Consider the following 114,372-nt stretch of genomic DNA (forward strand, 5'->3'; position numbering starts at 1 on the left):
CTGCCCGAGGAGGACGACTACGAGACGGTGGCCGGGCTGATCGTGGACCGGCTGGGCCGTTTCCCCACCGTGGGTGACCGGGTCACCGTCGAACTGCCCAAGGGCGGCCACGCGGTGATCGACGTACGCACCCTGGACCGGCATGTCGCCGAGCGGGCGCGGATCACGCTCCTGGCCCGGGAAGAGCACACGGCGGAGGAGCCCGCATGAGTTTCCCGATGGCTCTCTTCGTGACCGTGCTGCTGCTGATCGGCAGCGGGTTCTTCGTGGCGGCCGAGTTCGCGCTGGTCGCCGCCCGACGGCACCGGATGGAGAAGGCGGCGGCCGAGGGACGGCGCGGCGCCGGTGCCGCGCTGGCCGGGATGCGCGAGCTGTCGCTCATGCTGGCCGGTGCCCAGCTGGGCATCACGGTGTGCACGCTGGGTCTGGGCTCGGTGTCCAAGCCCGCGATCTCGCACCAGCTGGACCCGCTGCTGCAGTCCCTGGGGCTGCCCAGCGCGGTCAGCTACGGTGTGGCGTTCGCCGTCGCGATGGCCGTGGTGGTGTTCCTGCACATGGTGGTCGGCGAGATGGCGCCCAAGTCGTGGGCGATCGCCCACCCGGAGCGTTCCGCGATGCTGCTCGCCCCCTCGTTCCGGGCGGTGGTGAAGGCCGTCCGGCCGCTGATCCACGTGTTGAACGTGGTGAGCAACGCCCTGGTGCGGATGTGCCGGGTGAGCCCGCGCGACGAGCTGGCCTCGGTCCACGACCGGGAGCAGCTCACCCATCTGGTGGCGGAGTCGGAGCGGCTCGGCCTGATCAGCAAGACGGACTCGCAGTTGCTCACCCGTTCGCTGACCGAGCCCGACACCCCGGTCGCCGCCCTGCGGATCCCGGCCGAGGAGATCATCTCCGTCGAGGGGGACGCGGGTGTCGAGGAGGTGCTGCGGGTGGCCACCGCGCACGACCGCACCCGGCTGCTCGTCCGCGAGGGCGGCACCGTCCTCGGCTCGGTCCACGCGCGCGACGCCCTGGTCGCCCGTGCCCGCGGTCGCGCCACCAGCGCCCGTGAGCTGGCCCGCCCGGTGCCCGAGCTGACGGACGGCACCACGGTCGCCGACGCGATCGACGCGCTGCGCCGGCGCCGGGGCACGCTGGCGGTCGTCCGCGACGACGCGGGCCGGCTCACCGGTCTGGTCACCCTGGACGACCTGCTGGCCCGGTTGATGCAGCCGACCGGGGGCTGACCGCACGCCGCCGGGGGTGGGCACGACAGAGCGCCGGCCGGTCCGCATGTCGCGGACCGGCCGGCGCTCTCGTGTTCGGCTCCCGTGGTCAGCGGGTCGTGCCGCCCGCGGGCGGGGCCGCGCCGGTTTCCGTGGCCTAGGCCGCGGCGCCGGTCGCTGCCGGGTTGTTCCCCTCGACGCGGGCCGAGGCCAGCGGTATGGGGGTGAACATGGCGGGTTCCTCGTCCGGGAACAGCGCGGTGGGTCCGTAGACCCAGTCGGTGAAGGCCCACTCGGCGGGGTCGATCTCACGCATGATCGCGTTGCGCTGCAGCCGCTGCGCGCCCTCGAGGTGCCACAGTTCGCCCCAGGCGCGGGCGGTCGTCAGCACCCGGCGGCAGTGCTCGACGCGGACCGCCTCGTACGCGGCCAGCGCGGCGTCCCAGTCGACGGCCGAGGGGTCGGTGCCCTCGGCGCGCAGCCGGGCGACGTGCCGGGAGAGGACCCAGCCGTCCTCGATCGCCATGATCGCGCCCTGTGCCATGTACTGCAGCGGCGGGTGGGCGGCGTCGCCGAGCAGGGCGATGCGGCCGTGCACCCAGGTGTCGATCGGGTCGCGGTCCATCATCTGCCACCAGCGGTCCCGCCACATCAGCGGGATGCCCTTGCCCACGGTCTCGCAGGTCCCCTCGAAGGCCGCGTCGAGCTCGTCGGGGGTGCCCCAGTCCTCCTGCCCGGCGAGGGCCTTGGGCGACTGGAACACGGCGACCTGGTTGAACATCTCGCCGCCGCGCAGCGCGTACTGGACGAAGTGGCAGCGGGGGCCGATGTAGACGGTGACGTCCTTCTCGGCGATGCCGTTGTCGCGGACCTGCTCGATCGGGACGGCCGCCCGGTAGGCCACGTAGTCGGAGCTGACCACGTCGTCGCCGACCAGCTTCTGCCGGGCCACAGAGCGCAGTCCGTCGGCGGCGATGACGAGCGGCGCCTCCTCGGTGCGGCCGTCGGCCAGGGTGACGCGGGCGCCGTCGGCTGTGTTCTCGTAGTCGACGACCGTCTGGTCGGTCACCAGGTCCACGCCGGCCCTCCGACAGGCCCGCAGGAAGATCGCGTGCAGGTCGCTGCGGTGGATGACCATGTACGGGAAGCCGTAGCGGCGCTCGAGCTCGCCCAGGTCGAGGCGGACCAGCTCGCTGGAGTCGAGCGCGTCACGCATGGCCATGCTCTCGGGGACCACGCCGAGTTCCTTGGCCTCGTCGAGCAGCCCGTACTCGTCGAGGATGCGGGTGCAGTTGGGCGCGATCTGGAGGCCGGCGCCGACCTCGCCGAACTCCGGAGCGCGTTCGAGAACGCGGATGCGCAGCCCCTCCCGGGCGAGGGCGAAGGCGGTGCTGAGGCCACCGATGCCACCGCCGACGATGAGGACGTCGGGTCGGCCTTCGGTGGGAGGGGTTGCAGGGGACATCGTTTTTTCCTGTCTGAGCAGGGGACCCTGCTCTGCCTGGCCGCGCCGGGGTCCGGCGCCGTCGGTCAGAGCCAGGGACCCAGGGTGGGGGCCGGGCCGCCGTCGGGGGCGGTGAGGGCGTGCCTGCGCCCGGTGAGGTAGGCCGTGATCTCGGCGAGCGGGCCGGTGAGCACGGTCGGCTCGCCGTCGCCGGGGAGTTCCCGGACCTCTCCGGTGTCGGTCTCCGTCAGGCGCAGCGCCGGGCCGGGGGCCTTGGCGCGCTTGGCGATGACGTCGTCGCAGAGTGCGGCGAGGAAGTCGGCCGGCAGGTCGGCGAAGGTGATGCCGGTGCCCAGGTCGACGGCGTGGACGCACACCTCGCGGGAGCGCATCCAGGGCAGTTCGGTGGCGGGCACCGTACGGCCCTGCGCCGTCACGACCTGGGACTGCCACTGGCCGTCGCTGAGCTTCGCCGTCGACGCGGCGAGTTCGGCGGCGGACCCGCGCAGCCATCCGGTGAGTTCGGCGGCGGGCATCCCGAGGCCGCGCTCGATGCCGGCGGCCCGCTCCTCGGGGGAGGCGTACATCGGGGTCTCTTCGCCGGTGGCGGCCCAGTGCACGAGGTTGCCGAGGGCGTCCGCGTTGGCGGCGACGTGGGCGACGAGCTGCCTGCGCCGCCAGCCGGGCAGGCCGCTGGGCACGTCGTAGGCCTCGTCGTCGAAGCCGGCGGTGGCCTCGAGCACCAGGTTCGTGCCGAGCTCCGCCCAGCGGCGGGCGTCGTCGAACGTGCGGGGCATCAGGCCTGCTTCTCCTCGACGACCTTGTTCTCCAGCCGGCCGATGCCCTGGACCTCGGTGACCACGGTCTCGCCGCCGAGCAGGTAGCGGGCGGGCTTGCGGGCGTGGCCGACGCCGCCGGGGGTGCCGGTGGCGATGATGTCGCCGGGGTTGAGGCGGATGATCGTGGAGACGTACTCGACCAGGGCGACCGGGTCGAAGAGCAGGTCACCGGTGTTGTCGGACTGCATGACCTCGCCGTCCACGGTGAGCGTGACGTCGAGCGCGGGGCGGACGCCGCCGGGCAGCTCGTCGGGGGTCACCAGGTACGGGCCGACGGGGGTGGTGGAGTCCCAGGTCTTGCCCTGGAGCCACTCGCGGGTGCGGAACTGCCAGTCGCGCGTGGTGATGTCGTTGAGCACGGTGAAGCCGGCGATGGCCTGCTCGGCCTGCTCGCCCTTGGCGCGGCGGACCTGCTTGCCGACGACGACGGCGAGTTCGACCTCCCAGTCGAACTGCTCGGTCTCCTCGGGGCGGACGATGTCGTCGCCCGCGCCGATCAGGGAGTCGGCGAACTTCGCGAACAGGGTGGGGTGTTCGGGCAGGTCCCGACCCATCTCCTGGATGTGGTTGCGGTAGTTGAGGCCGACGCACACCACCTTGGAGGGCTGCGGGACCACGGGGGCGAAATCGGCGCCCTCGGCGGGGTAGGTCGTCGCGTCGCCGGCGGGGGCGGCGGCGCGCTCGGCCCAGTCGTCCTGCGCGAGCAGGGTGCCCACGTCGGGGAACCCGAGGTCGACCAGGACGTCACCGTCGAGCCGGACGGCCTTGGTGGTGCCGTCGGTACGGAGGGTGGCGAGCTTCATGAGCGGGTGGTTCCTTCCACGTGGGTACGGTCGAGCCGGAGGGCTTCGAAGATCGGGGAGTCGCTGAACCGGAACAGGTCCAGGGCGCCCGAGTCGGAGTCGGTGGCACCGGCCTCGGAGCGTACGGAGAGCGGCTGCCAGGACGGGACGACGAACAGGTCGCCGCGCGTCACGGACCAGGACACGTCGCCGACGGTGACGGTGCCGGAGCCGTCGAAGACCTGGTAGACGGACGAACCGGTCTCGCGCACCGGGGCGGTCTCGGCGCCGCGGACCACGCGGTGCACCTCGGCGCGGATGGTGGGCAGCACGTCGGCGCCGGTCGACGGGTCGGTGAACCGGACGGCGGCGTGGCCGGGCTCGACCGTGCCGTCGAACCCTTCCTTCTCCAGGGCGAGCTGGTCGGTGAGCGCCCGGTCGGTGTGCTCCCAGCGGTACGCCAGCAGGGGCGTGCCGGGGGCGGCCGAGCCGGCGGCGACCGGGCGCAGTCCCGGGTGGCCCCACAGGCGCTCGGAGCGGGACCGGTCCGGGGTGATCCGCTCGGCGTCGCTGATCTCGTCGCGGCCGAACTCGAAGAACTGGGACTCGCTGGTGTACTGGAACGGGATGTCCAGGCCGTCGATCCAGGCCATCGGCTCGGTGGTGGCGTTGTGGTGGGCGTGCATGTTCCACCCGGCCTGCGGGAGGAAGTCGCCGCGCCGCATGGCCACCGGGTCACGGCCGACGACCGTCCACACGCCCTCGCCCTCGACGACGAAGCGGAAGGCGTGCTGGGTGTGGCGGTGCTCGGGGGCGTCCTCGCCGGGCATCAGGTACTGGATGGCCGCCCACAGGGTGGGCGTGGCGAAGGGACGGCCGCCGAGGGCGGGGTTGGCCAGTGCGATGGCGCGCCGCTCGCCGCCCCGGCCGACCGGGACGATCTCACCGGCCTGCGCGGCCAGTTCCCGCAGCTTCTCCCAGCGCCACAGGTGCGGCACGGCGCGGGAGCGCGGATGAGCCGGCATGAGGTCGCCGATCTCGGTCCACAGCGGGACGAGCAGTTCGCTTTCGAAGCCCCGGTACAGCTCCTCGAGCGCCGGGGTGACGTCGGGCTGGTCCGCGGCGCTGACAGCGCTCAGGCGGACGGGGGAGCCCGTGGCAGGGGGGGTGCTGAAGGAGGTGGTCACAGCTCCCACTGTGCGCCATGTCCACGGAACGGACATGTAAATTCTGGAGAGCAGAACAGCTGCGAGAAACCGCAGGCAACGACGAGATCCGGAACGGGCAGTACCGGGAGGTTCACCGTGGACAAGCCGCTCAAGACACCGCCGCCGTACGCCATCGCCAGCGTCGACCACGCGCTGCGGGCCGCGACGATGCTCCAGCTGGAGGGCTCACTGACCGTCACGCAGGTCGCCGAGCGGCTCGGGGTGGCCCGGTCGACCGCGCACCGGCTGCTGGCCATGCTGGTCTACCGGGACTTCGCGGTCCGGGACGAGAACCGGGTCTACCGCGTGGGCCCGGTGCTGGAGCTGGCGACGCACTCGCGTTCCCTGGTGTCCCGGCTGCGGACGGCGGCCCTGCCCCACCTGCACCGGGTGGTGGACCGGCTGAACGAGACCACGAACCTCACCATCCGCACGGGGGACACGGCCCGGTTCATCGCCAGCGTGGAGTGCGACCGGGCGCTGCGGGTCGGGTCCCGGGAGGGGATGGTCTTCCCGGCCCACCGGACGACGGGCGGCCTGCTGCTGCTCGCGGAACTGAGCGAGGAGGAGCTGGCGGAGGTGTACGCGAGCGAGCACTACCGCGACCGGCCCCAGGAGCGCCCGGACCTCGGCGCGCTGTCCGCGGAGCTGAAGGGCATCGCCCGCAGTGGCTTCGCCGTCAACCGGAACCGCTCCGAGCGGGGCCTGGTGGCCGTCGGGGTCCCGGTCCATGACGCCGCGGGCACGGTCCGGGCGGGCCTGTCGATCTCCCTGCCGGGCACCCGCTACGACCCGCTCGACCTGCAGTTCCTGGTCAGCACCCTGCAGGCTGCGGCCCGGGCCCTGAGCGCGGACCTGGCCGGGACGGCCTGAGAGCCCGGCCGCCCCTTTCCGCGCCCCGCGGTCAGCCGCGCCGTGCCTCCGGTACGTCCGGGGCGCCGGTGCTCAGCAGGCCGGTCCAGCTTTCGGCCAGGACGTCGACCACGGACGCGCGGTCGGCGCCCCAGCGGCCGGGGGTCCAGGTGCGGGCCACGTGGTCGAGCTGGGCCATCGCGAGCACACCGCGCAGGTGGCGGCTCCCGGGAGGGAAGCGGTCGGCCTGGTCGAGGCCCTCCTCGATGTCGCTGACGGCCTCCTCCAGCCACGCGTTCACCAGGCCGCGCAGTTCCGGATCGATCGCCGCCGCCTCGAAGGCGGCCACGGTGTAGGGGCGGATCGCCTCCCAGCGGCCGGAGATGCCGTACAGCCACTCGGTGATCGCCTCGCGGCTGCCGTCGTGGACGACCTCGACCAGGCGCCGGGCGGTCGAGCCGTGGACGGGTGAGTCGGTGCGTTCGAGCTTCTCGTTCAGCTCGCCGATGAGTGCCCGCATCAGGTCGCTGCGGGACGGGAAGTATGCGTAGAACGTCACCCGGGTGGTGCCCGCCGCGGCCGCGATGTCGTCCACCGTGGTGGCGGCGTAGCCCTTGGTGCGGAACAGCTCCAGTGCCGAGTCCAGCAGGAGCTTGCGGGTCATCTGCTTCTGCGCCGCGCGCAGCCCGGCCATCTCAGCGCCCCCGCTTCCTGGCGTCGGACGGCTCGGGGGACGGTACGGCCGTGGAGGCGGTCATGACGCTCATCCTATCGCCGACCTCCCGTTCGACAGCTCCACTCTTACCTCATGATCATTCTTCATACGCGCCGTACATTTCCTTGACGTGACGTAAAGCGAGTGTCATTCTCGCCGTCACCGCGCTTCGTTCGCCACCTTCCCGAAGCCCGGCCTGCGTCCCTCCCCCCATTCCACGCCACGTCACCACGTGGTCCGACGGGTCGCGTCCACCCCGTCACACCCATCGGAACCGGCCACGAAGAACCGGGCCGTCTCACCATCCCAGTCAGGGAGAACTGCAGTGACGCTCAACAACGGGACGACGACGTCCCCCGGCCCTTCCGCGGGGGCTGCCCGAAGGCCGGGCTACGCGGGCACACTCGCTGCCGCGAGCGCCGCGGTGTTCGTGGCCCAGCTGGCCAACGCCCTGCCGGCCTCGCTCAACGGACTCTTCCAGCAGGACCTCGGCACGCACGGATCCCAGCTGACCTGGATCACGGCGTCCTTCATGATCGCCGTGGTCGTCTTCGAGTTCACCTTCGGTGTCCTCGGCGACCTGTTCGGACGCCGTCGGCTCATCGCCTCGGGCGCGGCGCTCATCGTCGCCGGAAGCATCGTCTCGGCCGTCTCGCCCACCGTGCAGTGGCTGTGGGTCGGCGCCGCGCTCAACGGTCTCGGCGCCGGCGCCATGTTCCCCGGATCGCTCACCATGATCGCGGACGTCGCCCGCAGCGCGATGGAGCGGGCCCGCGCCATCGCGCTGTGGAGCGGCTTCCTGTCGGCCGGTGCGGCGCTCTCCCCCCTGATCGGCGGGGCGTTCGCCAAGGTCGGGTCGTGGCGGGGCTCGTTCCTGGTCCTCGTCGCGCTGGCCTTCGTCAGCATGGTGCTCTCGCTGGCCCTGGCCACCGAGTCGAAGGCCGCCGAGGGACGCCGGCTCGACGTCCCGGGCCAGATCACCTTCGCGATCGGTCTCATCCTGGTGCTGTACGCGGCCGTGGAGGGACCCGCGAAGGGCTGGGGCGCGCCGGACATCGTGGGCGCGTTCGCCGTCGGCGCGGGCTTCCTGACCGCCTTCCTGCTGATCGAGCGCCGCGCCGAGTCCCCGATCCTCAACCTCTCCCTGTTCAAGGACCGCGCCTTCGCGGTGGGCTCGGTCGTGGCGGTCATCGGCATGATCGCCTTCCTCGGCGCGTGCTTCGCGACGAGCATGTGGCTCGGCCCCGTGCAGCACCAGGACCCGCTGCGCGTCGCCCTCCCCTTCCTGCTGCTCCAGGGACCGGCGTTCGTCCTGATCCCGGTCGTCTCCCGGCTGCTCCACCGGGTCTCCCCGAACTGGCTGCTGACCTCCGGCTTCAGCCTGATGGCCGTCGGGTCGTTCCTGTGCGCCCGGCTGGACGTCACCGACCGGAGCCTGACCCCGTTCGTCGTGCCCACCCTGCTCATCGGCATCGGCTTCGCGCTGGCCGTCAGCTCGATCACGGCCGTCGCGCTGAACAGCGTGCCGGGCCGGCTGGCCGGCATGGCGAGCGCCACCACCAACATGCTGCGCGACCTCGGCTTCGCCCTGGGCCCGGTGGTCGTCGGCGCGGTCGCCCTCAGCCACGCGGGCGAGACCTTCGCCGCGAAGCTGGCCGGCGCGGACCTGCCGCCCGACCAGCTGGGCGCCGCCACGGAGATCGGCCGGGCCGCCGGACCGATCGCCGTCAACAGCCTGCCGCCGGACGCCCCCGGAGCGGCCGCGCAGGGCATCGCCCTCGACGCGCTGGGCAGCGGCTTCAGCCTCGCCTACACCGTGTGCGGGGTCGCCGCCGCGGTGGCCGCGGTCGTGACCGTGACCGGCATGGCCGGCATCCGCGCCCCCCGCGTCCTGGACACGGAACACGCTGACCACACAGCCGAGCAGAACCCGGCGGACCGGCCCCAGACCCCGACCACCGCCCCGGCGTAGCCGGCCGCCACACCGGCGGGGTCCGTGTCGTTGACCCCGCAGACGCGGACCGGGTTCCCTGTGTGCCATGGCTGACGAAGCGCGCACGGGGGACCCGGTCCTCGCCGTCGAAACGCAGGGCGAGTGGGAGAAGTGGCTGGAGGAGCACCACGACGAGCTGCCCGGGGTCTGGTTGCGGATTCCGAGGAAGGACTCCGGGCTGCCCGGCCCCGACTACGCCGCCGCCCTGGAGTCGGCACTGTGCTGGGGCTGGATCGACGGGCACAAGAAGAAGCTGGACGACACGCACTGGCTCCAGCGGTTCACTCCCCGGCGGCCGCGCAGCAAGTGGTCGATGATCAACCGGCAGAAGGCCGCCGCGCTCGTCGAGGCGGGCCGGATGCGGGAGCCCGGGCTGCGCGAGGTGGAGCGGGCCAGGGCCGACGGCCGCTGGGAGGCGGCGTACGCGAGCCAGAGCACCGCGACCGTCCCCGACGACCTGCGAGCCGCGCTGGACGCGGTCCCGGCGGCCCGCGACTTCTTCGGCGCCCTCGACAGCCGCAACCGGTACGCGATCCTCCACCGCGTCCAGGACGCCAAGCGCCCGCAGACCAGGGCGGCCCGTATCGAGAAGTTCGTCGCCATGCTCGCCGAGGGGGAGAAGCTCCATCCCTGACGACATGACCACGTGACGGACCGGCAGGCACGCGGAGAGGCGGTCCGGGCCCCGGGGTCCGGACCGCCTCTGTGCGTCAGCCCGCGACGATCGCCTCGGCCGCCGCCACACCGCAGACGCGGGCCGCGCCGTGCGTGGCGATGTGCGGGGTGCCGCGCGGCGCGGACTGCGGGACGCCCATCTCCACGACGACGGTGTCCGGCGCGGCGGCGAGCAGGGTGTCCAGGGCGGTGCGCATCCACGGGTGCCGGTGCTCGTCGCGGACCACGGCGACCACCCGCCGGCCGGCCGCGGCCTCGAGCACCCGCGCACCGGCGTCGGTGTCGGTGTCGGTGAAGTGGCCGGTGGTGGTGCCGGGCAGCAGCCGCTCCAGTTCCGCGCCGACGCCCCAGGGCGTCTCGTCGCCGACGGCGATGTTGGCCTCGGGACTGAAGGTGGCCACGTACACCGGTGCGGTGACCGGTGCCGGGGGTCCGGTGCGGGTGACGGTCACCGCGCGACGGGCCGCCGTGAGGCCGATCTCCGGTTCGGGGGCGCCCGGGGCCGGGGACCGCCGCGCCCGGGCGGTCCAGTCGGCCAGGGCACGTACCCGGGCGGCGGCGTCGGCGAGCCGTTCCTCGGGGAGTTCGCCGGAGCGGACCGCGGCGACGAGCGCGTCCTGGAGGCTCTGCACCGTGTCCTCGTCGCACAGTCCGCCGCCCACGCAGATGGCGTCGGCACCGGCGGCGACGGCCAGGACGGCTCCGTGTTCGAGGCCGTAGGTGCCGGAGATGGCGCGCATCTCCATGCCGTCGGTGACGATCAGCCCCTGGTAGCCGAGTTCGCCGCGCAGCAGGTCGGTGAGGATGCGGCGGGAGAGGGTGGCGGGGCGGTCCGGGTCGAGGACGGGGACCTTGATGTGGGCGCTCATGACGGCCCGGGTGCCGGCCGCGATCGCCGCCCGGAACGGCTGGAGTTCGCGTTCGTACAGGGTCGTCGTGTCGAGGTCGATGTGCGGGACGGCGTGGTGGGAGTCGACGCTGGTGTCGCCGTGGCCGGGGAAGTGCTTGGTGCAGGCGGCGACGCCGGTGGACTGCAGGCCCTCGACCCAGGCCGCGGTGTGCCGGGCCACCAGGTCGGTGTCCCGGCCGAAGGAACGCACGCCGATGACCGGGTTGTCGGGGTTGGCGTTGACGTCGGCCGAGGGCGCCCAGTCGAAGGTGACCCCGCACTCGGCGAGCCGGCGGCCCAGCTCCCGGGCGACGCCCCGGGTGAGAGCGGTGTCGTCGACGGCACCGAGGGCGTGGTTGCCGGGGAAGGAGGAGCCGGTGCGGACCTCCAGCCGGGTGACGTCACCGCTCTCCTCGTCGATGGCCACCAGCAGGTCGTCCCGCTCGGCCCGCAACTGGGCGGTGAGGGCGGCGACCTGCTCGGCGGTGGCGACGTTGCGCCCGAAGAGGCCCACGGAGGTGAGGCCCTCGCCGAGGCGGCGCAGCACCCAGTCGGGCGCGGTGGTGCCGGTGAAGCCCGGTTGCAGGACGGCCAGGGCGTCCCGGGTGAGGGTGTCGGTACCGGTGGTGAATGTCGTCATCGGGGGCGTTATCCCTTCACGGCGCCCGCGGTGAGGCCGCTGACGGCCTTGCGCTGCAGGTAGACGAAGAGGATCAGGATCGGGACGGCGAAGAGTGACGAGGCGGCCATGGTCGCGCCCCAGTCGTCGCCGAACTGGGTCTGGAAGCTGGACAGCCACAGCGGCAGGGTCTGTGCCTCGGTGTCCTTGTTGAGCACCAGGACCAGCGCGAACTCGTTCCAGGCGGTGATGAAGCCGAACAGCGAGGTGGCCATCAGGCCCGGGGCGAGCAGCGGCAGGATGACCCGGCGGAACGCCTGGGCGCGGGTGCAGCCGTCGACCATCGCCGACTCCTCCAGCTCCTTGGGCACGGCGGCGACGAAGCCGCGCAGCGTCAGGATGGTGAAGGGCAGGATCATCATCGTGTAGAAGAGCGTCAGCGGCACGAGGCTGTTCAGCATCGACGCGTCCCGCACGATCATGTAGATCGCGATGATCATGACTTCCCAGGGCGCCATCTGCGCCATCATGAAACCGATGACGAAGCCGCGCCGCCCCCTGAACCGCATCCGCGCCAGGGCGAAGGAGCCGGCCAGCGCGATGACCAGCGAGAAGACGACGGCCAGGACGGTGACGGTCAGCGAGTTGCGGACGTACGTCCAGAAGTGGTCGACGCCGGCCGCGGTCCTGAAGTGCTCGAAGGTGACGTCGGTCGGGAACCAGACCGGGTCCTCCGAGAGGATGTCGCCGGTCGGCTTGAAGGCCGTGGCGAACATCCAGTACACGGGGAAGACGCAGCCGATGAACAGGACGACGGCGGTGGCGTTGGGCCAGACCCGGGCAAAGAGCGAGCGTTTCACAGCCCGGCCTCCTCTTCGTTCTCCTGCTTGAGCACGATCCTGAGGTAGGAGGCGGTCAGGCCGAGCAGGATCAGGATGGTCAGGACCGCGATCGCCGCACCCATGCCGTAGTGCTGGTTGCCCATGCCCTCGACGTAGGCGTAGACGGGCAGGATCTCGGTGAGCCGGTCGGGGCCGCCGCTGTTGAAGAGATAGACCTGGACGAACGCCTTGAAGACCCAGATGATCTCCAGGAAGGTCGTCGCGTAGAGGAACGGCCGCAGGAACGGCATGGTGACCGCGGTGAAGCTCCGCCAGGCGCCGGCGCCGTCGAGGGACGCGGCCTCGTAGAGCTCGCCGGGGATGGTGGTCGTCGCCGCGTACAGGTTGATCGCGACGAACGGGACGGACATCCACACGATCAGCACGGTGACCACGAAGAAGGTCGACATCTGGCTGCTGGTCCAGCTGTAGTCGGCCATGGAGTGCCAGCCGAGCTTGTCCAGGACCCAGTTGACGACACCGAAGCGCTGGGCGAACAGCCACTGGTAGACGGTGGTGGCCGCCACGATGGGCATGGCCCAGGCCAGGACCAGGCCGAGCAGCAGGGTGAACCGCATCCGCTTGCCGAGGCGGGCGAGCAGCAGGCCGACCAGCGCGCCCAGGACCATGATCAGGACGACGTTGACCGCCGTGAACAGGATCGAGCGGAGGGTGACCCGCCAGAAGTCCCCACTGGTGAGGGTCTCCTGGTAGTTGTCGACACCGTTCCACTCGGTGACCCGCTGGATCAGCTGCCCCATGTTGAGGTTCTGGAACGACAGCAGCACGTCCTTGAGCAGCGGCCAGCCGAGCAGCAGCACGGTGGCCGCGCAGGCGGGCAGCAGCAACAGGTACGGGGCGAGCGCGCCGGCTCGCGATGGGGGCCTGCCGGGTGCCGGCCCGGTGTCCGCCCTGCGGACGTCCGCCGGGCCGGAGGGCGGCCGTTCGGTCTGCACGGTCATGCTCGCGATCTCTCTTCTCGACGTACCCGAACGCGGTGCGGGGGCCGTCGAGTGGCCGGCCCCCGCACCGGTCGGAGCGCGTGCGCTTCTACTGCTGCTGCGCCAGGCGCTTGTTGAACTCGCCCTCGACCTGCTTGGCCGCCTCGGCCGGTGACTTGCCGTTCAGCACGGCGGTCATGTACGTCTTGATCGGGTTGGGCGCGTTCTCCACCGCGGCCCACTCCGGGATCAGCGGGGTGGTTCCGCCGACGGCGGCGGCGGGTGCGGCGGCCTCGGCGGGGGCGTTGCCCTCGAGGTTGCCCTGCAGCGACTCCTTGTTGGGGATGACGCCGTTGGCCTTGGCCAGGGCGCCCTCGAACGTGTCGGACAGAGTGAGCTTCAGGAACTCCTGGGCGAGGTCCTGCTTCTTGCTGCCCGCGGCGACGGCGAGGTTGGAGCCGCCGAGGAAGACGCCCTCGGGCTTGTCGGCCGCGGCACCCGGGATGGTGAAGTAGCCGATCTCCTTCTCGATCTTCGGGTTGGCCTCGATGGCGATGCCGGCTTCCCAGCCCATGCCGATGAAGGCGCCTACGTTGCCCTTGGCGAAGACCTGGCCCTGCTGCGGGGTGGCCTCGTCCTTGTCCTTGGGCGCCTTGGACAGCGACTGGAACTTCTTGTAGGTCTCCATGGCGGCGACGACCTTCGGATCGTCGAGGTTGGAGACGTGCTTGTCGCCGTCCTTCTTGACCAGTTCGCCGCCCTCGCCGATGACGAGCCCGACGAAGTGGTACCAGTTCTGGCCCGGCAGGTAGATCGGCTCCGCGTCGGTCTTGTCGCCGATCTTCTTGAGCGCGTCGTAGAACTCGTCACGGGTCTTGGGGGTGTCCTTCAGCCCCGCGTCCGCCCAGACCTTCTTGTTGTAGAGGACGACGCGGTTGGCGAAGTACCACGGTGCCGCGTACTGCTTGCCTTCGTAGACGGACGACTCGTTGAGGGTCTCGGTCCAGTCGGCGCCGATCTCGGACTTGAGGTCGGTGAGGTCGGCGAGGCCGCCGGTCTTGGCGTAGGCCGGGGTCTGGGTGTTGCCGATCTCGAAGACGTCGGGCGGGTTCTCCTCGGACAGGGCGGTGGTCAGCTTCTGCTGGATGCCGTTCCACTGCTGGACCTCGAACGTGACCTTCGCCTTGGTCTTCGCCTCGAACTCCGTGGCCAGGTCCTTCTGCCAGTCGTCCGGCGAGGAGCCGTCCATCACCCACACGGTGAGCGTCTGGCCCTCGTACCCGTTGGCCCCGGTGCTCTTGCCGTCACCGTCGTCTCCCCCGCACGCGGCGACGGAGAACAACATGCCCGCGACCCCGATCGCGGCTATCAGCTTGCGCTTCACGCGCCACCCCTCCTCAGGAACGCCTTCCACACCCACGCCTTCGGCGGTGACCCTCACAGCGGCGCGACACTCGGCGGGCTGGGACCCGGCTTCCTCTAAATGGTTTAGACCAGCAGGGGGAGCTTGGCCTAGACCTATGGCCCTGTCAAGGGTCGCGCCGCCAATCCCCCGGACCAGCTTCCGGCACCCCCGCACGGACCTGCACGTCCTCCCGAACTCCCCTCAAACAGGGACGTGTCGAGGCTTGGACTAGACCAAAGAGGGGCGTGCGGTTATAACGGGACCGCCGAGTGTGCGGCGCCGAATCCGGCCGTCCGCCGACGTGCACCGCGGTCGGCGCCTGCCGCCCGCGCGCCGGACACCGCAGCCGGAAGGCAGGTCATGAACACCGACCTCAGCAGCGCCCAGGCCGTCCCGGGAACACCGGACCGCACCGACCGCGTACCGAAGTACTACCGCGTCAAGCAGCGGTTACTGCGGATGACCGAGGCGCGCGCGCCGGGGTCGCCGATGCCGCCCGAGCGCTTCCTCGCCCTCGAGTTCCGCACCTCCCGCACCACCGTGCGCAAGGCGCTGCAGGAGCTGGTGAGCGAGGGGCGGCTGGTCCGCATCCAGGGCAAGGGCACCTTCGTCGCCCGTCCGAAGATCTACCGGACGCTCCAACTGACCTCGTACACCGAGGACATGCGCAACCAGGGGCTCACCGCCGCCTCCCGGGTCCTGAACATCGACCACATCGCGGCCGACGAGGAGCTGGCGGCCCTGCTCGAGGTGGAACGGGGTGAGCGCGTCCTGCGCGTGGAGCGGCTGCGGCTGGCCGGGGGCGAACCCATGGCGATCGAGGCGACCCATCTGTCCGCACGCCGCTTCCCCGGCCTGCGCCGGAACCTGGCCCGCCGCACCTCGCTCTACACGACGCTCGCCGAGGTGTACGGGGTGCGCCTGGCGGAGGCCGACGAGACCATCGAGACCTCGCCCGCCACACCGCGGGAGGCCGGTCTGCTCCACACCGACGTGGGCCTGCCGATGCTGCTGCTGTCCCGCCACTCCCGGGACGAGCGGGGGACACCGGTGGAGTGGGTGCGCGCGGTGTACCGCGGCTCGCGCTACCGGTTCACGGCGATCCTGACGCCGCCGACACCGCCGACACCGCCGAAGCCTCCAGCACCGTGAGCCGGCCCGGTCGGGCCCGTGCGGCACAGTGGTCAGGACTGTGCCGCACGGGCGGCTGGGGGGACCGGCCGGGCGTGGCGCCGATCAAGGCTCCCGGCGGTCCGTCGTGGTGATGCGGGCGATCGCCTCGAGGGTCAGGGACCGCTCGTGCGGCTCCCGCGACAAGGCGCGATGGAGCGTCAATCCCTCGATGAGGGCGTCGAGCTGGCGGGCGGTGTCCGGGTCGAAGTGCTTCTCGAGGTGGCTGCGGCTGCGGCGCATCCACTCATGGGTGAGCTCCCGGTAGGCAGGCCGGCGGGCGGCGAGCGAGTACAGCTCCTGGGTCAGCACCAGGTCGCGCGAGCTGCCCTCGGACAGGGCGTGGACGAGGTCGGCCACGGCCGTACGGGCCTCCTCCCGGCCGGCCGGCGCCGCGAGGTAGGTGTCGAACACGGCGACTATGTGGCCGGTGAATTCGCTGAACGCCTCCCGCAGCAACTCGTCGATCCCGCTGAAGTGGTACGTCATAGACCCCAGCGGCACCCCGGCCCGTTTGGCGATCTTGCGGTGGGAGACCGCCGCGAGCCCCTCCTCGGCGATGAGGTCGAGGGCGGCGGCGATGATGCGCGCGCGCCGCTGCGGGTCGGTGTGTCCGGTGGCCATGGGCGTCGCGCCTCAGAGGGTCCGGACCGGACGGGCGGGGCTGCCGACGGCGACCACGTTCGGCGGCACGTCCTTGGTGACGACCGAACCGGCCCCGATCACGGAGTTGTCCCCGATGCTCACGCCGGGCAGGACGATCGCTCCCCCGCCGATCCAGACGTTGTCGCCGATGGTGATCGGCTGCGCGGCCTCCAGCTTGTCGCGCCGGGGCTGCGGTTCCAGGGGGTGCGTGGGGGTGAGGAGCTGGACGCCGGGGCCGATCTGGCAGTCCTCGCCGATGACGATGGCGGCGACGTCCAGCGCGGTCAGGTTGTAGTTGACGAAGGTGCGCGCCCCGATGGTGATGTTGCTGCCGTAGTCGACGTACAGGGGTGGACGCACATGCGCCTGTTCGCCCACCGCGCCGAGCAGTTCGGCGAGGATCGCTCCCGCCGCCTCGGCGTCCTCGGCGTAGGCCGCCTGGTAGCGGGCGGCCAGGCGTACCGCCTGCTGCTGCCGGCGGGCGATCTCGGGATCGTCGGCGATGTAGAGGTCGCCCGCCTGCATCCGTTCCAGGTGGGTACGGGGGTCCTGCGCGAAGTGGTCCGTCGCCATGGGAGCGACCGTACACCCAGAGCGTACGAACGTACACTCCCCGCGCCGGGGACTACCGCTTGACGCTGACGGTCCGCAGCACCCCCGCGCACACCACCACGAGCACACCCGCGAGGGGCACCACCATCAGCCCCAGCCGAAGGCCGGCCTCGTCGGCGACGAGCCCGACGACCGGCGGGGAGAGCAGGAAGCCCAGCCGCATCAGCCAGGAGACGATCGTGAGCCCCGATCCGGGCTTGAGGCCGGGCAGTTCGTCGGCCTCGAGCATGGCCGCGGGCACCAGCGTCGCCACGCCGAACCCGGCCGCGGCGAAGCCGAGGATCGTTCCGGGCACCGTGGGCACGGCCAGCGCCAGCCCCATGCCGACCGCGGCGATCAGGCCGCCGGCGCGGGCCACCGCGCGCTGGCCGAACCGGTCGACGAGCCGGTCGCCGAGGATCCGGCCGACGAACTGGGCGCCCACCAGGGCGATGAAGCCGGTTGCCGCCAGCGCCGCCGAGGCGTTCAGCGAGTCGGAGAGGTAGAGCGCGGCCCAGGAGTTGCCCGCGTCCTCGACGAGCGTGCCGGCCGTCGCGATCAGGACGAGCGCGATCATCACGTAGCGGACGCGTGCGGCCACGGCCGGACGCCCGTTCCGCCGCGGCGCCCCGCTCCCGGCACCCTTCTCGTCCGCGTCCTCGACCGGCTCGGTGTCGGGCCCGGGCAGGGCGAACCGCAGGGCGACACAGGCGGCGAGACCGAAGAGCACCCCCGAGATCGCCAGGTGCGCCCCGCGCGAGAGACCGAGCGCTATGGCGGCGGCGGCCATGGAGCCGCCGGTGACGGCGCCGATGGACCAGATGGCGTGGAAGGAGTTGATGATGGAACGCCCGTAACGGCGCTGCACCCGCAGGCCGTGGGCGTTCTGCGCGACATCGGTGATCGCGTCCATCGCTCCGGCCAGGAACAGCGCTCCCGCGAACAGCACCACCGAGTGCGCCATGCCCGCGACGAGGATCCCCGCCCCGGTCAGCAGGGTGCTCACCACCGCCACCCGCGCCGACCCCAGGCGGCGGATGAGGACCCCCGCCGCCATACCGGCGACGATGGCCCCCGTCGGGAACGCCGCGACGGCCAGCCCGTAGGCGGCGTTGCCGATGCCGAGATCCGCCTTGATCTGCGGATAGCGGGGCAGAAGGTTCGCGAACAGGGCCCCGTTGGTGAAGAAGAGGACGGCAACGGCCGCGCGAGCCTGCCGCTCGGCCAGTGCGGGCCGGCGCAGTACGTCAGTGGTCATGCGCCCGACCTTATCCGCGGAGCGTACGAACGTACACTCCTTTCGGGCGACCCTGTCCGAAAACACGAGCCCTCGGGTGCCGAGCCGATGCCCGGCACCCGAGGGGGGTGGGACGGCGACTCGCCCGTCCCTGTCCGTTATCCGCCGTAGGTCTCGAACTCGGCGATCCGCGGCGTGCCGCTCGCGCCGGTGACCTCGAAGGTGATCTTGCGCAGCGAGGTCCGCGCGAAGGAGACGGCGCCCGCACTGCTGCCGGAGGCCAGGACGGCACCGGTGTCGTGGTTGAGGAGCCGCCAGGACCGGACGGTGCCCTCGGAGCCCGACGCCTCCCGGATGTTGACCTTCGACACCGTGGCGTCGGACGACCACTTGACCGAGACGGAACCGGTCGAGCCGCTCGGCGACCAGTAGGTGCCGAGGTTGCCGTCGATCACGTTGCCGTAGCTCGTCCCGCCGGCCTTGCTGGAGCCGTCAGCACCGGCACCGAGGCTGAGGTTGGTCCCGGTGGGGGGGTCGGTCGGGTCCGTCGGGTCGGTGGGGTCCGTGGGGTCGGTCGGGGTGGGGTTCTGCGGCGTGCAGTTGCCGTCCGACACCTTCAGGCCCTTGTTGGCGCCCGCCGTCCGGTTCACCACGTCCGGTACGCAGTTGGCGGCGTCGAGCTTGTAGGAGTAGGGGATGGAGACCGAGGTGTTGGAGGTCGGGTTGGGGCCGGCGGGCTGGTTGTCGCCGCTGCGGGAGGACCAGGTCACGTTGTCGAAGATGTTGCCGCTGACCTGCCAGTAGCCGGCTTCGCTGGTGTAGAAGGTGCCGAGGACGTCCTTGGAGTCCTCGAAGTAGTTGTTGTCCACCTTGGCGCGCGCCCCGGCCCGGGAGTTGATGCCGGAGTCGTTGAGGCGCTTGTAGTGGTTGTTGTACATGTGGGCGATGCCGCCGCGCAGCAGCGGTGCACGGGAGTCGATGTTCTCGTACAGGTTGTGGTGGAACGTGATGTTGCCGTTGGAGCGGTCGCTCTCGCTGGATCCGATGAGGCCGCCGCGGCCGGAGTTGCGCAGGGTGCTGTACGACAGGGTCACGTACTGGGTGTTGTCCTTCATGTCGAAGAGGCCGTCGTAGCCCTCCGACTCCCCGCCGGACGCCTCCAGGGTGACGTGGTCGACCCAGACGTTGCGGACGTCGGTCTCCATGCCGATGGCGTCGCCGCCGTTGGAGGTGGGCGAGCCGGACTTCTTGACGTTCCGGACGGTCACGTTCTGGATGATGATGTTGCGGGCCTCCCGGATGTGGATGCCCAACTGGTCGAAGACGGCACCGCTGCCGACCCCGACGATCGTGACGTTGCTGATCTGCTTGAGCTCGATCACACCGGCGGCGGTGTTGCAGCTGCTGCCCGACACCTTGCTGGTGTTGCCGTGATTGATGGTGCCCTGGACCTCGATGATGATCGGGGTGCTGCTGCTGGCACGGTTGCACAGGGCGGTGTGGATCGCGGTGCCCGTGGTGGCCCGGACCGTCTGCCCGCCCGCGCCGCCGGTGGTCCCGCCGTTCTGGGTCGCGTAGCCGGTGGCACTGCCGGTCGCGGCCGACGCCGAGGGCATCGCCACCACCAGTCCGGTCGCGGCCGCGAGGGCCGCCGTGGCCAGCGTCGCGTGGAACCGCAGTGCTGCTGATCTCTTCATGCGGGCTCTCCCTGTTCACTTAACGTCATGGGCATGTCATGCAGAGTGCCGTCGAACGCCGTCGACTCGATGGAAAGCGCTTTCTCGCCGCGAGAATAGGGTGCCCCCGTCCGGACTGACAAGGCTCCGGACGTCATGAGTCCGCCCTTTCGTATCTCATACACCAGCTGCCGTTCACCTCCCGCCGGAAGCCGCACATGCAGCCCCGACACAGGGCTTCAGCAGCTGATGCGCACCGACAAGGGGTTCCACCCTCGCAGCTGCGGCTGCATGACCAGCGGACGCGCTCCCCTGGACCGGTCCGTGATCCGTGATCCGTGCTCCGCGATCCGTGCTCCGTGCTCCGTGAGAAGCAAGCAGCGGGCAGGGGGAGAAGCCCTGTGCCGATCCGTACCGGCGAGCCCCGGCCCCACCCGGCCGGCAAGGGTCCCACCGGCCGACGCCACCGGCTCCGGTCCTTCACGAGAGGTGGCGCGCCCTGGAGACCGAGGTGCGGTCCGGCGCACGGTCCGGTGCGCCGCCCGGGTGAAAGCGGCGGGCGAAGGGGGCGGTGAAAGCGGTGGACGGCGCGGGAATGGCGCATTACTCCATGGGAGGGAATTCCGGCGCCGCACAGGCGGGACGCACGAGGCGGCCATAGGCTTCCGGTAATGGGGAGGGCAAGACTGCGCCATTCCAGCCGAGGAGACCCGATGGCTGAACGCATTGTCCATCGACGTGGTTACCGAAAGGGCCTCGCCGGTGAGATGCTCGCAGAATTCATGGGGACATTCGTCCTTATTCTACTGGGCGTCGGATCGGTGGCCGTCGCCGTCGTCGGCCTGCCCGGATCAGGTCGGCAGACGGCGGACTTCGGCCCCGCCAACTGGCTCATCATCTCGTGGGGCTGGGGTCTCGCCGTGGTGTTCGGCGTCTATGTGGCCGGCGGTATCAGCGGCGCCCACATCAATCCCGCGGTGACTCTGAGCTTCGCCGTACGAAGGGATTTCCCCTGGCGGAAGGTCCTGCCCTACTGGCTGGCACAGGTCGTGGGGGCGTTCGTCGCCGCCGCGCTCGTCTACGCGTCCTACCGGTGGGCGATCGACGCGGCCAACACCAAGGCGGGTGTCCCGCGGGACCAGTCACTGGCGACATACTCGATCTTCGCCACATTCCCCGCTGAATACTTCGGGGGTTCCTGGTGGGGCCCCTTGCTCGACCAAATCATCGGCACCGGGATTCTGCTGCTGCTGATCTGTGCACTCATCGACACCCGCAATATGGCTCCGATGTCCAATCTGGGCCCTTTCCTCATCGGTCTGGTGGTCGTCGCGATCGGTCTGACGTTCGGCACCAACGCCGGCTATGCGATCAATCCCGCCCGAGATTTCGGCCCCCGGCTGTTCACTTTCTTCGAAGGCTGGGGCTCCATCGCCCTACCAGGAACCTTCCAATGGTTCAGCGGTTATTGGTGGATCCCCATTGTCGGCCCCCTCATCGGCGGCGTCCTCGGAACCCTCGCGTACGACCTGATCATCAGCCCGGTGCTCAAGGCCAGACTCGAGGACGCCGAAGAGGGTCCGGCCACCGAGCAGCCCTAGGGCCCGGCCGCAGGCGGACCCGCTCGCACAGATTCCCGCACGACCACGAGAAGAGGTGGCCGCGATGCCCGACTTCGTCGGCGCGGTGGACCAGGGCACCACCAGTTCACGCTTCATGATCTTCGACCACTCCGGGAACGAGGTGGCGAAGCACCAGCTCGAGCACCGCCAGATCCTGCCTCGGTCGGGGTGGGTCGAGCACGACCCGGTGGAGATCTGGGAGCGCACCAACACCGTGATCCAGAACGGCCTCCGCGCCGGGAATCTGTCGGCCACCGACCTCAAGGCCATCGGCATCACCAACCAGCGCGAGACCACCGTGGTCTGGGACCCGCGCACCGGCCGCCCGTACTACAACGCCATCGTCTGGCAGGACACCCGCACCGACAGCATCGCCGCCGCACTCGAGCGTGACGGCCACGGCGAGGTCATCCGCCACAAGGCCGGCCTGCCGCCGGCCACCTACTTCTCCGGCGGCAAGATCAAGTGGCTGCTGGAGAACGTGGACGGACTGCGCGAGGCCGCCGCGGCGGGTCACGCCCTGTTCGGCAACACGGACGCCTGGGTGCTGTGGAACCTCACCGGCGGACCGAACGGCGGGGTGCACGCCACCGACGTGACCAACGCCAGCCGCACCATGCTGATGAACCTGGAGACCCTGGACTGGGACGACGAGCTGCTGGAGATCTTCGGCGTCCCGCGCGCGATGCTGCCGGTCATCAACCCCTCGTCCCATCCCGAGGCGTACGGCCAGGCCCGCACCTCACGGCCGCTGAGCGCCCCCGTGCCGATCACCGGCGTGCTCGGCGACCAGCAGGCGGCGACCGTCGGCCAGGTCTGCTTCTCCCCCGGCGAGGCCAAGAACACCTACGGCACCGGCAACTTCCTGGTGCTCAACACCGGTACGGAGCTGGTGCGTTCGCAGCACGGGCTGCTGACGACGGTGGCGTACCAGTTCGCCGGCAGCCCGGCGGTCTACGCCCTGGAGGGGTCCATCGCCGTCACCGGCGCGGCCGTGCAGTGGCTGCGCGACCAGCTGAAGATCATCACGAGCGCCCCGGAGAGCGAGCGGCTGGCGCTTTCGGTGGAGGACAACGGCGGGATGTACTTCGTGCCGGCCTTCTCCGGTCTGTTCGCCCCGTACTGGCGCTCCGACGCCCGCGGCGCCATGGTCGGCCTGGCCCGGTACAACACCGGGGGACACATCGCGCGGGCCACGCTGGAAGCCATCTGCTACCAGAGCCGTGACGTGGTCGACGCCATGGAACAGGACTCGGGCGTGCACCTGGACGTGCTCAAGGTCGACGGCGGTGTGACCGCGAACGACCTGTGCATGCAGATCCAGGCCGACGTGCTGGGTGTGCCGGTCAGCCGTCCGGTGGTCGCCGAGACCACCGCACTGGGCGCCGCCTACGCCGCCGGGCTCGCCACCGGCTTCTGGCGCGACACCGACGAACTGCGCTCGCACTGGCAGGAGTCGAAGCGCTGGAGCCCGGTGTGGAGCGAGGAGCAGCGCCAGGACGGCTACCGGGACTGGAAGCGCGCCGTGGAACGCACCCTGGACTGGGTCAAGGTCACCTGACCCGGCGGTCGGCACGGCGGTCGACGGTCGGCACGGCGGTCAGCGGTCGGCGATGTCCTCACGGAGGCCGTCGGAGAACTCCCACCATGACAGCGGGAGCCAGTCGCCGTTGACGAAGGCGTCCACTGTCGCGCCGCGACCACGGACCGTCACGGTCGTTCCCGGCGGGTAGGTGGTGCCGGACAGTCCGGGCACGGGGACGAGCAGGATTCCCAGCCTCTGTGCTGCCATGTTCCACCACTCCCTTCTCGGCGCGACGCCGATTATTCACATATCCGGAGATTACCGGTTTGCCTGATCGGGGAGTCCGGAGAATCATGAGAGATGAGTCACGCGGACAGCGCGGGCGGGGGCGTGGCCGTCGCACACGTATGCCGTCGAGTGGAGGTCTCAGCATGAAGGCCGTCGTGTACAAGGAGCCGTTCAGCGTCGCGGTCGAAGACGTCGAGAAGCCCAGCATCCAGCATCCGAACGATGTGATCGTACGGGTCACCTCCACCGCGATATGCGGCTCCGACCTGCATATGTACGAGGGCCGCACCGCCGCCGAGCCCGGCATCGTCTTCGGCCACGAGAACATGGGAGTCATCGAGGAGGCCGGCCAGGGCGTCACCTCGCTCAAGAAGGGCGACCGCGTGGTCATGCCCTTCAACGTCGCCTGCGGCTTCTGCACCAACTGCGTCGAGGGGTTCACCGGCTACTGTCTGACCGTCAACCCGGGCTTCCCCGGCGGCGCGTACGGCTACGTCGCCATGGGGCCCTGGAAGGGCGGCCAGGCCGAGTACCTGCGCGTTCCCTACGCCGACTTCAACTGCCTGAAGCTGCCGGCGGGACAGGAGCACGAGACCGACTTCATCCTGCTCGCGGACATCTTCCCCACCGGCTACCACGGCTGTGAACTCGCCCAGGTCCGCCCCGGTGAGAGCGTCGCGGTCTACGGCGCGGGACCGGTCGGCCTGATGGCCGCCTACTCGGCCCTGCTGCGCGGCGCGAGGAAGGTGTTCTCCGTGGACCGGGTCCCCGAGCGGCTGCAGAAGGCCGAGGAGATCGGCGCGATTCCGATCAACTTCGCCGAGGGCGACCCGGTGGAGCAGATCAAGGACCAGACCGAGGGCATCGGCACGGACAAGGGCGTCGACGCGGTCGGCTACCAGGCGTCGGCGCACGGCGCGGACCACGAGGAACCGGCGACCGTCCTGAACTCGCTCGTCGGTACGGTCCGGGCCACCGGAGCGCTCGGCGTGCCCGGCCTCTACGTCCCGTCCGACCCCGGAGGCCCGGACGAACAGGCCAAGCAGGGCATGCTCCTCGTCGCGATCGGCAAGCTCTTCGAGAAGGGCCTGCGGATGGGCACGGGGCAGTGCAACGTGAAGCGCTACAACCGGCAGCTGCGCGACATGATCATCGAGGGCAGGGCGAAGCCCAGCTTCGTCGTCTCCCACGAACTTCCCCTGGACCAGGCGGCGTCGGCCTACGACAAGTTCGACAAGCGCATCGAGGGCTACACCAAGGTGGTGCTGCACCCGTAACACCACGACGCTCCGGCCCGGGAAGCGAAAGCGTGAGCACCGAACCGCTCGAGTGCTCACGCTTCTCCCTGCCGGCCGACGACCGGTGCCGGCCGAGCCGTTCACCACACACCCACGGGTTCGTTCCGAGCGGCCGAACTGACGGCCGACCCACTCCGCTTCGAGCGGGACGGAAGGGGAGAACGGACCGGCACCGAGGTGCGGCGGGCCGCCAGGAGCCTCCGCCGCCGCTTGTGCACCGGGGGAACGGCGCCCTGACGCACGCGGGACAAAGCCCGGTCCGCGGCGTTCCCACCCGTCATCGCTCCCTTCACAGCCGGTCAGAGCCGGGGTGTGCGCGGGCGTGTACCCGGGGGTGTGCAACCGGCGGCGGTGACTGCTCCCTGTTCAAAGGGACGGCCACCGCGCAACTCTCGCTGGCGAACAGCGAATTCGCCCCCGGGAGGCGCACGGTGAAAAGGTTCTTCGGGAAGGTCCGACCGGCCGAGCCGGAGGTGTCCGACGCAGAGCGCGAACTGTTCGGCGGCCCGCTGCGCTACGACATGGGATGGTCCCAACACGAGAACGCGCGGCTGGACTTGACCCTGATGTCCGCACTCCGATCGATGCCGGCTCTGGTCGGCGCGACCCTGCGCATGGCGTGGAAGGCGGACCGCCGGGCGCTCATCGCCGTCGGGATCAGCGAGGTCGGGCAAGGCGTCGCCGCTGCCGTCGGACTGCTCGCCGTCAACGCCGTCATGCACGCCCTCCTCGGCTCCGGCAGCGCCGTGGAACGGCTGCACGCCCTGTTGCCCGGTCTGCTCGCCATCGCCGCGATCGCCGTCGTCAACTCGGTTCTCGCCGGATGGTCCACGTCCCGGGCGGGCCGTCTGGAACCGCTCGTCGAGCGGATCGCCACCACCCAGTACCTGGCTGCCGCCGTCTCCGTCGAGCTGGAGGCCATCGACGACCCGGACTTCCGCCGCCTGATCGACATCGCCCAGTACGGCCCGGCTTCCGCCCGCCGCATGATCGGCGCCTGTGTCGCCGCGCTGAACAGCACCATCTCCCTGGTGGCCACAGCCGGCGTGCTCACCGTCCTGCACCCGGCGCTGCTGCCCATGCTGATCCTCATCGCCGCGCCGCGCGGCTGGGGCGCCATGCGGGTGGCCCAGGAGCGCTACGTGTCGGTGATGAGCTGGATCGAACACCTGCGGGCCAGCCGCCTCATCGGCAATCTCCTGACCGAGCGCACCGCCGCCCAGGAAGTACGCATCCACGGCGTCGGTCCTTTCCTGCTCGGCCGGTACAAGCACATGGCCCGAAGCGCCGAGGCCGAGCAGGAGCGGCTGGCCTCCAGCAAGGCGGTCACCGAGTGGGTGGCCGCCGCGCTGTCCGGAGTGGCGATGGCGGCCACCTACGGAACCATGATCTGGCTGGTCATGAGCGGGCACATGAACCTGGCGGTGGCCGGCACCGCGGTGATCGCCGTCCGCTCCGGCTCGGCGAGCCTGGGGGCTCTGGTGATGAACATCAACACACTGCACGAGGAGTCCCTCTATGTCCGCGATCACGGACGCTTCCTGACCGAGGCCGCCCGACACGCCATCCCCAAGGCCGGCGATCCGGTCCCGAAACAGGTCCGGCAGGTCGCCCTCGACCGGGTCACCTACCGCTACCCCGATCGTGAGGCACCGGCGTTGGACCAGGTGACGCTCACCCTGCCCATGGGCTCGGTCACGGCCGTGGTGGGCGAGAACGGTTCCGGCAAGAGCACCCTCATGAAGATCCTCTCGGGCCTGCTGCTCCCCCAGGAAGGGATCGTGCGGTGGGGCGACTCGGACATCACCGGCCTGGAACGCTCCCAGGTCTTCGACCGCGTCGCACTGCTCACCCAGGATTTCGAACGCTGGCCCGTGACGGCCGCGATGAACATCCGCATCGGACGCCCCGGCCACGACGCCACGCCGGAGGACCTGCAGGCATCCGTCGACTACGCGGGGGCCGGCCCGGTCGTCGCCAAACTCCCCGACGGGTTGCAGAGCCTGCTGGCCCGTGTGTTCCGCGGAGCCATCGAACTGTCCGGCGGCGAATGGCAGAAGATCGGCCTGGCCCGCACCCACTGGCGTAGCTCGACCTCGTCGGCGGACAGCGTCCTCATCGTGGACGAACCCACCTCCGCCCTCGATCCGGAAGCCGAGATCGAGGCGTTCAGCCGCATCCGCCGGCTCGCCGCACCGCACCGCGCCGTCGTCCTCGTCACCCACCGCATGTCCGGCGTCCGCCACGCCGACCGCATCTACGTCCTGCACCGGGGACGCCTGGCCGAGCACGGCAGCCACGACGAACTCATGGCCGCCCGGGGGCGCTACGCCGCGATGTTCGACGCCCAGGCCGCCCAGTACATCCCCGCCGTCACCCTCCCCCGCCCCACCGCACCCGCCATCGCGGACCCCGCCTGACACCCCCGCCCGAAAGACCCGCTCACGCCGCGCCGCCCCTCCTCCCGCCCCTTCCGCCCCTCCCGGCGGCTCCCCGCGGCTCCGCAGCCAAGGCCCGCGCCGTCCCCGGAACCGTCCGCCGCCGGAACCTCTACTCCCGTCCCGGAGTGGTGCCGGGACGGGTGGTGGACAGATACGTCTCCCAGTCGGCGCGGCCGCCCGCGCCCAGTACGTCGACATCGGCCCCGAGCTCGCCGGTGGACGGCTCCCCCAGTTCGCGGCGGGCGACGCGGGCGACCACCGACGGGAAGATCGGTCGCAGGGGCTGGCACCAGCGCAGCCACGGCGGGGCGTAGACGTGCCGGGCGCGGTGTGCGATGCCGGTGGCGAGCCAGTCGGCCACCTGGTCGGGGCTGTGCACTCGGCGTGCGAACCACGGCTGGTGCCGGCGCAGGGCCCGCAGGACCGGGTGGTCGTCGATGCCGGCGACCATGTCGGTGCCGGTCCAGTGGAGGTAGGCGATGCCGACGGTGACCCCGTCGGGCTCCACCTCACCCCGCAGGGCCTGGGCGAAGGACTCCGCGCCCGCCTTGGACGCGCAGTACGCGCTCATCATCGGCGCGGACCCGAAGGCGGCGGTCGAGGCGATCTGCAGGAAGTAGCCGTGGGTGCGGGTGAGCTGCGGCAGGAAGGCCCTGGCCGTGTTCGCCGACCCGACGAGGTTGACGTCGACGACGCGCCGCCACAGGTCGGCCGCCGTACGGCTGAAGGGGCCGCCCGCGGCGATCCCCGCGTTGGCCACGACGACGGAGGCCGGCCCGAGCCGCTCCTCGATCTGCCGTGCGGCCTCGTCGAGCGCGGCCTGGTCGGTCACGTCCGTCTCGACGCAGATGCTCGAAGAGGTCAGGGCGGCCGCCGCCCGGGCGAGGGTCTTCTCCTCACGGCCCAGCAGGGCGATGCGCATGCCGTCCGCGGACAGGCGCCGGGCGAGAGCCTCGCCGACACCGCGGGCCGCCCCGGTCACCACGGCGACGCGCCCGCGCAAGGGGCTGTCGTGAGCCGCGGCATGTACACGTGTACCGGTGAAGGTGCGCATGCGTTCCTCTCCTCTCCCCCGCCCGTCACGGGCGTCACGACACCCTGCTCCCGTCGGTCTCGCCGACGGGAATCGAGCGTCGTACGGGCGTCAGGAGTCCTGACGGCCGGGCAGCACGCAGCCGCTCCCACCCGTCACTCCAGCACACATCTCCAGGTGAGGCGAGCCCGATCGGCTCGACCCGCTGGATGTCGTGAAACAGGTCGAAACCACCAGCGCTACCACCGAACCGCAGGTCAGCCGCTCTTTCCCGCAGGCTCCAGGATCGCCACGCACTCCACGTGGTGCGGCATCGGAAAGACGTCCGATGACGAGGGAGCTCCGGTCGCCATCGGCTCGGTACGCGTCGGATTCCGTGCTCACCACACATGGGGGACGCACCTCAACGGGACCCTGGCCCGAGGTCCGCGAGCAGGTCGTCCAGCACTGCCTCCTCCTCGACCCGGACACCGTGCTCGACGAGAGCGGCGGCCAGGGCAGGGTCCCAGGGAGTCGCGACGGGCGGGCCCGTCAGCTCCGGGGCTTCGGCCACCGCGGCCACCGCGGCCACTGCCGCCCGGTAGTGGACGGCCTCGTAGCGCCACGGCCGCCAAGGAACGCTGTGCGCCAGTGTCGCGGCGATGCGTACGCCGCCCCAGTCGAAATCGCCGTGGTAGAGAAGGTCGGCTCCCCGTGCGGAGAGGTCGCGCAACAAGGTGAGAGCGGCGGCCGACGGTTGCCCCTGGAGGCACACCATGGGCGGGCATGCCGGCCCCAGGGTGTCGGCGGCGGCGGACAGCACGGCCGGGTTCTCGCAGAGATAGACGGTTCCCGTCACCGGCACGGCGGCAACCGGTGCGCGACGGGTGAGGGAGCGGAGCGTCAGCACCGCCGGCTCCCCCGCGTCGGCCATCCAGTCGAGGGGTGGGGTACCGCGCAGGTTGAGGGTGAGGACGGTCGAGGACAGGTCGTCCTTGAGCAGCCCCGCCGAGGCCCATGCCTCCCGCAGCCACTGCGCACCGGAGCCGTCGGGGAAGCCGGTGAGGGAACGGATGCCGGACAGGACGAGAGTGGCGAGCGGCGTCCCCTCGTCCAGGGCATGGGCGCCCGAAAGGTTCCGTGCCGCGAAGGTCGCCCGCGAGATCGGGGGTGACGCGGGCAGCGCACGCAACGCGCGCACGGCAGCCTGCACCAGGGGGCCCGCGGCCTCCGGTGTGCGGGCGAGGCGCCGTACGAGGCCGTCCCCGCGGACCCGCTCGGCCCAGGGCGCCAGTCCGGCACCGAGGGCGCCGAGCGGGGTGTACGCCTCCGCCCAGGCCCGTTCCTCCTCGGCCCGTACTTCCGCACGGAATGCGACGGGGCCGGTGAGGGCCACCACGGCGGCCGCCAGTCCGTCGGGGCTGACACCGGAGCGGCGCAGGACCGCGTCCACGGTGTCGAGGCGGACGCTCAGGGAACCGCCTGCTCGCGGCGCCCGCCCCAACAGGCGCTCTACGGCCAGGCGTTGGGACGCGTCGGAGGCGGACAGGGTGACGGATCCGGTGAGCGGCCTCCCGCGTGTCATCCGCTGCCGGACGCGGTCCACGAGCCAGGCGAGGCCGGGGTCCCCGAGCAGACGGCCGAGACGCCCGGTGTCGATGCCGGCCCGGTCCCCGGCTTCCGGCGGCACGGCCGGCACCGTGTCCGCGACGGCGCCGTCCACCGGTGCCTCCCGCCCGGCCGCCGCGTGGGCCGGGAGAACACGACCGTCGCGGGCGGACGGATCCGTCGCAGGGTTCACGTCCACCGGGACTCCTGGCTTCCGGCACCTCCGGCACCTCCGATGACGGTTCGCCCCGGCTCACCGGGGGAACCCACCGGTCCCTCGGCCGCCTCGCCGAGCCCGTCGGCGAGGGGAGCCGGCCTCGACGCGTCCGCCCGTGCGCCGGGCTCCGTACCGCGCCGCCGTTCGCGGCCGTCCCACTCCCACCGTGTCACCAGCACGGCGTCGATGTCGTCGACGCGGGAGAGCTGGGCTATGGCGATGCCCGGCACCTGGGGGTAGCAGGCCCATTCGCGTTCGCTGGTCATGACGACGTCGAGGTCGAAAGCGCGCAGCAGGCCCAGGCACTTGGCGCGCGAGTCGTCGTCGACGCCGGCGAACGCCTCGTCCAGGGTGACCAGGCGCGGGGCGTACGCGCCACCCGCGCTCGCGTAGTGGGAGGACGCGGCGGCGAACAGGGGCACGGACGCGGCCAGGACCCGCTCCCCGCCCGAGGCGGGCCCGGTGGCCGGCACCCACTTGCCGTGCTGGTGGCGTTCGACGCCGAACTCGTGCCAGGCCCGGTAGTCGAGGGCGGCGGTGAGGTCCTCCAGCCAGCTGCCGGCGCTGTCGTCGGCCTGCCGGCGGGCGATCTGCTCCTGAAGGAACGCGCCGACCGCGGCCCGGTCCTCGATCGACCAGGCGTCGGCGGACTGGCGCAGCCGTTCCCGGGCCTGGGCCAGCCCCTGCGGGGCCCGGCGGGACGCCCGCCACACCAGCCGCAGCTTCATCCCCGTGGAGGTCGGGCGTTCCTCCAACTCCCTGTTCATGGCGGCCACCTGCCGTTCGGCCGCCCCGATCAGCTCCTGGAGCGTCCCGGCGACCTCGGTGATCAGATGGGTCTGGAGGATCTCGCGCTCGTGTGCGGACAGGATGCGGGTCAGTTCCGCGACCTCGACGGCGAGTGCCTCGGTGAGGTCGGGCACGGCCCGTTCCCGGCCCTGGTAGACGATGTCGACCCGCATGCCGTCCTCGCTCGGGCGGGCGGTGGCGGTGTGGCCGTGCCGTGACAGCGCGTCCTGCAGTCTGCCGAACTCCTCGCTCAGCCGTTTCTGCACGCGCTCCCAGGCCGCGTCGGTGTCGTCGACCGAGGAGAGCCGGGACTCCACGGCCCGTGCGAGGGCGATGGCGGGGGTCGCCGCCCACGTGCTGCCGTCGTCCGGTACGGCGAGGTCGGGCAGGGCGACGGCGAGCAGCCCCGTCGCGGCGAACCGCTGGAGCGCCGCGACGGCTTCCTCCCGTGCGGCGGTCGCCTCGGTGACGTCCTCGGCGAGCCGCTCGATGCGCCCCTCGGCGCGGCTGGCGCGCCGGTCGGCGTCACCGTGCTCCGCCCGGGTCTGCTCCTGTTCGTGCGCGCAGATCCGGACGGCCTCGGCCGTCTCCTCCAGTTGCCGCTGGAGTTCGGCGACGGCCGCTCCGACGGTGGAGCGGAGCGTCGTGAGGTGCTCGTCCGCCGCGGCGGCCGTCCGGGCCGACTCCGCCGTACGCTTCGCGAGTTCGGAGACGAGGAGTTCGGCCCGGTGGGTCTCCTCCTGCTCGCCGGTCACCGCGCGCTCGGCTTCCGCCCGTTCGCGCAGTGCGGGCCACAGGGCCGCCAGGAGGGCGGTGTGGTCGGCGAGCGCCTGGCGCACGGCACCCAGTGCCGTGGGGTCGGTGGGGAGGTTCAGGGCGGCTGCGGTGTCGGCGAGTTCGGCCGCCGCGCGTTCGGCCCGTCGCGCCGCCGGGGCCAGTTCCGCGGCCCGTTCGTCCCGCCGGGCGCGGGCACGGCGGACCGCCTCGGCCGCGGCGGTGACGCGTGCGTGGGCGTGCCGCAGGTCGTCGTCGCCCGGCAGTGCGGCGAGTTCGGCGTCCAGTACGGCGCGGCGCCCGGCCACGGCGCGGGCTTCCTCGGTCAGTCGTTCGCGCTCTGCCGTCAAGTCGTCGATCTCGGCGCGCAGTTCTACGATCCGGACGCGACGCGCCTGCTCCCGGGAGCCCTCCCCCACGTACTGGGCATGGTCCTTGGCCCAGCTTCCGGTGAGCGCTCCGACGCGGAAGCGCCCGTCCGCGCAGACCCAGGTGTCGTGGCCGCCGGCATCCCAGGATGCCTCCCCGGGCCCGTCGCCGCCCGCGGCCAGCCCGATCGATGCGAGCAGGCGCGCGACCGTCTCCTCCCCCACGGCGGCGGCTCCCGCGTCCGCGGGGTCGACCTCCGGGTACAGCGCGCGGTCGAGACCGGACCCGCCGAGCAGTCCGACCGGGTCGAGCAGCACGTCGTGGCCGTCCGCCGCAACCGTGGAGCCGTCCGGCCGCACCCAGGCATCGAGGAGTCCCGAGGCTTCCAACGCGGCTTCCAGTCCCGCGCATTCGGTCTCGGTGACGTGCGGACGGAAGTCGACCAGCCGCCACAGCGGAGCGCCGGGGCCCCGGTCTCGTACGCCGGGGGTGCGGGTGTGAGGAGCCGACGGGCCTCGCTCCCCGCCCCTTTCGAGGGCGGTCAGTTCCTCGGTCGCCAGCCGCTGCCGCTCCGCCGCCGTCTCCTCGCGGTGGGCCAGCAGGGCCGCCCGGTCGGCCAGGCGGGAGGCGGCGGTGCGATGCGCCTCGATCGCCGCCGTACGGGCCGGCAGCGGGCCGTCCAGGGAGGTCGCCCAGTCCTGCACCGCGTCCAGGACCCCCGGCAGCCCGGGCACCCGCAGTTCCCCGCACCCGGAGAGGTGCTCCCGCACGGCCGTGACCAGCGCCCGCCCCGCCCGGGTGACGCCCTCCTCCGCCTCGGCCAGCCGCTCCTCGGCGTGCACGGTCTCCTCGTCGGCCTCGTCGGCGCGCAGCCGGGCGGCCCGGTGCTGTTCCTCGGCCCGCTCGGCCCGTACGGCGAGTTCCGCCACGTGCTCGACGGCGCGCCGCCTGCTCGCCGTCGCCTCGTCCGCCTCCCGGCGCAGGACCGCGTCGGGAGCTCCCTCCGTTCTGGGGACGTCCAGCCGGGCAGCCGCGGCGCTCTCGGCCACCCGGCCCAGGATGTCGTCCAGGACCTCCCGGGCTGCCGTGAGCCGGTTGTCCGCGGTGGCGAGCCGGCCCAGGGCCCGGGTGTGCGCCTCGGCCGCCGTACGCCGGTCCGCCTCGGCCCGCTTCAGTTCCCCGGCCGTGCGGGAGGCGTCGTCCGCCGCCCGGTCGAGCGCGCGGGCGTCGCGCATCTCGGGCCGGGAGCGGAGCGTGGCGTCCTGGGCGGCCAGCCGCGCGGCTCGCTCGTCGAGGGCGGCGCCCCTCGCCCGGGCCTCCTCGCGGTCCGCCACGGCCCGGTCCCGGTCCGTCTGTGCCTTGGAGAGTTCCCGCTGGAGGTTCTCGTACCGGGCGTGTTCACGGCGGGGCAGGCGGGCGCGGCGCCGGGAGGCGAGGCGGGCGTAGCGCCGGTAGTGGTCGAGGAATGTCGAGGACGCCTGTTCGGCCTCGCGGGCCGCCCGCAGTTCCTCCTTCTCCTCGTCCAGCGACCGGAACGCCTCCGCCGCGTCGGCGACGACCGCCTGGTCCATCGGCGGCAGCGCCTCGGTCAGCGCCCGGGACAGGGCGGTTTCGCTGGGCCGCTTGGAGAGCTGGGGCTGGCGCAGCTGGATCAGGAGGTCGACGAGGGCACCGTAGCGCCGTTCCCCGAGCCCGAAGAGCGCCTCGTCGACCGCCCTGCGGTAGGCCTTCGCCGTGTCGTACACCATGCCGCGGTCGCCGACGGCCTCGGCGAGCCGGTCCCGGGACAGGGCGGTCCGGGTCGCGTCCAGCAGGTCGAGGCCGGCGCCGATCCGCTGGTCCGTCACCGCGAACCAGTGGCGGGCGATGCCGCGTCCGGCGACCGCCTTCAGCCCGCACAGCAGGGTGCGGAAGTGCGCCTCGCCCGTGGTGTCGTCGAGCCGTCCGAACTCGATCCAGGTGTAGCCGAGCCGTTCCGGGTGCGGGTGCGCTCCGCCCAGGAGCAGGTTCCACTCCATGCGCTTGCCCGGGTCGCCGTCGGGTTCGACACGGCGGGCGGAGAGGTCGCCGTCCAGGAGGAACGGCAGGGTGAGCGCGAGCACCTTCGACTTGCCGGTTCCGTTGTTGCCGCGCAGCAGCAGCCGGCCGTCGCGGAACCAGAACTCCTCGACGTCGTAGTGGAAGAGGTCGACGAGTCCGATGCGCAGCGGCCGCCACCGGCCGGGGGCGGGAGCGGGGAGCGCGGGGGCGGGGCATCCGGGGCCGGGGAGCGCGGTCACGGGGTGGTTCACCTTTCGTCCTGCGTGTTCTGCACTGTCTGCGCGGTCTGCGCGGCCTTTGCGGCCTTTGCGGTCTGCGCGGTCGTGGCGGGTCGGCGGGCCCGGCCGGGTTCTGGTTCTCGGACGACGGGTTCGCCGACCGCGTACCGCGCGAGCGCCGGCCGCGGGACGACACCCCGCTCCGTGCGCTCGGCGAGTCCCAGTGCCACCAGTTTGGTCAGCGCCTTCTCGACGAGTTCGGGTTCCGCTCCCGGCTCCCGCGCGGACTTGGACCAGAACCCGCCGTGTTCCGCGGCGAGTTCCCGTACCCGGGCCGCCAGTTCCGCCGGTGCGACGGGCCTGCCCGCCCGTGCCAGGTGCCCGGCCAGCAGCAGGGTGATGTGGCCGTGGGTGCCCTGCTCCGGCATGCGCACGTCCGTGAGGTCGTCCAGCGGGTCGACCATGGCGACGCCCTCGGCCCGGACCTCCGGGACGAGTCCGGTCAGTTCGTTGATGCGCGCGGTGATGAAGCCGCGCTGCCGGGTGAGGTAGGCCAGTTCGTCGTCGGCGAGGTCGTCGTAGTAGAGCACCGGGTCGTCCAGCAGGACGCGGGTCAGCTTCCAGCGGATCGCCCGGAACCTGAGCTCGTCACTGTCGAGCGCGGTCCGCGCGGTCATCTCCGCCAGGCGCTCCTCGAAGCCCTCGGCCTCGACCATGGAGGGGCCCCGCAGGGACGCCGGCATCCCGGCCAGCACGCGCCGCCGCACGTCGTACAGCACGTCGCCCGATCCGCTGACGTAGGCGTCCTCGTCTCCGGCCACCCGCCGCAGCACCCCGAGCCGCAGCAGCAGGCGGACGACGGCCGCGAGGTCGAGGCGCTCGTCGCGCCGCTCCAGGGTGAACGTGATCCCGGCGGCGACGAGTTCGGGATCGGCGGCGGCCAGGACGACCTGTTCGGCGAGGCGTCCGAGCGCCACCTGCGACTCGCCCCGCTCCAGCGCGGCCAGGGCCAGGCAGAGCAGGACGTAGCGGCGGCGGGTGAAGGGCAGGGCGCTGCGGGCGGCCTCGCGCGCCGGGTGCGTGGCGTCGGTGAGGGTGCCCGGCGTCTTGCGCAGCCGTGCGGCGTCGGCGTCCGTGCGCAGCGTCCAGCCGACGTTGCGCTCGAACCACTCCCGCAGCTCGGCGGCGTGCCGGCGCACCAGCCGGAACTCGTCGGCGTACGGCCCGTCGGCGGTGAGCAGCGGCTCCTTCAGCAGGGCGCGTGCGGCCTTCTGAAGGTCGGCCTGGCGCTGACCGTCCAGGACCTCGGCGAGGGGGCCGCTCATCGGTCCTCCGTGAGCCGGGGGGAGGTGTCCTCCCGTGGGGCGGGTATGGGAACGGGGGCGGGTGCGGCGCGGCCACCGTGCCCCGCCGTGAGGTCGACGATGTCGATCAGGTGGTCGGGGCCGCTGAACACCCCGTCCGGAGTGTGCACTTCGGCCCTCGCCCCGTCACCGAGCGCGGTCAGCCGGATCTCCATCGAACCATCCCCGCTGGTGGCCGCGGTGGTGGTCGTGCCCGGCCGCCAGGTGGCGAGCGCGTCGCCGAGCAGCCGCAAAAACAACTGGAAGGCGAGCGGGTCGAGTTCGCCGATCCGGGACAGCCGCACCGGCCCGCCCGTCACGAGCCGGTCCCGGGCCCGCCGGGTCTCCTCCGTCTGCCGGGCGGCGAGCGCGGCGAGCCGGCGCTTCGCCTCGCCCCGGTCCGCCACCTTGCGCGGCTTGCCGCGCCGCTCGTAACTGCCCGTACGGCGCAACTGCGGGCTGATCCGCAGCGGTCGCGCCTCGCCCCACGGGGTGGAAGCCGGCTCAGGGGAGGCCGTCCGTTCGGCGAGGGTGTCGGCGTCGACGGTGAGGTGCCGCGAGGAGTGCAGCCCGAACGCCACCCGCCACAGCCGGTGCCGCGCCGCGTCGTCCGGCGCCTGCGCGAACCAGCGCGCCAGGGTGCGGAAGTCGGCCGAGCGGTCCGAACGCCCGGCCCGCCGCTCGTTGAGCTGCCGTACGACGGCCAGGAGCTGCGGGATCGCACCGAGCGCCCGCCCGCGCAGCAGCCGGGCCTGCGACTCCCGCCCCTCCCCCGACACGAACCACTCGGCGAGCCCGGACCACCGGGCGGCCCACTTCTCGTACGCCGCGGCCTCCGCCTGCTCTGCGTCTTCGGGAGCGGCGTCGGCGGCCTCCCGGGCGGCGGCGAGTGAGAGCAGCGGCTTCACGCTCCCCCGCTCCTCCAGCTCCCCGATCAGCAGGGCGATCCGCCCGCCAAGGGTGATGAGGTCCTGGATGAACCGCTCCAGGTACTGGATCAGCCGGTCCTTGTACGCGAGGAACGCCTCGACCTCGATGTCGTGCAGGTCGATGGTGCGCTGGAGCGAGCCTATGAAGGCGCGGGCGTTGTCCGCGAGGTCGGTGAACCGCGCCGTCAGCACGGACAGGGCGACGTACGTCTTGGCCGGGTCGGGCTCGTCCTCCGCGGCGATCACCAGCAGCGCCCGCAGCTGCGTGACGATGTCGTGCAGCGCGACCGCCTGGAGCTCGCCGCGCCGCCCCAGCACCTCGTCGTACGTCCCCAGCGCCGCCTCGGCCGCCTCACCGGCCCGGGTGAGCTGGTAGATGAACCGCCTGCGGTAGAAGTCCTCCACCGCCGTCACCCGCGCGTGGTCCGGATCGGCCCGCAGGTTGCCCCACTCCACGAGCTTGTCCAGCGCCTGCGTCACCGCCTCGATGTCGGCGGGCCGGCTCCCCGCGTCCAGGGAGGCATACACGTCCTCCGGCCGCAGATGCACCGCGAACCGCTCCTTGGCGGCGAGGAAGGCCCGCATCACCTGGCGGTAGAGGGGTGCGTTGGGGGCGGTGAGGTGGGCGAAGGGGGTGTAGTCGGCGGGGGTCATCTCGGCACATTCTTCCACCCCTGTTCACGGGCTCACGTGGGAGTCACGGACACGCGCCAGGAAGCGGCTCGGCTCACCGTGCCAGGTGATGGCGAGTGCGTCACGGGCGCGGGTCGCCGCGACGAAGAGCAGCGATCGCGCCCGGTGCGGTTCTCGCCGGTGGCTGCTCGGCGGACTAGCGCGAGCCGCTCCACGGGGCGGGGACGAAGGTCCAGAGCACCTCGGCGACCGAGTCGCCGCTGTTGCGCCAGTTGTGGGGTTCGCGGCCGGAGAAGGTGAGGGTGTCACCGGTCGTCAGAGTCTCGGTGCGGCCCGTGAAGAGCACGGTGACCTCTCCCTCGATGACGTGGATGACCTCCACGTCGCAGTTGATCGTGTAGAGGTCGTCTCCGCCGTTCGCGCCGGCGTCGAGGCGCGAACGCAGCACCTGGACCTTCGACTGGCCGCGCGGGGTGACCATGCGGTCGAGGACCCCGCGGCCACCCATGTTGATCTGGGGCGCGTCGCCCAGGCGTATCACCTCGGTGTCGGCGTCCTCGAAGAGTGTCCCCACCGGCAGCGACAGGACCTGGCAGAGCGTGACCAGGGTGGCCACGCTCGGTGAGGTCTCGTCCCGCTCGACGCGGCTGATGAATCCCCTGGTCAGGCCGGTGGCCGCCGCGACCTGTTCGATGGTGAGACCCTGCGCCTTGCGGCAGGCCCGCAGGCGCGCGCCGACGCGGACCGGGAGCGCGGACGGCTTCGGATGCAGCGCCTTCATGGAGTCCTCGCAGTGAACGATCGACCTGTCGGCGAACCTTGACAGTGGGGTGGGTGCAGGTCAGACTACCGGGACTTACAGGTTGCCTCATATGCATCATCTGTTTCGTATAGGTGACTTTTTGAGTGGAGAACCGGAAGGTTCCGATGACCCCCGTCGAAGCCCCCTTGGGCCCTCCCGACGCTGGCATCAGCCCCGCATCCCGCTTGCCCTGAGAGGATCGCCATGTCTTCACCCGAGACCGCGACCCGTCGCGAAGGTGTGATCGAGCAGCACTCGATCGACTACGTCCCCGCATCCGAGCGCCACGGCAAGGTGTGGCATCAGGGGCCGTTCTGGTTCACCGGCAACTTCGTGCTGCCGACCATGGTCACCGGCTTCGTCGGACCCGCCATGGGGCTGAGTCTCGGATTCAGCGTGCTCGCCGTGGTGCTCGGCGTCGGTTTCGGCACCTTCTTCATGGCGTTCCACGCCAACCAGGGGCCCCGGATGGGCCTGCCGCAGATGATCCAGTCGCGTGCCCAGTTCGGCAGCCGCGGTGCCGTCGTGCCGTTCGCGGCGACCGTCTTCGTCTACGTCGGCTTCCTCGTCTTCGACACGATCCTGGCGGCGCAGGGCATCGGACTCGTCCTGCCCGAGGCCAAGCTGTTCTGGTACCCCGTGCTCATCGCCGCGTCGATCGTCATCGCGGTGGTCGGGCACGATCTGCTGCACTTCGTGCAGCGGTGGCTGACGTATCTGCTCATCGTCGTGTTCGCGATCATCACGGTCGTGGCCATCGTGCACTTCTCCTCGACGCCGCTCGCGGTGGACGCACCGGCGGCCACGGCGGGCTGGGACACCACGGCCTTCCTGGTGCAGATCTCGCTCGCCGCCGGGTACAACATCAGCTACTCGGTGTACGTCTCCGACTACACCCGCTACCTTCCGGCGAACGCGCCCGCGAAGAAGCTGATCGGCTCGGTCTACGCCGGCGCCACGTGCTCCGCCGTATGGCTGATGTCGCTCGGCGCGATCCTGGCCAGCTATCTGCCGGACCCCGACCCGATCCTGGCGGTGCGGCAGGTCGGCGACCTGGTCTTCCCCGGGTTCGGCACCATAGCCGTGATCGTTTCGGTGCTCGCGCTGATCTCCATCATGGGCGTCAACGCCTACGGAGCCATGCTGACCGGAACCAGTGCCGTCGACGGCTTCAAGAAGGTCCGCCCGACGGTCCGGCTGCGCGTCGTCGGACTCACCGCGGTCGGCCTCGGCTCGCTCCTCGTCGCCCTGCTGATCCCCGACAACTACATCGGCAGCTTCACCACCTTCGTCCTGCTGATGCTCTACTTCCTGGTGCCGTGGACCTCGGTCAACCTCGTCGACTTCTACTTCGTGCGCCGCGGCCGGTACGCGATCGGGGAAATCCTGAACCCGAACGGCGTCTACGGGCGCTGGGCATGGCGGGGTGTGCTCGCGTACCTCATCGGGTTCCTCTCGATGGTCCCGTTCTTCTCGACCAGCTTCTACGTGGGACCGGTCGCGGAGCTGCTCGGCGGGGCCGACTTCTCGTTCGTCGTCGGGCTCTTCGTCTCCGGCATCCTCTACCTGGTCTTCTCGCGCAACCTCGACCACGGTGCCGACGCCCGCGTGGAGGGCGAAGCCGAACTGGAGGGATCGAACCGATGACCCCGACCCCGTCACAGCCGTCACCGGCCAGGACCGGGGCATCCGCCGTCGCGGTCGCCTGCTGCCAGCTCGCGCCGCAGGTCGGCCGCGTACCGGAGAACCGGAAACAGATCCGCGAGGCGGTCCTGTCCGCGGCGGACCGGGGCGCGAACGTCGTGGTCCTGCCGGAGCTGGCCAACTCGGGGTACGTCTTCGACGACCTCGAGGAGCTGCGGTCGGCAGCCGAGCCGGTCGACGGCGAGACGATCAGGGAGTGGGAGGCCCTGGCGTCCCGGCTGCGGCTGGTGATCGTGAGCGGCTTCGCGGAACTCGGCACCGACGGCCAGGTACACAACGCGAGTGTCCTGATCGACGAGACCGGGCTCCGTGCCGTGTACCGCAAGGCACATCTGTGGAACGCCGAGAAGACCCGGGGCTTCACGCCGGGTGCGGCACCGCCGCCGGTGGTCGACACCCCGTACGGCCGTATCGGGATGATGATCTGCTACGACCTCGAATTCCCCGAGTGGGTGCGCAGGGCGGCGCTCGAGGGGGTCGAACTGCTGTGCGGACCGGTGAACTGGCCGCTGTACCCGCGACCGGAGGGCGAGCGCCCCGGCGAGATCGTCCGGGTACAGGCGGACGCCTCGGTCAACCGCATGTTCGTCGCGGTCGCCGACCGCACCGGTGTCGAACGAGGACAGGACTGGCTCGGCGGCAGTGTGATCGTCGACGCCGACGGGTACCCGGTGACGGCGCTGTGCCTGGGCGAGGAGACGATCGTCACCGCGACGCTCGACCTCGCCGAAGCGCGCGACAAGTCCATCAGCGAACTCAACGACGTGCACGCGGACCGGCGTCCCGGACTGTACGCGGGTGTCGGACCGGAGCAGCCGTAACCCGGCCGCGGGTGGCTGTCGTCCAGCAGCCGCCCGCGCCGGCTCGCAGCGCGTGCGGGCGGTGGTGTGGCACGCGGACCCGGAGCGCACCGGGCGCGGGCCGCCTCCGCTGATGCCCACGGTGCCCGTCCCTGCGCGGCCGGTGTCGCCGGCGCGGCGCAGACGGGTGCTGACCACCGTGCTCGCCGCCCTCGTCGTGGGGGTCACGGCCGGCGCCGTCGCCTCGATGTGGCCGGAGGGGTCCAACCCCGTGAAGGACGCCACGGGGACCGGCACCGGCTCCGGCTCCCCGTCGACCACCCAGCCACGTTCACCGAAGAACGACGACAACGACAAGGGCGACAGGGCGACAAGGACCGCCCCGTACCGCACGCCCCACCGGGCTACCGGCTGCTCTTCGCCAACAAGCCCTTCGCCTTCACCCCGCCCCCGAGCGACGGCCAGGCCAACCACCTGGAACGCGCGGCTCTCCCGGGACCGGCGGAACTCGTCTACAACTCCGACGGCCGGCTGGGCAGCATCCTCGTGGTCGTCGGGGAACGAGAGACCGTCTGTACCGAGGAACAGCAGACCGCCGTGCTGTCCCATCCGCTGCCCGCCGCCGGACTGAGCCCCCCTCGCCTCGCCGTTCCCACCCGGGTCCGCACCGTGGTCACGCCGTGGGGGGCCGTCACAGCCGGGATCCGCCCGAGGCGTCGATGCACTGGCCCGTGATCCACCGCGACGACTCGGACGCCAGGAAGGCGACGATGTCGGCCACATCGGACGGCTGCCCCAGCCGTCCGAAGACGGACAGGGACGCCAGCTCCGCCGCCGCTTCCCTCGTACGCCGCTTCTCCGCGTTCATGTCCGTCTCGACGAACCCGGGCCGGACACAGTTCACCGTGATGGCGCGCGCCCCGACCTCCTTGGCCAGCGCCAGGGTGAAGGTGTCGACCGCCCCCTTGCTCATGGAGTACACGAGGGACTCCGGATAGGCGACGCGGGTCACCGCCGACGAGATGTTGATGACGCGGCCCCCGTCCGGCATGCGTTTCAGGGCCTGCTGCGTCGTGAACACCAGGGATTTGGTGTTCACCGCGAAGATCCGGTCGAAGAGTTCGGGCGTCACCTCGCCGATGCGGGCGGACCCGCTGACGCCGGCGTTGTTGACGAGTACGTCCAGGCCCGGACCCGTGCCGTACCGTGCCACCCCGGCATCGAACCGGTCGTACAGACTCTCCACTCCCCCCGGCTCGCCGAGGTCCGCCTGTACCGCGAAAGCGCGTCCGCCGCTGTCCCGGATCGCCTCGAGGGTTTCCTCGGCCGCGCTCTCGTTCTCGCGGAAGTGCACCGCCACCAGGGCGCCGTCCTGCGCCAGCCGCTGCGCGATACCCCGCCCCACCCCTCTGCTCGCACCCGTCACCAGTGCCGTCTTGCCTGCTGACACGCCTGTGTACCTTCCCCTTCGAGACTGCTCGGACCGCAGCCGGGGCACGTAGGAGCACACGCCCGTGACGTGAGGTGTACCGTTGCCGAGACCGTAGCCAGGTCTCGGTATTCCGGGCATTTCGGCCCGGAAGGTCCGTCTCGTCACCAGAGCGTCAGGGGCTCGGCTTGAGTACGGTCTCTCGCTTCCGTCTGCCGCTGCTGCGGCAGGGTTGCGCCACCTGCCCGCCCCGTCACCGTCTCGCGACGGGTGCGGGTGGCGCGGGTCTTCTGGTCGGCTCCACGAGGCTTCGACACCGCCGGGGCGGTGTCCTGGTCTCCGGCCACTCCGGTACCAGTCACGCAGGCCGTCGCGAGGGCGGCGAGGTTGAGTGCGGCGTTGTCGTCCCGGTCGATGACCAGGCCGCAGGCGTCGCACTCATAGCTCCGCACGTGCAGCGGCAGCTTGGCTTTCACCGCGCCGCACCCGGAACAGGTCTTGGAGGAGGGGTACCAGCGGTCGGCGACCACGAGGCGGGTGGCGTGGCGCCGGCGGGTCTTGTACGTGAGCTGTCGGCGGATCTCGCCGAATCCGGCGTCGGCGATCCTACGGGCCAGACGCCGGTTGCGGAGCATCCCGGCGACGTTCAGGTCCTCCACCACCACGGTGCCGTACTCGGCGGCCACGCTGGTGGTGAGCTTGTGCAGGGCGTCCGCGCGGAGGTTCGCCACGCGGTGGTGGACCTTGTTGCGCTGGGCGTTGGCCTTCTCCCACCGCTTCGACGGCTGCCGTCCGGTGCGCCGGTCGGGGCCCTGGCGTCGGGACACGATCCGAGACGCACGGCGCAGCTGCCTGCGTGCGGTGTCGTAGTGCCCGAGGTTGGGGACCTGCCGGATCTCGCCCGTCGAGTCGGCCATGACCGCGAGGGTCTTCACCCCGAGGTCGATGCCGACGGCCACGTCCGGGCGTGCCACGCGTTCGAGGTCGCGCTTGACCTCGGCCTGGAAGGACACGAACCAGCGTCCCCGCTCGTGCCGCACCGTCGCGGACAGGATCCGGGCCGTTGCGGCCTGGACGCGGTCGAGGAGCTTCACTGTGCATTCGTGGGTGCGGACCGTGCCCAGGCGGGGCAGCGTGACGTGCCGGCCGTCGGTGTCCACGCGGATCGTGCCGGTGGTGAACCGGCAGGACAGACGTGCCTTCCGCTTCGACCTGAACCGCGGCATACCCATCGCACGGCCACGGCGCTTGCCCCGCTTCGACTTGGCGTAGTTGTCGAACGCGGCAGCAGCGTTCGCGAGACCGGTGGAGTACGCCTCCTTCGAGTTCTCCTCCCACCAGGCCGCGAACCGTGGGTCGGTGTGCTTGGTCTCGTTGAACGCCTTCCGCAGGACGGGCAGCGACCACGGCCGCCACTGGGTCAGCTGCTCCTCGGCGACGCCGTAGGACTCCTCCGCGCGGCGCTGCCACCACGACGCGGTCACCCAGCCGACGGCCCAGTTGTAGGCGGCCCGCGCGGCACCGCAGTGCGAACGCAGCGCGGCGTCCTGGGTGACGTTCGGGTCGAGTGCGAACCGGAACGCCTGCACGGCGAACCCGGGCTGCGGCCGGAACTTCTTCACTCGGCGGCCTCGTCGGCCTCGTCGGCCTCGTCGGTCGCCACGGCCACCGCGCGGGCGGCGCGGTTCTTCGCCGCCCGCCGCCCGTACAGGCGGGCGCACATGGAGGTGAGCACCTCGGTGATGTCCCGTACCAGGTCATCGGTGGTCTCGGTGGGGTCGAGGACGACCAGGCGCCGCCCGGACGCCGACAAGACGGCTTCGAGATGCTCGACGCCGAACCGGGCCAGCCGGTCCCGGTGCTCGACCACGATCACCGCCGTCTGCGGGTCGGACAGCAGCCGGTGCAGCTTGCGGCGCCGCCCGTCCAGCCCCGAGCCGACCTCGGTGACGACCTCGGCGACGGCCAGGCCGAGCCCGTTCGCGCCGGCCACGACCCGGGCCGCCTGCCGCTCGAGGTCGATCTTCTGGTCGGCGGACGACACACGGCAGTACGCCACCACCCGCCCCGAGGTCGCCGAGACGGCCGGAGCGGGCTCAGTGACCAACCATGTTCCGGACGGCGCCTGGCGGACCGGAACGGGCATCTTCCCGTCCTTCACCCATCGCCAGGCGGTCTGGTAGCTCACGCCCTGCTGCCGTGCCCACTCCGAAAGCTTCACAAGGCCAAAATATTCGACATCCGCGACTAGAGATGACTAGGAACGACTAGAAAATCTGTAGCAGCTTTCACCCCCGGAGCAACGGGGGTGAGTCGCCAGGAGCCGGCGCTGAGAAGAGGGAAGTGACGGTCGCGAGGAAGTGGTCGCCGTCTCCGGTCCCACGGCTGCACACCGGCGGGACAGGGTGCCGCAGCGACCCGGCCAGGCGTCTTCAGGAATCCTCGTCATCTCCTCGGTCTTCGGGGGACCGCTCGTCGAGGACCGTGACGAAGGCCGAGGCGACGAGGGCGACGGCGGGGTCGTCGTCGCGGGCCAGTTGACGCAGGACCTCCCGCACAGCGGTCCCCGGCAGCTCGACCAGCGCCTGGGCCAGACGTATCCGCGTCGCGGAGTCCGCGGTGGGCGCGGCGAGTTCGTCGACCAGTGCGGTCATGATCCGGTCCGCGCGCCCGGGGTCCCGGGACAGCGTTCCCAGGACCTCCGCCGCGTCGACGTCGTGGGACCCCTCGACCACCATGCCGACGAGTGTCGGCACGGTCGCGGTCACCCCCCGCCTGCCCAGAGCCAGAGCGGCGTGCCGTCGCACCGTCGTGTCCGGGTCCCCGAGGGCGTCCGTGAGCACCGCGTCCGCCCCCGGCGCCTCGGCCATCTCGGCGATCGCCAGCACCGCGCGCCGCCGGACGTCCGCGTCCTGCGCGTGCACGCCGTCGGCCAGTGCCGCCACGCCGTCGCCGCCCGATCGGGCGAGCGCCCAGCGCAGGGCTCCGGCGACGTGGGGGTCGGCTTCGGCCAGGACCGCCCCGGCCAGCAGCTCGGCGGGGACCGGCGTGCTCCCCGGCCGGGCCAGCACGGCCTGCTGTCTGCGCGCGGCGCTGGTCGAGTCGAGCCCCTGCATGAGTTCGACGATGCGCAGGACGTCCTGCCAGCCGGTGGGCGCCGACGCGTCGACGGCGCGGAGCCGCTCCAGCAGCTCCTGCTCCCGCTCCAGGCGGTCCTCCGTCCACCGGATGAGGTCGCTGACCAGGGCGGACGGTGTGAAGGCGGGGTCCTCCAGCGCGCGCCCGATCTGCTTGAGCGAGAGCCCGAGGGACCGCAGGCTCTCCACGTGGAAGATCCTGCGGACGTCCTCGGCGGAGTACTCGCGGTAGCCGCCGACGGTGCGACCGGTGGGCCGCACCAGCCCGAGGGCGTCGTAGTGCCGGAGCATCCGGGTACTCACCCCCGAGCGGCGGGCCACCTCGCCGATCAGCATTCCGCGGTCTCCGCGGCAACCTTCGCGGCCTCGGCACCCTCCATCGGCCTGGCCGTCTCCGCAGGCTCGGTGATCTCCGTGGCGTCGGCGGTCTCCGCGACTCCCGGCGCAGCCGCGGCGGCAGCGGCTGCGGCTCGTTCCGGGCCGAGTGCGACGACCCGCTTCGCCTCCTCGACGGCCGCGTCGAACCCGGTCTCCGGGTTCTGCCGGAGCAGCCCGGTGGCACGGGCGTGCGTGGCCACCTCCGGATCCGGGCTCGCCGCGGCCTTCTCCAGGGCGGGCCCGGTCACGTCGCCGAGCTCGACGAGGGCCCGGCTCAGGCTCAGCCGCACATCACGATCGCCGCGGCCGAGCTGCCTGACCAGTTCGTCGGCCAGGTTCCCCTTCTCGTCCCCGGGCACGAGGGCGACCGCGACCCGCCACGCGGTCCGCGCGACCTCCTCGTCGGCGTCGCGCAGCAGGTCGCGCGTGATCCAGGCCCACGCGCTCCTGTCGCCGATCTTGGAGAGCGTGTGCAACGCCTGGCTGCGGGCCTGAGCCCGCTCGGAGGCGAGTTCCCGGCGGATCCGGGGCAGGGTGGTCTCCGGCGGGAGGCGGGTCAGTGCCCAGGACAGCATGTCCCGCACGAAGAAGTCCGGCTCGACCGCGCACCGCCCGACGAGCGCCTCCAGGAAGCCGGCGTCGGGGGTCGAGCCGGCCGCCAGGGCCGCCTGCAGCCGGACCGACGCGTCCTCGGCGCTCAGGGCGCCGACCACACGGGTGTTCTGCGGGGTTCCGTTACTCGGGTTGATCGAAACCACCTCCTGCACCCAGGGGACACCTTGCCACCGTGTCAAGGTCAACCCCGTGGTGTCTGAGGCCACTGGCGCTTCCGGCATGCCGGCCCAAAGCTCCTGCACCTCGTCGACCACGGCACACCGAGCACTGCCCGGCAGATCATATGGCTGCCGGATTGAAGCTTCGGGTCAACCGATTCCATAGAGGCCCGGCAGGTCGACCAGGAGCAGATCGTCGCGGTCGGCCGCGGACTCGATCAGGTCCGGATAGAACCCGTGCAGGGAGAAGAGGGCCAGGGTGGTGCCCGTGGTGTCGTAGCCCTGGTCGGTGAGCAGGGCGCGGATGTGTTCCAGGCGCTGCAGGTCGCCGGTGCCGCGGCGGGCGGCGGTGGCCTTGGCCTCGCCGAGGAGGGCGATCCGGGTGCGGGGGGCCTGCGGGCGCTCGCCCAGGGCCAGGGCGATGACGTCGACCTCGTGTCTGGTGCGGGCCGCCGGGTCGGCCACCTCGGTGGTGCCGACCGGGCCCGGCAGACCGCCGGGGAGCAGGGTGTGGGCGTAGCGGCGGGTGAAGGCGCGGGCGAGGTCCTCGAAGTGCGGGCCGAGGATCTTGGAGTTGAAGGTCGGCGCGGCGGCCTGCCACGCCTCTTCGGCGAAGCCCTGCTCGACGGTGGCCGCCTGCGGCAGGGTGATCAGCTGGTTGAAGCGGATGACGGGGTCGGTCAGCGTGATGACGGGGTGGCGGGGGCGCAGGATGTCCTGCTCGCGCTGGATGTAGCCGGTGGACTCCAGGACGTCGAGCGGGTGGGTGACGGCATTGCGCTGCCGTTCCAGGGCCGCGCCGATCTTGGTGGGGGTGGTGGCGCCCCGGGCGATCGCGGTGAGGATGTCGTAGTAGAGGGTGTGCTGGGTGATCCGCGGATCCTCGCGCAGCAGGTACTCCGTCTCCGTGCGCGAGTACACCGCCCGCCCCAGGTCCAGGAGCGTCCGCGTCAGCCAGGCGGCGAAGCCGTCGTTCGGGTGCGGGCGGGCCGCCACCGGCCGGTAACCGGGAGCGCCGCCGAGGACTGCGTGCACCTGCAGGGCGGTCAGCGGGTCGTCGATCTGCCAGAACTCACGGCTGGCCCGGTAGTCGAAGGCCCCCAGCCGCAGATCGACCACCGCACGGCCGCGCAACGGCTTCGTTCCCGACAGCAGTTCGTGCATGACGCTCATCGCTGACCCGCACAGGATCATCCGGGCCCCGGGGCCGACCCCGGTGTTCCGCTGGCGCTCGTCGTAGAGCTGCTGGAGCAGGCCGGGGATCTCGGGAGAGTGCTGGAGGAGGTACGGCAACTCGTCGATCACCAGCAACGGAGTCCGTGAACGCGTGGCGACATCAAGGGCGTTGGACAGGGCCTCACGCCAGTCGGTCAACCGCAACGTGCCGGGCTGCAGGCCGGCGTGGGCCGCGATGGCGTCGCTGAACCGCCGGAGCGCCGGCAGCCGCCCTTCCTCCCGCACCGCGGTGACGTACAGACCCCCGACCCGCTCCGACAGCGCCTGCAGCAGATACGACTTCCCGTGCCGCCTGCGCCCCGACACGATCCCCAGACGCATCGCCGGATCCGGGTCCGTGACGAACTCGGTGAGCAGGTCCCACTCACGATCACGATCGACCACGTCCTCGGGTTTGGCCAGCATGCCCTCGTCCAACGGAACTCCCCATCAGTCTGGATCGACCAACAACCTGTCTAACTCTACTTAGACCGAATCCGACCAGACCGACTTCCCTGATGACGGACAGCAGACGTCGCCGACAACGATCGGCGCAGACCCGTGTCAGCCGCTCCCGACAAGGCCGTCACGGGGGCGCACCATCCGGCCCCGGTCGGTCTCGCCGACGGAAGTCGAGCGTCATAGGAGCGTCACGTCTCATGGTGATGCATACAGATCTCCGCCGAGGAGGGCTTCTCCGCACCGTCCGGTACGGAGAGCCGGGCCGGGTCGGGATTGCGGGCGAGCACGAGGTCGGCGCCCCCTGGAGACGAGGTCCGTGCACCGCTCGTCCGTGGCGCACCGCATACAGCAGACGGCCCTCCTCCGGACAGGAAGGGCCGCCTGATCGTGGGCGTTCCCGCGTATATCGACGGTCACGCGGGATCCAGCACGGGCCGGGCGGGAAGTCCGCCGTCCTTCTCGCAACGCAGCTCCCTGGCCATCGCCAGTGAGACGGAGTGCGCCACAGTCGCGTAGGCGTCCTTCAACACCTCGACGTCACCCTCGGGCTCCCTCCACACATCCCAATGCTCCACGCCGACCCGGATGTGGCCCACTCGCGACGAATTGAGCAACCTCTCACTCCGGCAAGCAAACTGCACATACGCCATGTCCGCCGCCGCCAGAGTCTCCTCCCCCATCTTCAATACGGTGAACTTGGGAGCTGCCGGGCTGTCCGGCGGAGCACCCTTGACCAACCTCCAGGTGATCCTCAGATCAAAATCCGAAGCGTCCATGGGGGTATAAACACGGCAGATGTCCTCTCTACCGACGGTGGTTACCGGAAACGCTTCGATCAAATCTTCCGTAGCCTGTGCAATGGTGTACTCCTCCCCCGACGCCTCGAACCGCGACATCCCCGTAATCACCTTCAACGCTTTGGAAGCCTCGGCAGACACAGCGTTCCCACCACAAAGCTCCACCCCTGAGACGACCTTGTAGCCCTTAGGGGTCTTCGAATTTCCCTCCGTCTCTCCATCCCCTCCACACCCCGCGACCCCGAAAATCAACGAAACGGCCACGGCCGCGGCACGGAAACCCCCACGTACCGACCTAAAACTAATCACTGCCCGCATCCTCACGTACCTTCGGCGATTCATCGGCATCAATCGGTTTCCGGGGCATTTCCCTGCTGCCTCTGCCGGTCGTTGCCGACCCCGTAACCGATCTGTACCGATTCGCGAAGATTCTGCCCGAACACATCTCTGTCGGAGTCTCGGGCGTGACGTCCCAAGAAACCCTCCATCGGAGCCTCGGCCAGACGCTCACCTGCGGCGTAAACCTTCGTCCTCTCCTTGTCGTTGAGGTCCTCCACCTTCTCCTTGTGCTCATCCACCGAGTTGTCGGAGATATCACCGATCACCTGGCCGATGACCTGTTCGGCAGCGCCGCTGGCGGTGTCGGTCGCCAGTGGGACGAGTACCGCGGCCGCGCCCACGGCCGCGGTGGCGGGCAGGAAGGCGACGCCTGCCGCGATGCCCGCCGTGGCCCCGAACTCGATCCAGCCCGCCCTCTTGGCGACCGCCTTCTCGTAGTCCTCGTGTAGCTTGAGGTTCGTCGCCTCCACCTGGTCGGCCCGGGCCTGGTCGAGCATGCCCTGCACCTCGGCGCCCACGCGCACGGCCGCCCTGGCGGGGCCCTCCTTGATCGTTCCGTCCGGGCCCACCGCCTTCTCCTCCAGGACACTGCGGGTGTAGACCTGCTCCGCGGTCGACACCGTCGCGTAGGCGTCCGGGTGCTGGCCCAGGGTGCTGAGGAAGCCCCGGACGACGCTCCGCCCGTCCCCGTCCGCAGTGTCCGCGAAGTCGATGTGCCCCTCCGGGTTCTTGCCCGGGGCGAACACGCTGCCCGGGTCGTTCTTGGCCAGCGCCCAGTCGATGTCGTCGATGTAGCCGGCACCCATGACGCCCAGGCTGTCGGCCATCACCTCGTGTTTCTTGAGCAGTCCCGGCTCGTCGCCGTACTTCTCCATGACCTTCTGCATGACCGCGGCATTGTCCGCGTCCCGCACCACGCCGGGGTCCGGCTGTCCGGCCGGGTAGCCGAGGGTCGCCGCCTCCAGGGCGTGGCCGAGGGCGTCGGGCATGTGACCGACCGACGCCTCGACACCCTCCAGGTCGTTCAACTCGGCGTCACAGAACGGTTCCCACTTCTCGTTGCCGAAGAAGTCGAGGTAGTTGTCGATCGCCTCGCCGTTCTCGTCCTTGCCCAGGCCGGCCGTGGCACCACGGTTGACCGTGCCGTCCTCGTTGTACGCGGTCGGGGGGTCGGCGAAGAACCTCTTCGCCGCTTCCGGGCTGTTGCCGAGCGCCTCCAGCATGGCGGTGACCGGGTCGTAGCCGGCGCCGTTCACTCCGGAGGGGTTGAACGGGTTCCTGGCCGTACTCCCCATCCCTCTGTTGGTGGTGAACAGGTCCGGGTCCTTCTGGTGCAGCTGTGCCACGTGTTCGGCGATCGGGTTGAGGAACTTTGCGTCGTAGTTCCCGTACCGCATGATCCCGCCGAGCAGTTGGTATCCGAACGGCCCGCTGTGGTCGTACCTGCTCAGCGGGATCTGCTCCGTACCCAGCTTGCGGAGCTCCGGGCCCCACTTGTCGGTGAACGCCTTGTCGTGGGAGGCGGTGGCCAGGTTGAGGCCCAGGTTCCTCTGGAGCTCCTGGACTTCCTTGAGCCGCTCCGGGTCGACCTTGCCGAGCTCGTGCGTGTCCGTGGAGAGCTGACCGAAGAACGCGAGTGCCTTCTCCGGGCCGAGCTTCTCGTAGAAGCCCTTGGCGAACTCCAGCGACGAACTGTTGTCCTTCAGCAGCTCGTTGAGCTGCTGAAGTTCGGCGTGCGTGATGTCCCGGCCCTTGGCCGCCAGGGCGGCGGCGCGGGCGGCCTCTTCCTGGTCCAGCTTCGTGTACGTCGGAGCGCTGAAGTCCTTGCGGTCGGTGACGTTGGCCTCGAGGGTGTTCTTGAGGGCGAGGTCGGTGTCGTTGCAGTTGTCGACGATGAGGTCGATCTTCTTCTGCCACGCCGCGGCGTTCCGCTTCTCCTGCCGCAGGAGCTCGCTGTAGTCGGGGTCGTGCCGCACCGTCTCGTTCTCGGACAACGGGTGCTGCACAGTGACCTTGCCGTTGCCGTCCACGCGGATGCCGGCCGCGGGTCCCTCGTGGTCCCGGATGTCGACCAGGTCGTCCTTGGCCTTCTTGACGGCCGCGTACCCCTCTTCCAGGATCCGCTTCACACCCCTGGCCTCGGCTGCGGCGTCCGTGAACTCCTTGGCCGTCTTACCGATGAACGCCTTGGTGACCCCGGCGTTGACGCCCTCCCAGGCCGCTCTGTCCGCCTTCGTCTTCATCCCGTCGGCGGCGGCGGTGGCGAGCTTGTCCAGCTTCCCCGCCATCTCCGACCAGTCGTCGACGGCGGCCTTCAGCTTCGCCACCGGGGCGTCGACGATGTCCTCGTACTTCAGCATGCTGAGCGCTCCCCCGAGCCCTAGTTCATGTATTCCGTGAGCACGGAGATCCGCGTCAGCTCTCCCTCGATCTTCGCCTCGTCCTTGGCGTGCTGGGCCTTGCTGTAATCGAGGTGATTCGAGATCCGCGCGCAGGCGTCCAGCAGCGTCTTCAGGTGGGTCTGCCATAAGTCGTGCACCTTCAACACGGCCGAACCACTCACGAAGTTCCCGTTGGTCAGCGCCGTCGCCGCCTCGAACGTGGAGGCACGGGCGATGTCGCCCTCCTTCGCCAGCCGACCCAGCAGGTCGTACGCGTCATTGCCGATAGCGCCGAGGTCGTCCCGATTGACGACCAGGTCGGCCCCGCCACCACCGCCTACGCCGCCGTCGGCCGGAATGCTGTTGGTCTGCATGGCAGTCCGCTTGGCCGCCGCCGCACGCAGTTCGGCCCACTCTTGCTCGAACGTCATGAATTTCCCCCAGTCCATCCGGGCAGGCCACTCCCCCGCACTCGCACGGCCACCGACCTGACCACCTGTCACTTGCATCATCACCCGCCCACGGGGCGGCCGGCAGTTGATTCCCCGAAACCCGGCCGACAACGATCGAATCCCGACAGAATCACGCCCCGTGGAGCCGACCTCCCCCGCCTGCCCGAAGAGGACAGATGCGGCCCCAGATGGTGTCCCGCCGGGGGGGGTGCAGGGGCATCCGTCCCCGGTACCGACTCTGCGGGGCCGGGGACGGATGCCCCTGCACCACTCGGCGGGACACCATCCCGAGCGCTGCGTGGAGGTGTTGGTTGTCGAACCGGTCGGCCCTCCCCCAGCCTTCGGCCGGGGGCATCTCCACCACGGCGGCGAGTTCGCCACGGCTGCGGGGCCCGCCACGAGGACGGGGCCCGCAGCCGCTTGTTCGCCGGACAGAGGTCAGCCGCTGACCGTGATGTTCGAGCTTCCGCTGCTCTGGTAACCCTCGGTGGCCATGATCATGTAGTACCTGAACTGGCCCATGTTCATGCCCGCACGTGCCCAGGCGTCGAAGTGGTTGCCGGTGGTGATGGTGCCGGAGCCACTGGTCACCTTCGACTGCCGGACGCTCCAGTACTGGTCGAAGGTGCGGGTGCCCTCGACGGAGGGGGCGTTGTACCGGGTCGTCTTGTAGATGTCGTACGTGCCACCGTCGCTGTGGACTGTGCCCCTGTACTCGCCGGTGGGCCGGTAGCTGCCCCAGTTGTCGACGATGTAGTACTCCACCAGCGGGTTCGACGTCCAGCCGTAGAGGCAGCCGTAGCCGTTGCCCGACGGGTTGAAGTAGCCGGTGTAGCGGACCGTCCTGCGCCCGCCGGTGTTCCAGCCCTTGCCGGCGACGAAGTTGCCGCAGTTGGTCCACCGGGTGCTGTAACTGCCGCCGCCGTTGAGCGTCATGGAGACGGAGCCGCCGCCGTCGGTCCAGAACGAGTAGTACATGCCGTCGTAGCCGGTCTGGTTGGTGGTGATGGTGGTGGCGGCGTGGGCGGTGCCGGGCAGCAGCAGTCCGGACGCGGTGGCGAGCGCGACGGTGCCGGCGCCGCCGAGGAAGCCTCGTCGGCTCAAGCTGCTGAAGGGAGCGGGGTTCTGCTGGATCTGGTCCTGCTGCGTGTCGTCCTGCTGCATGCGTCCTCCCGATGAAGGCTGGTGGGGGCGGGCGGCTCCTGCCGCCCGCGGCCTTGCATGGAACACGGCGGGGTCGCCCGTCGTCATGCCGCAACGACCGACCGCCGTCCCCGGTCACATGACGCGAGGGGAACGACGGTCTCCTGTCGTTCGATGGCCACAGTTTTCGTAGAGCGCCATGGCCCTGTCAATGCTTTCGACAGTCTTTCGGAAAGTCTTCTTCAGCCAAGAGAGGTCTCGATGATTACGTCTTCGCTGTTCAAGCCACCTCTCGCGCGAACCATTACGAGGGATGGAATGAGATGAGGGAAAGACGCAACGCAAGCATGTGTGCGACGTTCGAAACTTTCGAACGGGCGTGAACGCGACTGCGGCGGCCGACCGGGAACGCCTGCGCGCGAACGGCCTGGCCTGGGTCACCGCGTACGACGCGGCGAGAGCCGCGACGGTCGCCTACCTCGAGGGCGGTGCCACGCGCGAACCCTCGAATCCGTCAGCCTCACCCTGACGGACGCCTCGGTTCCCTCGACCGCGGGGCGACCGGAATGAGCGAGCACACCACCTGTCGCCGGCTTCAGCGGATGACCCGGGACCGTGTCATCACCTTCCGCTGCGACCCGGCCCACGCCCACGCCCACGCCCACAGCAGCCTGTACCCGCTCCCGCTCCTCACGGCCGCCGGCCCCGTCGAAGGCCCGACCAGCCGAGTGCAGAGCGGACTGAATCGAGGTATCGGCATCCGGCAGACCAGCGGCACCCACCCGTCTGACGCCCGATCGGGTCGAGCGTCATATGAGCGTCGAGGCGATGCACTCCCGTCCATGCGGAATCGGGCCCTTGCCTCCGTGATCCCCCGCACAAGCCCAGGAAACAGCAGGTCATAGGCCCTTTGCTGCAGGCTCCAGAATCGCCACGCACTCCACGTGGTGCGTCATCGGAAACATGCCAGAAGGGCCGGGAGCTGACATAAGTACAGGTCGAAGCGCATTTTCGGCTGCTCCAAGCGGCCCTGCGGGAGCCCGGAGCGTCAAACGAGCGTCAGCGGTCGTCACTCCCGCCCACCGCACGTCAGGTCACACCACAGGCTCAGCCGGCGGGCGACCGCGTCGGCTGTGGGCACCTCCCGGAGAGGGCCGCGGCGATGGGCGAGGCCCGGAGCGGGAGGCGGTCCCGGCCGACGGCGCGGCCCTGCCCTCCCCGGGACGACGGGGTGGACGGGGGGCCTGGTGTGCCCGGCCGGCCGGGTGGCCCCCACCACGCTCAGCGGCGTAGCAGGAGGGACGTCACGCGGAGGCGGCCGCTGTGGATCCAGACGTCGGAGTACTCGACGGGCCGGTCGTCGGCGAGGTAGGTGACCTGCTGGAGGTACTGGACGGGGGCGCCCTCGGCGAGATCGAGGGAGGCGGCGACGTCGGCGCCGGCTGCCTCTGCGCCGAAGGTACGGCGGGCCGTGGCGATCTTCAGGCCGTAGGTGCCCTCCAGGACGCCGAAGAGGCTGGCCGAGGTGAAGTCGACCTCCTCGATGCCGGGCGCGAGGTCGGTGCGTACGAAGTTGAAGAGGAGGGCGACCGGGCCCTGATCGGTGCACCGTACCCGTACCAGGCGCAGGACCTTGGTGCCCGGGGTCACGTCCAGGAGGGCCGCGACCGGCTTGGGCGGTGCGATCAGGGCGCACTCGCGCACCGTGGTCGTGGTCACCACGCCCTGGTCGGCGAAGTCCTCGGAGAGGGTGCTCAGTTTCTGTGCAATGGCGGGCTCGATCGTCGTCGAGGTCACGAACGTGCCCCGGCCCCGGACCTGGCGGAGCAGGCCCTCCTCGATCAGTGTGGCCAGCGCCCTGCGCAGGGTGCCGCGGCTGACGCCGAACTCCTGGGCCAGCTCCGGCTCGCTCTTGAGACGGTAGTGCGGCGGCCACTCGCCGCCGGCGATCCGCAGCCGGATGTGCTCCGAGATCTGGACGTGGATCGCCGTGGGGACGTCCCGTTTGATGCCTGGGACTCCGCCTTTGTCGGCCGTCACAGTGGTCGCATCTCCTTCTCCGCTCTCGCCGGACGCGGGTCTCGCCCCGGCGTGGAAGCCGTTCCCCGGCCGCTGTGCGCGGCCGGGGGACGGCGGTGGTGTCCGGTCAGTAGCTGACGGTGGACTCGTCACCGGTGTCGGTGACGATCGCCAGGCCGGCACTGGTCCCGAGCAGGGAGGCGCCCGCCCGCAGGAGCTCCAGGCCCTGGCGGTAGCTCTTGATCGAGCCGGACGCCTTCACGCGGACCCCTTCCCGCGCACGGTCAACAAGGTAACGAACGCTGGCGGGATTCGCAGTCTCGATCTGACCGCTGCTGGCGTTCTTCAGGAAGGACGCGCCCGCCTCCATGGCGAGTTCGACCGCGGCCTCCTTCTCCGCGTCGGTCAGCAGCGGCAGTTCGAGCATGACCTTGACGGGCAGGCCCGAGGCGCGCACGACGCCCGCGATGTCCTCGCGGAAGTCGTCGTAGCGGCCGCTCTTGAGCCAGCCGACCTGCACGCCGATGTCGAGCTGGTCGGCGCCGAGGCGGGCGATCTCGGCGGCCTCGGCGGCCTTCCCGGCGCTGGTCATGACGCCGACGCTCGGGAAGTCCAGGGCGGAGGCCACCTCGACGCCGGTGCCCTTGAGCTCGGCGACGACCAGCGGCAGCCAGGAGGCGGGGACCATCGCCGCGTTGAAGCCGTGGGTGACGGCCTCCTGGGCGTGGGCGATCATCTCGTCGCGCGTCGCGTCCGGGTCGATCTTGGTGTGCTGGATGAAGGGCGCCAACTCGGCTGGGGTGAGCTTGAGTTCGGCGGGATTGACGATGGTTTCGGACACGGGGTGATCTCCCTTGGGTGGGTGGCGGCAGGAACCCGGCGGATCGGCCGCCGGGGCTTCTCGGTCTGCTGCCGCCGCGAGTCGACGGTGCCGTCAGCGCCCGCGTGCGGGCCTGCGCGGCTCAGACCTTGGAGGCGTACTGCTCCGGTACGACGACGCCCTCGCCGCCGAACCAGCGGGGCGCGTCGACGCCGCAGTAGAGGCCGATGTTGCCCCAGGGCTCGAAGGCTCCGGTGCGCACCACGGCCTTGGCCTCGCGGGCGAGGTCGCCGAGGACCTCGGCGTGCGGGCGGGTGGTGAACTCGGCGCCGGCGAAACGCTCGTGCAGCCAGGAGTCGAGGCGGGGGTTGTGGCTCGGGACGTCCTCGGCGCGGACCACGCCCTCGACGACCAGTTCGTCGGCGATCAGGCCGAGGACGGTGCGCAGGTCGGGCAGGTTCTCGGCGAGGGCCAGGTCGATGCGGTGCGCGTCGCGCGGCACGGGGAAGCCCGCGTCGACGACGAGCAGCAGGTCGGTGTGGCCCAGGGTGGCGAGGACTCCGCTGAGTTCGGCGTTGAGGATGCCGGAGCGCTTCATGGTGGGTTCCTTTCGGATGGGGCCGGCGGGGGTGCGGGGCGGACGGGGTCTGCGGGGTCAGGCCGCAACCGGTGCCGCTCCGGTGGCGAGGGTCATCACGGATTCCTCGGTGGCGTCGGCGGAGTCGACGACGGCCACCAGACGGCCTTCGCTCATCACCGCGATGCGGTCGGTCAGGGTGAGCAGTTCGGGCAGGTCGGAGGAGGAGCAGAGGATGGCCAGGCCCTTGTCGGCGAGCGCGGTGAGCTGGGCGTAGATCTCGGCCTTGGCGCCGATGTCCACGCCGCGGGTGGGCTCGTCGAGGATGAGCACGCCCGGGTCGATGGCGAGCCAGCGGCCGAGGACGGCCTTCTGCTGGTTGCCGCCGGACAGGCTGGTGATGGGCTGGGTCATCGTGGCGGTCTTCACCCGCAGCCGCTGGGCCTGTTCGGTGGCGGCCGCGTCGAAGGCCCGGCGGCGGATCAGGCCGAGCCTGCTGAACGCCTTGGTGGTGAGGGCACCGACGTTCTCGCCGACGCTCATCGTGGTCAGCAGGCCCTGGGCGCGGCGCTCGCCGGGGACGAAGGCCAGGCGGCGTTCGACGCTGGCGATCGGGTTGCGCCGTTCGTAGGGCTCGCCGAGCAGTTCCACGGTGCCGCCGGTGCCGGGGTCTGCTCCGAAAAGATTGTGGAGCAGTTCGACGCGGCCGGAGTCGGGGAGTCCGGCGACGCCGAGGATCTCTCCGGAGCGCAGCTCGAAGGAGACGCCCTGGTGGCGCTTGCCGCTCAACTCCCGGACCTTGAGGGCCGGTTCGGCGGTGGGCTCGGCGACGGCGCCGACACGGCGGGTGAACTGCCCCAGTTCGCGGCCGACCATGGCGGCGACGGCCTGGTCGGGGGTGGTGTCCTCGCTGCGCCAGGAGGCGACGTGGCCGCCGTCGCGCAGGACCTGGATGTGGTCGGCCAGGCGGAAGACCTCCGGCATGCGGTGGGAGACGTAGAGCATGGTCGTCCCGTTGGCCTTGAGCTTGTCCATGAGGGCGAACAGGCGGTCGGCCTCGGCGGGGGTGAGCATCGCCGTGGGTTCGTCCAGGATCAGGACGCGGCAGCCCCGGGCGATGGAGCGGGCCACCACGATGAGCTGCTGGGTGGCCAGGTCCAGGGTGCGAACGGAGGCGTTCGGGTCCAGGTGGAGGTCGAGTTCGGCGAGGAGTTCGGTGGTGCGCTCCAGCATGCGGCGCCGGGAGGGGAACCAGCGGTTGCCCGGTTCGACGCCGCTGAGCACGTTCTCGGCGACGGTGCGGTCGGGCAGCAGCGACAGTTCCTGGGGGACGATCGCCACGCCGTGCCGGCTGAGCATGGCAGCCGGTTCGTAGGAGGTGACCTCCTCGCCGAACACGGCGACGCTGCCCTCGCTGGGCGGCTGGAGGCCGGCCAGGATCTTGAGCAGGGTCGACTTGCCGGCGCCGTTCTCGCCGAGGAGGGCGGTGATGTCGCCGGCGGGGACGTCGAAGGAGACGTCGCGCAGGGCGCGGACTGGCCCGAAGTTGCGGGTGAGGCCGCGGACTTGGACGGCCGGCCCGCCGGTGCGGTCCGGGCTCCCGGGGGAGGCGTCGTGCGGTGCGGGGGTCATCAGTCCTCCACGGTCGCGTCGGCGAGGTTGTCGCGGGTGATGAACTGGGCGCCGGTGTCCACGCCCTTGATCTCGGTGCCGTCGGCGAGGAAGTCGTGCAGCACCTTGACGGCCTGGTAGCCCTGCTCGGCCGGGTTCTGGCTGATGCTGAAGTTCAGGACGCCGCGCTCGATGTACTCGGCGGTCTGGGTGAGCAGGTCGAAGCCGCCCATGGTGACGTCGTCGGCCTTGCCGGACTGGGCCACCCACTTGGCGGCGGCCGTGGTGGAGCAGCAGTCGAGGCCGGCGACGGCGACCACGTTGGACTGGCCGGACATGGTGGACTCGACGGTGTTGTAGGCGCTGTTGGGCTCGTTGCCGACGTTGACCGGGCCGACGATCTTCAGTCCGCTGCCGTCCAGGCCCTCCTTGAAGCCGTTGAAGCGGTCGTGCGACCAGCCGGCGCCGGTGTCGACGGAGAAGACCACGACGGACTTGCCGTTGACGTCTCCCTTGAGGTCCTTGCGGAGCTGTTCGGCCTGGGCCTTGCCGGAGCCCTTGAGGTCCTGGCCGACGAAGCCCATCTGATCGGAGTCGGGGTTGTCGGTGTTGAAGGAGATGATCGGGATGCCCGCCTTGTACGCCTGGCTGATGACGGGCTTGAGGGCGTCGCTGGAGGCGGAGGAGACGGCGAGGCCGTCCACGGCCTTCTGCTGGATGAGCGTCTGGATCTCGGAGACCTGCTTGGCCGCGTCGCCACCGGTGGGGCCGATGAGGGAGACGTCGGCGCCCAGCTCCTTCCCGGCCTTCTTCATGCCGGCGCCGATCGGCGTGGCGAAGGCGAGGGACGGGTCGTGGTAGCTGAGCTTGATGCGCATCGGCTTGTCGTCGTCGATCCGCTGCTGGATGTAGGAGGCCAGCTTGAAGGAGCCGTCGCCGGAGCCGCCGGAGCCGCCGTCGGCGGAGGTGACGGCGCCACAGGCGGTGAGGGAGAGGGCCGCGGCGGCGGCGGTGACGGCGGTGAGGCTTCTGAGGAGGGTGCGCGGGGACATGGAGGCTCCTTCGTCGGGTCCGTGGATCGGCGGTCGGGCGGGGAGAGGAAGGGCCGGTGGGGCGGCGGGGGCGGGGTGGTGGTGGCGGGGTGGTCGTACCTCGGGGGTACGGGTTGTACGGGGGTCGTACGCGGGTGCGGGTGCCGGGCGGAATGGCTCAGGCGCGGGTCGGACGGGGGACGGACGGGGGACCGACGTCGCTCAGGCGCGGGTCTTGCGCTTGCGCTGCCAGGTGTCGGCCGCGACGGCGGCGACGATGACGAGGCCGGTGACGACGGTCTGCCAGAAGGACGAGATGCCCTTGATGTTGAGGATGTTCTGGAGGAGACCGATGAAGGCGACGCCGATGACGGTGCCCCACATCGTTCCGGAGCCGCCGAAGAGGGCGGCGCCGCCGATGATGACGGCCGAGATGACGGTGAGTTCCAGGCCCTGTCCGGTCACGCCCTGCACGTAGGAGAGGAAGGACAGGCCGAGGACGCCGGCGAGGCCCGCGGTGAAGCCGGAGAGGACGAAGGCGGTCAGCTTGACCCGCTTGACGTTGACGCCGACGAGCCGGGCGGCCTCCTGGTTGCCGCCGACCGCGTAGGTGTTGAAGCCGAAGCGGGAGCGGGCCAGCAGGACGACGCCGAGGGCGGCGACGGCTGCGAAGAAGACGAACTGCATGGGAACGAGGCCGAACAGCCGTCCCTGGCCGAGCAGGTTGAACTCGGCGACGCCCGGCTGGGAGGAGCTCAGCGAGATCGGAGCGCCGTCGGAGATGAGCAGGGCGATGCCGCGGAAGACGCTGAGCGTGCCGAGGGTGACGATGAAGGACGGGACGCCGAGGACCACCACGGCCAGGCCGTTGAAGAGTCCGGCGAGGACGCCGACCGCGAGGCCGACGAACATGGCCGCGGGCCAGCTCCAGCCGTCCGATATGAGCATGCCGGTGGAGATCGCGGAGAGGGCGTAGGTGGAGCCGACCGAGAGGTCGATCTCACCGTTGAGGATGACGAAGGTCGCCCCGACGGCCATGATGCCGATCTGCGCGATCTGCTGGCCCACCGAGAGGAGGTTGTCGGACTGGGCGAAGGTCGGCGAGAGCACGGTGCCCAGGAGGAAGAGCAGGACGAGCGCGGCGAAGACGCCGGCCTCCCGCGCGTGCAGCAGTCTGCGCAGCGCGAACGGGAACTGCCGGGTGCTCGCGTCGGACGCCGGGGCCGCGGTGGCGGGCGGCTTGGTGGTGGTCGAGGTCACGAGGCACTTCCAATCAGGGCGTTCAGCTGGGCTCTGGTGGGCAGGGCAGGGATGACGCCCGCGATCGACACGGTGTGCGAGCCCGCGGCGGCGGCGAACTCCACGGCCCGGTCGACGGGCCGGCCCTCGGCCAGCGCGACGGCGAAGGCGGCGGTGAAGGAGTCCCCGGCGCCCGTGGTGTCCACGACCGTCCGGGCCGGATGCGGGGGCACCGTGGTGACGCCGGTGTCCTGGGCGACCAGCGCGCCCTCGCCGCCTCGGGTGATGACGACGGTGCCGCCGGTGCGCTCGTGCAGCGCGCGGGCCAGGTCCTCGTCGCCGAGCCCGTGCCCCTCGTCGAGGCCGAGGAGGACGGGGGCCTCCGTCTGGTTGGGCGTGAGCACGTCGATGAGGGGCCAGCACGCGTCGGGCAGCGGCCGGGCGGGGGCCGGGTTCAGCAGGGTGCGGGTGCCGTTCTCGCGTCCGGCGCGGAGGGCGGCGACGACGGCTTCCTCGGGGATTTCCATGGAAACGACGAGGATGTCGGCGGAGGCGATCTCGGCACGGAAGGCGTCGACGGCGGCGGCGTCCAGTTCGTCCAGGGCGCCGGGGGCGATGGCGATGCGGTTCTCCCCGGACGGCTCGACCAGGATGAACCCGACCATCGTGGGCGCCCCGGCGGTGACCACGTGCTCGGCGCTCACCCCCTCGCGCTGCCACAACTCCCGCGCCGAGCGGCCGAACTCGTCGTCGCCGACGGCCGTGAGCAGCGTGACCTCGGCACCCAGCCGAGCGGCGGCAACAGCCTGGTTGCTGCCCTTCCCGCCGGCGCCCGAGTCGAAGACGCCGCCCGAGACGGTCTCACCGGCCGCAGGCGCCTTGGGCACGCGCATGGTGAGGCCGGCTCCATAACTTCCGACAACCGCGATCTTCATCGACACACCACTTTGTGTATGGACAACCATGTACAAGCGAGAGCGTAGGTACAGGGATGTCCATAGTCAATGGCCTGGAACGCAACGAACACGTGACGCACCCGCCCCCACCCCGACCCCGGCCCGACCCCCGTCACACGCGCGAGGACATACCGGCGTGCTCCGCTGACCCACCGAGGCAGAGGAACCCGGCAGACCAGGGAGCCGTTGGCCACCGAGGGCCCACGCACCGCCAACGCCCCAAAGACTCCCGGCCCCTCGCGTCACGGCTGCGCACAGCGGCTCTCCCTCACCGGTCACCGGTCACCGGTCACCGGGCAACGGGCAACGGACAACGGACAACGAGGCCGTACGACTGGCCGAACGCCGGAAACCAGCCGCATCCCGTACGCGCCATGGACGACCGGCGCATTCTCTCGCTACGCTCACCGAGCGATTGACAACGATGTCCAAGTCCGGGCGCAGCAGCTACGGAAAGCGGAGATCATCGATGGTCACACGGAGAGATCTGCTGCGGACGGGCAGCGCGACTGTCGCGGCGGGCGGGCTGGGACTCGTACGGCCACCACGGGCCGGGGCCGCCCCCGCGCCCCGCCTCCTTCCGTCCTTCGGTCGCCCCACCCGCCTCGACGTGGCCGACGTCAGCGCCCTCGACGGCCACGACCAACTGCTTCTCACGACCCTCCAGGGCGTCGTCAACCGCCGCGAACCACGCCTCTACTTCCGTTACGACACCGGGGACGCCGACCTGCGCTGGCTGGCCGGCACCGGCGCGGGCATCACCCCTCACGACCACGCCCTGGACCTGGTGAACCGGTACCGCCGCGAGGTGCACGGCGCCGTGCTGATCGACCCGGACGTGCCCGACTCGGTCAATGTCGCCACCACCCTGGCCGGTCTGACCGACGCGGTGGCGGCCACCGCGGAACAGGCCGACCGTCACGGCCTCAGAACGGTCACCGACCTGCGCGGCCGCTTCGACCCCGACGACGTGCCCGCCACCTACCGCTGGCAGCTCCGCCACCTCTTCCCACGCTGCGCCCACACCCTGGTGGCCGGACTGCCGCCGGTCCGCACCGTGCCCGTCACGGGGGTGCGGTGGCGGGAGATCGCGAGGGAGACGGAGCGTGTGCGCGACAGCTCCAACCGCCGTACCCGCACGCTGGACCTGAGCCCGGAGCTGAGCGACGGCGGCAACGGCGGCGCCGTGTATCTGCGGTTCCAGGACTCCTTCGGCGACGACGGCTGGGGGGCGTCCGTGGGCTCCGTCGCCCTGTACGCCGACGGGGTGCAGACCGTCGGCTTCACCCCGGGCACCGAAGCCGAGAGGCCCTACCTCTTCGACGGCCTCAACTCCTCCATCGGCGGCGACGCCAACCGGTTCGGCGACGGCGACGGCGGCTACTTCGTCTACCGTTTCACCGTCCCGGGCGGCACGGAGCGGCTGGTCGCCGAGGTCGACCTGTGGAACCAGTTCCTCGTCACCGCCACCACCACGGCCCCGACCCGACGCGAACCGTTCCCCCACTTCCGTGACTACGCGGTCGCGAGCAGGGCCATGGTCCTGTGGCTGCCGCCCGCCGGCGAGACCGGTGACCTGCTCGACGACGCGCTGAGCCGGCTCGCGCCGACCACGCCCTACACCGGCTGGTTCCCCAACGACGTGGCCGGTGAATGGAGCGGCGTCGACCGCGCCTCGCGGCACGGCGTCGAGGTCGTCGCCACGGACTTCTACATGAACGGGACGGTCCACGCGGGTGTGCCCGCGCGCGTCTCCAGCCGTGTCCGCACACGGCCGAAAGCGAGGCTCCGCAACCGCGTCTACGTCACTTTCACCGTCGGCGAGGGCGACAACGTGCAGTACTGCCAGCATCGTATGCGGGACATCTGGGACGACCCGGCACGCGGCACCGTCCCCGTCAACTGGACCGTCAGCCCTCTGCTCGCCGACCTCGGCCCCGCGCTGCTCGCCCACTACCAGCGCACCGCCACCGACAACGACCTCCTCGTCTGCGGCCCGTCCGGCGCCGGTTACACCTACCCCGCCTCCTGGCCCGAGGAGCACCTGGCCGCCTACACCGAACTGACCGGCCGCTATCTGCGCCGCACGGGCATGGATCTCGTGTATGCGTACAACCCGCGCAACGCGGCGGGCGACGGCTGGACCCCCTTCGACGAACGCGTCGTCTCCTCGTACGCCCGCCACACACCCCTGCGCGGCATCATCCAGTCCTGGGAGACCGGCGACCTCCAGACCCGCGCCGGCGGCATCCCGGTGATCGGCAACTTCTTTCCGCAGGGCAAGGGCCCGGAATTCCGGGACGCACTGCTGAAGCACATCGAGCACCGGGACCCGTCCCGCCCCCTGTTCATCGCCGCGGCCATCAACGCCTGGACCTGGGCACCGAACGACATCGCAGCCCTCGCGGCACTCCTGGACGACCCGTTCGAGGTGGTGCGCGGTGACGTCTTCTTCGAGTTGCTGAACAGGACCCACAACCGCAACTGACGCCCCCCGGCCCACACTCCGGAGATGCCTCGGAACGGCCAACGCCGAGTACGCGTGCGACGAGCGCTTGTGCCATGCGACCCGCCGACCGGGCAGACACCGCCCACATCGAAGCGGATGCCCGATTTCACCTCTGCCTCGTGGAGGAGGATCCGCCGCGGCTACGACGGGAGGTCGAACAGTTCCTCGCCACCCTCGTCGACTTCGATGCACAGGCGGCACGTGTAACCCGCGTCAGCCGTCCGCCGCCGGCATCGACACAGGGCGGGCCGGTTACGGACCTGATCAACCTGGCGTTCGGCGTCGGCTCCCGGTTGCCGCCGGAATCCAGATCTGGGACTGGCCAGTGCGCCGGTGGAAGAACTTGCTGAAGTGGGTGGGCCGGGGAAGTCGAGCCGGTCGGCGATACGGGCGACGAGCTCGGCCTCAGCGTCTCGGCCACCCGCTTCACCGCACCCGTTCCCTCCCTGACAGCCGCCCGTGTCCGCGCACCACCCACCTGAAAGTCCGTCAGAACGAGCGTCATTTCAGCGTCAGGACTTCCAGGACGCCCCGTCCGCGGACCGGGCAACAATCAGCCACCACACCGGAAAAGCCCAGGCCAAAGTCCACAGGGCCAAGCCATCACGCCTCGAACTGTTTCCACCGGGGAAAGACGTCGAATTCATCCCCCGCTTTCACAGAACCGCAGGTCAACGCCCCTTCTCAGCAGGCTCCAGAATCGCCACGCACTCCACGTGGTGCGTCATCGGAAAGATGTCGGCCTGAACGGGTCCCAGAAAAGCCCTGGTCAGAGCCGGTTTCTCGGCTCATCGTCCTTCATGCAGACGTCCAGAGCGTCAAACGAGCGTCAAGGCCGAGAGTCCCCTACTTACTCTGGAACCTCATGTCCCGGTCTCCAGGAGCTCAGTCACAAGGGCAAGCTTCACCCGAGCTCAACCCCGACGGGCTGGTCAACGCCGACCTCAAGCACAGCCTGCCCAAGCAGCACCGGGCCCGGCACCAGGCCGAACTCGCTGCGGAGACCCGCCCCTTCTACTGGCTTATGGGCGTCCGGCTGCAGGTGCGCGTACCGCTGGGTAATCTGGAAGCTCTCGTGCCCGGGGAAGTGCTGGACCGTGTACAGAGAGACGCCCTTCTGCGCCAGCCCGGAAGTGCACATGCGCCGCTTGGAATGCGGTGGGTAGTGGGGAACGAGCGGCGGCGCAGCACCGGGCTACCCGACCGTCTCTATTGGCACGTTGTTCTGAAACGCCATCTCCAGCGCATGACGCAGACCAAGGCGCTGGCCTTCCTGGTACGCACGTGTGTACTCAATATCACCGAGCGACCTACGGGCGTTCCGGAGGCAGCGTTCACGGTAGGAGGTCAAGAGAGCGAAACCGAAGAGTCGAGGAGTGCCGGATGGGTGCCACACGCGGTCCACGGCCCCCAGCACGACTGCCGCCGAGCGTGCGTCGCCGTAGGAGGAAAGCACCCAGGCCAAAGTCTCGCCGAGGGCCGCCTCTCCCATGTGTTCATTGATCTCCCCGGTGTGCTGGAGCGCGCGGTAGAGGAGTTGCAGGGCGATCTCCGGCCGCTCTGCTTCGCCGTGGTCAACGGCGAGGGCCCATAGAAGGTAGCACCGGTGCCATATGTCCCCTCGAGCCTCGGACATCGCCAGTGCCTGTTCGAGCAAGGCAGTAGAGCGAGTACGGTCGCCCTGGATGACGGCGGTGAAGCCGAGTTGAGCGATGCACTGGGCGTGCGTCAACAGCGAGTCGGACCAGTGTCCGATTGCCAGGGAGGACTGCGCGTACTTCGCTGAGGTCACCATGTCCCCGGTGACCAGTGCCGCTAAGCCGCGTAGCTGGAGAAAAGCGGCGGAGAGTTCGGCCCTGGTCGCCTGGTGCGTGGATGGGTTCGCAGAGCCGGATGTAGTGGGCGTGTCGGCCAGGGCTTGTTCACCACGACTGATCATTTCCTGGGTACTGCTGTGGTCCCCGTGGAGAAGCAGCAAGAAGCTTGCCACCCAGGCTGCTTGGCACCATGTGCCGGTTGCCTCGGGGGAGGGAGGTCGTGGGTTCCGTTCGAGGATCTTCCGCATCCAGCGTGCGCCCTCTCCCACATTGGCCGACGTCAGACAGTGCAGCCAGAAGCCGAGGGACGCGCGCAGCACGGTCTCCGCGGGCTCACCGGCTGGGGGCGATGCGGTGACGATCTGCCGCAGATTGGGGTGCTCGGCGCGCAGGCGACGCAGCCAGCTGGCCTCTTCGGACGAGCCGTAAGCGTTTCCCGCTTGTGCGGCCAGGTTGAGATACCACGTGCGGTGGCGGCGTAGGACGTGCTGTGCTCGGCCGCTTTCCGCGAGGCGTTCCTGCCCGTAGGCGCGAACGGTTTCGAGCATGTGTAGGCGGGTCTGACCGTCGGTTTCCTCGCTCGTGAGAAGTGACTTGTCCACGAGCCCGGCCACGGCTTCGAAAGCGTCATCGGCTGCGTCAGCAACGGGGACTTCACCTTCGTCGGCACTCCTACAGAGCTGCTCGGCATCGCTCAGCAGCGCCCCGCCGGAACACAGCGACAGCTGCTGCCAGGCCCTTCGCTCGGCCTCGGTGCATAACTCGTAGCTCCAGTCGAAAAGCGCTCGCAGCGCCTGGTGGCGAGGGTGTGCCGTGCGGTCGCGGCCGCCGGGGCCGAGCAGGCGGAACCGGTGGTCGAGTCGTTCCAGAAGTTCCTCGAGGGTCAATGTGCGCAGCCGCCGTGCGGCGATCTCCAAGGCGAGGGGCAGACCGTCCAGCCTCTGGCACACGCGAGCGACGGTGTGTCGGTTCGCCTCGGTGACCCGGAAACCGGGGGAGGCGGCCTCGGCCCGGTCAGCGAAGAGAGTCACGGCCGGGGAGGCCATGGGATCCTCTTCCCCGGCGGGCAAGTGGAGCAAATGCCCATGCGCCATGGTCGGTAGGCCCAATGGTCTCACCTGCAGCACGTGCTCGGCGCCGACATCGAGGGGCTGCCGACTGGTGGCAAGGACGCGCAGGTCCGGCAGGAGCGTGAGCAGGTCGCGGACAGTGTGGGCGCATCCGTCCAGCACATGCTCGCAGTTGTCCAGCAGGAGGAGAACCCTCCGTCCACGCAGTGCCCCGGCAAGTGTGTGCAAGGGGTCCTGCCCCGCTGCGACCTGCACGCCGACGGCGGAGGTGATCACCTCGGCGATCGCGTGGCCGCTGCCGAGGTCGGCCAGCTCCGCACAGTACGCACCATCCGCAAACCGCTCGGCCACCTCACGGACGATTCGCCTGGCCAGCCGAGTCTTACCCACTCCGCCTGTCCCGACCAGGGTGACCAGCCGACACCGCTCCAGAAGTCTGCTGCCAGCGGCCAATTCGGGCTCACGGCCCACAAAACTGGTGGCTTCGGCTTGGCCGAAGCCACGCTGGACGGCGCCGGCAGCCTGCTTCTCAGGCCCGTACACCTCACGCCGTACGCTCTCCCAGCGCTCCTCCCATCCGCGTGGGTCCCCACCGCAGGCACGGACGTAGGCACGGAGTACCTCTCGGGTGGGGAGCCGCTGTCCGGCGGCGGCCTGGGACAGGGTGCTGGAGGAAAACCGCGCCACATCAGCCATCTCCGTGTAGGTAAGTCCGGCCTTCTGACGCAGTGCCCGAAGCCCCAGCGCGAAGCGTTCGAGCGGACCCTCCTGTGGATCGAGCGGCTGTTCCCGACGCCCCGGCCTGCCTGCCAACCCAGACCACCTCCTGGACATTCAGATTGATTCATTGATTATGACCCCTCCCACCACGTGGCGAACAAAGCCCGCTGTCCCCGATGCTCAAGATCAATCGCCCGCTGGCAGCGGACGGCAGGGTAGGACAGCGCTCTGATCCAACTAGAGCGCTGCCACACCTCACCAAGTCGCGCATTGTTCTCGAGGATGCCGAAAGATGATTCACGGAGGGAATTTACGTGGTCCCGCTCACAAAACGCCAACGCTGCGATGAGCCTTAGAACTGGCCAGTTCACGAGAGCGGATGCCAGTCGGACCGCATTTTTTTGAGCCAGCGATGCAGCCATACGGGTGCCACAAAATTAGCGACGCCGTCTCGGCACATCCGATATCTACTGCGGCGACAGCACCCGACCCATCCTACGGTGCATACATTTCCCCACCAGTCGTATTGCACAGGCAGTGACGCAGAATGCAAATAACCGTCAGTTTGTAACTAGCCATCAGAGGCGGAGGAAAAGTGACACTGGACCTACGACGCCGAGGGTCGGTCGAAGAGGACATGGTCTTCTTCGCGATGCCGTACGAGGACAAGGAACTGCCGAACGGCCGCGTTGAAAACTTCGACGACTTGTACGAGGGCCACTTCGAGGACTGGATCAGGAACTGGGGGCTCCGCGCCGAGCGCGCTGACAAGGTTCCGGGCACCACCGAGAGTGCGATGGACGTTGCTTGATCCGGGATCGACCGGGCAGGGATCGTGGTCGCCGATCTGTCCGTCCCCTCAACGTCCGTCGCCATGGAACTGGCATGGGCGTTGTGCCTGAAGAAACGGCTGGTGGTGATCGCGCACAAGGGAGCCATGGTCCCCAGCAACACTCAGGGACTGTTCCGCGTCGTGTCGTACGAGTGGAGCATCAGGGGCCTGGCAGAACTACGAACCAGCCTGCGCGCAGAAATTGAAGCCATGCGCCAACAGCGGCGTGAGCCTGAGATGGACCTGCGCCCCTACATTCCCGAAGATCGAATGCGCGCCAAAGCCAAAGTCGAGGAGATCAACGCGGACCACATCCGCGTGCGCGATCTCCGAAATCCGCGGCGTATCGCTGAGATGCACAAACAAGACGTGAGCTACCGGGAGGTCATCCCGGATCACATGTCGCAGAGGTTTTTCGTCGGCAAGGAAGTCTCCGGCTTTTTCGTGCATCGGGACAACACTCTCATCTTCACACAGCAAGAAGGCGAAGATCCATGGGACGAGTGGGAACAGACCTACCAGCGGGGCTCAACGTACACCGCGCGAGTGTACGAGGTGAATAAGGCGGGTGTTTGGGTCGAGTTGCCCGGGGGTGGTCGCTCCCGGGTGCGGGACCATGAGGCGGCGGGACTGGAAGAGCAGGATGAGGTGCTCGTCGTGATCAGGTGGGTCGATCGGGCGCGCCAGCGCATCGAAATCGCGCTCGCGAACCCGCCGACCGACGCGCTGGCTCCCTCCGCTCCGATGTCAACCCTGTCAATGGATGCGTACCCGCAGGTCGGGGAACGACAAGGCGCCACCGTCAGCGTCCCCAACGCGGGATTCGTGCTTGTGAAGCTGGATGGCTACCCGAACCTGCCCACGCTTGCCTTGCTGCACGCGCGAAAGATGTCGCAGTCGCTACGCGAGGAACTGGAGGCCAGCCAGATCAAAGAGGGTAGGCGGGTTTGGGTCTACGTCGAGGAGGTCACCCCTTCCCGCAAAAAACCGGGGAGAATCGACGTGAAGGTGCGCGAGGTCGAGGGAGAACTGCCGCCGGAGGCCGGGGACGTTGAGGAAGTGCCCGCATGAACCCTGACTTGGCGGACCCGGAGGCCCTGACAGAGCTCGACACACGGCTGTGGAACGGTCGCCTGGGCATACAGGACTACGACGCGGCGGGAGAGAAGTACCAGGCGGCGATCCTGGAGCAGTACAAGCTCTACGTAGAGATGGCCGACCGGATCAGCGCCCGCAGGAGCCTGACTAACACCTTCTTCCTGACGACCAACGCCGCCCTGCTCACCGCTGCCGGCGCGGTCAGCGGCACCGTCCTGCAAGGCATGCCGACCTGGGGGCTGGTCGTAGCGGGCCTGGTTGCCGTGGGCCAATGCGGAGCCTGGTTCCTGCTCATTGCCTCCTACCGGCAGCTCAATCGGGCAAAATACAAGGTCATCGGCGCGCTCGAGCGGCGGCTCCCCGCCCGCTTGTACGACGCCGAGTGGGGGGAACTGGGCGCCGGAAAGACGGTCAGACTGTACGTCCCGCTCACGCTGGTAGAGCTGTGGATTCCAGCACTGTTCATGGTGTTCTACGTCGCGGCAGGCGCCGCAGCCCTGCAGTTGGCCTGATCGCCGGGTCGGGCTGCGGAGCGCGGAGCACCTGGCCCAACAATTGAAACATCCGACTACGGCCATCGGGGGCATGGGAAGGTCTGACGTTCGGGGTCCGGGTATGCGTGCGAAACCGGCGCGTAGTGTGCGGAGCTGATCTTTCGTCAGCCGGAGTACACTCGGGCCGCCGCCTCCTGCCGCGCCAATGGCCGCGAGGCGCCGGATCACGGCCACCGCGTCCCGTCGGTCAGCAGTGCCCCCTTACGGAGCCACGCCATGGATCTCCTGGGAGCAGCCCATACTGGCACCGAGGCCCCGCGGGGCGTCGGTGAACACCGCAGGTTCCGCAGGCCGAGGCACACTGTGGCGGCCTCATGAGCTGTCTACAGTCAGCGGTTCGACAGCAGCCTCCTGGCGGACGGTAGGCGAGGGCCGGGCGCATCGGTATGCCCACTGTAGACCCGCCGCGCGTCAGTCGGAGGGTGACTCTGCCCCCGGCATGTCGTGCTCGATTCCGGCATGCAGGGTGCGGCCGCCCGACGGGATCACCTCGACGAGGCGTTCCTCCTCCGCGCGGGATAGATCTGTGAAGAGTCGAATGGACGTGTTCACGAGCTCCAGTAGGGGGACACTGCCGCGCGGCGGTTTTACCGAGGCGGTCCGGGTGGAGAAGTTGTACCTCACCGGTACGCCACTTGGCGGCAGGGCTGCTTCGAGATTCCTGACCAGGGTTCCCGGTCCGAGGGATTCGCTGAGGAGGCGGAGCCGGTCCCCATGCAAGGCGCCCACCTCTCCTTCGTACGCCACCTTCCCGCCACCGTTGACCAGCGTGATGGCCTTGAGGCTCAGCCCTAGGAGCGGCAGACGATTGCCGACCTCGTCGAGGGCCGGCAGTTCGTACGTGACCCGTGCCGCCGACGATGTCAGGTGGTCGACCTTCTGTGCGAGCGTGAGAACGAAGCCGGGCGCGTCGAAGCTGAGGACTCCCTCGCCCTTAGTCCAGTGGAGGGGGGCTGCGCCACGGCGAGCGGCGACGGAGGAGGGGGCTACGCCGCAAACCCGGGCGTTCCATGTGCTCAGCGCGGCGCGCATGAGGTGCTGGAGATTGTCGGTGGCGGTGATCCTGCCGTGCCGCAGGAGATCGGTCAGAGTGATCTCTCGGGTGATACGGCTCCAGAAGTTCCCATCAGGGATCTCCTGGCCCTCGAGGAGGTAATCGAGCGACGACTCGTCCAGTTGCTGCGGATACCTGGGAGCGCGTTCGAGCGCGGCTACCGGTGCACCACTAGCGCGCCATAAGGTACCCAAGAAGGCCGTCAGGCGGTGCGCGATCGGTGGGGACAGCGTGTCCGAGGCAAAAGCAAGCGCGTCCTCAGTCCCCTCACGCTCACCGCGGCGGGCTGCCTGCGCGCCCGTCGTCATGGCACGGGCCAGCCGGGACACGGAGCGCTTGTCAAGGAGACCCTGGCCGCCTTCGATGACGGTGTTCGCGATCAGACGCCTCAAGGCGGTGTCGGCCGACTCGCCAGAGGTCAGCTCCGCGAAAGCCGCCAGGTCCAACACCAGGGTGTGGTGCTCGATCGCGAGCGAATCCAGGGCGCGGGCCTCGAAGGACGGGCGGAGGGCGCCGAGCGCCAGAACGATGGGCCGGTCCTGGCGAGCAAGGCGCGTGATGTCGAACCCGAGCTCGTCCGCGTCCGTCGTACTGCGCAGGTAGACGTATCGGTCGCTGAGGTCGTCGTCGTGCGGCCATCGCATGACCAGGTCCGGCATGTGGGTGTGGTTGTAGTATCCGGTGCGCCTGGTCCGGATCTGCGGATTGATCTGCCGGAGGAGCTGTTCGAGGAGTCGTTTGATCTCGGCGAACGAGCGGTACGGGTCGTCCGCCTCGAGTGCCTCCGCGATCGACGATGCGACGGCGTTCACCACTCCCCCCTTAGGGTCAGCTCGTGCGCCAGGATGGCTCGCCACTCGGTGAGGGGCAGCAGACCCTCCTGCTTCTCTGACAGGACGATGCGCCACACGCGCTCGGACACGCTCTGCACCGCGATCGCGTCGATCTCCTTCCTGGCCTCGTCCTCGGAGACGTCACCGAAGATGCGTTGCCGGTGCTGGACGACAGCGGACTCGATCCTTTGCGGCTCGTGTAGTTGCGACCAACTGTTCACGTTGAACGGGGCCCAGGTGATCCACATGTAGTGATCGCCGAAGAGGTACTTCTCCTGGTGCGCGACGTAGCACTTGGCGAGGAACTCAACGAAGTGAGTGCCCTGGTCCGCCGGACCCTGATAGTGCTTGACCTCCGCGCAGAAGTGGTCGCCATGGTACGGGGCGCCCCGCATCGACCCGCCCAGGTCGAAGGAGAAGGCCCGGCCGCCGCCCTCCGGCCAGGCGAGCGTCAGTTTCCTCGCCCAGGCGTCCGAATCCGTGTTCGCGAAGGCCCCGCAGATACGCATCGTGCCCTCGAGATAGAGCTTGGCTCTCTTCGCTCCCGAGATTCCCTTTAAGTGGGCGTCCTCTCCTACCACGGTGAGAGTCTAAGCGCTGCGGAAGGCCCGGCGAGCAGCGCCGGGTTCCCCTCAAGACCAACCGATCGACGGGAGCCCGTGATTCGAGCTCAGCCCGCTCGTAAACGCCTTCGCCCCTGTCCGGCGCGGACAGAGGCGAAGGAACGTTCATGCAGCGACGGTGAGCGGGGCTTCCATCCGCTCCCAGGCTCCGAGGACGGCCTTGTGCGCGTCCGGCTGCAGGTGCGCGTAGCGCTGGGTGGTCTGGAAGCTCTCGTGCCCGAGGAGGTGCTGGACCTCGTAGAGCGAGACTCCCTTCTGGACCAGCCACGAGGCGCAGGTGTGGCGCATGGAGTGCGGCGGATAGTGCGGGACGTGCTGCTGCTCGCCGTCGCTGTCGAAGTAGTAGGCGCCTTTGACGGCGGGCCACCAGGTCTGGCGGCGCCAGTTCCCGTCGTCGATGCGTCGGCCGGACCGGCCCTTGGTGACGGTGGTGAAGACGAGCGCGTCACGGTCCAATCGGCGGATGTGGCATTCGAGTGCCTCCAGGACGTGGGGTGGGAGCGGGACCTCTCTACGGCTCTTGGAGCTCTTGGGGTACTCCTTGATGCCGCTCTTGGTGTTGACCTCCACCACAAACAGGCGCGAGCGGCGCTGGTCGATGCGGTGGCGGTGCAGGCCCGAGAGTTCGCCCCAGCGCAGTCCGGTGTAGAAGCCGAGCAGGCACATCGTCCGCCACACGGCGGGGAGTTCGTCCAGGATGCTCTGCGCCTGGTCAAGGGTGAACCACTGCGGCGGCTTGACGGCGATCTGGGGCAGGTCGATGCTGCGGCATGGGGTCACCGCCAGGACGTCGTCGTCGACGGCCGCGCGCATGATGGAGGACGTCAGGTTGTAGGCCCGCTTGATCGCAGAGGCCCCCGTGCCCTTCTCGACCAGAGTCCGGATCCAGCTCTGGACGTCCATACGGGTGATGGCCCGCATCTCCCAGTCCGCCCAGTAGGGCATGACGTGGTTCTTGATGCTGGAGGCGTCACCGCGCAGCGTGTGGGGCTCAACTATGCGAGCGTTCCACCACCGGTCGTGCCACTCGCGGAACGACATTTCACCGGCCCGCGGGTCGCGCAAGCCTCCGCTGGCGAACTGGGTCTCCAACTCGATACCCCAGGCGCGGGCCTGCGCCTTGAGGGGGAACGACTCGCTGAACCGGTCTCCTGCCCGGTTGCGCACGGTCGCCTGCCACTTGCCGGACTTCAACTTGCGGAGGTACGAGGCTCTGCTCCTTGTTCAACGGTGACGGGGCCGGGATGGCATGAGTTAGCGACGGGCTGCCGGCGGTACGACGGCGCGGCGGCTGATGAACTCGTCGAGGCCGGCCACGGGTACCCGTACTCGGGACCGGCCCGGTCCGGTACGGAGGTCGACGACAGGCAGGTCGCCAGCGGCGATGAAGCGGTAGACGGTGCGGCGGTCGACGTCCAGGGCAGCGGCGACGGCAGGGATGGACAACAAGCGTGCAGGCATGGAGGTGACCTCGAGTGAGGGTGGGCTGGGGCCCAGCGAGTCGGCAACCGGGGCATCTGGGGCTCCCAGGCGGTCAACCAGCCCTGCCAAGGCAGTGGGACCGCGTCACGGAGGGTTGCCGAGAGAGGGAGGCCAATCACGGGACGGCTTCCTCAGGGCAAGGACGACCGATACAGGAGAGGATGATTAGTGGTGCCCGTGCTCTGGCTGTCAGCCAGAGCACGGGGCAAAAATTACGACTTGAGCGAGTCCGGAAGAGCCATGGCTTCGGCCAGGTGGTCCCAGTCGATCCCAACCTTCTCCGTACGGAAGCAGTGCGGGTAACGCAGCACCAGCCACCTCGGGGTCACGTCGGCCCACTCGGCAACCGTGACGGATGGGACGCCCATCCTCAGCCATTTCGCCAGGCAGGAATCACGGAGGATGGAGATGGGATCCCCCAGGCGCCACGAGTACAGCGCGTCCCTTGACAAGACGGCCTCTTGGGCCTGCTGCCACATCTGCTGATATACGGAACCGAAAGCGGCCCACCTCGCGTACCGGGAAACAGCAGATCGGCGTCATGCAGGTCGGACTCGCTGATCCACTCACGCAGGAACACGGTGACCTGCGGCTGGAGGGGAATTTCCCTCACCATCCCATTGTGGCGGGCCGCCAACTTGCCCAAGTCACGCTCCAGGAGCATCACGTCACTCACTCGCAGGGCGCGAGCCTCGCTCGGACGCAGAGCCTGCTCGGCCACCATGCGCATGAAGGGGTACACCGAGCGATGAGCACCCGCCTGCCCACGCACCCAATCGAGCAGCGATCGAACCTGCTCCTCGGAATACAACCATTCTTCGTCCTTGACCTCGACAGACACGGCTCTGACTCCTCAGAGGAAATGACTGAATGCGCCACGTGGGGATCAGCGCGACAGGTTCAATGGTCTGCGGAATCGCCGGTTTGGCTAACCGGCGATCGTCGGCTATGTTCCGCTCGCGCCTGGCACTTCTCCGCCCCGGGCTGCCGGCCACAGCACCAACCCGTACGCCCTCAAACGCCCTATCACCTTCTGACGCAAACCCGATAGCTTTGCCTCGCGCAGGTGAAGGCCAAGAGGGAAGGGCAGCCAGACGGGTCGGAGGGCATACATCGGCAGAAGAGATTCCTCATCGTGTTACGCGGTGGGCGTTTGCCGACCGTGCGCTTCCGGGGTGTTGTACGTTGACATAGCTCCGGAGAGGGTTCCAGTCCTTCGAGGTTCTACCTCGTCTGCCGTGGGCGAATGCCGAATGCCAGGATCTGCACGGCGATCACCTTCCCCGGATGCGCACTCACGGCGAAGCTGCTGCACCGGCGGCGGCGACTGAAAATCGTCGGCTATGTTGCGTCCAACGCCTGACCCGATGCTTCCGCGGTCGACCGCCTCAGTCGATACGAACTACATGATTCCCTTCCAGTTCCACGGACGCGGTCCGCGGCGGCCACGCAGGCAGTCGACGCGGTACTGGGCCTGATCTGCCCACTCGGGATTGCTGGCGGCGTGCTGGGCCGCGTATGTCACCATCCGGAGTTCCCGAGCGCCAGCCAAGATCGGGTAACCGGCCCAGGCGGTTACGTCGTACCCATACGCGGCACAGAACTCGTCGTACTCCGCCGGCGTGACCGCGCCCGTTGTCCGCGCCCGTACGGCGGTTGAGACCAGGTCCCATTCCGGTAGGCCCAGCGAGAAGCGTTCCAGATCGATCATCAGAGGGCCCTCGGCAGTGCAGATCAGGTTACCGGGCCAGGCGTCGCCGTGAACAGCGCACTCCGGGCGTCCGGGTGAGCGCTCTTCCCACGCTGTCGCAAGTTCTTGGTGAAGCCCCTTCAGCCACTCACGGTCCGCACCGGTCAATGTAGTTGCGGCCTCAAGACGCTCGCTGATGCGGACGAACGGGTCCAGGTATCCGAGTTCGAAATCGGGAGTGGGCAGGGAATGGAGGCGTTTAAGCAGCTGGGCGACTTCCGTGTGACTGCCGTGTTCGTGCGGCGGGAGTTCCTCCCAGAAGGTGACGGGCCGGCCGCCCGCCTCGATCGGTTGTCCGACGGCGGCGGGGCGGACGGCCGGCATGTGGTTCTCGGCGAGCCATCGCGCAACCCGTACTTCCCGGAGCGCGGCTGTGGTCTGGCCACGCCGCGCGATTCGAACCATCACATGCTGTCCGGGCAACCTCCATATCTGGTTCTCTGCCAGTCGTACGGGCTCGGCCCCGCTGGGGTCGAGCCCCACGGCGACGCATGCCTGCTCGAGGGCCTCTCGGGCGGGGGCTGCTGCCGAGGTGGTCATGCGGAGACCGTAGCGGCGATGCGCTCCCGCAGGGCGACGGCCTCCGCCACCTTGGGGTGCCTGGTGGCGAACGCGCCGAGCTGTCGTAGGTCGTCGGCGGCGCGGCAGGAGGTGAGTCGGCCTACCTCGTCCAGCGCGTCATGGCCAATGGCGGCAGCCTGGCGGGGGTCGCCCTTGGCCATGACGAGTGCGGCGAGTTTCGTGCGGGAGATGGCCCGGGAGCGTTTGTAGGCGTCCGAGTAGCCCTTCACGGCGGTATCAAGGCGGCGGGCCGCCCGCCCCGGGTCCTGGTCCGCGAGGATGACAAGGTCGAACAGCCCATGCGCAGTGTCGCCGTTGTGTTGGGCCTCGTCGTAGTAGGCCATCCACGGCGGATCCTCGGACGGGCGAGCCTGGGAGAACGCTTCGTCGGCTTCGCCGACAGCGGCCATGCAGTCGCGGACGTTGCCCATCTTGCCGAACGCTCTGGCCCGTGCCGTGTGCAGCATGGCCCGCTCGGTGGCGGTAAGTCGATCGGAGCGCACCAGGCCCTTCTCGGCGTGCGTGAGCCCGTCGTCGGGTTGACCGAGCCACACGGCCTGTCGTGCGAGGAACGAGTATGCCTTCGCGCGCAGGTGCCAGTCCCCTGCTTCCTCGGCGCGGTCGGCGGCGAAGAGGAACGTGGCGGTGGCGTAGGTGTGGTTGTAGGAGTCGAAAGCCGAGGCGCCGACGACGATGCCCAGCCAGGAGACGGCCGCCAGGAGGTCGGACCGCAAGGTTTCCGGGCACTTGGCGCTCAGGAGTCTGGCCGCCCACTGCATCGCACGGCCGGCGACGTCGCCGATCATGCCTCCGCCACCGAACTTGTTGTCCCAACCGCTGATCGCGGTGGCTACTTCCTGAACCTGGTCGACGTTGTGGGAGCTGATCGAATCGGGAAGCGTCAGCTCGTACGGGGCAAAAGCCTGCGTGAGGTCTATGGGGGCAATGGCGGCCAGGCCGCTGGCTTGGAGGAACGCGCGTCGGTCCACGGGCTCGGGGCTCCCAAGGCGAGGAGGTACTTCGTCACTGCCCAGGATGCGGCCTCGATGCACCTGAGCCGTTGCATTCGGCCCCTTGCGAGAGCGCTTATCGGCATCAGGGCGCTTTTTATCGGCATCGCGGGGGCCGAAGGCCATCGGCCATGCCCGCTCGAAGACGCCGCCGGTCTCCAGCACCTTGTCCAGACACTGGGCCACTTCCAGCTGGCACGAGGGGTACTGCCCCTTCTCGATCGACAAGATCATGTCATCGCTGACCTGCACTAACCGTCCCAGAGCCTTGGCCGAGAGGCCATCTGCCTTACGTCGGAAACGCAGCTCGCTGCCGAACCAATCCTGTGGAGAGGCTCCCGGGTTGAGCGGCTTCTCTGGCTGCGGCATGTCCGTTCCCCATCCTCGCGATGCCGAACTCTTCGGCTCTCGGCATCAGGGCCTGCACGACGAGCCCGTGCTCTGTCTCAATGGTTGCTGACTGATTCGGCCCCAGTACACACCGCAACCGCCCCCGATGTAGGGCTTCCGGCGCAACGGACGGAGCATCGATGAGCACACTTCTTCAAAGCCCCGGCGCGGGCCCATCGACCCGAGCCGCGTCCAGAAGCATTCGGGGCCAACTCGACATGACCTTCCAGCTCGAGAAGAGGCACCTGGGTCTCGTGCGCGGTGTAGTGCGTTACCACCTCTCCTGGTGGGAGATCAGCGGTGAAGTCGCCGAGATCGTACTTCTCGCCGTGAACGAGCTGCTGACGAACGTGCTGGTGCACACCAGCCCGGATGAGAACGGGCGGCTCTCAGCGAGCCTGCTCGTACAGCACGTCCCGGGCGGTGTCACTGCGGTCGTCCGCGATCAAGACCCTCGGCCGATCGTGCGGAAGACAGCGGCACCTCTCGACCTCGGAGGCCGGGGCCTCGCTCTCGTGCGGGCGTTGGTCGACGAGTTCTCGGTGGCGATGTCCGGCGAGGGGAAAGACGTGTGGTTCTTCATTGCCGATCCCGAACACCATGCCCCGCAGACCGCCGAGCCCACGGAGTCGTAGTGCGCAGGGCGTACAGAACAGCTCAGTCATTCCCACTACACGCTGCGCTCCGCAGGTCGTTCGCTTGCGTCCACCCAGTAGCTCGGGTCGAGCATCTCGCCTGGCCAAGCCGGCTGACGGACCGAGCCCCGGGGCCCCATCTGTTCGAAGTACGGCGCCAGGTCGATCACGGGCGTCCCATCGACGGCATCGAGGTCGGTGACCAGAAGGTCCCGACCTTCGACCTTGAGCAACCGCGGGTAGCTGACTGCCAGTTGGTTGGGACGCCGGTGGTTGCGGTGGACGAACGTACCGGTCGCCGGCCAGTTCTGGTTTCCCCGTGGGCTGCGTGCGTGGAGCTGGACATCTTCGGGGCGCGCCAGGTGGAAGCGCCACGTCACCGTCAGGTGGGAGAACTCCTCGATTCCCTGCAGCGTTTCGAGGGGGTACGCGTCGTCGAGCCTGATGATCGATTCGACCCCGCCCTGGTAGTCGTCCTGAACGCGGGTGTGGCCCCCGACGACCGTTGCGATCGATTCGACCTCGTACGTCGTCATCGGCGCTCGTTCCTCTCCCTCGGAGTTGCGTGTTCGGCAGCCGCTGGTCGGTGCCGCGGACCTGCTCCGCGGTCAGCCTATGGCCCGCAGCATGTCCCGCGCTCGACGGTCCAGTTCGGCGACATGTCGCCCACCGCGTTGCCGGACGGGCGAGAGGTCGCTCTGCATCCGGACGATGACGTCGCGGGCGCGGCCGGACTGGACGCCGGCCATGGCGTCGAGAGCCTGGTTCCAAGTGGTGCACGCCTCGTCGAGGCGTCCTTGCTGGACCTGGACGGCGCCGAGGTAGCCGAGGGTCACGCTGTGGGTGCGGGCGTACTGCTGCCGGCGTCGGGTCGCGACGCTGCGCTTGAAGTGGATCTCCGCGTCGAGCGGCCGGCCCAGGTCGCGCAGAGCGCAAGCGGTCTCGTGGGCGAGGGAGGCTTCCTGGAAGAAGCCCACACGGCCCGGCGCCTCCTTGTTGTCGGCTCGGGCGAGGTCCCGCTCTGCGCGGCTGATGGCCGCGAGGGTTCCGGGGCGGTCACCGTCGGCAGCCAGGGCTCGTGCGTGGACGATCGCGAGCAGGGCCTTCTCCCGGGGGCTCGCCTGGCCGTAGCGGTCGCGGGACATGGAGGCGTCAGCCAGGGCGAGTGCCCTACGCGGGTGCCCGAGGTCCACGGCTTGGTGGGCGAGGGCGCGCAGGATGTGGCCGCCGAGCGGTCCGTCGCCGGCTTCGGCCGCGATGCGGGCGGCAAGGGTGAGGTAGCGCTGGGCGGTGCGGTGCTCGGAGGCATCGAAGGCCATCCAGCCGGCGAGGTAGGTCATCTCCGCCACGGCCGAGTACGTGTCGCGGCGGAGCTGTTCCGTGCGGAACCTGCTGCCGAGCAGGGGCACCGCTTCGTCGCGAAGGTGGCCGGCCAGGGCCGAGCGGCCGGCGGCTCCGCCGCGCTGCTGATCGCGCGCGGAGTAGAAAGTCGTCAGGTCGCGGACATCGTCGATGTCAGCCTGGGTCGCCAGCCGCGGAGAGACCACTGGCCGCTTCGCCGCTGCGGCGGGGGCGGCTGCCCACCACGAGGCGGTGGGCAAGGCGAGGCCGGCGGCCGAGTACGCGGCAGTCGCCAGCAGTTTGCGTCGGTGCATATCGAGGTCGTCGCTTCCCAGCTCGGCCAGCACGGTCAAAGGGTCAACGCTCCAGTCGGAACCGCTGTCGGTTTGGCCTGTGGCTTCACCTTCCAGCCCGAGGTCGGCCAGGGTGAGGTGGCGGCCGAGTCTGCGGGACAGCGTCTCGCGCAGGATATGAGGTGCCTGGCCACTCGGTTGTGTGCCCTGCACCCACATGGCGATGTGCGAGCGGGAGATGGCCTCCAGCTCACGCACCCCGCTCTCCGCCGCTACCCGGACAACCGCTGCGGCTGCTTGCGGCTGGGACCAGCCGGCTTCACGCAGAAGTGCGGCAAGGGCTTCGTTTCGCGCACGGGCCATGGGCTGCCCCTCGGTTCCGAAATGATCTTTGACGCCTTTGACGGCCCCGAGGGTCGCGCAGGCATACCCCTCGGCGGCGATTCACGGTTCGCTCAACGTAGCGACCAGATCACTCACTTTGCACGACGACCGACGCCGCCGCACGGCGAATTCCGATCAACTTGTCTTGATTCGAAAAGGAGTTGCGTCATGCGCCTTTCGCTGGCTCCACGGCAGGCGGACGGTCAACGCGCCACGCCCAGCAGGAAGGCTCGCGTCACTGACGAGCCGGTCCGGCGGCGCGATCAAGCAACAGCCACGGCGGAGACGGTGGCGCTCGTGCTGGACGAGGAATCGCCGCTGCCGGAGACCGCTGCCGACGTGGAAGACCTCGCGAGGCGTCTGCGGGGTCACATCAATCAACTCGGCGTCATGGTGCCGAACGAGGAACCAGCGCTGCGCCACGCCCAACAGCTCGGCTCGGCGGGGGTCCCCGACAGCTATATGCCCAGCAGGGTGTACCTGGTCCAACTGGCCAAGGCGACCCAGGAGCTCGCCGCGGCAGTGGGGACCTGCGGCAGCCATCGTGCGAAGCAGCAGCGGGAACGGCGTCGGTGGACGCCTGGAATCAATGTCCTGCGTGGCGCGGTCTTCGCCCTCGCACTCGCCTGTCTCGTCCTGGCTGCCTCCATGCCCCGGACATGACCGTCACCGGAGCGGTTCTGATCGTCCTGATCCTCGGTCCCACAGCCTGGCTGGTTCTCCGCGGTGACCCCGCCGTCAGTCCCCGCAAGTCGGCGAGGAGACCTCACCGGCGCAGATCGAGTCGCCGCCGCGACGGTGCCCCGCCTCACCGACAGTTCACCGGCCGCCCCAAACGGCGCTGAAACCCACCCCGTTCGCGGGGCCTAACGGAGATCTACACGATGAAACGCCTACCGCGCATCGAGCAGTACGACCCCGCAACCGGGCGGCAACTGGGCGACTTCCCGCAGGCTTACAGCCACATCGGGGTGATCGGATCCGCGCTCCTCCTGCAGCAGCTCGACTCGGGGGCGCCCGCGGTCGAGCCGGACGTGCTCCTGGTGGCAGGTGTCTGATGAACGCAACCGCCACGATCATGGTCATCCTGTTCGCCGCCGCAGCCATCGTCGCCGGGGCAGCAGCCTGGGTTATCCACCGCCGCTGGCGGAGGGCGCAACAGCAGGCTCGCCTCCTGGCCCGCGAACAGCAGGCCACCGAGCGTGCCCTGCGCATGCTGGTCCACGAGACGCTGCCCCACATCCACCAGACGGGCGGCCGGATCTCCGTGCCGGCCGCTGCGCCGGAATTGGCCGGCACCGCGGTCGGCGAGCAGCTGACCAACGTGGTCAAGGGCACCGCCGGCGTCGTCCAGGCCGTGGTGCGCGACATGCAGTACACGGCGCACCAGGAGATCGAACAGGCGAAGACGCGGAGCGCGGAGGAGTTGCAGCATGCGCATACCACCGCGCAGGAGGAGATCACTCGGGTACGGGCCACTGCGGTGCGGTCGACCGAGGCCGCGGTGCGCAGCGTGTCGTCGGCGCTGGTGGGCATGGCCGCCAAGACCAGTCGCAAGGTCAGCGAGGGCGTGCGCGCGCACGAGGACGACGCCGCGTTCGAGACGCTGACCGGTATCGACCACACCGTCCAGCAGATGCTGCTGGTCGCCCAGGGCTGGACCATCATGGCCAGCGGCAAGCTGACCCGGCACTGGCCCACCACGACGCTGACCGACGTGGTGCGGGCCGCGATGGGCTCCGTCGAGGACTACCAGCGCGTGCAGCCCCAGGAACTCACCGTCGCGGTGAGGACCCGCGTGGTCGGGCCCGTGGTGCACACCCTCGCGCTGCTGCTGGACAACGCGCTGCGCTTCTCGCCACCGCACTCGAGAGTGCACGTGTCCTTCGAACAGGGCCACCACGGGGTCACCGTCTTCGTGGACGACAGCGGTCTGCAGATGACGCCGGAGCAGCTCGACGCCGCCCGGGACATCCTCACCGGGCAGCGCACGGATGACATCACGCAGCTCGGCGCCCGCCCGCAGACCGGGTTCCGGGTCGCCGCCGCCCTCGCGCACGCCTACGGATTCCGGGTCGATGTCCAGGCGCCCAACTCCCTGCTGGGCACCCGCGCGCTCCTCACCCTCCCCCAGGACCTTCTCACCACGGTGCCGCAGGCTCCTCCGGCATCCCCGCAGGGCACACCCGACGCTGCTCCGACCGCGCTCGCCCCCGTCCCGGACGGTCGGCTGCCTGCGCTCGCCCCAGTTCCTGCACCTTCGCAGCCCGCGCTTGCCCCCGTCCCCCCGACGGCCGGGGAGCCCGCCCACGAGCCCCCGGCTGCCCGAACAACGGCCAGCGGACTGACGGTCCGCAGCCGCCGCACCACGCCCGCCACCCCGCCTGCTCCCCGCCCGGCCAACGCCGAGCCGGGACGGGCGAGCGTGATCGCCGACTGGGCGCGCGGCACCCAGCGCGCCCGCATCGAGCAGGACACCTCCCTGCCCACCGCCGACAACGACCAAGGACACGACGCATGACCGACAAGAAGATCAGCTGGCTCCTGGAAAGCCTGGAAGACACCGCCGGCGTGAAGTACGCCGTGCTGGTCGCCGCGGACGGCATGAGCCCGGCCCACACCGACCGGCTGCCGCGCGAGCGCGCCGAGAAGATCTCGGCCATCGCCTCCACGCTGTGGGGAGCATCGCGGGCCTACGACCGGGAGACGAGCGGCGGGGGCGTGCGCCAGTTCGTCATGGAGTCGGTCGACCACATCTCCCTGCTCATCCCGGCCGGCGAGAACACGATGCTCGCCGTACGCACCGACAGCCCGCACGCGGACATCGGGGTGATCAGCGAGGCCGCGCTGCGCCTGGCCGCGAGCGTGGGTGACCAGCTGGGAGTCGAGACACGCGTCGCCGGCGGCGCGCAGGCCCCGCTGGCATGAGCAGGCCGCGGCAGGACCCGGATCTGGTCAGGCCCTACGTCCGCACGGGCGGACGGACCCGCCCCAACACGGACGTGCGCCTGGAGAGCGTGGTCTTCGCTGCGACCGGCACCCGCCCCGGCCTGAACACCGACGCACGCCGCGTGCTCGCCCTGTTCGCACCCGCGCAGGGCGGCGGGCTGGCCGTCGCCGAGGTCGCCTCCGCACTGGCCCTCCCGCCCTCGACCACCCGCATTCTCGTGGCCGACCTCATCGAGCACGGACTGATGACCCTCGCCCGGCGCCAGGACGACCGGCCCCCGGCCTCACTTCTCGAAAGGGTTCTCCATGGCCTTCGCGCTCACGCCTGACCGGTTCGTCGCACCGACGGTGACGGAGACCGCAAAGATCGTGGTCGCCGGAGCCTTCGGCGTGGGCAAGACCACCTTCGTCGGCAGCGTCTCCGAGGTGCCCCCGGTGCACATGGAGGAGACCATCACCCGGGCGAGCGCCCCGGTCGACGACCTGGCCCGCACCCCGGCCAAGTCCACCACCACCGTCGGCGTGGACTTCGGGCGCAAGCACCTCGGCGACGACCTCGTGCTCTACCTGTTCGGCACCCCGGGCCAGGCCCGGTTCAGCTTCCTGTGGCAGGAGTTGATCGTCGGTGCCCTCGGCGCCCTGGTCCTCGTCGACCCGCGCGACCTAGACGCCTCCCACGAAATCCTCGGCCTCCTGGAAGAGAACGGCGTCCCGTACGCGGTCGCGGTCAACCAGTTCGACGGCGCCCCCTGCCACCCGCTCGAAGAAGTCCACGAGGCCCTCGCTCTGGAGGGCCGCACACCGCTGACCATGTGCGACGCCCGCGAGCGAGCGTCCTGCATGCAGGCCCTGATCCAGCTCACCGAATACCTCGCCCGTCTCGCGCACCGTCTGGAGCACCGACCGTGAGCACCACGACCCACCGCATCCCCTTATACGAGCCGGACTTCGCCCAGAACCCGCACGCCGCCTACCAGAACATGCGCGAACAGTGCGGCCCCCTGGTTCCCGTGGACCTGGCCCCCGGCGTGCCCGCCACGCTGGTCGTCGGCTACGAGCAGGCCCGCCGCATCCTCGGCGACCCGCAGCGCTTCCCCGCCGACCCGCGCCGATGGCAGACGTCCGTCCCCGACACCTGCCCCATCCGGCCGATGATGGAATGGCGCCCCAACGCCCTGCGCTCGGCCGGCGCCGAGCACGCCCGCTACCGGGCCGCGAACACCACCGCCCTCAGGGCCGTCGACCAGCACACGCTGCGCGACCACGTCGAACTGGTCGCCGAGCAGACCATCAACGCCTTCAAGACCGACGGCAGGGCCGATCTGCTGTCCCAGTACGCCTGGCCCCTGGCGTTCCAGATGCTCAGCCACCTGCTCGGCTGCCCCGACGAGATCGGCCATCGGATCGCCGACGGGATGGCGAAGATCTTCGACGGGGTCAACGCCTCCATCGGCAACCAGATCCTCGTCCAGGCCGTCGCGGACCTCGTCGCCCTGCGCCGCCGGCACCCCGGCGACGACGTGACCAGCAGACTCCTCACCCACGTCGCCCAACTCGACGACATGGAGATGGGCCAGCAGCTCATCACCCTCTACGGGGCCGGCATCGAACCGCTGACCAACCTGATCACGAACACCCTCCTGGAGATGCTCACCAACAGTGAGTTCTCCGGGGACCTGCACGCCGGTGACGCCTCGGTCCGCGAGGCCCTGGACAGCGTCCTCTACCGTGACCCCCCGCTCGCGAACTTCGCGATGACCTACCCGCCCCGGCCGGCCGACATCGGCGGGTTCCTGCTGCCGGCCGACCAGCCGGTGGTCATCAGCTACGCCGCCTGCAACAACGACCCTGCCCTGGGATCCCACCGGCCGCTGGGCAACCGGGCCCACCTCGCCTGGGGCGCCGGCCCGCACCGCTGCCCGGCCCGCTCGCACGCCTACCTCATCGCCGAGGCCGCCATCCTCCACATCCTCGACGCGCTGCCCGAGATGGACCTGGACGGCGACCGCGACGACCTCACCTGGCGCCCCGGCCCCTTCCACCGCTCCCTGGCCGCCCTGCCCGTCACCTTCCCCACCAGCTGAAGGAGGCCCCACCGTGCCCGAAGACCGGATACTCGTCCTCGACCCCACCGCCCCTGACCCGGACGCCGAACACCGGGCCCTGCGCGAGCGCGGCCCGGCGATCCTGGTGGACATCCTCGGCGTGCGCGCCTGGTCCGTCTCCGACCCTGCCCTCCTCAAGCGGCTGTTGACCAGCAAGGACGTCTCCAAGGACGGCCGCGCCCACTGGCCGGCCTTCGCCGAGACCGTGCCCACCTGGCCGCTGGCCCTGTGGGTCGCGGTGGAGAACATGTTCACCGCCTACGGCAAGGACCACAGCCGCCTGCGCCGCATGGTCGCCCCCGCCCTCTCGGCCCGCCGCACCGCCGCCCTCCAGCCAGACATCGAGGCCCTCGTGACCGGCATCCTCGACGACCTCGACGCCCTCCCGGCCGGCAAGACGGTCGATCTGCGCGAACGCCTGGCCTATCCGCTGCCGATCGCCGTCATCGGCAAGCTCATGGGCGTCCCCGCCGGCCGGCGCACCGAGTTCCGCACCGTGGTGGACAACGTGTTCGCCACCCACCTCACCGCCGAGGAACAGGCCGCCAACACCGCCGCCCTCTACGGCCTGCTGGACGCCCTGATCGAGACCAAGCGCAGTGAGCCCGGCGAGGACATGACCTCGCTGCTGATCGCCACCCGCGACGACGAGGGCGACGGCTCCGCACTCAGCCACGCCGAGCTGCGCGACACGCTCCTGCTGATGATCAGCGCCGGGTACGAGACCACCGTCAACGTCATCGACCAGGCCATCACCACCCTGCTGACCGACCCGCAGCAACTCGCCCACGTCCAGGAGGGCCGGTGCACCTGGCAGGACGTCGTCGAGGAGACCCTGCGGCACGAGCCCGCGGTCAAGCACCTCCCCCTGCGCTACGCCCGCACCGACATTCCCCTCCCCGACGGACAGACGATCAAGGCCGGAGACGCCATCCTCGCCTCCTACGCCGCCGCCAACCGTCACCCCGACTGGCACGAGGACGCCGACCGTTTCGACGCCACCCGCACCAGCAAGGAACACCTCGCCTTCGGCCACGGCGTCCACTTCTGCCTCGGTGCCCCGCTCGCCCGCCTCGAAGTCGCCACGGCCCTGCGCCTGCTCTTCGAGCGCTTCCCCGACGCCCAGCTCGCCACCGGACACGAGGAGCTGCGGAGGCTGCCGAGCCTCATCAGCAACGGACACACCACCGTCCCCGTGCGCCTGCGCCCGACGACGACCAGCTGACCGACATCAACGAGGAAGCCTGCCATGACCGCCCTCGCCCCAACACAGCGCCTCACCCCGTCTGAACGGCGGCTCGCCCAGCACGTGGTGGAGGTCCTGAACGCTCGCGAGATCGCAGCCGCAACCCAGCTCAAGCTGGGCACTGTCCACTCCACGCTGCGCACCGTGCGCTGGAAGTTGCGCTGCCTCGAACGCTGTTCCCTCGCCGTCGTCGCACACCGCCTCCTCGACGCCGGAGAGATCACCGCCCCGACACCACAGCGGCCCGCTCCGGACATCAGCGCCGAGCGGATCAGCCTGCTCAAGGCCGTCACCGAACACAGCCAGCCCCTCGACATTGCCCGCGCCGCCAACCTCGCCCCGGCCGACCTGCGCGCCGCGCTCGACCAGCTCCTCGCCGACACGGGAGCACAAGACACCACCCAGTTGGTGATCCTGGCGCACAGCTGGCAGCTGCTGCCGGCCGAGCAGTCCCACGCGACACGAAGCGGAGCGAGTAAGTGACCCGGCCCACGACCTCCACAGCCAGCGAGGAGCGAACCGCTCAGCTCCCGATCACGCCAGCGCCGCCGGTCGCCGTATATGAGATGCGCACGCTGCGCACGGACGCCGAGCGCGAGGAAGCTGCCGCCCTCGTTCAGGACCGCCAGCGCTGGCTCACCATGCACGGTCTGCCCGTACCCGCCCGAGCCGACCTCCCGGCGCTCTTCCGCGACCCGCAGGAGAAGCCCGCCGGGCTGTTCGAGGACGGGAAGCTGCTGGCCTGCATGATCCCGCAGCGCGACCCCGACCTCGGATGGGGCGAGGGCCCGTGCCTCTTCCTGAGCTGCATCCACACCCTGCCCGGCCAGCCCGACGACATCACCCGGCTGATCACCCTGTGGGCCTCCGACTTCGCCGCCCGGCTCGACCTCCCGCTCGTACGGGCCGAGAGCCTGGTCCGCCACCCCCTCGAAGCCGAGCCCATCGTCGCCCTTCTGCGTCGACTGACCGACATCGGTTGGGATGTGCGCGGATCCGGCCCCGGACGAGAGGGCGACCGAGTCGCCCGCCTCGAACTCACGGCCGAGCACCGGCCTGGGCTGAGTGCGCTGATCGGCTGCCGGGTCCACAAGCCGCAGACAGCCCCGGACGATCGGAGCAGCTCGTGACGACCGCCGAACCGCAGCGGCCCGACCTCGCCCGCGAGCTGATCGCCCGCGCCGCGGAATCGGCCGCGCACCGGGCCCAACGAGTGCGCAACCAGCTCGACGCCGTCCAACTCGGCCAAGGCCGGCACGCCGACCACGCCAACACCAAGGTGCTGCGCCGCATCCTGGCCGAACACGACTGGCCCGGCCACCGCCTCGTCGGCCCTGCCGCCGCCCGCGCCGCGTGGAGCATCGCCCTGCACAGCAACGACGAACCCGACTTCCAGCGCGCCGCCACCACCCTGCTGGAGCGGGCGGTCCAGGCCGGCGATGCGCTCATCCAGCACTGGGCGCACCTGCACGACCGCGCCCTCATCACCAACGGGCACGACCAGGCGTACGGAACCCAGTTCCTCCTGCGCGCCGGCGGCATCGAGCTGTGCCCGCTGCGCGCGCCGGAATCACTGGACGAGCGAAGGGCCACCGTCGGACTGCCACCGATCGCCGTCGCTCTGAAGACGGTGCGCCGCCGGTACACCCCTGACTGCTCTGCCGATGACGCCCCGACCGTCGTGCTCGCGGGGGCCGCATGAAGAAGCGGAACCCAGGCTCTCCACCAGCCGGACGCTCATCTCCAACCCCGCTCTAAGAAAGGACTGTTGACGTATGAAGCTCGCCACCGCCGTCCTCGCTGCCGGTGCCGCCGTCTCCCTCACCAGCGTCATGGTCGGAGCGGCCCGGCTCAGGCAGGACGCGCGGCACCAGGCCGAGCGGAACGAGGCGGTCGTCGCCCGGAATCAGCTCGACTGGCTGGCGCAGATGTCCACCAACGCCGACCTCGCCAAGCTCTGGACGCCCGAGGACATGGACGTCGAGGAGTACATGCAGCTGCTGAAGGCCAACCAGCTCATTTGCACGCTCAGCCTGCGCGACCGCCTCGGCTTCGTCCGCGACGGGGATCTGCCGTTCTTCGCCTCAATGGTCATGAGCAGCGACGTCTGCCGGCGGTACTGGAACCGGTTCGGCGACCTCCGCGCCCAGGAGGCCGAGGGAGGCGAGCGCGCCGAGCACTTCACCAGGGTGCTGGACCAGGCCGCCAGGAGCCACCCGCAAGCGCAGACCACAGCGGCCTGACAGAAGCCGAACGTCCCGCGCAGTAGAAGGATCTCGCGCCCACCGACCCCCAGCCGAACGCCCCTGACCACTCCCAGTCTTCCGGCACAGCGCTCCGTTCGTGCCGGCGCCGCGCACAGCGGCACCCCCTTCAGCGGCTCTCCCTGAGCCGCACACCCTGTGGAGGAAACAGCAGATGGAGTTCGACGAGTTCGACCTCGACATCAGCGTCGTCGAGTCCGACGGGACTGCCGTGGCGAGTGTCGCTTCCGACGGCGGCTGCGGCTCGACGTGCACCGGCAGCTGCGTGTCCAGCGGCTCCTGACCACACCAGACCACCGGCACAGCACCCTTGCCGTGTCGGCGCCGCTCACGCGGCACCAACCCCGCGGCTCGATGGGAGCCGCGCACACCAATGGAGGAACAGCACATGGAGCACGACGAGTTCGACCTCGACATCAGCGTCCTGGAGTCCGGCGACGGACAGGCCACGCTGATCAACCTCACCGACGACGGCTGCGGCAGCACCTGCTCCAGCCCGTGCGCCACCAACGTGGCCTGAGCATCTTCCACCCGGCACGCCGAGAAGGGAGAGACCGGCATGCACGCCAACACGATCAAGGGCCAGGTTCAGTCCCCGAACGCCACGACGGACGGTGACGCCTTCGACCTGGACATCAGCATCGTGGAGTCCGGTGACGGTTCCACCTCGCTGATCAACCTGACGGACGACGGCTGCAAGCCCACCTGCAAGGGGTCCTGCGCCACCAACGTGGCCTGACCTCCAGCACACCGATGTGCCAGCCCGCGCGGTCCTGCGCCGCGCGGGCTGGCAACCCCGACACCACGAACCAGGGAGGGTGCATGGATTCCAGGAAGGGCGGACCGCTGTACCGGTGTGCGGACATGGCGCTCGTGCGCGCCGCCCGTTACTCGAGGCTGCCGCTGCCCGCATGGCCGGACCTCACCGACGACACGCCGGCCCGGCAGGTTCGGTGGCAGACATGGCTGCGCGACGTCTGGTCGATGACCGAGGTCGCCGACACCATCGAGCAGGCCAGCCCCTTGCTCGCACAGCAGATCAACACCCTGTGCTCGGCAGCCCGACCCGAGGCCCGTCAGCTACGCCGCACTGTGGTGTCCGTCATGAAGTACGTGATTCGGATGACGGGCCGAGCCACCCCCAACGGCCTGTTCGCCGGCATCGCACCCGCCTCCTTCGGAGCGCAGCCGGGATGGACCTGGGGCGAGTGGCACCGCGCCGTCGCACGCGCCGACGGCGGCTGGATCGCTGACCTGATCACGCGCCTGGAAGCAAGACCCGAACTCCTGCAGCACCTGGACGTGATGGGCAACAACACGGCCTGCGTACGCGGCGACCGGCTGATCGTGCCCTACCCGCCCCGCTCACACCGCACCGCGAACAGCCCCGCGGCAGAAGTGTCCCTGCGCTACACCGCCGCCGTCCGGATCGCCGTCGAGGCCGCTGCCTCGCCCGTCCCCTTCGACACAGTCGTGAGACTGGTGAAGACCGAGTTCCCCGACGTGCCTGCCTCCCGGGTGGAAGAGCTCGTCACCAGCATGGTCCAGCGTGGTGTGCTCATCAGCAGCCTGCAGGCGCCGTCCGCCACCCTGGACGCCCTTGACCACCTGGTCCAGCAGGCCGAGGCCGCCGACGCGTCGCCAACCGCAGGCCTCGTGGCAGACCTGCGAGCGGTCCGAGACGCCATCCGCCAGCACAACCAGGTCCTCGCCCCGGCCGACGGCCGGCGCCTGCGTACCGCCTTGCGCCAGAAGATGACGGCTTTGAGCCCCGCCAAGGCCCAGCCCCTCACGCTGGACCTGCGCATGGACTGCTCCCTCACTCTGCCCTTTCAGGTTGCCCGCGAGGCGGAGAAGGCCGCCACCGTGCTGGCCCGGCTGTCCGCGTACCCCTTCGGTACGCCGGCGTGGAAGGACTTCCACAACCGGTTCTTCGAGCGGTACGGCATCAACTCGCTCGTCCCGGTCCGGGACCTCGTGGACCCGGACGTCGGCCTCGGGTTCCCGGCCGGATACCGGGACGCGGAGCCCGAACGACGTGAGGCCCTGACCTCCCGAGAGCAGCGGTTGCTCTCCCTCGCCCAGGCGGCCGTGCTCGACGGCCGCGACGAGATCTGCCTGGACGAGGAACTAGTCCGCACGCTGACGGTCGCAGACCAGGACACCCCGCAACTCCCGGCCCACACGGAGCTGCGCTTCCAGATCCGCGCAACGTCACAAGCCGCCCTCGAAGCAGGTGACTTCACCCTCCAAGGCGTTGCGCCCTCCCGCGGGATCGGCACGACGAGCGGCCGAAGCCTGGGGCTGCTCACACCGGAAGATCAGGCCCGCGTCGCAGCCATGCTGGAGGAGCTCCCAGTCAACGCGCCCGGCTCGCTGCCCGTTCAGGTCTCCTTCGCTCCGCTCGATCGTGGCGACGCCAACGTCACCCGTGTTGCCGAACTCCTGCCGACCGTGATCAGTCTGGCGGAGCACCGTCCGGTGGACGAGCGCACCATCACGCTCGATGACCTCGCGGTGGGCTGCGATCGCCGCAGGCTCTACCTAGTCTCCCTCTCCCGCGGGTGCCTGCTGGACCCCATGACGCTGCATGCTCTGGACCTGCGCGGCCACACGCCGCCGCTCGCGCGCTTCCTCGCCGAGATCAGCCGTTCCCAGACCGCCGTCCTGATGGTCTTCCCGTGGGCTTCCGCCACCGCCCTGCCGTACCTGCCGCGCGTGCGCTACGGCCGCACGATCCTCTCTGCGGCCAGGTGGCGGCTGGACCGGTCGGAGCTGCCCGACCGCCGGACATCCTGGGAGGAGTGGCACAAGGCCGCCGACGAGTGGCGCACGCGCCGCCGCGTTCCGGACGGCGTCGCGCTGACCGAGGGCGACCAGCTCCTCCCGCTGGACCTCTCCGAAAGTGCGCACCTCGCACTGCTGCGCACCCACCTGGACACCCACGAGTCAGCCGTCTTGACCGAAGCAGAATCCGACGCCGGCTGGTTCGACGGACGGACCCACGAGATCATCGCCCCGATGACGGCCGCTCGCCCCCCGCAGTGGCCGGCCGTCCCGCCCGTGGCCGAGGGGCAGCTCCTCACCCGCGACCACGGTCACCTCCCGGGAACCGCCCCGTGGCTGCTGGTCAAGCTGTACGGGCACGTCGAACGACAGCCCGAGATCCTGGCCCGTCACCTTCCCGAACTCCTCGCCCAGTGGGACGAGCCTCCCACGTGGTGGTACATGCGCTACCGCGACCCCCGATGGCATCTGCGCCTGCGCATCGCGGTCCCCAGCCCGCAGGACTTCGCCCCCGCCGCACAGCGCGTGGGCGCCTGGGCGGCCGGACTGCGCCGTGCCGGACTGCTCACCGACATGCAGTTCGCCACCTCCTACCCGGAAACCGGCCGGTGGGGCGCGGGGCCGCTGATGAGCCTGGCCGAAGACGTCTTCGCCGCGGACTCCCGCGCCTTGGCCGTCCAGTTCGCCCAGAGCGCGCGCCCCCATCAACAGGTTCTCGCCGCAGCGAACTTCGTCGCCCTCGCCGCCGCCTTCACCGGCAGCACCACGGGCGGCATGGACTGGCTGACCACCCATGGCCGCCTCAACGACCCGCGCCCCCTGAACCGGACGGTGCTCGATGAGGCGGTACGTCTGGCCGATCCAACCGGCGACTGGGCGGCCCTGCGCGCCGCCCCCGGCGGCGCGGCCATCGCTGCCGCCTGGAGCGAGCGCGACGAAGCCCTGGCCCGCTACCGGCAGTCGCTGAACGCGGCCGGCGGCATCGACCCAGACCTCATTCTCGACTCGTTGCTGCACGCCCACCACATCCGCGCCGTCGGCATCGACAAGGACGACGAGCGCATGTGCGTACGGCTGGCCCATGCCGCCGCCATGGCCTGGACCCACCGAGGAGATCACCATGGACCTGCGTGAGAGCGCACGGGTCGCCGCCGACACCATCGCGGAACGCCTTGCCTCGCCCCAGGACGTACAGGGGCTGCACCACCGCCAGGGCTGGTGGCCGCAGTCCCTCGCGCACGGCGCCGTCGGTGTCGCGCTGCTGCACATCGAACGGGCCCGCACCGACCAGGGGCCCCGGCAGCGCGCACACGACTGGCTTGCCTGCGCCGCAGCGAAACCCGCCGTCGGGAGCGCGGACAGCCACCTCTACTACGGGGCGCCCGCGCTCGCCTTCGCCCTGCACGCCGCGGCTGACCGCCCCGGACGCTACGCCCGCGCCCTGAACACCCTCGACAGGTACGTCACGACGGCGATCCGTGACCGGCTCGCCGGCGCCCACGTGCGCATGGACCGGGGCGAGACCCCCGTGCTGGCCGAATTCGATGCGATCCGGGGCCTGAGCGGGATGGGCGCGCTGCTGCTGCACCGCGACGTCCACACCGACGTACTCCGGGACATCCTGACGTACCTGGTCCGGCTGACCGAGCCGGTCAAGCACGACGGTGAACTCCTGCCCGGCTGGTGGAGCCACCTCGCCCCCTCCGGCAAGACCTCGCCGGACTATCCGGAAGGGCACGCCAACAACGGTGTCGCCCACGGCATCGGCGGCCCCCTTTCCGTGCTCTCCCTCGCAGCGCGCCGCGGTGTCACGGTCGACGGCCACCTTGACGCGATCACCCGCATCCTGGCCTGGCTCGATCACTGGCAGCAGGACGGCCCCACCGGCCCGTGGTGGCCGTACTGGATCACCCGCGAGCAGCTCCGATCCGGTACGCCCAGCCCCGGCCCCTCCCGCCCGTCCTGGTGCTACGGGACCGCAGGATTCGCCCGCGCTCAGCAGCTCGCCGCTCTCGCCCTCAACGACCCCGCACGCCAACGCCTGGCCGAGACCGCCCTCCTCCGCGCGATGACGGACCCCGACCAGCTGGGCGCGACCGTGGACTTCTCCCTGTGCCACGGCTTCGCGGGCCTGGCACACATCACACAACTCGTTGCCGCCGAAGCCATCGCCCCCGGCCTCACCGAGTGCCTGCCCCGGCTCTTGGCGCCGATCACCGACACCGCGCCCGGCACGCTGGCGGACTCGCTGATCGACCCTCCCGGCGGCGGGGACATCGGGCTCCTCGAAGGGGCCGCAGGCACCGCCCTCGCCCTCCACTCCTTCCATACCGGCACGCCGTCCGCGTCCGGGTGGGACACCTGCTTCCTGACCAACTAGCCAGAGAGAAGAGGGAAGATGGCAGCGGACGAATGGCCGCAACGCCTCATCCGGTTCACCGACTGGAGCCGCGCGGAGGCCAGCGCCGTGGAGCATCTGCTCCCGGTGCTGACCGTCCATAAGCAGGAACTGGCCCAGTGGTCATTCCTGCGGAAGTTCCCCTGGTGGCGGTTGCGGTACCGCCCCGCGGGCCCAGACGCCGCGAAGGGCCTCGATGCTGCTCTGGACGAGCTGGTCGATGCCGGCGTCCTCGCCGCCTGGACGCGGGGCATCTACGAGCCGGAAGAGACTGCCTTCGGCGGCTCGGCCGCCACGGAGATCGCGCACACCCTGTTCCACGACGACAGCCGTCACCTGCTGGACCAGGTGGCCCGCGAGCAGACCGCAAGCGGACCCGGGCTCGGACGCCGCGAGCTGGGAGTCCTCCTGCTCAGCGTGGCGATGCGTGCAGCAGGACTCGACTGGTACGAGCAGGGCGACGTCTGGGCAAGGATCGCGGCCGAACGCCCCGGCGACGATATCCGCCATCCGCAACGGCACAGGGCTGCTGTCCACCGGCTGATGACGGTCGACGTCAGCACCTCCAGCCGCAACGTCGCCGACGGCCGACTCGCGCCGCTGGCCGAGTGGACAGCCACGTTCGAGTGGCTCGGCCGGCAGCTCGCCGACCTTGACCGCCAGGGCCACCTGGAACGAGGACTGCGGGCCGTGATCGCCCACCACGGCATCTTCCACTGGAACCGTCTGGGCCTCCCCGCGGAGGACCAGCACACCTTGTCAACACTCGCGAAAGAGGTAGTCATGGGAACGAGCGACAACGCCGCGTCCACCCCAGCCGAGGGGGTGGCGAGCACTACGGTCAACGGGGTGAACAGTCACACCATGGAAGCCAGTTCAGCCGACCGCCTGCGTACCCAGCTCATCGACCGTCTGGTTGAAGAGGGATGCGTGCGCACACCCCGCGTGGAGGAGGCCATGCGGGCGGTGCCTCGCCACCTCTTCGTTCCGGACGCCCCCCTGGAGAAGGCGTACGGGAACGCCCCCGTGAACACCAAGCTCGACACGTCCGGCGTCTCCATCAGCTGCGCCTCCCAGCCCGACATCGTCGGCATGATGCTGGAGCAGCTCGACGTCGAGCCCGACCAGAAGATCCTGGAGCTGGGGGCCGGCACCGGCTTCAACGCCGGTCTCCTCGGCTACCTCGTCGGGGAGAAGGGGCATGTCACCACGATCGACGTGGACGAGGACATCGTCGACGGAGCGCGTGCCGGACTGGCCGCCGCCGACATCCACAACGTGGAGGTCGTCCTCGGAGACGGAGCAGTCGGCCACGCCCCCAACGCGCCGTATGACCGCATCGAAGCCACCGTCGGCGCCCACGCCGTGCCCCACGCCTGGCTCGACCAGCTCGCCCCCGGCGGACGCCTCCTCACCCCGCTGCGCCTGCGCGGCAGCGTCTCCCGCTCGATCGCCTTCGAGAACCACTGCGGAACCTGGCGCAGCGTCGGCAGCCAGATGAACACGTTCATGCCGCTGCGCCAGGGCATCGCCGACGACCCCCGCGTCCTCGTGCCTCTGGACCCCGACAACACCGTCACCCTCGTCACCAACGGAGACCAGAAGGTCGACCCGGATGCCCTGAGCGACATCTTCCGCCAGCCCCGCACCGAGGTGTGGACGGACGTCACCTTCCGGGGCCCGGAGTCGGCGGAGTACCTGGAGCTGTGGCTCGCCTGCGCCATGCCGAACGGCCTGAGCCGAATGCCCGCCAAGAACAAGGCCATCGAGAAGGGACTGGTCACCGCGCTCTACCCGTCCTCGACCGCGGTCTTCGAGGGCGGCACGCTCACCTACCTCACCCGGCGCCCGTACGCGAAGAAGGCCCCCGACGGCGCCACCTTGTACGAGTTCGGCGTCATCGGCCACGGCCCCGACCGTGAGGCGCTCGCCGGAGACGTCGCGGATCAGATCCGCACCTGGGACCGTGACTTCCGGGCGCTCGACGCCGCATTCGAGATCCAACAGCTCGACGCGGCCCCGCTCGCACCGAAACCCGGCCGCTTCGCCTTCGACAACGTGCTGAACCGCATCGTCATCGAATGGCAGTGACATGGACGTCGGCCAGATAGCGCGGCGGTTCCCACTCGTAGCCCGCCCGCGTCCGGCCTGCCCGCCCCTCGCCGATCGGGTTCGCGAGATCAGCGACCTGGCCCGCTCCGCCGAGCACGACGGCACGGTGACCTCCGCGACCGTCGCGCTGAACAAGGCGGCGCTGATCGCGAGCGACTGCGGCATGCCGGACCTGGCTCGTGCTCTGTGCTGGCGTCACACCGAGGTCTTCCTGCGCGTTCAGCCCCTGAGCGCGCAGGAGGCCCGGTACGCCCTGGAGCCCCTGGTCAACCTGGCCCGTCTGCGCATCCGCGACGGCGACGGGCGCGGCGCATACCACCTGCTCGACTCCTTGAACCGAGCGGTGAGATCAAAGACGGAAGCGGTCATCGACGGCCGCACCCTGTCCTTCCAGCACCTCACGCAGTCGGCGGCCGACCATCAGACGGTGTGCCAGTGGCTGTGGACCGTCCTCCTCGGCGACGGAACCCGTGCCCTCGTCGCCGCCGGCCAGTGGGACCGCGCACGGGCCCACAGCGAGCAGCACCGCGGCGTGGGCCAGCGCCTCTTCGACGGGCGTCAGGTGGAAGTGCTCGTCCGCTGCCTCGGCGGGCACCCCGGCGAGGCACTGGAGTTCCTGAACAAGAGCGCCCTGGTGGAGGTCTGGGAGCACGCGGTCGCTGCGTGCCTCGCCGCACTCTGCCTCACCGCGGCCGGCGAGGACCCCCTCGGCTCTGTCGAGAATATGGTGAAGCACTATCTGACCCTCGACACGGATCCCGAGCTTGCCGTCTTCCGCACTCGCGTCGGACTGACCGTGCTTGACCTTTCCCCGCATAGCCGTCAAGCCGATGCGTCGCACCGCCTCACCCGTGAGGCAACGGCATCCGGGGACGGGTACGTCGCGCGGGACGTCCTCGCGCATCCCATCTGCTGCAAGGAGATCAGCCCAGACGAGCACCGTGCGTTGTCGGTTGCCGTCGCCTCTGCCGGCCTCGGCAAGGGGTACATGCCTGCTCCCCTGGAGCGGGCTCTGCGGGACGCTACGTCGGTCTCCGCAAAGGTCTGGGAACGCCACTTCACCGGCCGAGCCGATTCAACCGAGCAGATCGGTCGCTGTCATGCCGCTGATGCTGCCGGTCAACCTCGACCGGCAGCTGATCCGAACCGGTCGACGTGAACCGGTCTACGGCTTGTTGCTCGCGGCGTCGGCGTTTCGGCCATTTCCGGGCCGAAGCCGCTCCAAGCCAGACCAGGGATCCCGCGCCCGCGAGGTTCCCTCACTCAGGAAATAGGGGGCTCTCCGGCACGACCGAATGAGGTGTGTTCGATATCGCAGCCGGGTCGTTAGACCTCACGACTCCGCCACAGCGACCGTCCTAGGGGGAACGATGACCTCGGCCATCACGCAGGATCAGCCGCCGCAACCACCGAAGGGCACCTCGCAGGACGACGAACCGCAGCAGACCGGTGTTCGAGAGGAGGAATACCTCTACCGTGACAAGTCGCGGCTCCAGGCCGGCTCCCTACTGACGTCCCGCACCATGGCGCGGCGCCTGCCCTCGCTGGTACGGCGCTCGGTGCAGATGGCCTGGCGGGTGGACCGCGGCGCGACCATCGGACTGCTGGTGTGCCAGATCGGGACGGGCGTCCTCGCGGCTCTTGGCCTTCTGGCCGTCACGGGCACGATCACCGCGCTGATCTCCTCGGGCGACATCACCGAGCGGCTGTGGGACGCCGCTCCGCAGCTGGCTGTCATCGCCGCCGCCACCGGCCTGCGCGCGCTGCTGGGCATCGCGGTCGTCTGGCTGACCGGTCGTCTGCGGCCCGTTCTCGGCCGGGCAGCGGAGCTGACGATGATCGAGGCCGCACTCGGCGCGGAGCTGGCCGCCAACAACAAGCCCGGCTACAACGACGCCTACGACATCGCCGACCGCGGCGCCCAGGTCACCCCCGACCTCGTCGAAGAGGCACAGGACGTCCTCGCGGCGACCGCGACACTCACGGCCGGCGCGGCCGTCCTGACCGTCCTGCACCCGCTGCTTCTCCCCCTTCTCTTCCTCGCGTGCCTGCCGCAGGCCGCCGCCTACGTCCGGTCCGCGCGGGTGATCTACCTCGCCGGGCTGGAGACCTCCGGGCGGCGCCGGATGCTGGGCAAACTGCGCTGGCACATGGCCTACATGGAGTCCAGCGAGGAGATGCGCGCCTGCCTCGCCGGCCCCTTCCTGATCGGCCGGTACCGGAAGCTGGCCGCCTCGGTCAACGTGGCCGAACGCAAGGCCGCGAACACCGGCGCCTGGATGGGACTGGCCGGAGCCATCGCAGGCGGAGTCGCGTCGACCGCCGTGTGGGCGGCGCTGCTGTGGCTCCTGGCCTCCGGCCGCATGAGCCTGGCGGCCGGCGGCGGCGCCGTCTTCGCCCTCCAGACGGCCACCGGCTCCGTGCGCGGCATCATCAACGGCGGGGCCCGCCTGGTGCGCACCGGCTGGTACGTACAGGACTGGCAGAACTTCCTTGACAACGCCCACGGCCAGGCCATGACCGACTCCCGCGGCACCGCGCCCCTGCCCGCGGTCCCGGAGCGCTTCGAGGTCCGCGACGTCACCTACCGCTACGACGGCGCCCCCAAGGACAGCCTCAGCGGCGTCTCCCTCCACGTGCGGCGCGGCGAGATCGTGGCGCTGGTCGGGGAGAACGGCTCCGGCAAGACGACCCTCTCGCGCCTGCTGTGCGGGCTGCTGCTGCCCACCGAGGGCGACGTGGCCTGGGATCACGCCTCCACGGCGGACCTGGATCCGTGGGGGGCGTGGGAGCACGTCGCGCTGGTCCCGCAGAAGTTCACGTACCTGCCGCTGACGATGCGCGACAACATCACGTTCGGGCAGGGCGACACCAGTGATGCCGCGCTGCTCGCCGCGTGCGAGGCGTCCGGCGCCGCGGAGATGCTGCCGGGCCTCCGCTCCGGCCTGAACACTCTCCTGACCAGCGAGTGGTTCGGCGGGCAGCAGCTCTCCGGCGGGCAGTGGCAGCGGCTGGTGCTCACCCGCGCCTTCCATCGGCAGGCGGCGCTGCTGGTGATGGATGAACCCACGGCCGCCCTCGACGCCCGGGCGGAGCACCGGATCTTCGCTGGCCTGCGGGAACTGGCCAAGGACCGCGCCATCCTGTTGATCACGCACCGGCTCACCAATGTGGCCGTCGCCGACCGGATCGTGGTCCTGGACGAGGGCCGGGTCGTGCAGGAGGGCACCTACGCCCAGCTCACCCAGGAGCCGGGGCTCTTCCAGTCCTTGTGGGAGTTACAGCGCCGGATGAGCGGCGACACCGCCTGATCATCGCTCCCCGGTCCGCGCCGTATACACGCCCGCCCGCCGTCCTGAAAGGCAGAGCCACGTGACCTCTCCCGTCTCTCCTTCGGCTCACGTCGCACGGCGTGCCGCCCTGGCTGCAGCGCCGTATGCATCGTCCCGGCACGCGGTGTGGCTCGGCGCCGCCGCGATCGTCACCGACCAGGTCGGCCGCGTCCTGCTGGTGCATCCCACCTACCGCGAGGACGACCGGTGGCTGCTGCCCGGAGGCGTCGTCGAACCCGGCGAACACCCGCACGTCGCCTGCCGGCGCGAGATCACCGAGGAACTGGGCCTGGCGGACCTGCCCCTGGCGGGCGTGCTCGCCGTCCACTCCCTCTCGCCGCACCACCCCGACATCCAGCCCGGTGCGTCCTGTCCTGGAGAGATCCGGTACGTCTTCGACGGCGGAACCCTCACCCCCGACCAGGTGGAGGCGATCCGCCTGCCTCACGAGGAGCTGTCCGAGTTCGCCTTCCTCGAGACCCGGGACGCGGTAGAGCGGCTGCGCCCCGTGGACGGGCAGATCATGCTCGCCGCCTACCGTGCTCGGCTCGGAAACACCGCCACCGCCCACCTCGCCGATGGCCGGCACATCCTCGACGTCCCGGCGCTGGATCACCATGACGTCCACGTCCGCTACCGGCCCCTGTGGGACAGCCCCCTCGATCGCGGCCCCGTCCCCGAGCGGCTCCCCGTGCAGCAAGCCTGGGCGTGGTGCTTCGTTCCCGACGGCCGGGTCGTCCTCGTGGCCGACCCCGGCCCCCGGGGCGCCCTGCCGATGCTGCCCGGCGGCACCGTGGAGAAGACCGACACGACGCCCGAGGACACCCTCCACCGCGAAGCCGCCGAGGAAGCCCAGCTCACCCTGACCGACCCGGTGCGACTGGGCTGGGTGCTGGACGAGACCGGCGAGGTCTACGGCGGAGTGGGACCCAACGCCCGGCTCCGCCTGGCCGCCCGTGTCACCGCCATCGGGCCGGCGGCCGTCGATCCCGCCACCGGCCACCCCTTCGCCCGTATGCTCGCCGCCCCCGCCCAGGCAGCCGCCCTACTGGGATGGGGCCCGCCGGGAGCGCGGCAAGCCCGACTCGCCGCGGAAACAGCCCGGAAGCGCTGGGGCCTGCCCACCCCTCCCCCCGCCGCGGTCGAGGAAGTCCCTGCGGAGGGGATGCGACTGAGCTGACACGAACGACCACCCCGCCTCGACCCGTTCCGTTCTGCGCCCCTCTGAGGTAGACCCATGCCGCTGTCGCACGATCACATCCGCACCACCGTCGATACCTACCTCGCTCGCCACCCGCACGAGCGAACGCAACTCGGCGGCTTCCTGGACGCCCTCGACCGGCCCACCGACATCGCCTGTCGCTCCACCTTCTCCGGACACGTCACCTGCGGCGCCATCGTCGTCGACCGGCTCGGCCGCGTCCTGCACGTGCTGCACCGGGCGAGCGGGAAGGTCCTCGCTCCCGGCGGACACACCGAGCCCGAGGACGAGTCCCTGGCCGCGGCGGCCCTGCGGGAGCTGCACGAGGAGACCGGGATCCCACCCCAGGCCGTGGCACCGTGGCCCGGCTACGAGACCGTGCCGTTCGACATCGACATCGACATCGACATCGACATCCACGACATCGACGCCCACCCTGGCAAAGGTGAACCCGGCCACCAGCACTTCGACCTCCGCTTCCTCTTCCGCCTGTACACCGCGACACAGGTGCCGGTGGTGCTCCAGAAAGAAGAAGTCGCCGGCATCGAGTGGCGGCCCGTGGACAGAGTGACCTCCCCCTCCCTTCGCGAGAAGCTGCTCAAGCTCACGCCCACCGTCGAACCGGAGACCGCCAACGCCTCCGCCCTGATCCACAACGACCGCGGCGAGTACCTGCTCCACCTGCGCGACTACTTCCCCGGCCAGATCTGGGAGCCGGGCATGTGGTCGCTGCTGGGCGGCGGCCGAGAGCCCCAGGACGCCACCCTGGAGCACACCGTGCGGCGCGAACTGGCCGAGGAAGCCGGCCTCCACATCGCCGACCTGACCCCGTTCGGCGTCGAGGAAGCAACCGACGACGCCGGCGCGACCGTGCCCATCGCCGTCTACTCCGGCAGCTGGAACGGCGACCCCCGCGACCTTCACCTGACGGAAGGAGTGATGCTGGCCTGGTTCGCCCCCGACGACCTCCACCGCCTGCTCATCGCGCCCACCACCAGCGACCTCGTACGGCGCCACGCTGCCAGCCGTCCCGCTAGCACCGCGCCGTGGAGCGGGCTCGCATCGCACGAGGAGCGCCGTCCAGCTTCGCCGCACGGCACGGTCCTCAACGTCATCGGTGTCCACCTCTACCTGGAGCGCCCCGACGGGACGGTGTTGCTCGGGCTGCGCCACCCCAACTCCAAGTTCGCGCCGTCCACCTGGCACGTCCTGGTCGGCCACTGCGAGCAGGAGAACGCCATCGCCTGCCTGATTCGGGAGGCTCGGGAGGAAGCCGGCCTCCGCATCGAGCGCCAGGACGTCGAACTCGTCCACGTCGTCCACCACATCAACAAGGCCGGGGACCGGCCCCGCATGGGCCTGTTCTTCCGCGCACGGACCTGGAGCGGCGAACCAGAACTGCGCGAACCGGACAAGTGCACCCAGTGGAAGTTCTGGGACCCTGCCGCACTGCCCGACAACCTCGTGTCCTACACCCGGGTGGCCATCGGAAAGATCCAGAACGGGGAGCTGTACAGCGAGACAGGCTGGCCCGCATGACCAGCACACCGAACAGCGCAGCCTGTCGCGCATCCACTGCAACTGCAGCCGGACGTTCGGACACCCGCCTGGTGGTGATCCGCGGCAACTCGGCGTCGGGCAAGTCGAGCGTGGCCCAGGGCCTTAGAGATCGCTACGGCCGCGGCGTCGCGATCGTGGGGCAGGACGTGATCCGCCGGAACGTGCTCAGGGAACACGACACCGCGCGCGGCGCCAACATCGCCCTGCTGGGCAGGATCGCACGCGCAGCCCTCGACGCCGGCTTCCACGTCGTGCTCGAAGGGATCCTGTACGCCGACCGCTACGGCCACATGATCACGTCTCTGATACGGGACCACCGCGGTGTCTCCAGCTGCTACTACCTGGACGTTCCGCTGGAGGCGACATTGGACCGGCATGCCTCGAAGGCGGATGCCGCGTACCTGGCGCAGGTCACCGACGACCACCTCACCTCCTGGTACCGCGAGCTGGATCTACTGTCCGGCGGTCTGGAGAGCGTGATCCCGGCCGAAAGCACGCTGCAGGACACTATCGCGCGGATCGCGCGCGAAACCGATCTGGCCTCTGCCTCCACCGTCCCGCCACAGCAGTGCAAGCCGTCCCAGGGAGACTCCATGAACCCTCTGGTGTTGATGTCCGATCCGCGGGTCGCCGCGATCCCGGTACGCGAGTGCGGAGAGCCGCTCGTCGACGTGCGTGACCACGACTTCCGTGTCGATCCCCGCAAGCAAGATCCACTGGGCGCGTTCGCCCACGTCCGCGAGGGCGTCCTGGCCCAGCTGCAGCTCGCCCGCTCGCTCCTGCCCGCCGGCACCGACCTGCTGTTCATCGAGGGCTACCGGCCTCTCTCCCTCCAGCAGCGCTACTTCACCGAGTATCGGGACGAACTGGCCGCCGCCCACCCCGACTGGACAGCTGAGCAGCTGCACCAGGCCGCCAGCCGGTATGTATCGCCACCGCAAATCGCTCCCCACTCCGCAGGCGCGGCCGTGGACGTGACCCTCGTCGACCAGGACGGCCACGAACTCGACCTCGGCACCCGTGTCAACGCCTCCCCGGAGGAGAGCGACGGCGCCTGCTTCACGCACGCTCCGAACCTCAGCGATCACGCGCGTCACCATCGCACGCTGCTGCTCAACGCCATGGAGGAAGCGGGTTTTACGAACTATGGGACCGAGTTCTGGCACTTCTCGATAGCGGACCGGTACGACGCGCTGATGCGGCAGGAGCCGCACGCGCGCTACGGACCGATCGAACTGCCGTAGCGCGCCGGCGGACTCGTCCGCTTCCTCGCCACCCGCTCCGATCCGGAGACGCAGGAGCGCGGCCACCGCTCCGTGGACGGTCGCGACCCCACGACCGTCCACGGACGGAAAGCATCGAACGGAGGCACGTATGCCTGACGACACCCAGCAGGCGATCCCAGCCGTCCCGAGCCCGGCGGCCAGAGACGTAGCGACCGAGCACCACATGCACCTGTTCGGGCGGTACTACCGCCAAGTGGAAGCAGGGCGCAAGACCATCGAAGTGAGGGTGGCCACCCCTACCAAGCGCGACATCGGCGTCGGCGACATGGTCGTCTTCCACGACCGGGACACCGGGCGGGAACTCGACGTCCTCGTGCAGCGGATCACCCCGTACCCCTCCTTCGAGGACCTGCTCAGCTCGGAGGACACCGCACGCATCGACCCAAACGGGCCGCCCGGCGAACTGCTCGCCAACCTCCGCGGCATCTACCCGCCGGCCAAGGAAGCCCTCGGGGTTCTCGCCCTCGCTTTCGACCACCGTCCTGCCCGGCCCGGCCGCCCCCTGCCGATGACGCCCACCCAGTACGCGCAGACCGTCCCCCACCACACGGTGTACGGCTGCCTGTACATCCGCGACGAGCACGACCGGCCCATCCAGCTCCGCTCGGTCTACGGCTCGAGACTCTGGCAGTTCCCGGGCGGCAACTTGGACGCCCCGGGCGAGGACCCGCTGCAGACCGCCCGACGGGAGGCGGTCGAGGAGACCGGACTCGACCTCGCCCTCAACACGCCGACCCTGCTCCTGACGCACTTCCTCCACGCCGGGCCGCGCATGCCGCTGAACAAGGTGGGGCTCATCTTCGACGGAGGCCAGCTGACCGCCGACCAGCTCGGCCGGATCCGCCTCGACCCCGCGGAACACGACATGTGGGCCGTGCACGACATGGCCGGCTGGCAGGAGTTGATGGCACCCCGTGACTTCTCCCGTCTCAACGCCGTTGAACATGCCCGAACCGGCGAAGGCCCCGCCTACCTCATCACGCACACCTGACCGCATACCGCCCACCAAGGAGGCACCGTGCCCGTCGAGGACATCAACACTCGAGCCTGGAAGATCTACGGCCAGCGCCAACTCGCGCGTTCCTACACGCCGCCCATTCCCGACCGAATGTCCTGGACGCCATGGGAGGGGATCGGGCCAGGTGCTGAAATCCTTGGCGACATCACCGGCCGCCGCGTCCTGGACATCGGGTCCGGGGCAGGCCATCACGCCGTCCACCTCGCGCGCACCCACGGCGCTCGCGTCACCGGAATTGAACTGTCCCCGACCCAGCACGAACGCGCCACCTCCACCCACGCCGATACCCCAGGCGTGGAGTTCACACAAGGAGATGTGGCCGAATACCTCGCCGAAGTCGAGCCGTTCGACGCCGCGTACGCCATCGGCACACTGGCCTTCATCGACCCACACCGGGCGCTGCCAACCCTGCGCGACGGACTGCGTCCCGGCGCACCGCTGATCCTCTCGCTCCTGCACACCGACCTGAACGGCCTCGGCCCGTCCACTCAGGTGACACCGCGCGAGCAGATGATCCTGCTGCGCGACGATCCACCGCTGGCCACCCAGATGTGGGTCCTGGCGCCGCAACTGTGGGAGGACCTCCTCACCGAGTACGGCTTCCGTGTCGAGACCATTAACCTGCTGCACCACCCGGACGAAAGCGCCGCGGTCATCCAGCAGCTCGTCCGTGCCCGCCGCCTGCCCGACCGGCCAGCAATGGTCTCCAGCCGCCCCCGCAGCAGCAGGCCGCCAGTGCCGCACGCTGCTGTCGGCGTCGGAGCCATCCTCGTCAGCAAGCAGGGCCTCCTGCTGGGCCGCCATAAGCGTGGCACCCTCGAACTGCCCGGTGGAACCGTCGAGGCCGGTGAGTCCTTCGATGCCGCAGTGGTGCGCGAACTCGGTGAGGAGACCGGTCTCACCACTCACACCAGCGCCGTCACGCTCCTGGGCACGCTCGTCGACCACGTCGAAGGCGTCCTGCGGGTCACCGTCGGTGCCCTCGTGCATGCCTGGCACGGACAGCCGACCACGCAGCCGAACGAGAGCGTCGGCGACTGGGACTGGTACCCACTCGATCAGCTTCCCGACGGTTTGTTCGTGTGCAGTGCTCAGATCCTCACCGCCTGGCAGTCCGACCTGCCCATCGACCACACCCCCGCTCAGTTCACCCCGTACGCAGTCGGCGACGGAGCCCCCCACAGCCTTCGGAAGCGAACCCGACCACCCGCCTAACCCCCTTCACGGCCCTCCATTAGGGCATCCCAAACCGTCCACCCAGGGCCGATAGCGTGACTGGACAAGGTGATCGTCAGCCGCTGCTGCGCGTGGGCTACCAGGCGGCTCCACCGATACGGGGCGCGCCCGACACGGCGCGCCCGCCGGGGCTGCTACCGCAGAAGCGTGAACGCCAGGGCAGCGGTGGAGCCCAACGCGGTGCCGCAGACGAGCTGGGCCAGGGTGTGTGCCTTCAGGACGCGGCGGGACCACCCCATGGCCACGACGAAGAGGACCGCGGGAAGGACCAGCGCCTGGCCGAAGACCAGGACAAGGATCATCACGCTGCCGCCGGCCACAGCGTTGTGCACGGATATCTGCCACCACACCGTCACCGCCAGCGCGCTGGCCAGACCGACGAGCATGGCGATGACGAGCGCGAAGACCTCCCGCGGCGCGTCCAGGATGTTCAGGAGAACGATGCCGGTCACCACGGAGGCCAGGGTGGCCGTGAGGGGGGCGATGCGTTGCTTGCGTACGCGGATGTGCTTGTCGGTGAGCTTCCCGCGACGGACTCCGAAGTGGATGATCCCCATGGGGACGATGCCGCAGAACAAGGCTGCGAACAGGCCCCACCCGACTCCGTTGAAACTGCCTGTGCTGTGCCAGCCGATCAGCAGGAGCAGCGAGATGACCAGGTTGGCCGGCGCGAAGACGTCGGTGAGAACCTTCGCCGCTCTCACCCGCGGGGTGGCTTCAGCGTAGGTGGGGGTGGGGGGTGCAACGAAGGTGCTCATGCCGGTAGCTCCATCAGGCGGTCTTCCGAGTCCGTGAAGTCTTGGACGAGGTCGGAGTGGTAGGCGTCGGACAGTTGGGTGAGCGCGGAGATCTCACTGTTCAGGTCCCGCCCGCCGCCCGCAGGGCGGTGTTCGACGCTGGAACCAGGCGCTGAGCCCCGGAGCTTGGCCTGGCGTGCGGTCGCGAGCCAGCAGGCTTCGGCGGCGATTGCGGCCTGGGTGCCGAAGAGGCCGTGGGCTTCGGCGTGCTGCTGGGCCCGTTTCCGGAGAGCGGGCGACGCGTAGTTGTTGAGGGCCAGTGCGGCGTCACGGATCTCGACGCCTCGCCGGTACAGACGGTCGTGCACATTGAGTGGGTTGAGGTGTTCGGTCACCGCGCTGAGTGGAGCGTGGAGGCGTACGGAGGGCGTGACCTGTGTGAGGTCGCGCCACAGGGGGCGCAGACGCAGCAGCGCGTGCCGCTTGGTCCGCCAGCTGCGGAGCAGGCTGAGCATGGGCAGGCTGCTGCCTGCGACGATGAGGACGAGGGCCGCCATGAGCAGGGCGGTGCTGATGTAGTCGTCCACGGCACCGGGGAAGAGGCCGTCACCGTGCATGCGTGTGGTGATCGTTGCCGCTCTGACGACGGCATACGCGACGCCGGCAGCCAAGCCCACGCCGATGATTCGAAGTCCCCAACTGAGCGCGAGACCACTTGAGTTGCGTCCCCAGCGCCAACAGAGCCTCACTCCTCCCAGCAGGGAGGCAGTGAGGTAACCGAGGAAAAGAAGCGTGTAGGCGAGGAACACGTAACGAGCCACGGGGTCCGCAAATATCGACGGCGTCTCGTACGGCTGGAGTTTCGCGAAGAACAAAATCGTCATGGCGAGCGCTGTCGCGCAGGCGAACATGATGCGCCGCCGCTTGGTCCGCGGCCCGTCCGAAGCCCCGGATACCTTACGCAGGAAGGCCAGCAGAGCAGCTGATGCAAGCACCCCTCCGATGAGGTGCTTCAGCAAGTAGGAAAGGTCGGTGATGCCTGTCCATTGGTCGAGTGCTCTCCCAGGTGGCATGCGCAACGTCATCATGACGGCCAGCCCGAAGAAGGCCCACCAAAGAGACCGGTCCTGCCCCCTCCGCCAGACCTTGACGGCACGCCATGCAACGGTGAGCCACAGGAGCACAGCGACCACGAACGTGAAGGTGTTCATCTTCTGCCGTCACCGCGCAGCGCCGCGTCAAGACGATCGAGTTCGGGATCACGAGTTTTCGGAATGGGTGTCAGTTTTGCCAATTTTGCTATTCGGGTGGCGAGTTGCTCGGCCTCGCGTTCTTGGGGACTGCTGAAGTTCGCCCGTCCCAGCACACTGCGGACAGCGCGGGGATCGATGGCGGTGAACAGTTCGCCCAGGTGGGCGCCCGTACTCGTATCGCTCGAGGAGCTGTGTCCGAGGAGCATGTGACTGATCTCGTGCAAGACGATGTGGTCTCGGTGCAGCGGGGAGGTCGACGCCTCGAAAAAGATGCAGTCCGCGGTATCGAGTTCCACCCACAGACCGCACAACTCGTCGTCCGCGCCGCTCACTCCTTCGACTTCCTCGACAAGCAGAGGACGGCCTCGGTACGCCGCTACAGCAGCGCAGAATTTCTGCAGATCGAAGGGGGAAGGAATCTCGATCCCTGACAGTGGATCCGGATTCACTAGTTTCCGGCGCTGCCGGAAGGACGGTATCCGGAGTCGTCGCTGTGAGCGCAACGAGCCCCTCCCTGGTCTTTCATTTCCGCTTGCTTCAGGCGCACTGACGGCGCATCACCGGTCACCCTATGTGACCTGAGGGTGATGATCCAGATTCAGCCAAAGAACCTTCGCGACGGCCCCGGCATTTTCAGGACAGCCCGACAGAAGTGTCCTGATTTTTACAGGACCTATCCCCCACAGTGGGTGACGAGAGTCATACGTCTCGTTCCGACTGGCCGTCTTCGTCGAGGCCCTCGAGCTCCCGAGCTCGCTCAATGAACGCCTGCACGGTGCGGAGGGTCTCGGGAGAAAGACCGGAGGCACGCAGGGCCACGGAGCGGACCTGGTTGTCGCGCATCGACTCGAGCAGGGTCACCTCCGCCTGAGCACGCGCCCCCTCACCATCGTCAAAGAAGTACGCCGGCGACACGCCAAAAAAGCCTGCAATCGCCTTCAGGTACTTGATGCCAGGGTTATCCCGTTGCCCCGTGCGCAACTGGTGAAGGAAGCTCGCCGACATGCTGGGGCCGCCCATGTCCGCCACACCTCGAGCGACTTCGCGCAGCGAGTAAGGCCCCCGCCCCTCGGGGTGAATCACCCGAAACAGCCGGTCGACCTTCTCCGCCAGAGCGCGCCCCTCCTCGCTGACCCCGTCGCCCACACTCGTCCCCTTCCTGTCACGCACAGGGACCCATCAAACCAAACCTGTCAACTCAGGCGCACACCGAACCCGCAAGACCAACAAAGTTGTCCGCTCCAGTTGACAGGTGATGCCGCCTGCGACTTACGATCTTGCTCGACTGTCAACAGGTGTGAACAGCTCCCGCATGAGGCGACCTCGCCCAAGGAGCGAGCACCTGACTGCGCGTAAGCCCACTAACGGACAAATCGACATGAAGTAGAGAGTTATAGAGAGTTTAAGAACCAAGTCTGGATCTTGACGCAGCGTCGTGCGTATGTTCGTCGTCCCCTGGGCAGCCCGCCCGACACAACAACCATAAGGAGCAGTGGCGTGCGCACCCTCCGGGCCACGTAGGCCCGCAAACAGCGACGGTGCCCGAGAGCGGCAACTCCCGGACACCGAACGCTTCACGGCAGACCGCCCCGGCAAGGGCGGAGATCGCCACCATCACCACGCTGATCCCTTCTACCGGGCGTCTCAGCGTGGCAATACCAAAGGAGATTCTTGCATGCGCTCCGTCCTGCGCAAAAGGCCTGATGGCCTGACCTGCTCGGTAGCCCCCAGCTTCCCCGACTCCACCCGCCGGCGGCGGGAACACGTCCCGGCCACCGGGCCGACACAGCCCTTCCGCCCGATGATCGGGAGCGGCCGGTGAGCGTCGACGCCCGCGAATGGGTGTGGGAGCACAGCTCCAGCCGTGGGACCGCGCGCCTGGTCCTGCTGTCGATCGCCGACCGCGTGCCGGACGAGCAGTGCGTCGCCTGGGCCTCACTCTCCAGCCTGGTCGAGCGCACGAACGCGAGCCGGACCGCGGTACGCGACGCGCTCACGTCGCTCGTCCAGAGCGGCGAGCTGAAGGTGCTGGACCATCTGCAGGGCCCGCAGCGCACCACGGCCTACCGCTTGCCGCGCGCCACCGCGTGGCTGGCCAAGGTCGCGGCAGCCACGCGGGAGGACCCGGATGCGTACGTCGAGCCGCCGACCGAGTCGGATCCGGTGCCCGAGCTGGACGAGATACGGCTCCGGCGGCACGGGATCTGGCCCAAGGAGGGTAAGGAATCCGCCCCCTCCCGCCGGAATCCGACCGGTGCGGAATTCGGCCCCTCGCGACGGAATCCGACCCCCCGAGGTGCCGGATTCCGCACCCGGCAAGGTACGGAATCCAACCCCCAGAACCGTAGAGAACCGAAGATGAACCGTAAAGGCAGCAGTAGTGGTGCTGCCCTCACCCCGGCCGGCGAGTGGCAGGTCGACCCAGCTACCGAAGCCTGGGCCCACGAACAGGGGCACCTCGCCCGCCTCGGCGAGGACGGCCTGCGCGCCGCCGACGCGAAGTGGCGTGCCCACCGGGCCGACTGGAAGCCCCGCTCGGCGGGCGCCTGGGCTGCCGACTGGCGCTCCTGGATCGCCCGGGAACACGCCCTCGGCCGCCCGAACCTCTACGCCCTGGCCGGCAGCGGTCCCGCCCCCGCAGGCGGCATGACCCGGGCGGAAGCCCACACCGCCGCCCTCCTCGCCGCCCTCGACGAGCCGACCGAAGCGGAGTAGCCATGGACCGCCGCGAAATTGCCGCCCTGCTGGCCTACATCGGCCGACTCGACCCCCGCACCATCCGCACCGACCAGGGCGAGGCCCGCGACCAGCTCGCCCAGTGGCACGAGCTGCTCGGCGACGTCCCCCTGGCCACACCGCACGGCTGGGACGCCCGCATTGCAGCCCGCCAACACATCCGGGTCTCGCCGTACCAGATCCTCCCGGCGGACATCGCCCGTCCGTGGGAGAGCTACCGACGCGACCGCCTCCAGCGGCACACCGACCCCACCCCGTCTGTGGACCCGGACGACCAGGCGGCCTGGACAGCCGAGCTGGTCGGCACCCGCCGCGCCGTCGCCGCCGGCCACGCACAACCCGTGCATCACCGGCAGCTCGCCGGGCGCCGCATCGACCCGAGGCTGGAAGCGCGGCTGAAGGAAGTCGGCTCCTGCATCCCCCCGGAGGCCCGGGCCGCGCTGGCGCCCTTCCGGCCCGCCCGTGCGGCACGAGAGGCGGCCATCGCCCAGGGTGAGCCTGACGCGCTCTCGGTCCGCTGCGAATGGTGCGAGGCCGCGGTCGGCGAGCCATGCCGTCGCCGGAGGGTCGCCCCCGACGGCTTCGCACGCGGCAACGCCACGCGGACCGACCCTCACCACTGTCGCCGGGACCTCGCCGCCGCAAAACAGGCGCGGGATACCCCCCAGTCGGCGATGGCCTGACCGGTCCATCACCGGCGCTTCCTGTCCGCTGCCCCGGCAACACCACCTCGTCCCGCACCGGCTGCGGCGCCGCCCCACGCCGCAGCCGACCCCCGACGCCGCGTCCGTCCTCCGCCGGCTCCAACCAGCCGACGCGGCAGCACATCGGAGACCATCTTGCGCCACATCACCACCCACACCTCGCCGACCACCGGCCTGCGCGGCATCGGCGACACCAGCTGGCACACCCGCGGCGTGTGCCACGGTATGAACCCCGAGGACGCCGACGCCACCTTCTTCCCGCTCCCCCGGGACCACGAGGCCATCGCCGAGGCGAAGGAACTGTGCGGTCTGTGTCCGGTCCGCCGCGACTGCCTCAACTACGCCCTGGAGAACGCCCTCAAAGAGGGTGTCTGGGGCGGGCTGACCGAGGCGGAACGGCGCCCCTGGCACGACGGGCTGCCTCAGCGCCTCGACTACGGCCGCGTGATCGCCTTCTTCAACGGACGCGACGTACACCTGACCGGGGCCGAGCGCCAGGTCGTCATCGACCACGCCTACGTCCGGGGCTGGCGCCCCGACCGGCTCGCCGCCGCCCTGCAGATCAGCCACAAGCATGCCCGTGACCTGCTGCGGCAGGCCGCCAACAAGGTCTTCGACCGCGACCGGACCCTCGGCGTACCGAGGCGCAAGAACAAGAAGAAGGGGACGCAGACCGCCCCGACGACCAGTCGATCCGAGTCCGCCAAGCCCAGCGCGAAGCCGCCGACATGCCCGTCGGCGAAGCCCACCTCGGCGCACGCCTCTCCCGGAAAGGCCGCATGACCCACCCCACCGTTCTGTCCCTCGGTGTCGTCCCGGACCTGTCCCTCCTCCTCGCCATCGGCGTCCCCGTCACCGCCCTGGCGCTGGCCCTGACCGCCTGGGCGATCCGTTACCGGAGCGCCCGTCCGCAGAAACGTCTCGGCAGCCCGGCGGTCAAGGTAGCCGCGCTCGCCGCGCTCGGCTGCACCGCCTACAGCGCGGACACGAGCTGGCGGTTCGCCGCCGACTACCTGGACATGGCCGGTACCGCCGAACGCGTCGGTATGTTCGCCGCCGCCGAACTCGCCCTCTTCGCAACCGCGCTGATGGCCCGGCAGAACCTGGCCGTCCAGGGGGCACCCGGGCTGCCGGGCACCCTGGTGTGGGTCATCACCGGCGTGCAGGTGATCCCTGCCTACGCCGAGAGCGGTCCCGTCGGCGGCACCGTCCGCGCCTTCGTCGGACCGGTCATGGCGGCGATGCTGTGGCACCTCGCCATGGGCATCGAACTACGCGTGCGCACCCCTGGTGCCGCCTCCCACGGCCTGCTCGCCGTCCTCGGGCGTGAGGCACGCGAGCGGCTGCTTTCCCGCCTCGGCATCGCCGCACGGGACCGCGACGCCGCGCAGATCACCCGCGACCGAGCCACCGCCCGCGCGGTCGCGCTCGCCGCCCGCCTCGCCGAACGCACCCCCAAACAGCAGCAGAACTGGCGCGGCCGGCGACTCACGCGGAAGCTGTCGAAGGCCATCGGCCGGGCCTCGGTCGGAACGGACCCTGCCCAGCGCGCCGAGCTGCTCGACCAGCTTGCCGCCCGCCGGCACGCACTCTCGCTCGCCACAGTCCCCCTGCCCTCCCCGTGGTCCCCGCACCACGACAACACCACGACCATCACGGTCCCCGCACCAACCGTCTGGGGCACCACGGCCCCCGTCAACGGTCCCCGTGCCGCCTCCGAACCCGCCGGGGACCGGGGACCGGACATGGAGAGGGGACCGGTCCCCGGAGCCGGGGACCGGGAAGCGGGAACCGAGCTGGGGACCGGGGACCGTGACGCGGGGGCCGGGGACCGCGACGGCGCGGGCACCGGGGCGGTCGAACCAGAGTCCCAAATGGACCGCATCAGCTGCGTGGGGACCGACCTCACTGCGGCGAAAGCGCCTGCTCAGGGCCCTGACCTGCGCCGGGGACCGAGTAATACCGAGTCGGGGACCGACACCACCGGGGACCGGGGACCGAGCACCCCCGACACGGGGACCGACACCACCGAGGACCGGAAGCACAAGGTGACCCTCAAGCGGAAGCCGACCACGGAGGTCAAGAGCAGGGCAGACAAGCGGAGCAGGTCCCGGAACCCGCAGACGCAGCGTCCGCCGCTCGAGCCGGAGCAGTCCGTGGAGCACCTCGTCGAACAGGTCCGCCCTCACGTACCAGCCTTGCTCAAACGGGACGGCAACGAAGCCGTGACCCGGGTCCAGCTGAGGGAGATCATCCGGCGCGAGGGCCTCAAGGGCGGCCGGAACGACCGATTGGGCCTCGCCCTCCAGCAACTGCGGAGCGAGGACGCCACCACGAAAACAAGGAGCAGCACCCGATGAAGACCTGCCCGCGGTTCATGGCCCTTCGTAAGGAGTACGAGCGGGAGATCGGTTTCCTGAACGCTCACTCCGAGCGGCATGCCGGAAAGCCAGCGGCGAAGTGCAGCGCAAAATACGCCGCGTCAACGAAGGCGCGGATGGCCCGGGCACTCAGCGGCCACGTCGGACGCTGCCCCGAGTGCGGCTGACCTGCAAACCAACAAGTCAAAGCCTCTACCACCAGCGGTGGCCCGGCCTGTGCCGGGCCACCGCCCCCGCTCCAGGAGGTCCCCATGGTGCCCCTTCCCACCCGCACGTCCAGCCCAACGGTCGCCGAGACCAACGCCTGGGCGGACGTCTTGGTCCGGCGGCGGCTTCTGCACGCCGCAGTTCCCGTCCCGAGCAGCCAGTGGCTCGTCCAGCACGAGGCCGCCGGGCTCGTACGCGTCTTCGCAGGGCCGGCCGACGTCGTCGACCTGGCCGCCGCAATCCAGCTCCGCACCCGCTCACCGAGGCCCGATACCCGATGACAACCCTGCACGAGAACGGCACCGCCCCAGAACCTGCCCCTGACCCCAACTCGGTCTCGAGGCGAGCAAGTTGGGGCGGAAGCGTAGCTTCCGCCGAACCCGCCCCCGAGGGGGCGGGAGAGGACCTGCACCGGGGGGCACAGGTCCTGGAGGCTTCGACCGAGGGCGAATCGAAGCCGGAGCAGGAGGAGAAGCCGTTGCAGCACCGCAGCCACCGCGAGCGCAGTGCCCGCGCCCGCCAGCGTCCGCGTCAGCCGCGCGAGAAGAAGCGCCTACATCAGCCCAACACGCGTTTCAACGATGAAGAGTTCGCCCTGATCAAGTCCGCCGCCGCCCGATGTAACCTGTCCGTCGCCGGGTTCCTCGCCCGTGCCGCGCTCGCCGCCGCCCGTGACCTCGACCGCACCAGCGCCGAGATCGCCGACGAGCGCGAAGTGATCACCGCCCTCTTCGACAGCCGCCGCAGACTCGGCTGGGCCGGCAGCAACCTCAACCAGGCGGTCAAGGCCCTCAACTCCGGCGCCGAGGCACCACAGCTGGAAGCAGCGGTCGCCGCCGTCCAACGCGCCGCCGAGAGCGTGCGTGAAGCCTCTGCCCGACTGATCGAGCAGCGCGCTCCATGATCCCCAGCATCCACAAGGCCGGCTCCCGGACGATCGGCTTGCTCGCGTACCTCTATGGCCCG

General features: G+C 70.1%; 103 protein-coding genes and 1 pseudogene (2 of these 104 cut by a window edge). 52 read left to right on the forward strand and 52 right to left on the reverse strand.

Annotation, left to right across the window (positions count from 1 at the left end; all coding sequences use genetic code 11):
- Together ACTWJ9_RS06625 and ACTWJ9_RS06630 are read left to right on the forward strand one after the other, a co-directional pair.
- Positions 1-210, forward strand: partial view of a hemolysin family protein gene (locus tag ACTWJ9_RS06625; RefSeq protein WP_388702229.1) — the 3' end only. Its footprint begins 1,137 nt before the window's first position; only the last 210 of its 1,347 coding nucleotides appear in the window; its start codon lies off the left edge, out of view; the stop codon is at positions 208-210.
- Complete coding sequence (locus tag ACTWJ9_RS06630; protein ID WP_443295333.1) at positions 207-1,226, forward strand: hemolysin family protein; 1,020 nt, start codon at positions 207-209, stop codon at positions 1,224-1,226. The genes ACTWJ9_RS06625 and ACTWJ9_RS06630 overlap by 4 nt, the downstream gene beginning before the upstream one ends.
- Before the next feature lie 136 nt (positions 1,227-1,362).
- Here ACTWJ9_RS06630 and ACTWJ9_RS06635 read toward each other — a convergent pair whose 3' ends face one another.
- The 4 genes from ACTWJ9_RS06635 to ACTWJ9_RS06650 all read right to left on the reverse strand — a co-directional run bounded on the left by ACTWJ9_RS06635 (position 1,363) and on the right by ACTWJ9_RS06650 (position 5,457).
- A complete protein-coding gene (locus ACTWJ9_RS06635) occupies positions 1,363-2,670 on the reverse strand; it encodes an FAD-dependent oxidoreductase (RefSeq protein WP_279333307.1) in 1,308 nt (435 codons plus the stop codon).
- Positions 2,671-2,735: 65 nt separating this feature from the next.
- Positions 2,736-3,446: a maleylpyruvate isomerase family mycothiol-dependent enzyme gene (locus ACTWJ9_RS06640; protein WP_279333309.1), complete on the reverse strand. Its 711-nt coding sequence runs from the start codon at positions 3,444-3,446 to the stop codon at positions 2,736-2,738.
- Complete coding sequence (locus ACTWJ9_RS06645; RefSeq protein ID WP_279333311.1) at positions 3,446-4,291, reverse strand: fumarylacetoacetate hydrolase family protein; 846 nt, start codon at positions 4,289-4,291, stop codon at positions 3,446-3,448. The genes ACTWJ9_RS06640 and ACTWJ9_RS06645 overlap by 1 nt, the downstream gene beginning before the upstream one ends.
- Complete coding sequence (locus ACTWJ9_RS06650) at positions 4,288-5,457, reverse strand: cupin domain-containing protein (protein WP_387041936.1); 1,170 nt, start codon at positions 5,455-5,457, stop codon at positions 4,288-4,290. Before ACTWJ9_RS06650 ends, ACTWJ9_RS06645 begins: the two co-directional genes overlap by 4 nt.
- A gap of 117 nt (positions 5,458-5,574) precedes the next feature.
- Here ACTWJ9_RS06650 and ACTWJ9_RS06655 point away from each other — a divergent pair, with 117 nt between their 5' ends.
- On the forward strand, positions 5,575-6,351 hold the full coding sequence (locus ACTWJ9_RS06655; RefSeq protein WP_443295334.1) for an IclR family transcriptional regulator: 777 nt from the start codon (positions 5,575-5,577) through the stop codon (positions 6,349-6,351).
- A gap of 31 nt (positions 6,352-6,382) precedes the next feature.
- On the opposite strand, the gene ACTWJ9_RS06660 is transcribed toward ACTWJ9_RS06655, so the two are convergent.
- The gene (locus tag ACTWJ9_RS06660) at positions 6,383-7,024 is read right to left on the reverse strand and encodes a TetR/AcrR family transcriptional regulator (RefSeq protein WP_279333317.1); all 642 of its coding nucleotides are present in this window, start codon (positions 7,022-7,024) and stop codon (positions 6,383-6,385) included.
- 346 nt (positions 7,025-7,370) lie between these two features.
- On the opposite strand from ACTWJ9_RS06660, the gene ACTWJ9_RS06665 reads away from it, so the two are divergent.
- Together ACTWJ9_RS06665 and ACTWJ9_RS06670 are read left to right on the forward strand one after the other, a co-directional pair.
- Positions 7,371-9,017 carry an MFS transporter gene (locus ACTWJ9_RS06665; protein WP_443295335.1) on the forward strand — a complete coding sequence of 549 codons (1,647 nt, stop codon included), beginning with the start codon at positions 7,371-7,373 and terminating at the stop codon, positions 9,015-9,017.
- Positions 9,018-9,084: 67 nt separating this feature from the next.
- Positions 9,085-9,672, forward strand: coding sequence for a YdeI/OmpD-associated family protein (locus ACTWJ9_RS06670; RefSeq protein ID WP_443295336.1), 588 nt, complete (start codon positions 9,085-9,087; stop codon positions 9,670-9,672).
- A 76-nt stretch (positions 9,673-9,748) separates the two neighbouring features.
- Here the strand turns inward: ACTWJ9_RS06670 and ACTWJ9_RS06675 are convergent, their stop codons facing one another.
- The 4 genes from ACTWJ9_RS06675 to ACTWJ9_RS06690 form a co-directional block, all read right to left on the reverse strand.
- The gene (locus ACTWJ9_RS06675; protein ID WP_443295337.1) at positions 9,749-11,242 is read right to left on the reverse strand and encodes a glycoside hydrolase family 3 protein; all 1,494 of its coding nucleotides are present in this window, start codon (positions 11,240-11,242) and stop codon (positions 9,749-9,751) included.
- Between the two features lie 8 nt (positions 11,243-11,250).
- Complete coding sequence (locus ACTWJ9_RS06680; protein ID WP_387039503.1) at positions 11,251-12,081, reverse strand: carbohydrate ABC transporter permease; 831 nt, start codon at positions 12,079-12,081, stop codon at positions 11,251-11,253.
- Positions 12,078-13,064: a carbohydrate ABC transporter permease gene (locus ACTWJ9_RS06685; protein ID WP_387039501.1), complete on the reverse strand. Its 987-nt coding sequence runs from the start codon at positions 13,062-13,064 to the stop codon at positions 12,078-12,080. The genes ACTWJ9_RS06680 and ACTWJ9_RS06685 overlap by 4 nt, the downstream gene beginning before the upstream one ends.
- 88 nt (positions 13,065-13,152) lie before the next feature.
- Positions 13,153-14,427 carry an extracellular solute-binding protein gene (locus tag ACTWJ9_RS06690; protein WP_387039499.1) on the reverse strand — a complete coding sequence of 425 codons (1,275 nt, stop codon included), beginning with the start codon at positions 14,425-14,427 and terminating at the stop codon, positions 13,153-13,155.
- A gap of 381 nt (positions 14,428-14,808) precedes the next feature.
- Between ACTWJ9_RS06690 and ACTWJ9_RS06695 the strand changes: the two genes are divergently transcribed.
- Positions 14,809-15,600 carry a GntR family transcriptional regulator gene (locus tag ACTWJ9_RS06695; RefSeq protein ID WP_279333328.1) on the forward strand — a complete coding sequence of 264 codons (792 nt, stop codon included), beginning with the start codon at positions 14,809-14,811 and terminating at the stop codon, positions 15,598-15,600.
- Positions 15,601-15,684: 84 nt separating this feature from the next.
- On the opposite strand, the gene ACTWJ9_RS06700 is transcribed toward ACTWJ9_RS06695, so the two are convergent.
- The 4 genes from ACTWJ9_RS06700 to ACTWJ9_RS06715 all read right to left on the reverse strand — a co-directional run bounded on the left by ACTWJ9_RS06700 (position 15,685) and on the right by ACTWJ9_RS06715 (position 19,788).
- The gene (locus tag ACTWJ9_RS06700; protein WP_279333330.1) at positions 15,685-16,242 is read right to left on the reverse strand and encodes a TetR/AcrR family transcriptional regulator; all 558 of its coding nucleotides are present in this window, start codon (positions 16,240-16,242) and stop codon (positions 15,685-15,687) included.
- A gap of 12 nt (positions 16,243-16,254) precedes the next feature.
- Complete coding sequence (locus ACTWJ9_RS06705; RefSeq protein WP_387039495.1) at positions 16,255-16,836, reverse strand: sugar O-acetyltransferase; 582 nt, start codon at positions 16,834-16,836, stop codon at positions 16,255-16,257.
- 52 nt (positions 16,837-16,888) lie between these two features.
- Positions 16,889-18,112 (reverse strand): MFS transporter, encoded by a 1,224-nt coding sequence (locus tag ACTWJ9_RS06710; protein ID WP_279333332.1) that lies wholly within the window; start codon positions 18,110-18,112, stop codon positions 16,889-16,891.
- 137 nt (positions 18,113-18,249) lie between these two features.
- A complete protein-coding gene (locus ACTWJ9_RS06715; protein WP_279333333.1) occupies positions 18,250-19,788 on the reverse strand; it encodes a pectate lyase family protein in 1,539 nt (512 codons plus the stop codon).
- Positions 19,789-20,480: 692 nt separating this feature from the next.
- Between ACTWJ9_RS06715 and ACTWJ9_RS06720 the strand changes: the two genes are divergently transcribed.
- Both ACTWJ9_RS06720 and glpK read left to right on the forward strand, forming a co-directional pair.
- Positions 20,481-21,368 carry an MIP/aquaporin family protein gene (locus ACTWJ9_RS06720; protein ID WP_279333334.1) on the forward strand — a complete coding sequence of 296 codons (888 nt, stop codon included), beginning with the start codon at positions 20,481-20,483 and terminating at the stop codon, positions 21,366-21,368.
- A gap of 64 nt (positions 21,369-21,432) precedes the next feature.
- Positions 21,433-22,950, forward strand: a complete 1,518-nt coding sequence (glpK, locus tag ACTWJ9_RS06725; RefSeq protein ID WP_279333335.1) for a glycerol kinase GlpK — start codon at positions 21,433-21,435, stop codon at positions 22,948-22,950.
- A gap of 39 nt (positions 22,951-22,989) precedes the next feature.
- Here glpK and ACTWJ9_RS06730 read toward each other — a convergent pair whose 3' ends face one another.
- Positions 22,990-23,181, reverse strand: a complete 192-nt coding sequence (locus ACTWJ9_RS06730; protein ID WP_279333336.1) for a hypothetical protein — start codon at positions 23,179-23,181, stop codon at positions 22,990-22,992.
- A 164-nt stretch (positions 23,182-23,345) separates the two neighbouring features.
- On the opposite strand from ACTWJ9_RS06730, the gene ACTWJ9_RS06735 reads away from it, so the two are divergent.
- Together ACTWJ9_RS06735 and ACTWJ9_RS06740 are read left to right on the forward strand one after the other, a co-directional pair.
- Entirely contained in the window at positions 23,346-24,479 is a 1,134-nt protein-coding gene (locus tag ACTWJ9_RS06735) for a glutathione-independent formaldehyde dehydrogenase (RefSeq protein WP_384202878.1), read from the forward strand.
- 452 nt (positions 24,480-24,931) lie between these two features.
- Positions 24,932-26,920: an ABC transporter ATP-binding protein gene (locus tag ACTWJ9_RS06740; protein WP_443295338.1), complete on the forward strand. Its 1,989-nt coding sequence runs from the start codon at positions 24,932-24,934 to the stop codon at positions 26,918-26,920.
- 130 nt (positions 26,921-27,050) lie between these two features.
- On the opposite strand, the gene ACTWJ9_RS06745 is transcribed toward ACTWJ9_RS06740, so the two are convergent.
- The 6 genes from ACTWJ9_RS06745 to ACTWJ9_RS06770 all read right to left on the reverse strand — a co-directional run bounded on the left by ACTWJ9_RS06745 (position 27,051) and on the right by ACTWJ9_RS06770 (position 37,654).
- On the reverse strand, positions 27,051-27,995 hold the full coding sequence (locus ACTWJ9_RS06745; RefSeq protein ID WP_443295339.1) for an SDR family oxidoreductase: 945 nt from the start codon (positions 27,993-27,995) through the stop codon (positions 27,051-27,053).
- A gap of 382 nt (positions 27,996-28,377) precedes the next feature.
- Positions 28,378-29,760, reverse strand: a complete 1,383-nt coding sequence (locus ACTWJ9_RS06750) for a TIGR02679 family protein (RefSeq protein WP_443295340.1) — start codon at positions 29,758-29,760, stop codon at positions 28,378-28,380.
- On the reverse strand, positions 29,751-33,989 hold the full coding sequence (locus ACTWJ9_RS06755) for a TIGR02680 family protein (protein ID WP_443295341.1): 4,239 nt from the start codon (positions 33,987-33,989) through the stop codon (positions 29,751-29,753). The genes ACTWJ9_RS06750 and ACTWJ9_RS06755 overlap by 10 nt, the downstream gene beginning before the upstream one ends.
- A gap of 8 nt (positions 33,990-33,997) precedes the next feature.
- Positions 33,998-35,293, reverse strand: coding sequence for a TIGR02678 family protein (locus tag ACTWJ9_RS06760; protein ID WP_443295342.1), 1,296 nt, complete (start codon positions 35,291-35,293; stop codon positions 33,998-34,000).
- Positions 35,290-36,894 carry a TIGR02677 family protein gene (locus tag ACTWJ9_RS06765; protein WP_443295343.1) on the reverse strand — a complete coding sequence of 535 codons (1,605 nt, stop codon included), beginning with the start codon at positions 36,892-36,894 and terminating at the stop codon, positions 35,290-35,292. Before ACTWJ9_RS06765 ends, ACTWJ9_RS06760 begins: the two co-directional genes overlap by 4 nt.
- A gap of 175 nt (positions 36,895-37,069) precedes the next feature.
- Positions 37,070-37,654, reverse strand: coding sequence for a helix-turn-helix domain-containing protein (locus tag ACTWJ9_RS06770; protein ID WP_279333343.1), 585 nt, complete (start codon positions 37,652-37,654; stop codon positions 37,070-37,072).
- A gap of 225 nt (positions 37,655-37,879) precedes the next feature.
- Here ACTWJ9_RS06770 and ACTWJ9_RS06775 point away from each other — a divergent pair, with 225 nt between their 5' ends.
- From ACTWJ9_RS06775 to ACTWJ9_RS06785, 3 genes are all read left to right on the forward strand, one after another.
- The gene (locus tag ACTWJ9_RS06775) at positions 37,880-39,322 is read left to right on the forward strand and encodes a purine-cytosine permease family protein (protein ID WP_443295344.1); all 1,443 of its coding nucleotides are present in this window, start codon (positions 37,880-37,882) and stop codon (positions 39,320-39,322) included.
- Positions 39,319-40,200 carry a nitrilase family protein gene (locus ACTWJ9_RS06780; protein ID WP_443295345.1) on the forward strand — a complete coding sequence of 294 codons (882 nt, stop codon included), beginning with the start codon at positions 39,319-39,321 and terminating at the stop codon, positions 40,198-40,200. Before ACTWJ9_RS06775 ends, ACTWJ9_RS06780 begins: the two co-directional genes overlap by 4 nt.
- Positions 40,201-40,428: 228 nt before the next feature.
- A complete protein-coding gene (locus tag ACTWJ9_RS06785) occupies positions 40,429-40,914 on the forward strand; it encodes a hypothetical protein (RefSeq protein ID WP_279333346.1) in 486 nt (161 codons plus the stop codon).
- On the opposite strand, the gene ACTWJ9_RS06790 is transcribed toward ACTWJ9_RS06785, so the two are convergent.
- The 10 genes from ACTWJ9_RS06790 to ACTWJ9_RS06835 form a co-directional block, all read right to left on the reverse strand.
- The gene (locus ACTWJ9_RS06790; protein ID WP_443295346.1) at positions 40,871-41,629 is read right to left on the reverse strand and encodes an SDR family oxidoreductase; all 759 of its coding nucleotides are present in this window, start codon (positions 41,627-41,629) and stop codon (positions 40,871-40,873) included. The genes ACTWJ9_RS06785 and ACTWJ9_RS06790 overlap by 44 nt on opposite strands.
- Positions 41,630-41,772: 143 nt before the next feature.
- Entirely contained in the window at positions 41,773-43,230 is a 1,458-nt protein-coding gene (tnpB, locus tag ACTWJ9_RS06795) for an IS607 family element RNA-guided endonuclease TnpB (protein WP_443295347.1), read from the reverse strand.
- Positions 43,227-43,829: an IS607 family transposase gene (locus ACTWJ9_RS06800; protein WP_443295348.1), complete on the reverse strand. Its 603-nt coding sequence runs from the start codon at positions 43,827-43,829 to the stop codon at positions 43,227-43,229. The genes tnpB and ACTWJ9_RS06800 overlap by 4 nt, the downstream gene beginning before the upstream one ends.
- A gap of 211 nt (positions 43,830-44,040) precedes the next feature.
- Positions 44,041-45,081 carry a MerR family transcriptional regulator gene (locus tag ACTWJ9_RS06805; protein WP_279333350.1) on the reverse strand — a complete coding sequence of 347 codons (1,041 nt, stop codon included), beginning with the start codon at positions 45,079-45,081 and terminating at the stop codon, positions 44,041-44,043.
- The gene (locus ACTWJ9_RS06810; protein ID WP_443295349.1) at positions 45,075-45,890 is read right to left on the reverse strand and encodes a HEAT repeat domain-containing protein; all 816 of its coding nucleotides are present in this window, start codon (positions 45,888-45,890) and stop codon (positions 45,075-45,077) included. Before ACTWJ9_RS06810 ends, ACTWJ9_RS06805 begins: the two co-directional genes overlap by 7 nt.
- Positions 45,891-46,046: 156 nt before the next feature.
- A complete protein-coding gene (locus tag ACTWJ9_RS06815; RefSeq protein WP_443295862.1) occupies positions 46,047-47,537 on the reverse strand; it encodes an AAA family ATPase in 1,491 nt (496 codons plus the stop codon).
- A 449-nt stretch (positions 47,538-47,986) separates the two neighbouring features.
- On the reverse strand, positions 47,987-48,634 hold the full coding sequence (locus ACTWJ9_RS06820) for a hypothetical protein (RefSeq protein ID WP_443295350.1): 648 nt from the start codon (positions 48,632-48,634) through the stop codon (positions 47,987-47,989).
- An 83-nt stretch (positions 48,635-48,717) separates the two neighbouring features.
- The gene (locus ACTWJ9_RS06825; protein WP_443295351.1) at positions 48,718-51,069 is read right to left on the reverse strand and encodes a hypothetical protein; all 2,352 of its coding nucleotides are present in this window, start codon (positions 51,067-51,069) and stop codon (positions 48,718-48,720) included.
- Positions 51,070-51,089: 20 nt separating this feature from the next.
- The gene (locus ACTWJ9_RS06830; protein ID WP_443295352.1) at positions 51,090-51,521 is read right to left on the reverse strand and encodes a hypothetical protein; all 432 of its coding nucleotides are present in this window, start codon (positions 51,519-51,521) and stop codon (positions 51,090-51,092) included.
- A gap of 459 nt (positions 51,522-51,980) precedes the next feature.
- Positions 51,981-52,706 carry a glycoside hydrolase family 11 protein gene (locus tag ACTWJ9_RS06835; protein WP_443295353.1) on the reverse strand — a complete coding sequence of 242 codons (726 nt, stop codon included), beginning with the start codon at positions 52,704-52,706 and terminating at the stop codon, positions 51,981-51,983.
- A 358-nt stretch (positions 52,707-53,064) separates the two neighbouring features.
- Here ACTWJ9_RS06835 and ACTWJ9_RS06840 point away from each other — a divergent pair, with 358 nt between their 5' ends.
- Complete coding sequence (locus ACTWJ9_RS06840) at positions 53,065-53,214, forward strand: hypothetical protein (RefSeq protein ID WP_443295354.1); 150 nt, start codon at positions 53,065-53,067, stop codon at positions 53,212-53,214.
- Positions 53,215-53,966: 752 nt separating this feature from the next.
- On the opposite strand, the gene ACTWJ9_RS06845 is transcribed toward ACTWJ9_RS06840, so the two are convergent.
- From ACTWJ9_RS06845 to ACTWJ9_RS06875, 7 genes are all read right to left on the reverse strand, one after another.
- Positions 53,967-54,725, reverse strand: a complete 759-nt coding sequence (locus ACTWJ9_RS06845) for a GntR family transcriptional regulator (RefSeq protein ID WP_279333361.1) — start codon at positions 54,723-54,725, stop codon at positions 53,967-53,969.
- A gap of 106 nt (positions 54,726-54,831) precedes the next feature.
- Entirely contained in the window at positions 54,832-55,545 is a 714-nt protein-coding gene (gene deoC / locus ACTWJ9_RS06850; protein WP_279333362.1) for a deoxyribose-phosphate aldolase, read from the reverse strand.
- 121 nt (positions 55,546-55,666) lie between these two features.
- Complete coding sequence (gene rbsD / locus ACTWJ9_RS06855; RefSeq protein WP_030225626.1) at positions 55,667-56,122, reverse strand: D-ribose pyranase; 456 nt, start codon at positions 56,120-56,122, stop codon at positions 55,667-55,669.
- A gap of 57 nt (positions 56,123-56,179) precedes the next feature.
- Entirely contained in the window at positions 56,180-57,733 is a 1,554-nt protein-coding gene (locus ACTWJ9_RS06860; RefSeq protein ID WP_443295355.1) for a sugar ABC transporter ATP-binding protein, read from the reverse strand.
- Complete coding sequence (locus ACTWJ9_RS06865; RefSeq protein ID WP_279333364.1) at positions 57,733-58,764, reverse strand: sugar ABC transporter substrate-binding protein; 1,032 nt, start codon at positions 58,762-58,764, stop codon at positions 57,733-57,735. The genes ACTWJ9_RS06860 and ACTWJ9_RS06865 overlap by 1 nt, the downstream gene beginning before the upstream one ends.
- Positions 58,765-58,965: 201 nt before the next feature.
- The gene (locus tag ACTWJ9_RS06870; RefSeq protein ID WP_279333365.1) at positions 58,966-60,003 is read right to left on the reverse strand and encodes an ABC transporter permease; all 1,038 of its coding nucleotides are present in this window, start codon (positions 60,001-60,003) and stop codon (positions 58,966-58,968) included.
- Positions 60,000-60,917: a ribokinase gene (locus ACTWJ9_RS06875; protein ID WP_387038886.1), complete on the reverse strand. Its 918-nt coding sequence runs from the start codon at positions 60,915-60,917 to the stop codon at positions 60,000-60,002. Before ACTWJ9_RS06875 ends, ACTWJ9_RS06870 begins: the two co-directional genes overlap by 4 nt.
- A 490-nt stretch (positions 60,918-61,407) precedes the next feature.
- Between ACTWJ9_RS06875 and ACTWJ9_RS06880 the strand changes: the two genes are divergently transcribed.
- On the forward strand, positions 61,408-63,426 hold the full coding sequence (locus tag ACTWJ9_RS06880) for a GxGYxYP domain-containing protein (RefSeq protein ID WP_279333367.1): 2,019 nt from the start codon (positions 61,408-61,410) through the stop codon (positions 63,424-63,426).
- Between the two features lie 925 nt (positions 63,427-64,351).
- Here ACTWJ9_RS06880 and ACTWJ9_RS06885 read toward each other — a convergent pair.
- Both ACTWJ9_RS06885 and ACTWJ9_RS06890 read right to left on the reverse strand, forming a co-directional pair.
- Positions 64,352-64,603: pseudogene (locus ACTWJ9_RS06885) on the reverse strand (tyrosine-type recombinase/integrase); the annotation flags it as partial.
- A 39-nt stretch (positions 64,604-64,642) separates the two neighbouring features.
- A complete protein-coding gene (locus tag ACTWJ9_RS06890) occupies positions 64,643-67,147 on the reverse strand; it encodes an ATP-binding protein (RefSeq protein WP_443295356.1) in 2,505 nt (834 codons plus the stop codon).
- Positions 67,148-67,649: 502 nt separating this feature from the next.
- On the opposite strand from ACTWJ9_RS06890, the gene ACTWJ9_RS06895 reads away from it, so the two are divergent.
- From ACTWJ9_RS06895 to ACTWJ9_RS06905, 3 genes are read left to right on the forward strand one after another with little or no spacing between them, the layout of a single operon-like run.
- Positions 67,650-67,865, forward strand: coding sequence for a hypothetical protein (locus tag ACTWJ9_RS06895; RefSeq protein WP_443295357.1), 216 nt, complete (start codon positions 67,650-67,652; stop codon positions 67,863-67,865).
- A 24-nt stretch (positions 67,866-67,889) separates the two neighbouring features.
- On the forward strand, positions 67,890-68,957 hold the full coding sequence (locus ACTWJ9_RS06900; RefSeq protein ID WP_443295358.1) for a hypothetical protein: 1,068 nt from the start codon (positions 67,890-67,892) through the stop codon (positions 68,955-68,957).
- Positions 68,954-69,496, forward strand: coding sequence for a RipA family octameric membrane protein (locus ACTWJ9_RS06905; protein ID WP_443295359.1), 543 nt, complete (start codon positions 68,954-68,956; stop codon positions 69,494-69,496). Before ACTWJ9_RS06900 ends, ACTWJ9_RS06905 begins: the two co-directional genes overlap by 4 nt.
- A 453-nt stretch (positions 69,497-69,949) precedes the next feature.
- Here the strand turns inward: ACTWJ9_RS06905 and ACTWJ9_RS06910 are convergent, their stop codons facing one another.
- The 7 genes from ACTWJ9_RS06910 to ACTWJ9_RS06940 form a co-directional block, all read right to left on the reverse strand.
- Positions 69,950-71,404 carry a hypothetical protein gene (locus ACTWJ9_RS06910; RefSeq protein ID WP_443295360.1) on the reverse strand — a complete coding sequence of 485 codons (1,455 nt, stop codon included), beginning with the start codon at positions 71,402-71,404 and terminating at the stop codon, positions 69,950-69,952.
- Positions 71,401-71,934 (reverse strand): hypothetical protein, encoded by a 534-nt coding sequence (locus tag ACTWJ9_RS06915; RefSeq protein WP_443295361.1) that lies wholly within the window; start codon positions 71,932-71,934, stop codon positions 71,401-71,403. The genes ACTWJ9_RS06910 and ACTWJ9_RS06915 overlap by 4 nt, the downstream gene beginning before the upstream one ends.
- 219 nt (positions 71,935-72,153) lie before the next feature.
- On the reverse strand, positions 72,154-73,242 hold the full coding sequence (locus tag ACTWJ9_RS06920; protein WP_443295362.1) for a tyrosine-type recombinase/integrase: 1,089 nt from the start codon (positions 73,240-73,242) through the stop codon (positions 72,154-72,156).
- 60 nt (positions 73,243-73,302) lie between these two features.
- Positions 73,303-73,509, reverse strand: coding sequence for a helix-turn-helix domain-containing protein (locus tag ACTWJ9_RS06925; protein WP_400013029.1), 207 nt, complete (start codon positions 73,507-73,509; stop codon positions 73,303-73,305).
- Between the two features lie 391 nt (positions 73,510-73,900).
- Positions 73,901-74,371, reverse strand: a complete 471-nt coding sequence (locus tag ACTWJ9_RS06930; RefSeq protein ID WP_443295363.1) for a tyrosine-type recombinase/integrase — start codon at positions 74,369-74,371, stop codon at positions 73,901-73,903.
- 561 nt (positions 74,372-74,932) lie between these two features.
- On the reverse strand, positions 74,933-75,820 hold the full coding sequence (locus ACTWJ9_RS06935; RefSeq protein WP_443295364.1) for an aminoglycoside phosphotransferase family protein: 888 nt from the start codon (positions 75,818-75,820) through the stop codon (positions 74,933-74,935).
- A complete protein-coding gene (locus tag ACTWJ9_RS06940) occupies positions 75,817-77,220 on the reverse strand; it encodes a helix-turn-helix domain-containing protein (RefSeq protein WP_443295365.1) in 1,404 nt (467 codons plus the stop codon). Before ACTWJ9_RS06940 ends, ACTWJ9_RS06935 begins: the two co-directional genes overlap by 4 nt.
- Positions 77,221-77,459: 239 nt before the next feature.
- On the opposite strand from ACTWJ9_RS06940, the gene ACTWJ9_RS06945 reads away from it, so the two are divergent.
- Positions 77,460-77,876 (forward strand): ATP-binding protein, encoded by a 417-nt coding sequence (locus tag ACTWJ9_RS06945; RefSeq protein WP_443295366.1) that lies wholly within the window; start codon positions 77,460-77,462, stop codon positions 77,874-77,876.
- Between the two features lie 35 nt (positions 77,877-77,911).
- On the opposite strand, the gene ACTWJ9_RS06950 is transcribed toward ACTWJ9_RS06945, so the two are convergent.
- Entirely contained in the window at positions 77,912-78,412 is a 501-nt protein-coding gene (locus tag ACTWJ9_RS06950) for an SAM-dependent methyltransferase (protein WP_443295367.1), read from the reverse strand.
- A gap of 72 nt (positions 78,413-78,484) precedes the next feature.
- Positions 78,485-79,873, reverse strand: coding sequence for a Tat pathway signal protein (locus ACTWJ9_RS06955; protein WP_443295368.1), 1,389 nt, complete (start codon positions 79,871-79,873; stop codon positions 78,485-78,487).
- A 189-nt stretch (positions 79,874-80,062) separates the two neighbouring features.
- Here ACTWJ9_RS06955 and ACTWJ9_RS06960 point away from each other — a divergent pair, with 189 nt between their 5' ends.
- The 25 genes from ACTWJ9_RS06960 (at position 80,063) to ACTWJ9_RS07080 (ending at position 105,367) form a co-directional block, all read left to right on the forward strand.
- Positions 80,063-80,557 (forward strand): DUF6415 family natural product biosynthesis protein, encoded by a 495-nt coding sequence (locus ACTWJ9_RS06960; protein ID WP_443295369.1) that lies wholly within the window; start codon positions 80,063-80,065, stop codon positions 80,555-80,557.
- A 221-nt stretch (positions 80,558-80,778) separates the two neighbouring features.
- On the forward strand, positions 80,779-80,952 hold the full coding sequence (locus tag ACTWJ9_RS06965) for a hypothetical protein (protein WP_443295942.1): 174 nt from the start codon (positions 80,779-80,781) through the stop codon (positions 80,950-80,952).
- On the forward strand, positions 80,952-82,415 hold the full coding sequence (locus ACTWJ9_RS06970; protein WP_443295370.1) for an ATP-binding protein: 1,464 nt from the start codon (positions 80,952-80,954) through the stop codon (positions 82,413-82,415). The genes ACTWJ9_RS06965 and ACTWJ9_RS06970 overlap by 1 nt, the downstream gene beginning before the upstream one ends.
- Positions 82,412-82,822, forward strand: coding sequence for a roadblock/LC7 domain-containing protein (locus ACTWJ9_RS06975; protein WP_443295371.1), 411 nt, complete (start codon positions 82,412-82,414; stop codon positions 82,820-82,822). Before ACTWJ9_RS06970 ends, ACTWJ9_RS06975 begins: the two co-directional genes overlap by 4 nt.
- Entirely contained in the window at positions 82,819-83,172 is a 354-nt protein-coding gene (locus ACTWJ9_RS06980) for a DUF742 domain-containing protein (protein ID WP_443295372.1), read from the forward strand. Before ACTWJ9_RS06975 ends, ACTWJ9_RS06980 begins: the two co-directional genes overlap by 4 nt.
- Positions 83,150-83,752, forward strand: coding sequence for a GTP-binding protein (locus tag ACTWJ9_RS06985; RefSeq protein ID WP_443295373.1), 603 nt, complete (start codon positions 83,150-83,152; stop codon positions 83,750-83,752). Before ACTWJ9_RS06980 ends, ACTWJ9_RS06985 begins: the two co-directional genes overlap by 23 nt.
- Complete coding sequence (locus ACTWJ9_RS06990) at positions 83,749-84,927, forward strand: cytochrome P450 (protein WP_443295374.1); 1,179 nt, start codon at positions 83,749-83,751, stop codon at positions 84,925-84,927. Before ACTWJ9_RS06985 ends, ACTWJ9_RS06990 begins: the two co-directional genes overlap by 4 nt.
- 13 nt (positions 84,928-84,940) lie before the next feature.
- Positions 84,941-86,173, forward strand: a complete 1,233-nt coding sequence (locus ACTWJ9_RS06995; protein ID WP_443295375.1) for a cytochrome P450 family protein — start codon at positions 84,941-84,943, stop codon at positions 86,171-86,173.
- Between the two features lie 24 nt (positions 86,174-86,197).
- Positions 86,198-86,677, forward strand: coding sequence for a DNA-binding protein (locus tag ACTWJ9_RS07000; RefSeq protein WP_443295376.1), 480 nt, complete (start codon positions 86,198-86,200; stop codon positions 86,675-86,677).
- Positions 86,678-86,760: 83 nt separating this feature from the next.
- Positions 86,761-87,324 (forward strand): hypothetical protein, encoded by a 564-nt coding sequence (locus tag ACTWJ9_RS07005; protein ID WP_443295377.1) that lies wholly within the window; start codon positions 86,761-86,763, stop codon positions 87,322-87,324.
- Complete coding sequence (locus ACTWJ9_RS07010; RefSeq protein WP_443295378.1) at positions 87,321-87,896, forward strand: DUF6624 domain-containing protein; 576 nt, start codon at positions 87,321-87,323, stop codon at positions 87,894-87,896. The genes ACTWJ9_RS07005 and ACTWJ9_RS07010 overlap by 4 nt, the downstream gene beginning before the upstream one ends.
- Before the next feature lie 73 nt (positions 87,897-87,969).
- Entirely contained in the window at positions 87,970-88,437 is a 468-nt protein-coding gene (locus ACTWJ9_RS07015; RefSeq protein WP_443295379.1) for a DUF6082 family protein, read from the forward strand.
- A 175-nt stretch (positions 88,438-88,612) separates the two neighbouring features.
- Entirely contained in the window at positions 88,613-88,741 is a 129-nt protein-coding gene (fxlA, locus tag ACTWJ9_RS07020; RefSeq protein ID WP_443295380.1) for an FxLD family lanthipeptide, read from the forward strand.
- A gap of 105 nt (positions 88,742-88,846) precedes the next feature.
- A complete protein-coding gene (locus ACTWJ9_RS07025) occupies positions 88,847-88,978 on the forward strand; it encodes an FxLD family lanthipeptide (RefSeq protein WP_079060774.1) in 132 nt (43 codons plus the stop codon).
- A gap of 39 nt (positions 88,979-89,017) precedes the next feature.
- Positions 89,018-89,197, forward strand: a complete 180-nt coding sequence (locus tag ACTWJ9_RS07030; protein WP_443295381.1) for an FxLD family lanthipeptide — start codon at positions 89,018-89,020, stop codon at positions 89,195-89,197.
- An 83-nt stretch (positions 89,198-89,280) separates the two neighbouring features.
- Complete coding sequence (locus ACTWJ9_RS07035; protein WP_443295382.1) at positions 89,281-92,379, forward strand: lantibiotic dehydratase; 3,099 nt, start codon at positions 89,281-89,283, stop codon at positions 92,377-92,379.
- Positions 92,366-93,625 carry a lanthionine synthetase C family protein gene (locus ACTWJ9_RS07040; protein WP_443295383.1) on the forward strand — a complete coding sequence of 420 codons (1,260 nt, stop codon included), beginning with the start codon at positions 92,366-92,368 and terminating at the stop codon, positions 93,623-93,625. Before ACTWJ9_RS07035 ends, ACTWJ9_RS07040 begins: the two co-directional genes overlap by 14 nt.
- Positions 93,626-93,643: 18 nt before the next feature.
- Complete coding sequence (fxlM, locus tag ACTWJ9_RS07045; RefSeq protein ID WP_443295384.1) at positions 93,644-95,734, forward strand: methyltransferase, FxLD system; 2,091 nt, start codon at positions 93,644-93,646, stop codon at positions 95,732-95,734.
- 1 nt (position 95,735) lies between these two features.
- Positions 95,736-96,914 (forward strand): hypothetical protein, encoded by a 1,179-nt coding sequence (locus ACTWJ9_RS07050; protein ID WP_443295385.1) that lies wholly within the window; start codon positions 95,736-95,738, stop codon positions 96,912-96,914.
- A gap of 211 nt (positions 96,915-97,125) precedes the next feature.
- Positions 97,126-99,066, forward strand: a complete 1,941-nt coding sequence (locus ACTWJ9_RS07055) for an ATP-binding cassette domain-containing protein (protein WP_443295386.1) — start codon at positions 97,126-97,128, stop codon at positions 99,064-99,066.
- Between the two features lie 61 nt (positions 99,067-99,127).
- Positions 99,128-100,267, forward strand: a complete 1,140-nt coding sequence (locus ACTWJ9_RS07060; protein ID WP_443295387.1) for an NUDIX hydrolase — start codon at positions 99,128-99,130, stop codon at positions 100,265-100,267.
- 57 nt (positions 100,268-100,324) lie between these two features.
- Entirely contained in the window at positions 100,325-101,827 is a 1,503-nt protein-coding gene (locus ACTWJ9_RS07065; protein ID WP_443295388.1) for an NUDIX domain-containing protein, read from the forward strand.
- Positions 101,824-103,092 carry a M15 family metallopeptidase gene (locus ACTWJ9_RS07070; RefSeq protein ID WP_443295389.1) on the forward strand — a complete coding sequence of 423 codons (1,269 nt, stop codon included), beginning with the start codon at positions 101,824-101,826 and terminating at the stop codon, positions 103,090-103,092. The genes ACTWJ9_RS07065 and ACTWJ9_RS07070 overlap by 4 nt, the downstream gene beginning before the upstream one ends.
- 130 nt (positions 103,093-103,222) lie before the next feature.
- The gene (locus tag ACTWJ9_RS07075; protein WP_443295390.1) at positions 103,223-104,125 is read left to right on the forward strand and encodes an NUDIX domain-containing protein; all 903 of its coding nucleotides are present in this window, start codon (positions 103,223-103,225) and stop codon (positions 104,123-104,125) included.
- Positions 104,126-104,152: 27 nt separating this feature from the next.
- Positions 104,153-105,367 carry a bifunctional class I SAM-dependent methyltransferase/NUDIX hydrolase gene (locus ACTWJ9_RS07080; RefSeq protein WP_443295392.1) on the forward strand — a complete coding sequence of 405 codons (1,215 nt, stop codon included), beginning with the start codon at positions 104,153-104,155 and terminating at the stop codon, positions 105,365-105,367.
- A gap of 155 nt (positions 105,368-105,522) precedes the next feature.
- On the opposite strand, the gene ACTWJ9_RS07085 is transcribed toward ACTWJ9_RS07080, so the two are convergent.
- The 4 genes from ACTWJ9_RS07085 to ACTWJ9_RS07100 form a co-directional block, all read right to left on the reverse strand.
- On the reverse strand, positions 105,523-106,146 hold the full coding sequence (locus ACTWJ9_RS07085) for a hypothetical protein (protein ID WP_443295393.1): 624 nt from the start codon (positions 106,144-106,146) through the stop codon (positions 105,523-105,525).
- Complete coding sequence (locus tag ACTWJ9_RS07090) at positions 106,143-107,336, reverse strand: MAB_1171c family putative transporter (protein WP_443295394.1); 1,194 nt, start codon at positions 107,334-107,336, stop codon at positions 106,143-106,145. Before ACTWJ9_RS07090 ends, ACTWJ9_RS07085 begins: the two co-directional genes overlap by 4 nt.
- Complete coding sequence (locus tag ACTWJ9_RS07095) at positions 107,333-107,710, reverse strand: hypothetical protein (protein WP_384205942.1); 378 nt, start codon at positions 107,708-107,710, stop codon at positions 107,333-107,335. Before ACTWJ9_RS07095 ends, ACTWJ9_RS07090 begins: the two co-directional genes overlap by 4 nt.
- A 367-nt stretch (positions 107,711-108,077) precedes the next feature.
- Positions 108,078-108,524 carry a helix-turn-helix domain-containing protein gene (locus ACTWJ9_RS07100; protein ID WP_279332764.1) on the reverse strand — a complete coding sequence of 149 codons (447 nt, stop codon included), beginning with the start codon at positions 108,522-108,524 and terminating at the stop codon, positions 108,078-108,080.
- Positions 108,525-109,196: 672 nt separating this feature from the next.
- Between ACTWJ9_RS07100 and ACTWJ9_RS07105 the strand changes: the two genes are divergently transcribed.
- The 8 genes from ACTWJ9_RS07105 to ACTWJ9_RS07140 form a co-directional block, all read left to right on the forward strand.
- Positions 109,197-110,093, forward strand: a complete 897-nt coding sequence (locus tag ACTWJ9_RS07105; RefSeq protein WP_443295395.1) for a helix-turn-helix domain-containing protein — start codon at positions 109,197-109,199, stop codon at positions 110,091-110,093.
- Between the two features lie 2 nt (positions 110,094-110,095).
- Complete coding sequence (locus tag ACTWJ9_RS07110) at positions 110,096-110,797, forward strand: zinc finger domain-containing protein (RefSeq protein WP_443295396.1); 702 nt, start codon at positions 110,096-110,098, stop codon at positions 110,795-110,797.
- A gap of 156 nt (positions 110,798-110,953) precedes the next feature.
- Complete coding sequence (locus ACTWJ9_RS07115) at positions 110,954-111,601, forward strand: WhiB family transcriptional regulator (protein ID WP_443295397.1); 648 nt, start codon at positions 110,954-110,956, stop codon at positions 111,599-111,601.
- On the forward strand, positions 111,598-113,178 hold the full coding sequence (locus ACTWJ9_RS07120) for a hypothetical protein (RefSeq protein ID WP_443295398.1): 1,581 nt from the start codon (positions 111,598-111,600) through the stop codon (positions 113,176-113,178). The genes ACTWJ9_RS07115 and ACTWJ9_RS07120 overlap by 4 nt, the downstream gene beginning before the upstream one ends.
- Positions 113,175-113,366, forward strand: a complete 192-nt coding sequence (locus ACTWJ9_RS07125; RefSeq protein WP_332425502.1) for a hypothetical protein — start codon at positions 113,175-113,177, stop codon at positions 113,364-113,366. Before ACTWJ9_RS07120 ends, ACTWJ9_RS07125 begins: the two co-directional genes overlap by 4 nt.
- A gap of 84 nt (positions 113,367-113,450) precedes the next feature.
- Positions 113,451-113,687 carry a hypothetical protein gene (locus tag ACTWJ9_RS07130; protein ID WP_443295399.1) on the forward strand — a complete coding sequence of 79 codons (237 nt, stop codon included), beginning with the start codon at positions 113,451-113,453 and terminating at the stop codon, positions 113,685-113,687.
- Positions 113,688-113,884: 197 nt separating this feature from the next.
- Positions 113,885-114,310: a plasmid mobilization protein gene (locus tag ACTWJ9_RS07135; RefSeq protein WP_240497531.1), complete on the forward strand. Its 426-nt coding sequence runs from the start codon at positions 113,885-113,887 to the stop codon at positions 114,308-114,310.
- Positions 114,307-114,372: the start of a relaxase/mobilization nuclease domain-containing protein gene (locus tag ACTWJ9_RS07140; protein ID WP_443295400.1), read on the forward strand. Its footprint extends 1,656 nt past the window's final position; the window shows 66 of its 1,722 coding nt (coding positions 1-66); its start codon is at positions 114,307-114,309; its stop codon lies off the right edge, out of view. The genes ACTWJ9_RS07135 and ACTWJ9_RS07140 overlap by 4 nt, the downstream gene beginning before the upstream one ends.

The organism is Streptomyces sp. GDS52, from assembly GCF_052246875.1.
Classification (GTDB): Bacteria; Actinomycetota; Actinomycetes; order Streptomycetales; family Streptomycetaceae; genus Streptomyces; species Streptomyces cathayae.

Bases quoted from the DNA above. Each gene is read 5' to 3' on its own strand.
- ACTWJ9_RS06630 (WP_443295333.1), top strand. From the start codon at position 207: ATGAGTTTCCCGATGGCTCTCTTCGTGACCGTGCTGCTGCTGATCGGC.
- ACTWJ9_RS06635 (WP_279333307.1), bottom strand. From the start codon at position 2,670: ATGTCCCCTGCAACCCCTCCCACCGAAGGCCGACCCGACGTCCTCATC.
- ACTWJ9_RS06640 (WP_279333309.1), bottom strand. From the start codon at position 3,446: ATGCCCCGCACGTTCGACGACGCCCGCCGCTGGGCGGAGCTCGGCACG.
- ACTWJ9_RS06645 (WP_279333311.1), bottom strand. From the start codon at position 4,291: ATGAAGCTCGCCACCCTCCGTACCGACGGCACCACCAAGGCCGTCCGG.
- ACTWJ9_RS06660 (WP_279333317.1), bottom strand. From the start codon at position 7,024: ATGGCCGGGCTGCGCGCGGCGCAGAAGCAGATGACCCGCAAGCTCCTG.
- ACTWJ9_RS06670 (WP_443295336.1), top strand. From the start codon at position 9,085: ATGGCTGACGAAGCGCGCACGGGGGACCCGGTCCTCGCCGTCGAAACG.
- ACTWJ9_RS06675 (WP_443295337.1), bottom strand. From the start codon at position 11,242: ATGACGACATTCACCACCGGTACCGACACCCTCACCCGGGACGCCCTG.
- ACTWJ9_RS06685 (WP_387039501.1), bottom strand. From the start codon at position 13,064: ATGACCGTGCAGACCGAACGGCCGCCCTCCGGCCCGGCGGACGTCCGC.
- ACTWJ9_RS06695 (WP_279333328.1), top strand. From the start codon at position 14,809: ATGAACACCGACCTCAGCAGCGCCCAGGCCGTCCCGGGAACACCGGAC.
- ACTWJ9_RS06700 (WP_279333330.1), bottom strand. From the start codon at position 16,242: ATGGCCACCGGACACACCGACCCGCAGCGGCGCGCGCGCATCATCGCC.
- ACTWJ9_RS06705 (WP_387039495.1), bottom strand. From the start codon at position 16,836: ATGGCGACGGACCACTTCGCGCAGGACCCCCGTACCCACCTGGAACGG.
- ACTWJ9_RS06710 (WP_279333332.1), bottom strand. From the start codon at position 18,112: ATGACCACTGACGTACTGCGCCGGCCCGCACTGGCCGAGCGGCAGGCT.
- ACTWJ9_RS06715 (WP_279333333.1), bottom strand. From the start codon at position 19,788: ATGAAGAGATCAGCAGCACTGCGGTTCCACGCGACGCTGGCCACGGCG.
- ACTWJ9_RS06720 (WP_279333334.1), top strand. From the start codon at position 20,481: ATGGCTGAACGCATTGTCCATCGACGTGGTTACCGAAAGGGCCTCGCC.
- glpK (WP_279333335.1), top strand. From the start codon at position 21,433: ATGCCCGACTTCGTCGGCGCGGTGGACCAGGGCACCACCAGTTCACGC.
- ACTWJ9_RS06730 (WP_279333336.1), bottom strand. From the start codon at position 23,181: ATGGCAGCACAGAGGCTGGGAATCCTGCTCGTCCCCGTGCCCGGACTG.
- ACTWJ9_RS06735 (WP_384202878.1), top strand. From the start codon at position 23,346: ATGAAGGCCGTCGTGTACAAGGAGCCGTTCAGCGTCGCGGTCGAAGAC.
- ACTWJ9_RS06745 (WP_443295339.1), bottom strand. From the start codon at position 27,995: ATGCGCACCTTCACCGGTACACGTGTACATGCCGCGGCTCACGACAGC.
- ACTWJ9_RS06760 (WP_443295342.1), bottom strand. From the start codon at position 35,293: ATGAGCGGCCCCCTCGCCGAGGTCCTGGACGGTCAGCGCCAGGCCGAC.
- ACTWJ9_RS06765 (WP_443295343.1), bottom strand. From the start codon at position 36,894: ATGACCCCCGCCGACTACACCCCCTTCGCCCACCTCACCGCCCCCAAC.
- ACTWJ9_RS06770 (WP_279333343.1), bottom strand. From the start codon at position 37,654: ATGAAGGCGCTGCATCCGAAGCCGTCCGCGCTCCCGGTCCGCGTCGGC.
- ACTWJ9_RS06775 (WP_443295344.1), top strand. From the start codon at position 37,880: ATGTCTTCACCCGAGACCGCGACCCGTCGCGAAGGTGTGATCGAGCAG.
- ACTWJ9_RS06780 (WP_443295345.1), top strand. From the start codon at position 39,319: ATGACCCCGACCCCGTCACAGCCGTCACCGGCCAGGACCGGGGCATCC.
- ACTWJ9_RS06805 (WP_279333350.1), bottom strand. From the start codon at position 45,081: ATGCTGATCGGCGAGGTGGCCCGCCGCTCGGGGGTGAGTACCCGGATG.
- ACTWJ9_RS06815 (WP_443295862.1), bottom strand. From the start codon at position 47,537: ATGCTGGCCAAACCCGAGGACGTGGTCGATCGTGATCGTGAGTGGGAC.
- ACTWJ9_RS06825 (WP_443295351.1), bottom strand. From the start codon at position 51,069: ATGCTGAAGTACGAGGACATCGTCGACGCCCCGGTGGCGAAGCTGAAG.
- ACTWJ9_RS06830 (WP_443295352.1), bottom strand. From the start codon at position 51,521: ATGACGTTCGAGCAAGAGTGGGCCGAACTGCGTGCGGCGGCGGCCAAG.
- ACTWJ9_RS06835 (WP_443295353.1), bottom strand. From the start codon at position 52,706: ATGCAGCAGGACGACACGCAGCAGGACCAGATCCAGCAGAACCCCGCT.
- rbsD (WP_030225626.1), bottom strand. From the start codon at position 56,122: ATGAAGCGCTCCGGCATCCTCAACGCCGAACTCAGCGGAGTCCTCGCC.
- ACTWJ9_RS06860 (WP_443295355.1), bottom strand. From the start codon at position 57,733: ATGACCCCCGCACCGCACGACGCCTCCCCCGGGAGCCCGGACCGCACC.
- ACTWJ9_RS06865 (WP_279333364.1), bottom strand. From the start codon at position 58,764: ATGTCCCCGCGCACCCTCCTCAGAAGCCTCACCGCCGTCACCGCCGCC.
- ACTWJ9_RS06875 (WP_387038886.1), bottom strand. From the start codon at position 60,917: ATGAAGATCGCGGTTGTCGGAAGTTATGGAGCCGGCCTCACCATGCGC.
- ACTWJ9_RS06880 (WP_279333367.1), top strand. From the start codon at position 61,408: ATGGTCACACGGAGAGATCTGCTGCGGACGGGCAGCGCGACTGTCGCG.
- ACTWJ9_RS06905 (WP_443295359.1), top strand. From the start codon at position 68,954: ATGAACCCTGACTTGGCGGACCCGGAGGCCCTGACAGAGCTCGACACA.
- ACTWJ9_RS06915 (WP_443295361.1), bottom strand. From the start codon at position 71,934: ATGCGTATCTGCGGGGCCTTCGCGAACACGGATTCGGACGCCTGGGCG.
- ACTWJ9_RS06925 (WP_400013029.1), bottom strand. From the start codon at position 73,509: ATGCCTGCACGCTTGTTGTCCATCCCTGCCGTCGCCGCTGCCCTGGAC.
- ACTWJ9_RS06935 (WP_443295364.1), bottom strand. From the start codon at position 75,820: ATGACCACCTCGGCAGCAGCCCCCGCCCGAGAGGCCCTCGAGCAGGCA.
- ACTWJ9_RS06940 (WP_443295365.1), bottom strand. From the start codon at position 77,220: ATGCCGCAGCCAGAGAAGCCGCTCAACCCGGGAGCCTCTCCACAGGAT.
- ACTWJ9_RS06945 (WP_443295366.1), top strand. From the start codon at position 77,460: ATGACCTTCCAGCTCGAGAAGAGGCACCTGGGTCTCGTGCGCGGTGTA.
- ACTWJ9_RS06950 (WP_443295367.1), bottom strand. From the start codon at position 78,412: ATGACGACGTACGAGGTCGAATCGATCGCAACGGTCGTCGGGGGCCAC.
- ACTWJ9_RS06955 (WP_443295368.1), bottom strand. From the start codon at position 79,873: ATGGCCCGTGCGCGAAACGAAGCCCTTGCCGCACTTCTGCGTGAAGCC.
- ACTWJ9_RS06960 (WP_443295369.1), top strand. From the start codon at position 80,063: ATGCGCCTTTCGCTGGCTCCACGGCAGGCGGACGGTCAACGCGCCACG.
- ACTWJ9_RS06965 (WP_443295942.1), top strand. From the start codon at position 80,779: ATGAAACGCCTACCGCGCATCGAGCAGTACGACCCCGCAACCGGGCGG.
- ACTWJ9_RS06970 (WP_443295370.1), top strand. From the start codon at position 80,952: ATGAACGCAACCGCCACGATCATGGTCATCCTGTTCGCCGCCGCAGCC.
- ACTWJ9_RS06975 (WP_443295371.1), top strand. From the start codon at position 82,412: ATGACCGACAAGAAGATCAGCTGGCTCCTGGAAAGCCTGGAAGACACC.
- ACTWJ9_RS06980 (WP_443295372.1), top strand. From the start codon at position 82,819: ATGAGCAGGCCGCGGCAGGACCCGGATCTGGTCAGGCCCTACGTCCGC.
- ACTWJ9_RS06985 (WP_443295373.1), top strand. From the start codon at position 83,150: ATGGCCTTCGCGCTCACGCCTGACCGGTTCGTCGCACCGACGGTGACG.
- ACTWJ9_RS07000 (WP_443295376.1), top strand. From the start codon at position 86,198: ATGACCGCCCTCGCCCCAACACAGCGCCTCACCCCGTCTGAACGGCGG.
- ACTWJ9_RS07005 (WP_443295377.1), top strand. From the start codon at position 86,761: ATGCGCACGCTGCGCACGGACGCCGAGCGCGAGGAAGCTGCCGCCCTC.
- ACTWJ9_RS07015 (WP_443295379.1), top strand. From the start codon at position 87,970: ATGAAGCTCGCCACCGCCGTCCTCGCTGCCGGTGCCGCCGTCTCCCTC.
- fxlA (WP_443295380.1), top strand. From the start codon at position 88,613: ATGGAGTTCGACGAGTTCGACCTCGACATCAGCGTCGTCGAGTCCGAC.
- ACTWJ9_RS07025 (WP_079060774.1), top strand. From the start codon at position 88,847: ATGGAGCACGACGAGTTCGACCTCGACATCAGCGTCCTGGAGTCCGGC.
- ACTWJ9_RS07030 (WP_443295381.1), top strand. From the start codon at position 89,018: ATGCACGCCAACACGATCAAGGGCCAGGTTCAGTCCCCGAACGCCACG.
- ACTWJ9_RS07035 (WP_443295382.1), top strand. From the start codon at position 89,281: ATGGATTCCAGGAAGGGCGGACCGCTGTACCGGTGTGCGGACATGGCG.
- ACTWJ9_RS07040 (WP_443295383.1), top strand. From the start codon at position 92,366: ATGGACCTGCGTGAGAGCGCACGGGTCGCCGCCGACACCATCGCGGAA.
- fxlM (WP_443295384.1), top strand. From the start codon at position 93,644: ATGGCAGCGGACGAATGGCCGCAACGCCTCATCCGGTTCACCGACTGG.
- ACTWJ9_RS07050 (WP_443295385.1), top strand. From the start codon at position 95,736: ATGGACGTCGGCCAGATAGCGCGGCGGTTCCCACTCGTAGCCCGCCCG.
- ACTWJ9_RS07055 (WP_443295386.1), top strand. From the start codon at position 97,126: ATGACCTCGGCCATCACGCAGGATCAGCCGCCGCAACCACCGAAGGGC.
- ACTWJ9_RS07065 (WP_443295388.1), top strand. From the start codon at position 100,325: ATGCCGCTGTCGCACGATCACATCCGCACCACCGTCGATACCTACCTC.
- ACTWJ9_RS07070 (WP_443295389.1), top strand. From the start codon at position 101,824: ATGACCAGCACACCGAACAGCGCAGCCTGTCGCGCATCCACTGCAACT.
- ACTWJ9_RS07075 (WP_443295390.1), top strand. From the start codon at position 103,223: ATGCCTGACGACACCCAGCAGGCGATCCCAGCCGTCCCGAGCCCGGCG.
- ACTWJ9_RS07085 (WP_443295393.1), bottom strand. From the start codon at position 106,146: ATGAGCACCTTCGTTGCACCCCCCACCCCCACCTACGCTGAAGCCACC.
- ACTWJ9_RS07090 (WP_443295394.1), bottom strand. From the start codon at position 107,336: ATGAACACCTTCACGTTCGTGGTCGCTGTGCTCCTGTGGCTCACCGTT.
- ACTWJ9_RS07110 (WP_443295396.1), top strand. From the start codon at position 110,096: ATGGACCGCCGCGAAATTGCCGCCCTGCTGGCCTACATCGGCCGACTC.
- ACTWJ9_RS07120 (WP_443295398.1), top strand. From the start codon at position 111,598: ATGACCCACCCCACCGTTCTGTCCCTCGGTGTCGTCCCGGACCTGTCC.
- ACTWJ9_RS07125 (WP_332425502.1), top strand. From the start codon at position 113,175: ATGAAGACCTGCCCGCGGTTCATGGCCCTTCGTAAGGAGTACGAGCGG.
- ACTWJ9_RS07130 (WP_443295399.1), top strand. From the start codon at position 113,451: ATGGTGCCCCTTCCCACCCGCACGTCCAGCCCAACGGTCGCCGAGACC.